General features: G+C 52.9%; 106 protein-coding genes, 4 tRNA genes, 1 rRNA gene, 1 riboswitch and 2 other annotated features (1 of these 114 running past the window's edge). Of the genes, 103 read left to right on the plus strand and 8 right to left on the minus strand.

The annotated features are described in order from the left end of the window. Positions 1–103, plus strand: a 5S ribosomal RNA gene (gene rrf / locus ACE419_RS05045); the annotation flags it as partial. 117 nt (positions 104–220) lie between these two features. Here rrf and ACE419_RS05050 read toward each other — a convergent pair. Both ACE419_RS05050 and lgt read right to left on the minus strand, forming a co-directional pair. Continuing rightward, complete coding sequence (locus ACE419_RS05050; protein WP_295631084.1) at positions 221–679, minus strand: S-adenosylmethionine decarboxylase family protein; 459 nt, start codon at positions 677–679, stop codon at positions 221–223. A gap of 75 nt (positions 680–754) precedes the next feature. Then, a complete protein-coding gene (lgt, locus tag ACE419_RS05055) occupies positions 755–1,555 on the minus strand; it encodes a prolipoprotein diacylglyceryl transferase (protein ID WP_435721255.1) in 801 nt (266 codons plus the stop codon). A gap of 399 nt (positions 1,556–1,954) precedes the next feature. Between lgt and ileS the strand changes: the two genes are divergently transcribed. The 4 genes from ileS to ACE419_RS05075 all read left to right on the plus strand — a co-directional run bounded on the left by ileS (position 1,955) and on the right by ACE419_RS05075 (position 8,385). Beyond that, positions 1,955–5,086, plus strand: a complete 3,132-nt coding sequence (gene ileS, locus ACE419_RS05060; RefSeq protein WP_435721256.1) for an isoleucine--tRNA ligase — start codon at positions 1,955–1,957, stop codon at positions 5,084–5,086. Between the two features lie 183 nt (positions 5,087–5,269). Continuing rightward, positions 5,270–5,647, plus strand: coding sequence for a metal-sensing transcriptional repressor (locus ACE419_RS05065; protein WP_439784245.1), 378 nt, complete (start codon positions 5,270–5,272; stop codon positions 5,645–5,647). 160 nt (positions 5,648–5,807) lie between these two features. Further along, positions 5,808–6,332 carry an acyl-CoA thioesterase gene (locus ACE419_RS05070; RefSeq protein ID WP_432647334.1) on the plus strand — a complete coding sequence of 175 codons (525 nt, stop codon included), beginning with the start codon at positions 5,808–5,810 and terminating at the stop codon, positions 6,330–6,332. A 79-nt stretch (positions 6,333–6,411) separates the two neighbouring features. Then, positions 6,412–6,678 (plus strand) — a binding site (T-box leader). A 39-nt stretch (positions 6,679–6,717) separates the two neighbouring features. After that, a complete protein-coding gene (locus ACE419_RS05075; protein ID WP_435721417.1) occupies positions 6,718–8,385 on the plus strand; it encodes a 2-isopropylmalate synthase in 1,668 nt (555 codons plus the stop codon). Positions 8,386–8,510: 125 nt separating this feature from the next. Here the strand turns inward: ACE419_RS05075 and ACE419_RS05080 are convergent, their stop codons facing one another. Beyond that, on the minus strand, positions 8,511–10,193 hold the full coding sequence (locus ACE419_RS05080; RefSeq protein ID WP_432647333.1) for a glycoside hydrolase family 13 protein: 1,683 nt from the start codon (positions 10,191–10,193) through the stop codon (positions 8,511–8,513). A 239-nt stretch (positions 10,194–10,432) separates the two neighbouring features. Here ACE419_RS05080 and ACE419_RS05085 point away from each other — a divergent pair, with 239 nt between their 5' ends. From ACE419_RS05085 to ACE419_RS05140, 12 genes are all read left to right on the plus strand, one after another. After that, positions 10,433–11,392 carry an alpha/beta hydrolase gene (locus ACE419_RS05085; protein ID WP_432647332.1) on the plus strand — a complete coding sequence of 320 codons (960 nt, stop codon included), beginning with the start codon at positions 10,433–10,435 and terminating at the stop codon, positions 11,390–11,392. Then, on the plus strand, positions 11,389–11,832 hold the full coding sequence (dtd, locus tag ACE419_RS05090) for a D-aminoacyl-tRNA deacylase (protein WP_432647331.1): 444 nt from the start codon (positions 11,389–11,391) through the stop codon (positions 11,830–11,832). Before ACE419_RS05085 ends, dtd begins: the two co-directional genes overlap by 4 nt. A 36-nt stretch (positions 11,833–11,868) precedes the next feature. After that, positions 11,869–13,101, plus strand: a complete 1,233-nt coding sequence (locus tag ACE419_RS05095) for an aminopeptidase (RefSeq protein ID WP_432647330.1) — start codon at positions 11,869–11,871, stop codon at positions 13,099–13,101. Positions 13,102–13,155: 54 nt separating this feature from the next. Continuing rightward, complete coding sequence (locus tag ACE419_RS05100) at positions 13,156–13,803, plus strand: hypothetical protein (protein WP_435721257.1); 648 nt, start codon at positions 13,156–13,158, stop codon at positions 13,801–13,803. Beyond that, complete coding sequence (locus ACE419_RS05105) at positions 13,800–14,720, plus strand: YitT family protein (RefSeq protein ID WP_435721258.1); 921 nt, start codon at positions 13,800–13,802, stop codon at positions 14,718–14,720. Before ACE419_RS05100 ends, ACE419_RS05105 begins: the two co-directional genes overlap by 4 nt. Before the next feature lie 50 nt (positions 14,721–14,770). Then, positions 14,771–15,508, plus strand: coding sequence for an MBL fold metallo-hydrolase (locus ACE419_RS05110; RefSeq protein WP_435721259.1), 738 nt, complete (start codon positions 14,771–14,773; stop codon positions 15,506–15,508). Positions 15,509–15,527: 19 nt separating this feature from the next. After that, positions 15,528–16,115 (plus strand): peptidylprolyl isomerase, encoded by a 588-nt coding sequence (locus tag ACE419_RS05115; RefSeq protein ID WP_435721260.1) that lies wholly within the window; start codon positions 15,528–15,530, stop codon positions 16,113–16,115. After that, complete coding sequence (locus ACE419_RS05120; RefSeq protein WP_435721261.1) at positions 16,115–16,384, plus strand: GIY-YIG nuclease family protein; 270 nt, start codon at positions 16,115–16,117, stop codon at positions 16,382–16,384. Before ACE419_RS05115 ends, ACE419_RS05120 begins: the two co-directional genes overlap by 1 nt. Before the next feature lie 32 nt (positions 16,385–16,416). Then, on the plus strand, positions 16,417–16,887 hold the full coding sequence (gene greA, locus ACE419_RS05125) for a transcription elongation factor GreA (RefSeq protein WP_432648552.1): 471 nt from the start codon (positions 16,417–16,419) through the stop codon (positions 16,885–16,887). Positions 16,888–16,915: 28 nt separating this feature from the next. Further along, positions 16,916–18,436, plus strand: a complete 1,521-nt coding sequence (gene lysS / locus ACE419_RS05130; protein WP_435721262.1) for a lysine--tRNA ligase — start codon at positions 16,916–16,918, stop codon at positions 18,434–18,436. 168 nt (positions 18,437–18,604) lie between these two features. Next, positions 18,605–19,741 carry an amidohydrolase gene (locus ACE419_RS05135; RefSeq protein WP_432646738.1) on the plus strand — a complete coding sequence of 379 codons (1,137 nt, stop codon included), beginning with the start codon at positions 18,605–18,607 and terminating at the stop codon, positions 19,739–19,741. Between the two features lie 46 nt (positions 19,742–19,787). Beyond that, positions 19,788–20,618, plus strand: coding sequence for an amidohydrolase family protein (locus ACE419_RS05140; protein ID WP_432646737.1), 831 nt, complete (start codon positions 19,788–19,790; stop codon positions 20,616–20,618). A gap of 74 nt (positions 20,619–20,692) precedes the next feature. Here the strand turns inward: ACE419_RS05140 and ACE419_RS05145 are convergent, their stop codons facing one another. Then, entirely contained in the window at positions 20,693–21,976 is a 1,284-nt protein-coding gene (locus tag ACE419_RS05145; protein WP_432646736.1) for an MFS transporter, read from the minus strand. 482 nt (positions 21,977–22,458) lie between these two features. Here ACE419_RS05145 and ACE419_RS05150 point away from each other — a divergent pair, with 482 nt between their 5' ends. From ACE419_RS05150 to rpsI, 38 genes are all read left to right on the plus strand, one after another. Next, on the plus strand, positions 22,459–23,394 hold the full coding sequence (locus tag ACE419_RS05150) for a LysR family transcriptional regulator (protein ID WP_432646735.1): 936 nt from the start codon (positions 22,459–22,461) through the stop codon (positions 23,392–23,394). 73 nt (positions 23,395–23,467) lie between these two features. Continuing rightward, positions 23,468–24,730 (plus strand): peptidase T, encoded by a 1,263-nt coding sequence (pepT, locus tag ACE419_RS05155; protein WP_503128869.1) that lies wholly within the window; start codon positions 23,468–23,470, stop codon positions 24,728–24,730. A gap of 98 nt (positions 24,731–24,828) precedes the next feature. Beyond that, positions 24,829–25,296 (plus strand): peptide deformylase, encoded by a 468-nt coding sequence (gene def / locus ACE419_RS05160; RefSeq protein ID WP_432646733.1) that lies wholly within the window; start codon positions 24,829–24,831, stop codon positions 25,294–25,296. After that, positions 25,293–26,231 carry a methionyl-tRNA formyltransferase gene (fmt, locus tag ACE419_RS05165; RefSeq protein WP_432646732.1) on the plus strand — a complete coding sequence of 313 codons (939 nt, stop codon included), beginning with the start codon at positions 25,293–25,295 and terminating at the stop codon, positions 26,229–26,231. Before def ends, fmt begins: the two co-directional genes overlap by 4 nt. Positions 26,232–26,234: 3 nt before the next feature. Continuing rightward, positions 26,235–27,074: a DUF116 domain-containing protein gene (locus tag ACE419_RS05170; RefSeq protein WP_432646731.1), complete on the plus strand. Its 840-nt coding sequence runs from the start codon at positions 26,235–26,237 to the stop codon at positions 27,072–27,074. An 11-nt stretch (positions 27,075–27,085) separates the two neighbouring features. Further along, positions 27,086–28,426: a 16S rRNA (cytosine(967)-C(5))-methyltransferase RsmB gene (gene rsmB / locus ACE419_RS05175; protein WP_435721263.1), complete on the plus strand. Its 1,341-nt coding sequence runs from the start codon at positions 27,086–27,088 to the stop codon at positions 28,424–28,426. Between the two features lie 5 nt (positions 28,427–28,431). Then, positions 28,432–29,493: a dual-specificity RNA methyltransferase RlmN gene (gene rlmN, locus ACE419_RS05180; protein ID WP_435721264.1), complete on the plus strand. Its 1,062-nt coding sequence runs from the start codon at positions 28,432–28,434 to the stop codon at positions 29,491–29,493. Positions 29,494–29,547: 54 nt separating this feature from the next. Then, complete coding sequence (locus tag ACE419_RS05185) at positions 29,548–30,315, plus strand: FhaA domain-containing protein (protein WP_432646728.1); 768 nt, start codon at positions 29,548–29,550, stop codon at positions 30,313–30,315. Beyond that, positions 30,316–30,768: an FHA domain-containing protein gene (locus ACE419_RS05190; protein WP_435721265.1), complete on the plus strand. Its 453-nt coding sequence runs from the start codon at positions 30,316–30,318 to the stop codon at positions 30,766–30,768. A 5-nt stretch (positions 30,769–30,773) separates the two neighbouring features. Beyond that, on the plus strand, positions 30,774–31,478 hold the full coding sequence (locus tag ACE419_RS05195) for a Stp1/IreP family PP2C-type Ser/Thr phosphatase (protein WP_432646726.1): 705 nt from the start codon (positions 30,774–30,776) through the stop codon (positions 31,476–31,478). Next, on the plus strand, positions 31,475–32,743 hold the full coding sequence (locus tag ACE419_RS05200) for an FtsW/RodA/SpoVE family cell cycle protein (protein ID WP_432646725.1): 1,269 nt from the start codon (positions 31,475–31,477) through the stop codon (positions 32,741–32,743). Before ACE419_RS05195 ends, ACE419_RS05200 begins: the two co-directional genes overlap by 4 nt. After that, positions 32,736–34,130, plus strand: coding sequence for a peptidoglycan D,D-transpeptidase FtsI family protein (locus tag ACE419_RS05205; RefSeq protein ID WP_435721266.1), 1,395 nt, complete (start codon positions 32,736–32,738; stop codon positions 34,128–34,130). Before ACE419_RS05200 ends, ACE419_RS05205 begins: the two co-directional genes overlap by 8 nt. A gap of 38 nt (positions 34,131–34,168) precedes the next feature. Then, a complete protein-coding gene (gene pknB / locus ACE419_RS05210) occupies positions 34,169–35,947 on the plus strand; it encodes a Stk1 family PASTA domain-containing Ser/Thr kinase (protein ID WP_432646723.1) in 1,779 nt (592 codons plus the stop codon). 51 nt (positions 35,948–35,998) lie between these two features. Continuing rightward, entirely contained in the window at positions 35,999–36,895 is an 897-nt protein-coding gene (gene rsgA / locus ACE419_RS05215; protein WP_432646722.1) for a ribosome small subunit-dependent GTPase A, read from the plus strand. Continuing rightward, a complete protein-coding gene (gene rpe, locus ACE419_RS05220) occupies positions 36,892–37,536 on the plus strand; it encodes a ribulose-phosphate 3-epimerase (protein ID WP_432646721.1) in 645 nt (214 codons plus the stop codon). Before rsgA ends, rpe begins: the two co-directional genes overlap by 4 nt. 86 nt (positions 37,537–37,622) lie before the next feature. After that, positions 37,623–38,306, plus strand: coding sequence for a 7-cyano-7-deazaguanine synthase QueC (gene queC, locus ACE419_RS05225; RefSeq protein WP_432646720.1), 684 nt, complete (start codon positions 37,623–37,625; stop codon positions 38,304–38,306). After that, complete coding sequence (gene folE2, locus ACE419_RS05230) at positions 38,306–39,091, plus strand: GTP cyclohydrolase FolE2 (RefSeq protein WP_432646719.1); 786 nt, start codon at positions 38,306–38,308, stop codon at positions 39,089–39,091. The genes queC and folE2 overlap by 1 nt, the downstream gene beginning before the upstream one ends. A 38-nt stretch (positions 39,092–39,129) precedes the next feature. After that, on the plus strand, positions 39,130–40,116 hold the full coding sequence (locus ACE419_RS05235; protein WP_432646718.1) for a lysylphosphatidylglycerol synthase transmembrane domain-containing protein: 987 nt from the start codon (positions 39,130–39,132) through the stop codon (positions 40,114–40,116). Positions 40,117–40,128: 12 nt separating this feature from the next. Next, complete coding sequence (cbiD, locus tag ACE419_RS05240; RefSeq protein WP_432646717.1) at positions 40,129–41,235, plus strand: cobalt-precorrin-5B (C(1))-methyltransferase CbiD; 1,107 nt, start codon at positions 40,129–40,131, stop codon at positions 41,233–41,235. 19 nt (positions 41,236–41,254) lie between these two features. Then, the gene (gene cbiE, locus ACE419_RS05245) at positions 41,255–41,914 is read left to right on the plus strand and encodes a precorrin-6y C5,15-methyltransferase (decarboxylating) subunit CbiE (RefSeq protein ID WP_432646716.1); all 660 of its coding nucleotides are present in this window, start codon (positions 41,255–41,257) and stop codon (positions 41,912–41,914) included. Positions 41,915–41,928: 14 nt separating this feature from the next. Next, positions 41,929–42,507: a precorrin-6Y C5,15-methyltransferase (decarboxylating) subunit CbiT gene (cbiT, locus tag ACE419_RS05250; RefSeq protein WP_432646715.1), complete on the plus strand. Its 579-nt coding sequence runs from the start codon at positions 41,929–41,931 to the stop codon at positions 42,505–42,507. A 4-nt stretch (positions 42,508–42,511) separates the two neighbouring features. Then, entirely contained in the window at positions 42,512–43,267 is a 756-nt protein-coding gene (gene cobM, locus ACE419_RS05255; RefSeq protein ID WP_432646714.1) for a precorrin-4 C(11)-methyltransferase, read from the plus strand. Beyond that, entirely contained in the window at positions 43,264–44,334 is a 1,071-nt protein-coding gene (locus tag ACE419_RS05260; RefSeq protein ID WP_432646713.1) for a cobalt-precorrin 5A hydrolase, read from the plus strand. The genes cobM and ACE419_RS05260 overlap by 4 nt, the downstream gene beginning before the upstream one ends. Beyond that, entirely contained in the window at positions 44,307–45,071 is a 765-nt protein-coding gene (gene cobJ, locus ACE419_RS05265; protein WP_435721267.1) for a precorrin-3B C(17)-methyltransferase, read from the plus strand. The genes ACE419_RS05260 and cobJ overlap by 28 nt, the downstream gene beginning before the upstream one ends. Further along, complete coding sequence (gene cobK / locus ACE419_RS05270) at positions 45,068–45,832, plus strand: precorrin-6A reductase (protein ID WP_432646711.1); 765 nt, start codon at positions 45,068–45,070, stop codon at positions 45,830–45,832. Before cobJ ends, cobK begins: the two co-directional genes overlap by 4 nt. After that, a complete protein-coding gene (locus ACE419_RS05275) occupies positions 45,832–46,467 on the plus strand; it encodes a precorrin-8X methylmutase (RefSeq protein ID WP_432646710.1) in 636 nt (211 codons plus the stop codon). Before cobK ends, ACE419_RS05275 begins: the two co-directional genes overlap by 1 nt. Before the next feature lie 160 nt (positions 46,468–46,627). Next, on the plus strand, positions 46,628–47,248 hold the full coding sequence (locus tag ACE419_RS05280; protein ID WP_432646709.1) for an IS607 family transposase: 621 nt from the start codon (positions 46,628–46,630) through the stop codon (positions 47,246–47,248). Next, complete coding sequence (locus ACE419_RS05285; RefSeq protein WP_432646740.1) at positions 47,235–48,527, plus strand: RNA-guided endonuclease InsQ/TnpB family protein; 1,293 nt, start codon at positions 47,235–47,237, stop codon at positions 48,525–48,527. The genes ACE419_RS05280 and ACE419_RS05285 overlap by 14 nt, the downstream gene beginning before the upstream one ends. Positions 48,528–48,745: 218 nt before the next feature. Then, positions 48,746–50,107 carry a cobyrinic acid a,c-diamide synthase CobB gene (locus ACE419_RS05290; RefSeq protein WP_435721268.1) on the plus strand — a complete coding sequence of 454 codons (1,362 nt, stop codon included), beginning with the start codon at positions 48,746–48,748 and terminating at the stop codon, positions 50,105–50,107. Continuing rightward, positions 50,095–50,640: a bifunctional adenosylcobinamide kinase/adenosylcobinamide-phosphate guanylyltransferase gene (cobU, locus tag ACE419_RS05295; RefSeq protein WP_435721269.1), complete on the plus strand. Its 546-nt coding sequence runs from the start codon at positions 50,095–50,097 to the stop codon at positions 50,638–50,640. Before ACE419_RS05290 ends, cobU begins: the two co-directional genes overlap by 13 nt. Positions 50,641–50,707: 67 nt before the next feature. Further along, a complete protein-coding gene (locus ACE419_RS05300; RefSeq protein WP_435721419.1) occupies positions 50,708–52,243 on the plus strand; it encodes a cobyric acid synthase in 1,536 nt (511 codons plus the stop codon). Further along, positions 52,240–53,190 (plus strand): adenosylcobinamide-phosphate synthase CbiB, encoded by a 951-nt coding sequence (gene cbiB / locus ACE419_RS05305; protein ID WP_435721270.1) that lies wholly within the window; start codon positions 52,240–52,242, stop codon positions 53,188–53,190. Before ACE419_RS05300 ends, cbiB begins: the two co-directional genes overlap by 4 nt. Before the next feature lie 15 nt (positions 53,191–53,205). Then, a complete protein-coding gene (gene cobS / locus ACE419_RS05310) occupies positions 53,206–53,982 on the plus strand; it encodes an adenosylcobinamide-GDP ribazoletransferase (RefSeq protein WP_432648009.1) in 777 nt (258 codons plus the stop codon). Between the two features lie 5 nt (positions 53,983–53,987). Further along, positions 53,988–54,899, plus strand: a complete 912-nt coding sequence (locus ACE419_RS05315) for a GHMP family kinase ATP-binding protein (protein WP_435721271.1) — start codon at positions 53,988–53,990, stop codon at positions 54,897–54,899. Then, the gene (gene cobD, locus ACE419_RS05320; protein ID WP_432648011.1) at positions 54,859–55,956 is read left to right on the plus strand and encodes a threonine-phosphate decarboxylase CobD; all 1,098 of its coding nucleotides are present in this window, start codon (positions 54,859–54,861) and stop codon (positions 55,954–55,956) included. The genes ACE419_RS05315 and cobD overlap by 41 nt, the downstream gene beginning before the upstream one ends. A gap of 25 nt (positions 55,957–55,981) precedes the next feature. After that, the gene (locus ACE419_RS05325; RefSeq protein WP_432648012.1) at positions 55,982–56,593 is read left to right on the plus strand and encodes a histidine phosphatase family protein; all 612 of its coding nucleotides are present in this window, start codon (positions 55,982–55,984) and stop codon (positions 56,591–56,593) included. A gap of 188 nt (positions 56,594–56,781) precedes the next feature. Next, positions 56,782–57,222, plus strand: a complete 441-nt coding sequence (rplM, locus tag ACE419_RS05330; protein ID WP_432648013.1) for a 50S ribosomal protein L13 — start codon at positions 56,782–56,784, stop codon at positions 57,220–57,222. A gap of 24 nt (positions 57,223–57,246) precedes the next feature. Then, entirely contained in the window at positions 57,247–57,639 is a 393-nt protein-coding gene (gene rpsI, locus ACE419_RS05335) for a 30S ribosomal protein S9 (protein ID WP_005838873.1), read from the plus strand. A 115-nt stretch (positions 57,640–57,754) separates the two neighbouring features. On the opposite strand, the gene ACE419_RS05340 is transcribed toward rpsI, so the two are convergent. Beyond that, positions 57,755–57,961 carry a hypothetical protein gene (locus ACE419_RS05340; RefSeq protein WP_036377341.1) on the minus strand — a complete coding sequence of 69 codons (207 nt, stop codon included), beginning with the start codon at positions 57,959–57,961 and terminating at the stop codon, positions 57,755–57,757. Between the two features lie 219 nt (positions 57,962–58,180). Here ACE419_RS05340 and ACE419_RS05345 point away from each other — a divergent pair, with 219 nt between their 5' ends. From ACE419_RS05345 to clpB, 13 genes are all read left to right on the plus strand, one after another. Further along, a complete protein-coding gene (locus ACE419_RS05345; protein ID WP_435721272.1) occupies positions 58,181–58,915 on the plus strand; it encodes a Tat pathway signal sequence domain protein in 735 nt (244 codons plus the stop codon). Between the two features lie 82 nt (positions 58,916–58,997). Then, positions 58,998–59,265 (plus strand) — a binding site (T-box leader). A gap of 72 nt (positions 59,266–59,337) precedes the next feature. Then, positions 59,338–59,970, plus strand: coding sequence for a phosphoribosylanthranilate isomerase (locus ACE419_RS05350; protein ID WP_432647040.1), 633 nt, complete (start codon positions 59,338–59,340; stop codon positions 59,968–59,970). Positions 59,971–59,972: 2 nt separating this feature from the next. After that, positions 59,973–60,779, plus strand: coding sequence for an indole-3-glycerol phosphate synthase TrpC (gene trpC / locus ACE419_RS05355; RefSeq protein WP_432647041.1), 807 nt, complete (start codon positions 59,973–59,975; stop codon positions 60,777–60,779). Positions 60,780–60,815: 36 nt separating this feature from the next. Then, entirely contained in the window at positions 60,816–62,003 is a 1,188-nt protein-coding gene (trpB, locus tag ACE419_RS05360) for a tryptophan synthase subunit beta (protein WP_435721273.1), read from the plus strand. Further along, complete coding sequence (trpA, locus tag ACE419_RS05365; protein WP_435721274.1) at positions 62,003–62,806, plus strand: tryptophan synthase subunit alpha; 804 nt, start codon at positions 62,003–62,005, stop codon at positions 62,804–62,806. Before trpB ends, trpA begins: the two co-directional genes overlap by 1 nt. Positions 62,807–62,841: 35 nt before the next feature. Then, the gene (trpE, locus tag ACE419_RS05370) at positions 62,842–64,341 is read left to right on the plus strand and encodes an anthranilate synthase component I (RefSeq protein WP_435721275.1); all 1,500 of its coding nucleotides are present in this window, start codon (positions 62,842–62,844) and stop codon (positions 64,339–64,341) included. Next, a complete protein-coding gene (locus tag ACE419_RS05375; RefSeq protein ID WP_432647044.1) occupies positions 64,322–64,891 on the plus strand; it encodes an anthranilate synthase component II in 570 nt (189 codons plus the stop codon). The genes trpE and ACE419_RS05375 overlap by 20 nt, the downstream gene beginning before the upstream one ends. A gap of 154 nt (positions 64,892–65,045) precedes the next feature. Then, a complete protein-coding gene (locus tag ACE419_RS05380) occupies positions 65,046–66,164 on the plus strand; it encodes a hypothetical protein (protein ID WP_435721276.1) in 1,119 nt (372 codons plus the stop codon). A 12-nt stretch (positions 66,165–66,176) separates the two neighbouring features. Next, positions 66,177–66,273, plus strand: a riboswitch (TPP riboswitch). A gap of 75 nt (positions 66,274–66,348) precedes the next feature. Beyond that, complete coding sequence (gene thiM / locus ACE419_RS05385; RefSeq protein ID WP_435721277.1) at positions 66,349–67,215, plus strand: hydroxyethylthiazole kinase; 867 nt, start codon at positions 66,349–66,351, stop codon at positions 67,213–67,215. Between the two features lie 37 nt (positions 67,216–67,252). Then, positions 67,253–67,576, plus strand: coding sequence for an MTH1187 family thiamine-binding protein (locus ACE419_RS05390; RefSeq protein ID WP_432647047.1), 324 nt, complete (start codon positions 67,253–67,255; stop codon positions 67,574–67,576). After that, positions 67,573–68,277, plus strand: coding sequence for a thiamine phosphate synthase (locus ACE419_RS05395; protein WP_435721278.1), 705 nt, complete (start codon positions 67,573–67,575; stop codon positions 68,275–68,277). Before ACE419_RS05390 ends, ACE419_RS05395 begins: the two co-directional genes overlap by 4 nt. Before the next feature lie 93 nt (positions 68,278–68,370). After that, entirely contained in the window at positions 68,371–68,937 is a 567-nt protein-coding gene (locus ACE419_RS05400) for a UbiX family flavin prenyltransferase (protein ID WP_432647049.1), read from the plus strand. A 182-nt stretch (positions 68,938–69,119) separates the two neighbouring features. Then, on the plus strand, positions 69,120–71,720 hold the full coding sequence (gene clpB, locus ACE419_RS05405) for an ATP-dependent chaperone ClpB (protein WP_432647050.1): 2,601 nt from the start codon (positions 69,120–69,122) through the stop codon (positions 71,718–71,720). Between the two features lie 120 nt (positions 71,721–71,840). On the opposite strand, the gene ACE419_RS05410 is transcribed toward clpB, so the two are convergent. Next, a complete protein-coding gene (locus ACE419_RS05410; protein WP_435721279.1) occupies positions 71,841–72,686 on the minus strand; it encodes a polysaccharide deacetylase family protein in 846 nt (281 codons plus the stop codon). A 235-nt stretch (positions 72,687–72,921) separates the two neighbouring features. Between ACE419_RS05410 and map the strand changes: the two genes are divergently transcribed. The 17 genes from map (at position 72,922) to ACE419_RS05495 (ending at position 89,816) form a co-directional block, all read left to right on the plus strand. Beyond that, entirely contained in the window at positions 72,922–73,794 is an 873-nt protein-coding gene (gene map, locus ACE419_RS05415; protein ID WP_295635516.1) for a type I methionyl aminopeptidase, read from the plus strand. A gap of 35 nt (positions 73,795–73,829) precedes the next feature. Beyond that, a complete protein-coding gene (locus ACE419_RS05420; protein WP_432647052.1) occupies positions 73,830–75,155 on the plus strand; it encodes a DEAD/DEAH box helicase in 1,326 nt (441 codons plus the stop codon). A 234-nt stretch (positions 75,156–75,389) separates the two neighbouring features. Then, positions 75,390–76,697, plus strand: a complete 1,308-nt coding sequence (gene pfp / locus ACE419_RS05425; protein ID WP_435721280.1) for a diphosphate--fructose-6-phosphate 1-phosphotransferase — start codon at positions 75,390–75,392, stop codon at positions 76,695–76,697. A 219-nt stretch (positions 76,698–76,916) separates the two neighbouring features. Then, a tRNA-Met gene (locus tag ACE419_RS05430) sits at positions 76,917–76,992 on the plus strand. Positions 76,993–77,038: 46 nt separating this feature from the next. After that, positions 77,039–77,114: transfer RNA gene (locus tag ACE419_RS05435), tRNA-Met, on the plus strand. An 11-nt stretch (positions 77,115–77,125) separates the two neighbouring features. Continuing rightward, positions 77,126–77,201, plus strand: a tRNA-Thr gene (locus tag ACE419_RS05440). Between the two features lie 9 nt (positions 77,202–77,210). Continuing rightward, positions 77,211–77,287, plus strand: a tRNA-Met gene (locus ACE419_RS05445). 182 nt (positions 77,288–77,469) lie between these two features. Then, positions 77,470–77,619 carry a 50S ribosomal protein L33 gene (rpmG, locus tag ACE419_RS05450; protein ID WP_075431109.1) on the plus strand — a complete coding sequence of 50 codons (150 nt, stop codon included), beginning with the start codon at positions 77,470–77,472 and terminating at the stop codon, positions 77,617–77,619. A 32-nt stretch (positions 77,620–77,651) separates the two neighbouring features. Further along, entirely contained in the window at positions 77,652–77,831 is a 180-nt protein-coding gene (gene secE, locus ACE419_RS05455) for a preprotein translocase subunit SecE (RefSeq protein WP_432646933.1), read from the plus strand. A gap of 16 nt (positions 77,832–77,847) precedes the next feature. Then, positions 77,848–78,402 carry a transcription termination/antitermination protein NusG gene (gene nusG / locus ACE419_RS05460; RefSeq protein WP_432646932.1) on the plus strand — a complete coding sequence of 185 codons (555 nt, stop codon included), beginning with the start codon at positions 77,848–77,850 and terminating at the stop codon, positions 78,400–78,402. A gap of 41 nt (positions 78,403–78,443) precedes the next feature. Beyond that, complete coding sequence (gene rplK, locus ACE419_RS05465) at positions 78,444–78,869, plus strand: 50S ribosomal protein L11 (RefSeq protein ID WP_005839123.1); 426 nt, start codon at positions 78,444–78,446, stop codon at positions 78,867–78,869. A 71-nt stretch (positions 78,870–78,940) separates the two neighbouring features. Continuing rightward, positions 78,941–79,621 (plus strand): 50S ribosomal protein L1, encoded by a 681-nt coding sequence (gene rplA, locus ACE419_RS05470; protein WP_295716132.1) that lies wholly within the window; start codon positions 78,941–78,943, stop codon positions 79,619–79,621. Positions 79,622–79,822: 201 nt separating this feature from the next. Continuing rightward, positions 79,823–80,362, plus strand: a complete 540-nt coding sequence (gene rplJ / locus ACE419_RS05475) for a 50S ribosomal protein L10 (protein WP_295634379.1) — start codon at positions 79,823–79,825, stop codon at positions 80,360–80,362. A gap of 93 nt (positions 80,363–80,455) precedes the next feature. Beyond that, positions 80,456–80,824: a 50S ribosomal protein L7/L12 gene (rplL, locus tag ACE419_RS05480; RefSeq protein ID WP_432646931.1), complete on the plus strand. Its 369-nt coding sequence runs from the start codon at positions 80,456–80,458 to the stop codon at positions 80,822–80,824. Positions 80,825–81,093: 269 nt separating this feature from the next. Beyond that, the gene (rpoB, locus tag ACE419_RS05485) at positions 81,094–84,816 is read left to right on the plus strand and encodes a DNA-directed RNA polymerase subunit beta (protein ID WP_435721281.1); all 3,723 of its coding nucleotides are present in this window, start codon (positions 81,094–81,096) and stop codon (positions 84,814–84,816) included. An 18-nt stretch (positions 84,817–84,834) separates the two neighbouring features. After that, positions 84,835–88,854, plus strand: a complete 4,020-nt coding sequence (gene rpoC / locus ACE419_RS05490; RefSeq protein WP_435721282.1) for a DNA-directed RNA polymerase subunit beta' — start codon at positions 84,835–84,837, stop codon at positions 88,852–88,854. Positions 88,855–88,970: 116 nt separating this feature from the next. Next, positions 88,971–89,816 carry a P-loop NTPase gene (locus tag ACE419_RS05495; RefSeq protein ID WP_435721283.1) on the plus strand — a complete coding sequence of 282 codons (846 nt, stop codon included), beginning with the start codon at positions 88,971–88,973 and terminating at the stop codon, positions 89,814–89,816. On the opposite strand, the gene ACE419_RS05500 is transcribed toward ACE419_RS05495, so the two are convergent. Continuing rightward, entirely contained in the window at positions 89,777–90,649 is an 873-nt protein-coding gene (locus ACE419_RS05500) for a helix-turn-helix domain-containing protein (protein ID WP_435721284.1), read from the minus strand. The genes ACE419_RS05495 and ACE419_RS05500 overlap by 40 nt on opposite strands. Positions 90,650–90,782: 133 nt before the next feature. Between ACE419_RS05500 and ACE419_RS05505 the strand changes: the two genes are divergently transcribed. The 9 genes from ACE419_RS05505 to ACE419_RS05545 all read left to right on the plus strand — a co-directional run bounded on the left by ACE419_RS05505 (position 90,783) and on the right by ACE419_RS05545 (position 104,816). Beyond that, entirely contained in the window at positions 90,783–91,115 is a 333-nt protein-coding gene (locus ACE419_RS05505; RefSeq protein WP_435721285.1) for a diaminopimelate epimerase, read from the plus strand. A gap of 176 nt (positions 91,116–91,291) precedes the next feature. Then, positions 91,292–93,250 carry a molecular chaperone HtpG gene (gene htpG, locus ACE419_RS05510; RefSeq protein ID WP_295716142.1) on the plus strand — a complete coding sequence of 653 codons (1,959 nt, stop codon included), beginning with the start codon at positions 91,292–91,294 and terminating at the stop codon, positions 93,248–93,250. Positions 93,251–93,565: 315 nt separating this feature from the next. Beyond that, positions 93,566–94,171: a cytidylate kinase-like family protein gene (locus ACE419_RS05515; protein WP_435721286.1), complete on the plus strand. Its 606-nt coding sequence runs from the start codon at positions 93,566–93,568 to the stop codon at positions 94,169–94,171. A 39-nt stretch (positions 94,172–94,210) separates the two neighbouring features. Beyond that, positions 94,211–95,623 carry a glycoside-pentoside-hexuronide (GPH):cation symporter gene (locus tag ACE419_RS05520; RefSeq protein WP_435721287.1) on the plus strand — a complete coding sequence of 471 codons (1,413 nt, stop codon included), beginning with the start codon at positions 94,211–94,213 and terminating at the stop codon, positions 95,621–95,623. Positions 95,624–95,815: 192 nt separating this feature from the next. Continuing rightward, the gene (gene lacZ / locus ACE419_RS05525) at positions 95,816–98,968 is read left to right on the plus strand and encodes a beta-galactosidase, LacZ type (RefSeq protein ID WP_435721288.1); all 3,153 of its coding nucleotides are present in this window, start codon (positions 95,816–95,818) and stop codon (positions 98,966–98,968) included. A 20-nt stretch (positions 98,969–98,988) separates the two neighbouring features. Then, entirely contained in the window at positions 98,989–101,238 is a 2,250-nt protein-coding gene (locus ACE419_RS05530) for an alpha-galactosidase (RefSeq protein WP_435721289.1), read from the plus strand. A gap of 158 nt (positions 101,239–101,396) precedes the next feature. Next, positions 101,397–102,272, plus strand: a complete 876-nt coding sequence (gene galU / locus ACE419_RS05535; protein WP_432648151.1) for a UTP--glucose-1-phosphate uridylyltransferase GalU — start codon at positions 101,397–101,399, stop codon at positions 102,270–102,272. 10 nt (positions 102,273–102,282) lie between these two features. Further along, positions 102,283–103,521: a DUF445 family protein gene (locus ACE419_RS05540; protein ID WP_435721290.1), complete on the plus strand. Its 1,239-nt coding sequence runs from the start codon at positions 102,283–102,285 to the stop codon at positions 103,519–103,521. Further along, positions 103,518–104,816, plus strand: coding sequence for a DUF445 domain-containing protein (locus ACE419_RS05545; protein ID WP_432648153.1), 1,299 nt, complete (start codon positions 103,518–103,520; stop codon positions 104,814–104,816). The genes ACE419_RS05540 and ACE419_RS05545 overlap by 4 nt, the downstream gene beginning before the upstream one ends. Positions 104,817–104,890: 74 nt before the next feature. Here the strand turns inward: ACE419_RS05545 and mutY are convergent, their stop codons facing one another. Continuing rightward, positions 104,891–106,006 (minus strand): A/G-specific adenine glycosylase, encoded by a 1,116-nt coding sequence (gene mutY / locus ACE419_RS05550; protein ID WP_435721291.1) that lies wholly within the window; start codon positions 106,004–106,006, stop codon positions 104,891–104,893. Between the two features lie 427 nt (positions 106,007–106,433). Between mutY and ilvN the strand changes: the two genes are divergently transcribed. From ilvN to ACE419_RS05595, 9 genes are all read left to right on the plus strand, one after another. Beyond that, positions 106,434–106,964: an acetolactate synthase small subunit gene (gene ilvN, locus ACE419_RS05555; RefSeq protein WP_295634085.1), complete on the plus strand. Its 531-nt coding sequence runs from the start codon at positions 106,434–106,436 to the stop codon at positions 106,962–106,964. Then, positions 106,945–107,961: a ketol-acid reductoisomerase gene (gene ilvC / locus ACE419_RS05560; RefSeq protein WP_295634082.1), complete on the plus strand. Its 1,017-nt coding sequence runs from the start codon at positions 106,945–106,947 to the stop codon at positions 107,959–107,961. Before ilvN ends, ilvC begins: the two co-directional genes overlap by 20 nt. A gap of 122 nt (positions 107,962–108,083) precedes the next feature. Then, a complete protein-coding gene (gene leuC / locus ACE419_RS05565) occupies positions 108,084–109,346 on the plus strand; it encodes a 3-isopropylmalate dehydratase large subunit (protein WP_432648467.1) in 1,263 nt (420 codons plus the stop codon). 1 nt (position 109,347) lies between these two features. Continuing rightward, entirely contained in the window at positions 109,348–109,839 is a 492-nt protein-coding gene (locus ACE419_RS05570) for a 3-isopropylmalate dehydratase small subunit (protein ID WP_295634077.1), read from the plus strand. Between the two features lie 123 nt (positions 109,840–109,962). Further along, a complete protein-coding gene (gene leuB / locus ACE419_RS05575) occupies positions 109,963–111,030 on the plus strand; it encodes a 3-isopropylmalate dehydrogenase (protein WP_302489215.1) in 1,068 nt (355 codons plus the stop codon). A gap of 48 nt (positions 111,031–111,078) precedes the next feature. Continuing rightward, positions 111,079–112,743 carry a biosynthetic-type acetolactate synthase large subunit gene (gene ilvB, locus ACE419_RS05580; protein WP_295634070.1) on the plus strand — a complete coding sequence of 555 codons (1,665 nt, stop codon included), beginning with the start codon at positions 111,079–111,081 and terminating at the stop codon, positions 112,741–112,743. Positions 112,744–112,882: 139 nt separating this feature from the next. Beyond that, positions 112,883–113,146, plus strand: a complete 264-nt coding sequence (locus tag ACE419_RS05585) for a type II toxin-antitoxin system RelB/DinJ family antitoxin (RefSeq protein WP_435721292.1) — start codon at positions 112,883–112,885, stop codon at positions 113,144–113,146. Further along, positions 113,143–113,424: a type II toxin-antitoxin system YafQ family toxin gene (locus ACE419_RS05590; protein ID WP_435721293.1), complete on the plus strand. Its 282-nt coding sequence runs from the start codon at positions 113,143–113,145 to the stop codon at positions 113,422–113,424. The genes ACE419_RS05585 and ACE419_RS05590 overlap by 4 nt, the downstream gene beginning before the upstream one ends. A gap of 490 nt (positions 113,425–113,914) precedes the next feature. After that, positions 113,915–115,343 carry the 5' portion of a hypothetical protein gene (locus tag ACE419_RS05595; protein ID WP_435721294.1) on the plus strand. The gene runs 680 nt beyond the window's last position, so only the first 1,429 of its 2,109 coding nucleotides appear in the window; the start codon lies at positions 113,915–113,917; the stop codon falls past the right edge of the window.

Raw genomic sequence — 115,343 nt, forward strand, 5'->3', positions numbered from 1 at the left:
CTGAATGGTTCCACCTGTTCCCATACCGAACACAGTAGTTAAGCATTCAGAGGCCGAAAGTACTTGTCTGGAGACGGGCTGGGAGGATAGGAAATTGCCGGTTAAGCAGAGGCTCCGCTGTGGCGGGGCCTTTTTTGTGCCTATTATTTCAGGACTACTAGAAAAGCCCCTTTCACTCTTCATAGTGAAAGGGGCTTTTGCATATGCCGGTGATGTGATATCAATGACGGTTGCGGCGTGCCAGCACGCGCAGAACCTTAGCGCCGGTATTGTGAATCTTGCGCAACGGCGCCACACGCGTCTTGACTTTGGGACGGATGTCCTTCGCTGAACCAAAGTCACCGCGCTTCAGGAGCGTCGTCTTCGTCTTGTCCGGCTTGAAGAAATCGCGCATATCCTTGGCGATGCGTTCTGGCTCGGCATTTTCCTGACAGAGGAAAATGTCGATGGCGACGTATTTGAGCTCTGTGTAGATATGCAGTACCATATGTCCCTCGCGGAACAGCGTCATGATGGCATAATGCGTATCGGTCAGGTGCTCTGAACACTCCGAGATTTTATGCAGGGCAAAATGCTCGGGAATTTCTTTGGTGTATTCTTTGATTTGGTCAATGTCTTTGAGTTTGCTGTTCTTGCAATTGAAGAGATCGACCGTCAGATGACGTGCTAAAATTTTCATGAAATCGATTGCTCCCTCATATTTTTATGATTCCAGACTTCATTATAGAGGATATGAACCTGCTTCGTCAAATTTTTACCGTGGATTCTTTCTGATTTTTTTCGGTTTCTTTCCATATATAGAAAGACCGATAAAGAAGAACGCGGCAATCGTAAAGGCAGCGACGCTCGTCGTCTGCGCGCTCGTGAAGAGGCCGAAGACTTTCTCGGTATAATCTCCGCGCAGGAACTCGAGACCGAAGCGTACAAGGCTGTAGAGCATGACGTAAAGAGCAAAGCACTGGCCTTTGGCATGATTGGTCGTGCGGAACAGCAGCAGCAGGGCGAAGACGACGACATCGAGCTGGCCCTCCCAGACTTCAGCAGGCCAGAGCGGCTGGTCGCCGTAGGTGAGATGGGCAAGGGTAGTCGACGGATAAATGATGCCGAAGGACGAACCCGTAGGGGCACCAAACGCATCGCCATTCAACAGATTGGCACAGCGGCCAAGGGCCTGGCCAAGAATGATGGCCGGGGCAAGTACATCCATGAGATGCACTGTGTCGATATGGTGGCGCTGGCAGTACCAGACGCCTGTGAGCACGCCGAGAAAGACGCCGCCTTGGATGGCCATGCCGCCCTGCCAGACGTTGAAGAGCTCCGTCAGGTGATGGCCGTAGTAATCCCAGTCAAAGAAAAAGACATCCCAGAGTCGCGCTCCCAAAAGACCGGCCACACCGCAGTAAATGCCGAGGTCGACGATGTACTTCTCATAGCCGCGGCCATCAGCCTTGGCAAGGAAATAGCCAACTCCTGTGGCGAGAATAATGGAAAGCGAAAGTACGAGACCGTAGGCCCGTATGGGGAAGTCCCCAATGTAAAAAAGATACTGATGCATGAGTAACCTTCCTTTATTTCGTATATTCTTTTTTCATTTTGAAACAATTTCCATTATAATCCAAATGCCAGATATTGAGAAGAGAGGTTCAGGGAAATAGTATTTGAAATATGTCTATCCCTGTGGTACAATAAATCCTGTTAACATGTAAATGCATTGATGGAGAGAGTAGTCTGCAGAGAAGGCGGAAGCGAACCGGGGCTGGTGTGAGCCGGGCGTCAGTACAGGCAGATGAAGATCACTCTGGAGCAGCGGACTGAAACAGAAGTAGGTCTTGCCGGCATCCCCCCGTTACGGGACAGCGCATGGTGGTGCGTGGAAATAGGTGGTTATCCTGTAGGTAAATTGGCCTGCATCCTATTTGGGTGCAGGCTTTTTATATGTGAGGAGGCATTCTGTTTGTATAAGAAAGTAGATACGAACCTGAACTTCGTGGAACGCGAGAAGGAAGTCCGCAAGTTCTGGAAAGAGCACAATATCGCGCAGAAGGCAATCGACCAGCGCGAAGGCTGTGATACGTTCACGTTTTACGATGGTCCGCCGACGGCTAACGGCAAGCCGCATATCGGTCACGTTTTGACGCGTGTCATCAAGGATATGCTGCCGCGCTTTGCTTCGATGAAGGGCAAGAAAGTCCTCAGAAAAGCTGGTTGGGATACGCATGGTCTGCCTGTCGAGCTCGAAGTCGAGAAACAGATTGGCATCAACGGCAAGGACCAAATTGAAGCCTATGGCATCGAGCCGTTCATCAAGAAATGCCGCGAGTCCGTTTGGAAGTATAAGGGCATGTGGGAAGAGTTCTCCGATGTCGTTGGCTTCTGGGCCGACATGGAGCATCCGTACATCACGTACGAGAACGATTTCATCGAATCCGAATGGTGGGCACTCAAGGAAATCTGGAAGAAGGGCCTGCTCTATGAAGGCTATAAAGTCGTCCCGTACTGCCCGCGCTGCGGCACGCCGCTTTCTTCGCACGAAGTAGCACAGGGCTATAAGGACGTTACGGAGCGTTCGGCTATGGTTGAGTTCCAGGCCAAAGATGACGACGCCTGCTTCCTCGCCTGGACGACGACGCCTTGGACGCTGCCGTCGAACCTCGCACTCTGCGTCAATCCGGAGGTCGATTATGTCAAGGTCCAGGTCGGCGATAAGAAGTACATTCTCGCCGAAGCTCTGGTCGACAAAGTCTTTGAAGGTGTCGAAGGCGAACGCAAGGTCCTTGCAAAGTACAAGGGCAAAGACCTTGAGTTCCGTGAGTATGAGCCGCTTTATCCGTATGCTGTTGAAAAAGTCAAGAATCAGAAGGGCAAGAAGGCCTTCATCGTAACGTGCGATGATTATGTCACGACGGAAGACGGCACGGGCATTGTTCATATGGCCCCGGCTTACGGCGAAGACGATAACCGCGTCTGCCAGAAATATGGCGTGGCCTTTGTCAACCTCGTCAACAGCAAGGGCGAGCTCACGGCTGATACGGATTGGCCTGGCATGTTTGTCAAGAAGGCAGACCCGCTGATTCTCGCAGACCTCGAGAAAAAAGGCAAACTTTTCAAGGCACCGGAATTCACGCACAGCTACCCGCACTGCTGGCGCTGCGATACACCGCTGCTTTACTATTCGTTCCCGACCTGGTTCATCAAGATGACGGCTGTCAAGGATGAGCTCGTGGCCAACAATAAGACGGTAAACTGGATTCCAAAATCCATTGGCGAAGGCCGTTTTGGCAACTGGCTCGAGCATGTACAGGACTGGGGCCTCTCGCGCAACCGCTACTGGGGCACGCCGCTGCCGGTCTGGCAGTGTGAATGCGGCCATCAGCATGTCATCGGCTCGATTGAAGAACTCAAGTCGATGAGCTCGAACTGCCCGGATGACATCGAGCTGCACCGTCCGTACATCGATAAAGTCACGATTAAATGCCCGGAATGCGGCAAAGAGATGCACCGCGTCAAGGAAGTCATCGACTGCTGGTTCGATTCGGGCTCGATGCCGTTTGCCCAGTGGCATTATCCGTTCGAGAATCAGGATATCTTCAAGAAGCGTTTCCCGGCAGACTTCATTTCGGAAGCGGTTGACCAGACGCGTGGCTGGTTCTATTCGCTGATTGCCATCTCGACGCTGCTGTTCCATAAAGCGCCGTACCGCAATGTCATCGTCCTCGGCCATGTCCAGGATAAGGAAGGCCGCAAGATGTCGAAGTCGAAGGGCAATGCCGTCGACCCGATGGAAGCACTGCAGAAGCACGGTGCCGATGCCATCCGCTGGTATTTCTACGAGAACAGCGCACCGTGGCTGCCAAATCGCTTCCACGATGATGCCGTGCAGGAAGGTCAGCGCAAGTTCATGGGCACGCTCTGGAATACGTATGCCTTCTTCGTGCTTTATGCGAATATCGACAACTTCGATGCGACGAAGTATACGCTCGATTACGATAAACTGCCGGTCATGGATAAATGGTGCCTCTCGCGCCTCAATACGATGGTCAAGAATGTCGACTATGACCTTTCGAATTACCGCGTCACGGAAGCGGCCAAGGCCCTTGAGCAGTTCGTCGATGAACTCTCGAACTGGTATGTCCGCCGCAGCCGCAGCCGTTTCTGGGCCAAGGGCATGGAGCAGGATAAGATCAATGCCTACATGACGCTTTATACGGCCCTCGTCACGACGGCCAAGGCCGCTGCGCCGATGATCCCGTTCATGACGGAATCCATTTACCGCAATCTCGTCTGCAGCATCGACAAGAACGCTCCGGAATCCGTCCATCTCTGCGACTTCCCGAAAGTCAATGAGGCCCATATCGATGCAGAGCTTGAGAAGAACATGGGCGAGGTCCTCGAAATCGTCGTGCTTGGCCGTGCTGCGCGCAATGAGGCCAATATCAAGAACCGTCAGCCGATTGGCAGGATGTATGTCAAGGCACCAGTCGTCCTGCCTGACTTCTACAAGGAAATCGTCGAGGAAGAACTCAATGTCAAGGAAGTTGTCTTCAAGGATGATATGGAAGCTTATCTGACGTACAGCTTCAAGCCGCAGTTCCGTGTTCTCGGACCGAAAGTCGGCAAGAAGATGGGCGCAATCCAGAAAGCTCTGAAGGCAGTCAATGGCCATAAAGCGAAGGAAGAGCTCGATACGACGGGCAAACTCGTCGTCGCTCTGCCGGACGGCGATGTGACGCTCCTGCCTGAGGATGTCGAAGTCACGATGGCACAGACGGATGGCTACAACTGCCAGCGTTACAATGGTGTGACGATTGCCCTCGAGACGACGCTTTCGGAAGAACTTCTCGAAGAAGGCTTTGTGCGTGAAATCATCAGCAAGGTGCAGACCATGCGCAAGGAAAATGGCTATGAAGTCACGGACCATATTACAGTCGGTCTTAAAGGCAATGAGAAACTCGAAGGACTTGTCAAGAAGAATGAACAGTTCCTCAAGGACATCACGCTGGCTGATAACGTTACGTACGATGAGACGTCCGGACATGAAAAAGAGTGGAATATCAACGGTGAGACGGTAACGCTTTCCGTCGAGTAAATTTCAGCTCTTCTGTCTGAACTTGATTCAACGAAGAATCCCTTTCCTGCTTGGAGAAGGGATTCTTTTTTTAGAGGAGACGGAAAAGAAGGAAAAAAGCTTTCTGAGCGCGAACAATATGAACAATATAAAGGTATATGCAAACAGCCAAATAAAAAGTGGGGGCAGGTGATAACGATTTATATGGAAAATATGGAAGAAAAGAAACAGGAAGCGCAGGCAGCTCAGGTAAAACAGAAATCACATACACATGTATTGCCAGATGGTACAATAGTAACGCATGCACATGGTCATGCGCACAGCCATACCCAGACGAAGGCAGTGCTTAACCGCATGGCGCGGCTCATCGGTCATCTCGAATCGATTAAGCATATGATTGAAGAGGGCAGGGACTGCAGTGAAGTCCTTGTACAGCTTTCTGCTGTTGACAGTGCAATAAAAGGGGTCAGCCGCATTATACTCAAAGACCATCTTGAACACTGTATTGTCGATGCGGTGCGTGATAATGACCAGCGGGCATTAGAGCAGCTCAATGAGGCCATTGACCGCTTCATTAAGTAAAAAGATAAAATATAAAAACAGCGGCTGCTTTGTGATTCAGTCACGGTTTTTATTTTGCAAATCATATATGCTAGGAATGTATAATGATTTGATATAGTATGTATAATTTTATAACACAGAGAGCAAAAGGCTCGGCTGTGATAGAGCAGGAGGTTTTCCCATGGCACAGAATACGAAGCTTGTTATCAGTCAGGTCATGATGCCGAGCCAGACGAATCCGAATGGCAACGTTCATGGCGGTGAGATCATGAAGATGATGGACTCGACGGCATATGCCGTGACACGCCGTTATGCGCGTTCGAATGTCGTCACTGCACGCGTGGATGAATTGGAATTCCATTCCCCAATCCTCATTGGCGATTTGGTAACCTGCACGGCAGAAATCGTCTTCGTCGGTCACAGTTCGATGGAAGTTGCCGTCACCGTTGACGTTGAGGATCTTGATGTTGAAAGCAAGCCGCAGCGTGCGCTCACGGCCTATTTCACAATGGTCGCACTGGACCGCAACTCGCGCCCGAAAGCTGTGCCGCCGCTCATCATCGATACGGAAGAAGCAAAGAAGGCCTTTGAAGATGGCCGCCGCCGCTATGAGGCTCATAAGGCACGCAAACGCCAGCAGCGCGAAGAAGAAAAAAAGCGCGCACAGGCCAATAAAACCCTGCGTGAGCCGGAAGATAATAAATAAGGCATAAAAAAACTTTACACTTTTACATAAAAACACTTGCAAAATATATTTCTCTGTGCTATTCTAGTATCCAACACAGGGAAATGCGTTGCAGAGGAATAGTAAGGATTCTGGGACTCATAGAGAGCTGTCGGCTGGTGTAAGACAGCAGCAAAGGAATCTGGAACTCGCCTTGAAGCAGCCCGCTGAACGTGTATGGATATACAAATGTATTTTAGCCGTGCACCATTAGGCAGGGACGGAGCCTGACCGTTAAAGCAGGAGGATTTGCTAGAATCCGTAGAGGTACTCCGCAAGGAGTATGAATTTGAGTGGTAACACGCAGGTACAGCCCTTCGTCTCATGAGACGAAGGGCTTTTCTATTTGGGGAGGTTTTGTCAAATGATGAATTATCAGAAGTACAGCAAAGGTTATTTTATGCCGCCGGAGATTGACTTGGAATGGGCAAAGAAGGATGCCCCGGACCATGCGCCGATTTGGTGCAGTGTGGATCTGCGCGATGGCAACCAGTCGCTGGTCATTCCGATGAGTCTCGATGAGAAGCTGGAATTCTACAAGATGCTCCTCAAAGTCGGTTTTAAAGAAATTGAAGTCGGTTTCCCGGCTGCTTCGGAGACGGAATATGAGTTCCTGCGCCGCCTGGTCGAGGATGACCTGATTCCGGATGATGTGACGATTCAGGTACTCACACAGGCTCGTGAACACATCATCCGCAAGACGTTTGATGCTTTGAAGGGCGTCAAGAACGCTATCGTCCATGTCTACAATTCGACATCGGTTGCGCAGCGCCAGCAGGTTTTCCGCAAGGACAAGGAACAGATCAAGCAGATGGCCATCGATGGAGCCAAGCTTTTGCAGGAACTCACGGAAGAAGCTGGAGCAAACTACCGCTTTGAATATTCGCCGGAATCCTTTACGGGTACAGAACCTGAGTATGCTTTGGAAGTCTGCAACGCGGTTCTTGATGTCTGGAAGCCAACGGCTGACCGCAAAGCCATCATCAACCTGCCGGCCACGGTCGAGATGAGCATGCCTCATGTCTTTGCCATGCAGGTTGCCTACATGAACAAACATCTCAAATACCGCGACAATGTCGTTCTTTCCCTGCATCCTCATAATGACCGCGGCTGCGGTGTTGCCGATACGGAGATGGGCATCCTCGCCGGTGCAGACCGCGTGGAAGGCACGCTGTTCGGCAATGGTGAACGCACGGGCAATGTTGATATCATCACGGTCGCTATGAATATGTTTGCCCTCGGCGTCGATCCGGAACTTGATTTCTCGAATATGCCGGAGCTCGTTGAGATGTACGAACGCGTTACGCGCATGCATGTTTCGCCGCGTCAGCCGTATGCCGGTGAACTCGTATTTGCTGCTTTCTCCGGTTCTCATCAGGATGCCATTGCCAAGGGCATGCACTGGAAGGACGAAAAGAATCCAGACAAATGGACGCTGCCGTACCTCTACATCGACCCGAAGGATGTCGGCCGTCAGTATGATGGCGATGTCATCCGCATCAACAGCCAGTCCGGCAAGGGCGGTGTCGGCTTCATCATGGAGCAGAAATACGGCATCGATATGCCAAAGAAAATGCGTGAGGACTTTGGCTACTGCGTCAAGGGCGTTTCGGACCACAAGCATAAGGAACTCATGCCGGATGAGATTTATCAGATCTTCCAGGATGAGTACGTCAATGTCGATTCTCCGTACAAGCTCAATGACTTCCTGCTTCAGAAGGAACCGGACGGCACGCGCAAGGGCACGGTCGATATCTTCGTCAACGGTGAGCCCAAGACTTTCCTCGCACGCGGCAACGGCCGTCTCGATGCCGTCTCGAATGCCCTGCAGGCCAACCTTGATATCAGCTACAAGGACCTGACGTACAGCGAGCATGCGTTGGAAATCGGTCAGAACAGCCGTGCCATGGCTTATATCGGCATCACGAATGACGATGGCCACATCACCTGGGGTGCCGGCATGGATACGGATATCATTACGGCGTCCATTCAGGCTCTGATTAGTGCGATCAACCGCATGAAGGCTGGCAAATAAAACAGCATATCCTGAAAATAGAATCTTATGCAGGAAAAATCCCGTCTGGCAAAAGCCGGACGGGATTTCTTAATTCATGGTAAAGTTACAGGATGAGCATTGATGAGTATACAGGAAGCAGGAAATTAATCCTGTAATAAAAGAACGCGTGCCTCATATGGCTGCAGGCAGCCTTCTTTGTGCTCTGCATAATTGGCAATTAGCTCTGTGCCGTTCTTGCCTGCGAACAAAGTGCAGGGTACTTCGTTTGCGGTCCAATTGCAGGCAATGAGAAGCGTCTGCCCATCAAGATGGCGGGCAAAAGCGTAAATCTGTTGGTCATCTTCGAGAAGAGGCTCAAATGTGCCATAGACGATGATAGGATACGTGTGACGCAGTTTGATGAGCTTTTGATAATAGTAGAAGACGGAATCTGGATCCTTGAGTGCAGCTTCAGCATTGATTTCCGTGTAATTGGGATTAACGGCCAGCCATGGTGTTCCTTTGGTAAAACCGGCATTTTTGCCTGCCGTCCACTGCATGGGCGTACGGGCATTGTCGCGTGCCATGTTGTCGAAGCACTTCAGCATCGTCTCGGCCGATACTTTTTTCTGTTCCTCGACATATTGATGCCAGGCATTGATTTCTTCAAGGTCGCGGCAGTCGGCGAGAGAATGGAATTTCATATTCGTCATGCCGAGTTCTTCGCCCTGATAGATGTAGGGCGTGCCTTTCTGCATGTGCAGGCAGGTCGCGAGCATTTTCGCGGAGAGCACGCGCCATTTTGGGCTGTCATTGCCGAACATCGAAACGCAGCGCGGCTGGTCGTGATTGTCGAGGTAAAGGGAATTCCAGGCTTTGCCTTCAAGTTCCTGCTGCCATTTGTTGAGGATGGCGCGGAATTTCGGCAGCTGCGGCTTGCCGGTCGTCCATTTGTCAATGAGGCTGCCCTTGCCGTTTTCAGCACCGACATGCTCGAACTGGAAGACCATGCCGAGCTCTTTGCCATCGGCACGCGCGTATTTCTTGGCTTCTTCAATCGTGACGCCGGCTGCTTCGCCGACCGTCAGCAGATCATAATGGGATAGTACGCGGCGGTTCATTTCCTGCAGGAATTCGTGCACGCGCGGCCCGTTGCAGACATGAGGTGAAAGGTCGCCGTAGCCATCCGGCTTGACGGGGCCGTTGGGGAAGGACTGGTCCTTGGAAATCATCGAGATGACATCCATGCGGAAGCCATCGATGCCCTTTTGGCACCACCAGTTCATCATATCGAAGACGGCGTCGCGGACTTTCGGATTCTCCCAATTGAGGTCAGGCTGTTTTTTTGAAAAGCAATGCAAATAATACTGGTCTGTTGTTTTGTCATACTGCCAGGCCGGCCCGCTGAAATACGATTCCCAGTTGTTCGGTGCGTGACCATTCTTGCCGTCTTTCCAGATGTAGAAATCGCGGTAGGGATTTGTGCGGGATTTGCGGCTTTCGATGAACCAGGCGTGTTCGTCTGAGGTATGATTGACGACAAGGTCCATGACGAGCTTGATGCCGGATTTGTGCGCGGTCTGCAGCAGTACGTCAAAATCCGCCATCGTGCCGAAGTCGTCCATGATGGCACGGTAGTCGGAAATATCGTAGCCATTGTCGTCATTCGGGGATTTGTAGATTGGGGACAGCCAGATGACATCGACGCCGAGTTTTTTGAGATAAGGAATGCGCTGCGTAATGCCCGGCAGATCGCCGATGCCGTCGCCATTCGAATCCTGGAAGCTGCGGGGATAAATCTGATAAATAACGGCCTCTTTCCACCAGGCCTTTTGTTCTTCTGCCATAAGGAAACCTCCTATGTTTTATTGATTCAATTTGATAGTATATGGATTCGTTCCGCAGAAAGGGAAATCCTCTCCGCAAAGGGTACAAAGTACGAATCTAAATACAGATTGCCAGCTGTTCCTGACAGGAAGCAGATAAAATTGGTCCGGGCAATTGCATAAAAATTTAACGGACTTCAGACTTTTTTCCCAATAGAATATGATATAATGGAATCACATTTCGGCAGAAAGGTGGTTCTATGAAAAAGATCATTGTATCCTGCCTCTTGACGGCCGTCTTGGTGACGGCAGCGCTCGTCATCGGGGCAGGATATTTTATTGGCAATTACTGTGTGCATTTTGGCTTGGAGCGCGGCACGGCGGAAAATCCGCAGGAGCCGCCGAAGGCCTATGCCCTTTTGATGCCGCCGGAAGCGCGTCATTTTGACAAGCCCGATTATCCCTCGGAAAACTGGAATATCGAGTCGGACGATGGTATTTATCTTGCGGCTTCGTATTTCAAGCCGGAGCGCAGGACGGATAAATGGGTCATCATCGCGCATGGCTATGGCTGCACGCAGCAGAATTCGTATTATCTCGCGGAAAATTATCTGGCGATGGGTTACAATGTCCTGACACCGGATTTGCGGGCGGCGGGGCTCAGCGGTGGGCAGTATCTGACGCTTGGCTATAAGGAGAGCGATGATATCGTGCTCTGGGCTCAAAAGGTGGCGGCAGCTTATCCAGATGCCAAAATCCTGCTGCACGGTGTCTCGATGGGCGCGGCTACGGTCATGATGGCGGCGGACAAGGACGATTTGCCCGACAATGTCGTCGCCGTGGTCGAGGACTGCGGCTATACGAGTGCCTATGACCTCATCGCAATGCAGCTCGAGACTTCTTTTGGCCTGCCGTCCTTCCCGGCGATGAACCTTTTGAATTGGCGCTGTGAGAAGAAAGCGGGCTTTGACCTGAAAGATGCTTCGCCAATCGAGGCTGTCAAAAAATCCCGCGTGCCGCTCTTATTCATCCATGGCACGAAGGATACACTCGTGCCGCCGAATATGGCCGAACAGCTCTATGCGGCGGCGAATGCGCCGAAGAAAGACATTCTCATGATTCCGGGGGCTGTGCATGCCGCAGCGAGTCAGGCCGACCAGCAGAAGTATTTTCTGACCATCCGGAAATTTGTACAGCCTTATATGGAGGGAACGGAATGAAAGCAGTTGTAACCAGAGTGACGGAGGCTTCTGTCGAGATTGAGGGAAAGATTCACGGACAGATTCAGCAGGGATTTCTCGTGCTTTTAGGCGTTGGCCCGGAGGATACGGAAGAAAGCTGCGACCGTCTGGCTGAAAAAATCGCACATGTGCGTGTCTTTTCAGATGATGCCGGCAAGATGAATCTCAGCATTGACCAAGTCGGCGGCAGTTTTCTCGTCATCTCGCAGTTCACGCTCTATGCGGACCTCAAGAAGAGGCGGCCGGGCTTTTCCCATGCGGCGAAGCCGGAGCTCGCTGAGCCCCTCTATGAACGCTTTATGCAGAAGCTGCGGGAAAAAGGTTTTTCGGTCGAGCATGGGGAGTTTGGGGCCGATATGAAGGTGGCATCGGTAAACGATGGCCCGGTCACGCTGCTCTTTGATACGGATACGCTATAATATCGCTATAATATATAGAAGGAAGGGAGCATTTTTATGAAGCAGGATTTACTGAAATCATATGCAGAGCTTGTCGTACGCATTGGCGTCAATCTGCAGAAAGACCAGATTCTCGTCATCAATGCGCCGATTGAATGCGCGGAATTTGCGCGTGCCATTGCCAAGGAGGCTTTTGCCGCGGAAGCTCATGATGTCGTCGTGAGCTGGAGTGACGAACAGCTCGCGCATATCCGCTATGCAAATGGCAAAAAACAGCTCTTCACGGAATTTCCGGAATGGCGCCGCGCATTTTATGAGGACTATGCCGCGCAGGGGGCGGCCTTTGTCTCGATTGCCGCGCGTGATCCCGAGATTTTTGGCGATATCGATCCTGAGAAGCTCAAACTCGCCAATCAGGCCGCCGGAGCGGCACTCATGGAATACCGCGAACGTCTCATGAACAACCGCAATACGTGGTGTGTCGTCTCTGTGCCGACGAAGGGCTGGGCAAAAAAAGTATTTCCGGAGCTTTCGGAAGAGGAAGCTGTGGCCCGCTTGTGGAAGGAAATCTTTCAGACCGTGCGCGTAGGTGAGGGGCTGGACACCGTCAAGGCATGGCAGGAGCACATTGAATTCCTGCATAAGGCGGCCGCTTTCCTGAATCAGAATGACTTTGCAAAACTCCATTATACTAACAGCCTCGGCACGGACCTTACGGTCGAGCTTCCCGAGGGACATATCTGGGCCGGCGGCGCGGAAAAGTCGGAGCTCGGCACGGTCTTTGCCGCGAACCTGCCGACAGAAGAAGTCTATACGCTGCCGAAACGCGACGGCGTGAATGGCATTGTCTATGCGACGAAGCCGCTCAATTTCAACGGCAATCTCATCGAGAATTTTTATCTGCGGTTTGAAAAGGGAAAAGTCGTGGACTTTGATGCGAAAAAAGGCAAAGAAATCCTCAAGGGACTGCTTGAGACGGACGAAGGCTCCCGCTACCTTGGCGAGGTTGCCCTCGTGCCGTTTGACTCTCCCATTTCCAAGAGCGGCGTGCTGTTCTACAATACGTTGTTTGATGAAAATGCCGCCTGCCACCTCGCGCTCGGCAAGGCTTATCCGACCTGTCTCAAGGGCGGTGAAAAAATGGACAGCGTGACTCTTCTGCAGCATGGCGTCAATGATTCGCTCATGCATGAGGATTTCATGGTCGGCAGCCGCGACCTTGAGATTGTCGGCACGCGCCGCGATGGCACAGAAGTACAGGTATTCCGTCATGGCAATTTTGCCTTTTGAATGAGTTGCTTCCTCATGGAAAATCGTGGGAAATAAATAATGGAGGATTTCAAGATGCAGTGCAAAGCATTTCGTTCCATCCTGCTGGCCTGTCTGGCGCTGGCCCTTGTTTTTTGTCTGCCGGCGGTCAGCTATGCAAAAACTTCGTCTGGTCTTCAGGATGCGGATTTTTCGTGCCGCGGCGTAGCCCTTGGCGATACGGAAGAGACGCTCTTCAAGGTCTGGGGGGAGCCGCTTTTTGACAAGACGGAAACGCGTCAGGGCGTGAGCGTCAAGGTCTATGTCTATAAAGACGATTACACCGCTGCAGTCGATAAGAGCGGCCATGTCGTCGACTTCATCATCAAGAATGACCGCTATGAGGCACGCAATGGCATTCGTCTCGGGGCAACGTCCTATTGGATTCAGAAGACTTATGGCAAAGCCGAGCGTCAGCGCATTGACGGCGGGGCCTATTATGTCTACACGCGCAAAGACCATCCGCATGACCATCTGCTCTTAGGCATCGATTCGCAGGACGGCTATCTGACATCATGGCGCATTACCTCACTGCCGATTTCGGACGCCGAAGCTGCGCAGCGTGCTTTGGAAGAAGATGTGGAAGAAGGGGAACTTGACCCTCGTTTTGCGGAAAAGGAGATTGACACATCGGCTCTTCCTAAAACGGGAAAAGCAGTCCTGAAGGAGGCTAAGGGCGCATGATTCATCTGCATATGATGCATCATAAGATGCTTCGTTATGTCGGTATCACGATAGGCTGCTTTATTGCCAGCTGCTCCATCAATCTGTTTCTCGTGCCGTCGCACCTCCTGACAGGCGGTGCCACGGGCATTGCCATCATCGTCTACTATCTGGCGAAATTCCCAATTGGTCTGCAGACCTTCCTCTACAATATCCCGCTGCTTATTGCGGCGTGGAAGACCATGGGACGCGGCTATACCATTGACGTCATCATCGGCACGGGCATATTCTCGCTCTGTCTGGACCTCACGCGTTTCCTCAATGCCTATGCTCCGGTCAACGATATCATGCTTGCAGCTATTTTTGGCGGCGTATTCAACGGCATCGGCTACGGCATCGTCTTTCGCATGAACGGCAGTACGGGCGGCTTCGACATCGTCGGGGCCATTGCCAAGAAATACTACTCGCTCAATATGGGAGGCGTCATTTTCTGCTTCAACTGCATGATCATGTGTGTCGCGGCCTTTTTGTTCGGCGTGGCACCGGCGATGTTTACGCTCATCTGCATGTACATGAATGCCATGGTCACGGATAAGGTTATCGCAGGTTTCAACAGCCGCAAGGCCGTGCTGATCATTTCCGATCAGGCACAGCAGATTGCCGACGGCATTATGGAAGTCGGGCGCGGCGTGACGTTTTTGCACGGGCAGGGCGCCTTTACGCGCAAGGAGCGCAATGTCGTCTTCGTCGTTGTCAAGCTCACGCAGGTCAGCAAAATCAAGCTCATCGCCCATGCCGTCGACCCGCATGCCTTCATGATCATCATGTCGGCCAGTGAGGTCATGGGCCGCGGCTTCAGCGAACCGGGCATTGCCTTTAAGCGCTTCATCCACAAACCGGAACATCCCGAGCATCTGCAATGGCATGACGACCGCTGAAACTGTCTGTATATAATAGAAGAAAATCATTCGGGAGGGACTATATGCATATGGATATCGAGATTACGTATCTTTTAAACAGCGGCTTTCTCGTGCGTGCAGGCAGCACGCTGCTGGTCTTTGACGATTTTGAAGACCCGACGCATGAGGTGAAAAAAGCCATCGAAGCCGGCAATTTTTCGCATCTGTATTTCTTTGCCTCGCATTCTCATTTTGATCACTTCAATCCGCGCATTCAGCAGTATGAGGCAGCGGTCAGCCGCTATATCCTGAGCGACGATATTCGCTGCCGGAACAGCTGCCGTGAGTTTGACCCTGCAAAGCTTACATTCCTTAAAACGTATGACCGTTGGCAGGATGATGTGCTGGCCGTGGAATCCTTTGATTCAACGGATCTTGGCACGTCGTTTCTCGTGACGCTGAAGGAAGAGGGTACGAAGATTTTCCATGCCGGCGACTTCAACTGGTGGGACTGGACGGGCGATACAGCGGAAAATCGCAAACTCGCGGAAAATGCCTTCCGCAAACAGATGAAGAAACTCACAGGGCTGGAAGCGGATTTGGCTTTTTTCCCTGTGGACGGGCGCCTTGGACCAAGCATGGATAAGGGAGCAAAGGTCTTCTGCCGCGAAACGGATGTCAAGGCCCTCGTTACGATGCATTCGGTCGGCTACCCTGTGTGGCAGCCGACGGCCGACTTTTTTGCCGCAGGCAGGGAGATTCCCGTCTGGTCGCCGCGTGTATCCGGCGAAAAGAATTGCCTGCACGAAGGCAGACTATTGAAATGACAGGAGGATTTAAGGTACAATGAAGAAGGTATTTCTCGTGCTGCTCGCCATGTTTTTATTGACGGGCAGCTGTCTTGCCGCATCTGGCAGTGAAAAAACAAAACCAGTTCATGGAGGAGATAAAAAAATGGTAAATCGCGTAGCAGTATTTGAGACGAATCTCGGCAATTTCACGATTGAGCTCTTTGAAGATGAGACGCCAATCACGACCGCGAACTTCATCGACCTTGCCGAAAAGGGCTTTTATGACGGTGTCATCTTCCACCGCGTCATCGATGGCTTCATGATTCAGGGCGGCGACCCTGAGGGCACGGGCATGGGCGGCCCTGGCTATACGATTGAGGATGAATTCGTCGATGACCTGCGTTTTGACGGTGAGGGCATCCTCGCCATGGCCAATACGGGCATGCCGCACACGGGCGGCAGCCAGTTCTTCATCACGCTCGACAAGACGCCGTGGCTCAACGACCATCACACGATTTTCGGCAAAGTCCGCGAGGGCATGGACGTCGTCCGCCGTATCGGCCGCAGCGAGACGGATATGGCCGACCGCCCGCTCGAGGATGTCGTCATCAAGACCATCAAAATCGAGTATCCGGAAAAGTAATGGCTGAGGCGTATACGTACATCCTCGTCTGCGGGGATGGCAGCCTGTATACCGGCTGGACAAATGATTTAGAGAAACGGGTCAAGGCACATAATGAGGGGCGCGGCGCCAAATACACGCGCTCGCATCGTCCTGTGCGTCTCGCGTACTTTGAGTCATTTGCCACCAAAGAAGAAGCGCTCGTGCGTGAAGCCGCTATCAAGAAGCTGACACGTGCGCAGAAGCTCGCTCTGATTGACAGAGACAATAAAAAAATTTATAATAAATAAGTTAAACTGAAAGCATAAAGGGGCGTTTTATCATGGCAGACAAACAGGTCATGCTGACCGAAGAAGGCTATAATAAACTCGTAGAAAAACTCAATTACCTCAAGAGCGTCAAGCGTATCGAGATTGCACAGCGCCTGAAGGCAGCCATTGCCCTCGGCGACCTTTCGGAGAACTCCGAGTACGATGATGCCAAGAATGAGCAGGCTTTCCTCGAAGGCGAGATTCAGGACCTCACGGCCAAAATCCGCAATTCGCATATCATCAAGGCCGGTGCCGGCGATGTCGTCCAGATGGGCAGCAAAGTCACGGTTAAGGACATCGAATTCGGCGATGAGGATACGTTCATGCTCGTCGGTTCGACTGAGGCAGACCCGGATGAAGGCAAAATCTCGAATGAATCCCCGCTCGGTCAGGCCCTGCTCGGCCAGAAGAGCGGCAGTGTCATCGATGTACATGCACCGGCCGGCATCATCAAGTACGAGATCCTTGACATCAAGGGCTGATGGATGCTGAGCGTTTTAGATTGGAGTAATGGAAAGTATGTCAGATAAGAAGCAGAAGGGGCAGCAGGCTCCTGCGGAAGACCTCAATGAAATGATGAAGGTCCGCCGCGAAAAGATGGAAGAATTTCGTGCCATGGGCGTGCCGCCTTTTGGTCATCGTTATGATGTCACGGATTATGCGGAGCCCATCAAGGAAAAATACGCAAACCTCGAGGGTGAAGAAGAAGGCGGCGAGGTCCAGATTGCCGGCCGTCTCATGGCCATCCGCGGGCACGGCAAAGCATCGTTCTGCACGCTCAATGACCGCACGGGCAGTATTCAGGTCTATTTCAAGATCGATGTGCTCGGTGAGGATAAATACAAGAACCAGTTCAAGAAACTCGATATCGGCGATATCGTCGGCATCCGCGGCGTTGTCTTCAAGACGCATCGCGGCGAAGTCACGGTCCGCGTCGAAGATTTTGACCTGCTGAGCAAATCCCTGCGCCCGCTGCCGGAGAAATTCCATGGTCTGCAGGATGTCGATATCCGCTACCGTCAGCGCTATCTCGACCTCATCATGAATCCGGAGGTCCGCGATACGTTCCGCAAGCGCACGAAGATCATCCAGTCCATCCGCAAATACCTCGATGACCGCGATTATCTCGAAGTCGAGACGCCAGTGCTTTCGACGATTGCCGGCGGCGCTGCTGCACGTCCGTTTGTCACGCATCACAATGCACTCGACATTGACCTGTATCTGCGCATCGCCACGGAACTCAACCTCAAGCGCCTCGTCATCGGCGGCCTTGACCGCGTTTACGAGCTCGGACGCGTTTTCCGCAATGAAGGCATGGATGTGCGCCACAATCCGGAATTCACGACGATTGAGTTCTATCAGGCTTATGCCGACTACACGGATATGATGGATATTACGGAAGGCATTGTCGTCAATGCAGCCAAATCCGTGCTCGGCACGCCGGTCATCAACTATCAGGGCGTGGAGATTGACCTTTCGAAAGTCAAGCGCATCAGCATGAACGATGCCGTCAAAGAAGCGACGGGCAAGGACTTCCTTTCCTGCCAGACGGTTGAAGAGGCCCGCAAGATGGCCGATGAGATCGGCGTTCCGTACGAGCCGCGCCATGGCATCGGCGGCATCCTCAATCAGGCTTTTGAAGAAAAAGTCGAGGAGACGCTCATGCAGCCGACATTCATCACGGGCCATCCGACGGAGATTTCGCCGCTTGCAAAGCGCAATCCTGAAGACCCGCGTATCACGGACCGCTTTGAGTTCTTCATTTATGGCCGTGAGCTCGCCAACGGTTTTACGGAGCTCAATGACCCGATTGATCAGGAAGGCCGCTTCCTCGACCAGCTCAAGCAGCGCGAAGCCGGCGATGATGAAGCACATGTCATGGACCGCGACTACATCACGGCCATGGAATACGGCCTGCCGCCAACGGGCGGTGTCGGCATCGGCATTGACCGCCTCGTCATGCTGCTGACGGACGCACCGTCCATCCGCGACGTTCTGCTGTTCCCGACGATGAAGCCGCTGGCTGAATAAACGTATAAAATAGAAGAAAAAGCTTCTGGCCATACTATGCCGGAAGCTTTTTCCTATATGAGAAAAGTCGTTGACAGGAAAAGATCTCTATATTACAATGTCTTTAAAACATATTAATAAACTATGCTAAATATTGCAATTGGATATACAGATAAGAGAGGGATAAACATGAACGAACAGGACATCTTTCATAAAATAACCGAAGAGTTTTATTGGTTTCACCGTCATCCGGAACTTTCTTATGAAGAAGTGGAAACGACAAAACGGCTGCGGTCTGATTTGCAGGAAGCTGGCATCAAGGTGCTTGATTTGCCTTTGAAGACAGGGCTTGTGGCCGAAGTCGGCACGGGCAAAGCTCCTTTTATTGCGCTGCGCTGCGATATCGACGGCCTGCCGATTCACGAAGAATCCGGCCTTGCTTACGCTTCGGAACATGAGGGCCGCATGCACGCCTGCGGCCATGATTTTCACATCAGCACCGTTCTGGGGGCGGCTTATCTCCTGAAAGCACGGGAAAAAGAGCTGGCAGGCACGGTCTATCTTTTATTTCAGCCGGCCGAAGAAGCGCCGGGCGGGGCAAAGAAAGTTATGGAAACGGGCGTCCTGAAGGACGTGCAGGCTATTTTTGGCCTGCATACTTCGCCGATTTATGATGTCGGCACACTTGGCATTCGCGAAGGGGCAGTGACTGCTTCTGTTGACAAATTCACGGTCACATTCCATGGCAAGGGCACGCATGCAGCGCATCCGGAACGCGGCGTCGATCCCATCGTCATGGCGGCCAGTTTTGTCACGGCGGCGCAGAGCATTGTCTCGCGCAACATCGATCCGGCACATCCGGCACTCGTCTCCATCACTCATATCGAAAGCGGCAATACGTGGAATGTCATCCCGGAGTCCTCGTGGCTCGAAGGCACGGTGCGCTGCCTGACTGCCGCTGACCGCAAGCTCATTAAAGAGCGCATCTACGGACTTGCCGAAGGGCAGGCTGCTTCGTTTGGCGGCCATGCCGAACTTACGTGGTATGCGGGCCCGCCGGCTACGAATAATACGCCTTCGTGGACGGAATTTGCCAAAGAAGAGGCGGAGAAAGAAGGACTTAAGGTAGAGCCGGCTCCTGTCAATCTGGCCGGTGAGGATTTTGCCTATTATCAGGAAGAAATTCCCGGTGCCTTCGTTCTCGTCGGTACGGGCAAGTCACCTGCCAACCACAATCCAAAATTCCATGTAGACCCAGCGGCACTTGCACCTGCTGCCAAATACATGACGAGACTGGCGCAGGAGGCGTTTACGCGTCTTTCATGACGATAGGATCAATAATATGAGTCAATAATATGAGGTGAACATAACGATGAAAATCATTGATGCACATCTGCACTTTGCCTCAGATGCTTATTTTGAGGAAATCGCGAGGGCTGCAGGCCATGAAAACAGTGCAGAGCATCTCTTGGAACAGTATAAAATGCGTGGACTGGTGCACGGCGTTGTCATGGGCAATCTGCCCGTGGAGGAGACAAAGCCGGAATATCCGCCTTTCCTGTCATACTGCATCGGCCTTGACAGTCAGGTCTTCGACATGGCCAAGCTGCCGCAGAAGCTTCATTATATAGAAGAACATCTCAAGCGGCCAAACTGTGTTGGCATCAAGCTGTATCCAGGCTATGCTTCGTTCTATCTCTACGATGACCGCCTGGCTCCTGTCTACGAACTGGCCGTGCGCTATCATAAGCCTGTGGCCGTACATACGGGGCTGACCGCTACGGATCACGCGCTTTTAAAATACAGCCATCCATTGGTTATGGATGAAGCCGCGACGAAATTCCGTGAGGTTCAGTTTGTCATGTGCCACTTTGGCGAACCGTGGTTCACGGATGCAGCGGCTGTCATCGAAAAGAACCCTAACGTCACGGCTGACCTTTCCGGCCTGCTCGAAGGCAAGATCCCGGATTTTGAGGTGTTCCTTCAGAAAAAGCATTTCTATATTGAACGGCTCAAGGGCTGGCTGGAGTATCTCGACTGCTATGACCGCTTTATGTTCGGCACGGACTGGCCGCTCGCGAATCTCGGTGATTACATCGATTTTACGAAGGAGATCATTCCGGAAGAACATTGGCAGCAGGTATTTTATGAAAATGCCAAACGTATTTATCATCTTGCCGATGATGATATGCTGGTCAAATAATTTAGAGGCAATAAAAAGGCGTCCCAGAAAAATTTCTGGGACGCTGTTTTATAGTAGAGTGCAGGGTTATTGATTTAGTGGGCAGCAGCCAGGCGTTTTTCGTAGAAGCGCTGACGGCGTTCTGCAACAATCGTCTTGGCTTCGCTGTCGCGGTCCATCTGATGGCGCGTGAAGCGATGATGACGGCCGAGCAGATAGTAGTAGAGGAAGATACCGCTGATGGAGATGGCGCCGGCTGCGAGATAAACGAAGGAGAAGCCGAAAGCCGGTACAAAGCTGCCAAGCGTGTATGGGCCAACGCCGATGCCGAAGTCAAGCAGTACAAAGTACGTGCTCGTAGCCACGCCAACCTGATGCATCGGGGCGCAGTGTACGGCGAGGGCATGGCAGGAAGCCGTGATTGTGCCGTAACCGAAGCCGAGGAACAGGGCGCCGACGAGCATGGCGATATCGCCCGTAGCCGTGGCGATGATGCCCATGGCTGCGGCCATGCACAGGAGTGCCGGATAAATGACGACGTTGCCGCCGAAGTGGTCCAAGAGATAGCCCGTCAGAGGACGGCTGATGAAGGACGTAGCAGCAAAGCAGAGGAAGAAGCCCGTAGCACCGATGCCCGTGACGCCGATGCTGGCGGTATAGGCGCCGAGGAAACTCAGGACCGTGGAGTAGCAGACGCCGCCCATCAGGGCAATAAAGGAGATGGCCAGAGCCTTGAGGGAGAAGAAACGGTCAAAGGAAACTTTGTGCAGGTCGGCTTTTTCTTCCGGCAGGATTGTGCGTTCCGGAGCCTTGATGCCAAATGACAGCGCAAAGATGACAAAAGTGGCAACAGAGCAGATTTCAATGGCCAGATTGAATTCATGGGATGCTGTGAGGTTCATGGCGATGAACGGGCCAACAGCCGAAGCCATCGTGACACCAAGTGTGAAGTAGCCGATGCCCGTGCCCATGCGTTTAAGCGGTACGAGAGCAGCGACGACCGTGCTGGCAGCCGTTGACGTCGTGCCGAAGGCAAGGCCGTGCAGGAAGCGGACGAGCATGAAAATCTCGAGCGTCGGTGCGAGCTCATAGCAGAGCACGAGCAGGAAGAACATCAGCGTACCGGCGAGGAACATCTTGCGGCGCCCAACAAAATCAATGAAGCGGCCGGCCGGGATGCGGGCAAACAGCGCACCGACGATGAAAAGGCCAGAAGCAAGGCCTGCCATGCTGATGGAAGCGTTCCAAGTATAGATGGCATAGGCCGTAGACCAGAGCATCAGGAGAAAATGAACGCAGTAAACAAGGAAGTTGACGCCGATGTCAAAAATATAATCGCGGGTCCAAAGGCGCTGTGGGGCAGCAGTGGTATCTGCCATAGAAGAAGACTCCTTTCCAAATACAACACGCTTTTTATGATGACGGGGATGATGAATCGCCGTGCAGTGGGCGACAGTCAGCATACGATGTGCATCGCTTGTCGACATGCCCGTCTCTGCACAAAACTCTTCAACATAATCCGAAGGGATTCTGGATTTCATATACATGTTTCACCTGCTTATCTAATATATCATCAAAAAATCTTATGGATGAAATCTGAAACTTAGTATAGTCATCTTTTTTATGTGCGTCTAATGTATTATTTTCACAAATAAAGTGCATTTTGTACATATTAAGAGCGCAAATAGTCAATTATTGCAGAAAATGCATGGATTATGTTTTGTATACATGAATACAATGCAAAATAATCATGAAAAGTTAGCAGGAAAACGTTGTCAGTTTATTATACTGTGCATATAATAGACTATAACCAAAAGTAATTATGCATATCGTGCAGGATATATAAGAAGTGAGGTATAGAATGGAATTAACGCAGCTCAAATATTTTCAGGCCATGGCGCGCTGCCATCATTTTACGCAGGCGGCAGAGGAAATGGCCATTTCCCAGTCGGCTCTGAGCCGTTCGATACAGAAACTTGAGCAGGAACTCGGCATCACCTTATTCGAACGCCATGGACGTACATCAGAACTCACGGAAGCCGGGCAGAAATTTCTGTTCCATGTGGACCGCGTCATCCGTGAACTGGCATTAGCCGAACAGGAAATCCAGATCGATAATGGCGGTGAAGGTGTCGTGCATCTGTCTTTCCTTCATTCTTTGGGGGATACATTCCTGCCGCTTATCCTGCGCCAGTTTCATGCGCGCTATCCTCATATCGATGTAAAATTGAATCAGCAGAATTCTTCCATGCTGTCTGAGCAGCTGGCGAATGGAGAGACGGACATCTGTCTCTGCTCGACGATGAATGAGCCGGATACGGCCTGGATGTATCTCTGGTCCGAGGAAATGTTCCTCGTCGTGCCGGAAGATCATCCTTTGGCACAAAAATCGCGTGTCAGTCTGCGCGAAGTGGAAGACGAGCCTTTCGTGGCCTTGAAGCCCGAGTATACACTGCGTCAGCAGGTCAATCAGTTCCTGGATCTCGCGGAGAGCCATCCGCAGATTGTCTTTGAAGGCGATGAAGTTCATACGCTCGTATCGTTCGTAGCAGCACACCTTGGTGTCAGTGTTCTGCCGCATGTTCCCTGCACAGAGCATCTCGGCGTAGTTTTCGTGCCCATTTCGTTCCCGCTCTGCAAAAGAGCCGTTGGCATTGCCTGGAACACATCGCGCCCGCTTTCTCCGGCCGCGATGACCTTTCAGCAGTTCACGATTCACCATTTTGTGCACGATGGTGCGGTGCCGATGAATCAGGTGCAGAAAAAAGCAGCAGCTCTTGGGAAAAAACAGAGCTGAAGACAATGCCTTGTTCCGCTTCCTGTTTATTGGTATAATAATAAGATGATTAATAGAGTACGAGGTGACCGTAATGACAATGGAAATTGATTTGGAAACGCTGATCAGGCGCTTTCGCGATTACATTTCATTCAATACGCAGTCTGATGAAGAAAATGAACAGGAGTGCCCGTCAACACCAGGTCAGATGGTGCTGGCCAAACATCTGGCAGCAGAGCTTGCGGAGCTCGGGCTTGAGGATGTGACGCTTGATGAGCATGGTTATATCATGGCCACGCTGCCGGCCAATGGCATTTCCCCGCAGGAAGCTCCTGTTGTCGGCTTTATTTCCCATATGGATACAAGCCCTGATGCAGCGGGCGGTCCTATCCATGAACAAATTATCCACGCCTATGCGGGCGGCGATATTGTGCTGAATCCGGAAAAGGATATTGTATTCTCGGTGGCGGATTATCCGGATATTGAGAAATACAAGGGCCAGGATATCATGATGACGGATGGCACGACTCTTCTTGGCGCAGACGATAAGGCCGGCATCACGGCCATTGTCAGTGCGGCAGAGTATCTTTTAAAGCATCCGGAAATCCAGCATGGCAAAATCCGTCTGGGCTTTACGCCGGATGAAGAGACGGGGCGCAGTGCGGACCGCTTCGATGTGAAGAAATTTGCTGCCGACTTTGCTTATACCGTAGATGGCGGCGAACTTGGCGGCCTTGAATATGAAAACTTCAATGCAGCCAATCCGACAATCGTGTTTCATGGGCGCAGTTCACACACCGGCGATGCTAAGGGCAAGATGAAAAATGCCGTGACCATGGCTGCCGAATGGCAGCAGATGCTGCCGGCCGGCGAAAAACCGGAATATACAGAGGGGCATGAGGGGTTCTTCCATGTCCATACCATCAAGGGCGGCGTGGAAGAAGTCACGATGGGCATGCTTGTGCGCGATCATGATAAGGCAAAATTTGCCAAGCGCAAGGCACTGCTTGATGATATGGCTGCTTTCTTCAATAAAAAATACGGAGAAGGCTCCGTGGAAGTACAGCATCACGATGTCTACTATAATATGTTAGAGAAAATCGAGGAGGGCAATCTCTATATTGTCGACCTTGCGCGCGATGCTATGGAAGAAGCAGGCGTAGAGCCCCATGTTGAGCCGATTCGAGGCGGCACGGATGGTGCACGCCTTTCCTTCATGGGACTGCCGTGTCCGAATCTTTTCACGGGCGGTGCTAATTTCCATGGCCGCTTTGAGTACTTGCCCCTGCAGTCTTTGCAGAAAGCGGTGGAAACTGTCCTTCATATCATGGTCAAAGCGGGCAGTCTGAAAAAATAAGTGTAATGAGATGAATGCGACGCGTCAGGCAAACTGGCGCGTCACTACTATTTCGATAAATTTTGTTGGAATCTTATCAGGATAAGGAGATTTTCTATATGGCAATACTGGAAATAAAAAAGGCTGGTGCGCCTGTCCTCAAAGAGGTCTGTGCACCTGTTGAACATATTGATAAAGAACTGCGCAAACTGCTCGACGACATGGCTGTTACGATGTACGAGGCCGATGGCGTCGGCCTTGCGGCACCGCAGGTCGGACGTCCAATCCGTGTGGTTGTCATTGACTGCCAGGATGATCATGGCCTGTTGGAGCTCATCAATCCGGTCATCACGTTCCGTGAGGGCAAGGCAACCGACACCGAGGGCTGCCTCTCGGTGCCGGGTATTTACGGTGAAGTGGAACGTGCGGCCAAGGTCAAGGTGGAATTCCTCAATCGCCGCGGCAAGAAGCAGCATCTGACAGCGACGGGCCTTTTGGCACGCTGCATCCAGCATGAACTCGACCATCTTGAAGGCCAGCTGTTCATCGATATTGCTGAGAGTCTGCACAGGGGGAATCAGAGTTGAAGAAATTTCGAGTCATTTTCATGGGAACGCCGGAATTCGCTGTGCCATGCCTGGCTGCTCTCTACGAACATTGTGAAGTCATTGGCGTTGTAACGCAGCCGGATAAGCCGAGAGGGCGAGGGCAGAAACTGGTCCCGTCCCCTGTAAAAGCCTGGGCAGCAGCACACGATCTGCCTGTCTGGCAGCCAAAGAAAATCAAGGATGAAGAATTTACGTCTTTCTTAGAAGCACAAAAGCCAGAGCTCATGGTCGTTGTGGCCTTTGGCCAGATTCTCTCGCAGCGCATTCTCGATATCCCGACATATGGCTGCATCAACGTGCACGGGTCTCTTTTGCCGCGCTACCGCGGTGCTGCGCCGATGCAGTGGTGTGTCATCAACGGGGAGAAAAAGACGGGCATCACGACGATGTTCATGGATGCCGGACTCGACACGGGCGATATGCTGCTCAAAGAAGAATTTCCGATTGGAGAGGATACGACGCTTGAGGATGTGCATGACGGCCTGATGAAGCTGGGGGCAAAAGTACTCATGGATACGCTGGAGAAGCTTTCGGACGGAACGCTGCAGCGCATTCCCCAGACGGGAGAATCAAATTATGCGCCCATGCTCGACAAGGAGACGGGACATATTCATTGGCAGGATTCTGCGCAGCACATTCATAATCTCGTGCGCGGTCTTGATTCCTGGCCGGGGGCCTATACGTTCCTCGCTGGGAAAAAGTATAAAATCTGGCGTACGAAGCAAACGGATGAAAAGACAGAAGCGGCTCCGGGGACTATCCTGACAGCCGATAAGAAGAAGGGACTGTTTGCAGCGACTGGAGATGGCGTATTGGAGATTACCGAACTGCAGGCTCCGGGAAAGAAGCGCATGAAAGCATGTGATTATTTGAATGGTCATGCGATAGCCCTGCCAGCAGTCTTTGAGGAATAAAAAATGGCGAATTCTAAGAAGAATTACACCATGCCGGGCAGACCAAAAAAAAGGCTGTTCATTGGCATGTTATCCCTGACGGCCCTTATCATGGCGGGCATCTTTTACCTGATTTGGTATATCGGCGTCCCAGGGCTGGCTTCCATCCAGCCTCTGCTGCCATGGATTGTAGGTCTTGTCTTCGCCGTGATAATCCTCGGTGCATTTTTGGGGATTGTCAATATGGCATTAGCCGTAGCGGGGCTGCCGTATCTGCCTTTTTTGCAGAGGCAGACATATGAGCTCATCAACCTGCTGTTCCCTGTTACGGTGCGCCTTGGCAAGCTGTTTGGCATACGCCGGCGCAGGCTCGAAGGCTCGTTTATTGCTGTGAGCAATCTGCTTTTCAATCGCATGGGCATCCGCGTGCCGGCTGACCGCCTGCTCGTTGTGACGCCGCACTGCCTGCAGCTTGCGTCGTGTCCGCACAAGATTACGCGCGACCCTGAGAACTGTAAGCGCTGCGGCGGCTGCGATATCGGAGCCCTTGTGACGCTTTCCCATGAGATGGGCTTTCATTTCTTTGTGGCGACAGGCGGCACTTTAGCGCGTCAGATTGTCTATAAAACAAAGCCCAAGGCAGTACTCGCCATTGCCTGTGAACGGGACCTTATGAGCGGAATTCAGGATGTTTATCCTCTGCCGGCGGTCGGCGTCCTGAATATCAGGCCCAACGGTCCGTGCTACAACACACATGTGGACATCGATGAAGTACGGGCTCAACTTGAAAAAATTATTATCCCGGTACCAAAGAAGGACAGCGGGAATGAACAAAGTGATGAGAAAACAGATGCAGAGAAATAAGGGAGGGGCTTATGGATAAAGCGCGCGAGACAGCAGTCCGCATCTTATATGAAGTACATGAAAATGGTGCCTATGCCAATGTGGCCCTTGCCAAGGCGCTGCGTCAGGAAAATCTTAGTGAGCAGGACCGCCGCTTTGTCACGGAGCTGGTTTATGGTGCCGTGAAGGCGGGGGATACTTTGGACTGGATTTTGCGCCGTTATGTCAATCGGCCTGTCCGCAAGATACAGCCGCTTGTGCGGGAAATTTTACATTTGGGGCTGTATCAGCTCTTTTATCTCGATAAGGTGCCGGCTTCGGCTGCCTGCAATACCGCAGTAGACCTCGCCAAAGGCATGGGCATGAAGGGGCTGTCCGGTTTTGTCAATGCTGTCCTGCGCACAGCCGTGCGTGAGCCGCAGAAGGCGGCATTTCCAAGCGGCAAGGGACATGCGACAGAGGGGCTGGCTCTGCGCAGTCAGCATCCGGAGTGGCTTGTGCGCCATTGGGTGAAGACGTTTGGCTTTGAAGCCGCAGAAAAGCTCTGTGATTTTGATAATGAACAGCCCGTCTTATCTGTGCGCACGAACACTCTGAAAACGGACAGAGAATCCCTGCTCCGTGAACTCAAGGCATGCGGGGCAGAGGCGGAGGCTTCTCTTTGGGCACCGGAAGGTATCCTTGTTCACAGTCATGGCTCACTGGATACCTTGAAGCCCTTGCAGGAAGGGCGCTGTCAGGTGCAGGATGAGAGTTCGATGCTCGTGGCACATGTCGTCGGGCCGCAGCCTGGCGAATTTGTCATTGACTGCTGTGCAGCACCGGGGGGCAAGACGACGCATCTGGCTGCGCTCATGCAGGATAAGGGCCGAATTCTCGCCGGTGATATTTATGACCACAAACTCCTGCGCATTGAGGAAAATGCCAATCGGCTGGGCATTCACATCATTGAGACCGAGAAAATCGATGCGAGAGAAATTGGTGAGGCGTATGAGGGCATGGCTGACCGCGTTCTTGTCGATGCACCGTGTTCCGGCCTTGGCGTCCTGCGGCGCAAGCCGGATGCCCGTTGGCGCAGGACACAGGAGGAGATTGAGAAACTGCCTTTTTTGCAGCTGGCCATTTTAGAGAGTGCGGCAGCTGCCGTAAAGAAGGGCGGCGTGCTCGTTTACAGTACCTGCACGATTGAACTTGCCGAGAATCAGGGCGTAGTCAGCCGCTTTTTAGAGCAGCATCCGGAATTCCAGCTTGAGACGACGGGAAATTTCCTGCCGCTGCCGACAAAGCATCGGGAAGCAAAGATGGTTCAGCTGCTGCCCAATATAGACGGCACAGATGGCTTTTTCATCTGCCGCATGCAAAGGAAAGGATAAACGCATTGGAACCGTTACAGGATAAACAGGATATTTTTGGTCTGACGCTGGAAAAACTGCAGGAGACCCTGCGTCCCTTTGCTGCACCGGCTTACCGCGCCAAGCAGATTGCAGAATGGCTGTATAAGCGCGGTGCCGTATCGTTTGCTGATATGACAAATCTGCCGAAGAAGCTGCGCTTGGAACTGACGGACGCTCTCTGCATAGGACGCCCAAAGACCAAAGACCGGCTTGATTCAGCTGATGGCCATACCACAAAATTTTTATTGGAATTTGCCGATGGCACGGCTGTGGAGACGGTGCTCATGCGCCAGCCCTATGGCAACAGCATCTGCGTCTCGACGCAGGCCGGCTGCAATATGGGCTGTGCTTTTTGTGCATCGACTCTTCACGGCATGGCGCGCAATCTGACAGCAGGTGAAATTCTGGCCCAGGCTATAACAATCAACGATATGCTGCGGACGGAAGAACATGGTGAGAAAGTCGATACCGTTGTCATCATGGGGTCAGGGGAACCTTTGATGAATTACGATAACGTGCTGGGTTTCATTCGCTTGCTCCATGAAGATTATGTGCTGGGGCTCAGCTACCGCAATATCACGCTTTCAACCTCGGGTATTGTGCCGCAGATGCATAAACTGGCAGAAGAGGGAATCCCCATTTCCTTATCCGTTTCCCTGCACGCGCCGAATCAGGAGCTTCGCAGTGAACTCATGCCGATTAACCGCAAATATCCTTTAAAAGACGTTATCGAGGCTGCCCGCCATTATGCAGAAGTGACAAAACGGCGGGTAACATATGAATATATTTTGATTGACCAGGTCAATGACGGTGAGGAGCAGGCAAGAGAGCTCGTGGCGCTTCTGCATGGGCAGCTGGCCAGTGTGAATCTCATCCCCATCAATCCGGTGGCGGAGCGTCATCTGTTGCGCCCTTCCGCTGCACGCATTGAATGGTTTGCAAAATATCTGACGGCACACCATCTGAATGTTACGGTACGCCGTGAGATGGGGACAGATATTCAGGCTGCCTGTGGCCAGCTGCGCAATAAACACCTGGCAGATTGACCATTTTCCTATAAATTCACAGTCATTTCTGTTATAATGTACGAATAGTGGCTAGTGAACTCGATTAAGGAAACGGAGGCGGATGCCATGGGCCTTGGCACCTGGGAATCCTATCTGGCCAATCACATTGAGGGATTCTTCAATAAGAAATTCAGCAGCAATCTGGAAGTCGTTGAACTCATGAATGGTGTGGAGCGTGAAGTAACGCGCCAATCTTCAGGGAAGAAACGGCATGATGTCGATACCGTTTTTGTTTTTTCATTGAATCCGGAGGATTATCACCGGCTTTGTGCACGGCGTATCATTGAAGATTTGCGCACGACGGCTGCCCGTCAGATCATTTTGCAGGACTGCGCTGCAGAAGGTGTTATTCTTGTGCGCATGGAGCAAAATGCCAAACTGAGCCGCGGTGTTTATAAGCTGCAGTGCAGGTCATCTGAGGATGTGGAAAATTTGTCAGCCAATACGCTGGTCCTGCAAAAAAGACCTTCTCTTGACAGGCAGACTCCTTTAAATCTGCCAGCCTTTCATCCCATGGCTTCTCTGACGGTCGTGGAAGGGCCGGACCTCGATGCTTATCTTGAAATCGGAGAAAAGCAGGTCTACATCGGGCGGCGTGACAAGAATGAATTTATTTTGACCGATACAAATGCTTCGCGCCTTCATGCGTGGATTTCTTACGAACACCACCGTCATGAACTTTATGATGCGCAGAGCACAAATGGTACATTTGTCAATGGGCGGCGCATAGATTCGTGCCGTCTCCGGCATGGTGATAAAATCCGGATCGGTATGACGGTCCTGCAGTACGAGGTGATATAAGTGGCGGTGACAGCCGTTTTTCTCAAGGGCATCCGCGTTTTGCTCGAATATGGCATGCTTTTATGGCTGCTCTGGTTTACAGTAACGCTCAGCAGGCGTCTTTTCGGTGCGGTCCGCAAGCAGGATAAAGCGATCCGCAAACCGGAGACTAAGCCGGCAGAAGCGGTTATATCCGTTTTGGAAGCGCCGGAAAAAGAGCTTATGGGCAAACGTTTTGCCTTTGGCGAACAGCTCATGCTGGGCCGCGGGAGCGATAATCATATTGTGATTCCCGAAGGCTATGTGTCCCATCATCATGCGCAGATTTATCGTCATGGCAATCAATACGTCATCGAAGATCTCGGCAGCATCAACCACACTTATGTAAATGGTCAAATCCTGGAGGGCAGGGCGTACCTGCGTCCTGGTGACAAGATCCGCATTGGCCTTGTCACCCTTCGGTTCGAGAGGTGAGAATTTTGAGTAAGGTTTATGAAGCGACGGATGTCGGCTGTGTGAGACCGACGAATGAAGACAGTGCAGCTGTCTTTGCTCCGGAGGTCTATGTTGTAGCAGATGGCATGGGCGGCCATGCTGCTGGTGAAGTCGCCAGTCACATCCTTGTCAAATCGGTACAGTCCGATTTGGCTGGCAGGAATGACATTGGCGAAGAAGAGCTGCGCTCGGCCATCCGTCATGCCAATCATGAGATCCTCGCGGCTGTGGCGGAAAATCCCAATTGCCAGGGCATGGGCACGACAGCTACGCTGCTGCATATCGGCGCTGGACAGGCTTTCTGGGCACATGTCGGGGACAGCCGGCTTTACTTGCTGCGTGAGGCACGCCTTGCACAGATTACGCGTGATCATTCTTATGTGGAGGACCTCGTCGAGCACGGTGAGATTACAGAGGCAGAAGCGCGCAATCATCCGCAGAAGAATATGCTGACGCGGGCCGTGGGCGTTGAGGAAAATCTTGAAGTCGACAGCGGCTGTTTCCAAGTGGCAGAGGGAGACATCCTGCTTTTGGCAACAGATGGTCTTATGAACATGGTTTCAGAGGACAAAATGATTTCTATTCTGGAACAGGAGCAGGAAAACCCGGCCAGGGCCCTTGTCGATGCAGCTCTGGAGTCGGGAGGACGCGATAATGTTACGGCTGTAGTGGTGGTGTATGCATCATGAAGAACTGGAGCCTGCTGCTGGCACCTTTTGGCATCCTGCTTTCCGGGTTGGGTGTCCTGTACATTAAGACGCACCCGCAGATGGGGACAGTCAATCCCGCCATGCTGCTGGGGATTTCCTATCTGCCCTGGCTGGCAGCGGTAATGGTGCTCGCTGTCATCATGCAGGGGATTTTGATTCATCGCCACATGGATACGTATTTATTTCCTCTGATCATGCTGCTGGCGAGCGTGGGCATCGTGGAGATTGCAAGACTCAAGCCGGCTCTGCTTGTACCGCAGCTGCGCTGGCTGCTCATCGCGATGGTCCTGATGTTTCTGGTAATACGTTTCTGGAATCGTGTGGGCAGGCTGGTCGATTATCCTTATATTACGGGAATTCTCTGTGTCGTGGTGCTGTTTCTGCCGATTCTTTTTGGCACAGAAATCGGCGGCAGCCGGAATTGGCTCGTACTCGGGCCTTTTTCCGTGCAGCCGTCGGAGTTTGGCAAAATTCTCATTGTCCTGTTTTTGGCAGCGTATCTTTCTGACCATCGCAAGGTGCTGGCTCTGCCGAAGCGCCGCCTGCTGTTCCTGCAGCTCCCGCCTTTGCGCTTCATTGCGCCGCTCATCTGTATTTGGAGCATCGCGGTGCTGATGTTTGTCGTGGAGAAGGATTTGGGTTCGGCACTGTTGTTTTTTGGCATTGCTGTGCTCATGACTTATATGGCTACTGGCAGCCGCTCTTATGTATTTTTAGCGCTGCTGTTCATGGGAGCAGCAGCTGTCATCTGTTACTTTTGTTTTGCTCATGTGCGCGTGCGTTTTGATATCTGGCTTGACCCTTGGCAGGATCCGAATGGCATGGCCTATCAGGTCGTGCAGTCCCTGTTTGCCTTTGGGACAGGCGGCATCTGGGGCACAGGTTTCGGGTACGGCCATCCCGGCTTTATCCCAGAGGTTCATACGGATTTCATCTTTGCAGCCATTGCGGAGGAGATGGGGCTCATCGCTTCGCTTATGCTCATGGCCTGCTACGTCATGGCCTTTTGGCGCGGCATTTGTATCTCTTTGGCCTGTGCGCAGGAAAAGGAGATGCTGCTGGCTGCCGGCTGCAGTTCACTGCTCCTCATGCAGGCCTTTATCATCATTGCCGGTGTGACCAAATTTCTGCCGCTGACGGGCATTACCCTGCCGTTTATCAGTTACGGCGGCAGTTCGATGGTGTCGGGCTTTATCCTGCTCGGCATGCTTCTGTCCCTTTCAAAGGAGAAGAGAAATGTCTGACTGGAAAATGAAACGACAGGTGCTCCGCGCGGCCTCTTTCCTGATGGTCCTGTTTGGACTTCTTGCCGTCTATGTCATCTATCTTTCCACATGGGAGGCAGATGACCTGGCGAAGAATCCGCTGAATATGAGAATGGCTGCGGCACGTGCTGATATCGTGAGAGGCTCCATTCTGGCCGCTGACGGGCAGGTTCTTGCTGAGACGAAAAAAGATGGTACGCGCGTGTATCCGTTTGGCGCGGAGATGGCAGCTGTCACAGGCTATAATGGGGAAAACATCGGCAGTGCCGGCATTGAGGGACATGCGAATCAGGCGCTGCTGGGCCTGACCGCGGATATGAGCCGGTTGGGCCCGCTGACCCAGCTGCTGCAGTCAGACCGGGGCAATGATGTCAAGCTGACAATTGAGCCGAAGGCACAGGAAGCGGCTGTAAAGGGCCTCGGAAAACGCCGCGGAGCAGTCGTCGTGCTCGATGCGCGGACCGGAGCCGTACTGGCGATGGCCAGCACACCTTCCTATGATCCTAATAATATAGAAGCCAATTGGAAATCTCTGTCGAGCCAGGAAGACAGCCCCCTGATCAACCGTACGGTACAGGGACTTTACCCACCGGGCTCGACCATTAAGCCCATGATTGCAGATGCGGCTTTAACGGATGGCGTGACCAATCAAAAAGAAATTTTCAATTGCGATGGTGTACTCGACGTCGGTGGCGGTCATACGATTCGGGAAAGTCATGGGGAAGTTCATGGCCGCGTAGACCTCAGGCAGGCTGTTACAGAATCCTGCAACATTACGTTTGGCACCTTGGGCATGCGTATGGGGGACGATAAGCTGCAAAAGGCGTTCAGCCGTTTTGGCTTCGACCGGGAAATCGGCGATGAGATTCTCATGACGAAATCACATTTCCCTGATTTTGGCAAATTGTCCGCAGGAGACCAGGCTCAGACGGCTATTGGCCAGAGCTCACTTCTGGTCACACCCATGCACATGGCGCTTTTGGCAGATGCTTTTGCCAATGGCGGCAAAGTCATGAAGCCCTACTTAGTACAGCAGGTCATCACACCTGGTGGAACGGTGGTGCACGAAGCGCAGCCAGCAAAATGGCTGACTGCGACGACGCCGGAGATGGCGGCAGTCATTGACAGCCTCATGGAAGATGTCGTGACAAAGGGCACTGGTACCGCTGCCAAGGTCAATGGTATCCGGGTGACGGGCAAGACCGGCACGGCAGAGAATGCTGCGGGCAAAGACCACGCGTGGTTCATTGGCTCGGCAGAGCTCTCAAAACGCAAGATTGTCTTTGCCATCATTGTGGAAAATGGCGGCGGCGGCGGTACAGAAGCTGCTCCGATTGCGAAAAATATCATTGAGAGTTTGATGTGATTGATTGGAATGGATAGTAGATAGTAGGGGGAACAGATATGATGCATCGTATCTTAGATCAGCGCTATGAATTGGAAGAGCTGATTGGCGGGGGCGGCATGGCCGATGTCTACAAGGCAAAGGACCGTCTGCTCAATCGGCCGGTGGCCGTCAAAATCCTGCATGAGCAGTTCAAGCAGGATAAAGAATTTATCGATAAGTTCCAGCGTGAAGCGCAGGCCGCAGCACGTCTTTCACATCCAAACATCGTCAATATTTATGATGTCGGTGTAGCAGATGGCGACCATTATATCGTCATGGAATATGTTCCAGGACGTACGCTTAAGGACCGCATTCGCCAGGAAGGCCATCTTTCCGTCAGCGAAGCTTTGCGCGTGGCACGTGAAATTGCAGAGGCTCTTGCGCATGCACATGCCAATAACCTCGTGCACTGCGATATCAAGCCGCACAACATCCTCATGATGGCAGACGGCCATGCCAAAGTTGCTGATTTTGGCATCGCAAGAGCCGTTACAGAGTCCACTATGACTTATAGCGGCAATGTCGTTGGCTCTGTTCATTATTTTTCGCCTGAGCAGGCAAAGGGCACTTTGATTACACCGAAGTCCGATGTTTATTCCCTGGGCGTTGTCCTTTATGAGATGCTCACGGGCAAACTGCCTTTTACGGGCGATAATCCTGTGAGCATCGCTGTCAAGCATCTGCAGGAAGAGCCTGTGCCGGTGCGCCAGCTCGATCCGTCGATTCCGCCTGTGGTAGAGGCGATTGTCTCAAAAGCCATGAGCAAGGACCCGGAGATGCGTCCGACGAGTGCCGAACTTGTGGAGGATATCCGTCAGGCAGAACGCATGCTGATGACGGGCAGCGCGGCTCCTGCCAATACCATGGGACCGCAGGACCCGGATGCGACGCAGGTCCTGCCGCGCGTTCAGCCGCATCAGCCCATTCCGCCGCGCCATCCTGTGCAGGAGAATGATTATGAAGATGGGGAACCAAAGAAGGAAAAATCCATCTTCAAGTCGAAAAAGTTTATAATAGGACTGCTGGTCGTTCTTTTTGCCGGCTTTTTTGTCGGGGCTTTCATGAGCTATGGCAAATTCTGGAGTACAGCAGAGGTCACGGTACCGGATGTCACGGGCAAGCAGATGACGCTGGCGCGTCAGATTCTCGAAGATAAGAAGCTGCGTGTCAACGTGGCTGAAACGTACAATGCTGATGTGCCGGCCGGACAAGTCGTTTCACAAAATCCGACGGCGGGCTCTAAAGTCAAGGAACAGCGCCTGGTTACAATCTATGTCAGCAAGGGCGGCGAAGAAATCGAGATGCCGGACCTTACGGGCATGTCAAAGGGAGATGCTGAGGCTCAGCTCAAAAAGATGGGCTTGAAACTGGGATCTGTCTATGAAAAATACTCCAATGAGGAAGCCGGCACAGTCATTCAGCAGGATCCAAAGGCTGGCACGAAAATCAGCCGCGGCCAGACCGTAGATATTACGGTAAGCAAGGGCAAGCAGAGTCATAAAGTCAGCGTGCCGGATGTGACGGGAAGTTCCCTGCAGGCCGCAAAAGCCACCCTGCAGAGCCGCGGACTTAAGGTCGGCAGTGTCTCGAAGCAGGAAAGCCGTCAGTCTGCCGGTACGGTCATCAGCCAGTCGCCGGCCAGCGGTGAAGTAGAAGAAGGAACCACCGTCAACCTGGTCATCGCAGAGCCGGCTAAGCAGCAGGTGCAGAAGCCGGATGCCAAGGAACCGGATAAGAATGCCGGCACGGCAGCAAAAACTCCATCGAAACAGACGGATACCAGTAAAGAGCGGTAAAGATTTGTATCACGCTGAGCTATGAGCGTGGTGGTAAAAACAGGAGGGGAAATGGTAGAAGGCCGCCTTATCAAGGCATACAACAGTTTTTTCTATGTCATGACAGCAAATGGGCTCATCAGCTGCAAGCTGCGGGGCAAATTCAAAAAATCGCGCCGCAGTACGGGCGTCGTGCCCGGAGACCGTGTAGCGATAGAGATACTGCCGGAGGGAACGGGGGTTATTGAAGAGATTCTGCCGCGTGAAAATCTTCTGCGGCGTCCCGCTGTTGCCAACCTTACTCAGGTGGTGCTGACTTTTGCCGCTGCACAGCCGGACCTTCATCCGCTGCTGCTGAACCGCTTTCTCGTGCTGGCCGAGTGGTCCGGCATTCCCCAAATCCTGATTTGTATCAACAAGATGGATTTGCAGGAGGGCCCATGGGAAACGTTCCTGTCGTCCTACGAGAAAATCGGTTATCCGGTTCTCCGTGTTTCGGCACGGACCGGTGAGGGGATTGCAGCGCTGCGGGAGCATTTGCGCGGCGAGATTTCTGTTTTTGCCGGTCCTTCAGGCGTCGGCAAGTCCTCCCTGCTCAATCAGGTGGATCCGTCTTTATCGCTTACGACGGGACATGTCAGCGAAAAAATTAAGCGCGGCCGCCATACAACGCGTGTGGCGGAGCTGCTTCCATATGCAGATGGCTATATCGTGGATACGCCGGGGTTCAGTGCAATGGAAATGACCGAGCTCGATGTAACGGAGCTGCCCTCGTACTTCCCCGAGTTCCGGCCGTATGCCGGTCAGTGCCGCTTTTTACCCTGCAGCCACAGCCATGAACCGGACTGCGCCGTCAAGCAGGCCGTAGAAGAAGGAAAAATAGATCGGGAACGCTACGATGCGTACCTGCAGATTCTCGAAGAAATCAAAGAAGCGCAAATGCTTGCCAGAAAGAAGGAATATAAATGATTAAGATTGCACCGTCCATCCTGTCCGCAGATTTTGCCCATTTGGCCGATGAGCTTAAGCGTGTTACGGACGCAGGCGCGGATTATATCCATATCGATGTCATGGATGGCACTTTTGTGCCGAATATCACCTTGGGCTCTCCTGTTGTCAAGAGTCTGCGCAAGACATCGGATGCCGTCTTTGATGTGCATCTCATGGTCGAGCATCCGGAAACGCAGATTGAGACCTTTGCTGAGGCTGGTGCGGATATCATCACCTTTCATGTGGAAGCGGCTAAACACAGCCACCGCATCGTACAGCAGATTAAGGCTGCCGGCTGTAAGGCAGGCATTGCCGTGAATCCGGGCACGAGCCTGGCTATGATTGAGGAACTCCTGCAGGACCTCGACATGGTTCTCATCATGACGGTCAATCCGGGCTATGGCGGACAGAAGTTCATCGCATCGCAGCTCGATAAGATTCATATGCTGCGCCATACGATTCAGGATATGGGCTTTGAATGCGATATTGAAGTCGATGGCGGCATTAACAAGGAGACGAGCAAACTCGTCCGTCAGGCCGGTGCCAATGTCCTCGTAGCAGGGTCCGCTGTTTACGGCGCATCGGATATCGCAGCTGCCATTCAGGCAATCCGCGGCTGAATGAGACCGCGGCCCGTCATGTGAGATTTATCAGGAAAATGAAATGCCGGAGACGATGGTCTCCGGTTTTTGAGGAGTAAGAAATCATGGAAAAAGCAGTCGTATTACTTTCAGGCGGTCTTGACAGCTGCACGTGCATGGCCGTGGCTAAGAGCAAAGGTTATGAAGTTTACCCAATCAGCTTCAACTATCATCAGCGCCACAGCATTGAACTCGAAGGAGCAAAAAAAATTGCTCAGTTTTATGGTGTCAAGAAGCATCTGATTATCGAGACGAATATGGAAGCCATCGGCGGTTCGGCACTGACGGATGAGAAGATTGAGGTGCCGGAAGGCGATGTCAACCGCACAACCGTGCCGCCGACATACGTGCCGGCGCGCAATTTGATTTTCCTTTCGTATGCCATGGGCTATGCGGAAGTCCTCGGTGCCACGCACGTTTATATCGGCGTCAACTCGGTCGATTATTCGGGCTATCCGGACTGCCGCCCGGAATTCATCCAGAAATTCCAGGCTCTTGCCGACTACGCGACGACGGCAACGGCTGTAAAAGGCCAGAAAATCACGATTGAGACGCCGCTGCAGGACCTTTCGAAGAAAGATATCGTGCTTTTAGGCACGAAACTCGGCGCACCATTCCAGTTTACGCACAGCTGCTATAAGGGCGGCGAGAAGGCCTGCGGCGTCTGCGACAGCTGCAAGCTGCGCCTGCGCGGTTTTGCTGAGGCCGGTGTTGAAGACCCGATTGCCTATGAGACGAGGGAACTTTGATGCAGGACGTACAGAATCAGACGGATGCGCGCGGCATTGCCATTCAGCGCGTCGGCATCAAGGATGCACATCTGCCGTTTCTCATCAAGACCAAGGATGGCGGCTTCCAACAGGTGCTGGCCCGCATCCTGTTCACGGTGGCTCTGCCCATGGAGTACAAGGGCACGCATATGAGCCGCTTTTTGGAAATTCTCATGCCATGGAGCCAGAAACCTCTGGCAGAGCCTGAGATGGAGGCCATGCTGGATGAGGCTTTGACGCGTCTTGATGCGCAGTCGGCAGAGGTAGAGCTTTCTTTTAAATACTTTATTGAGAAAAAAGCGCCGGCCAGCGGCCGCCGTTCGGTGCTGGATCTCGACTGCTGCTTCAAGGGCACAAAGAAGCGCGGTCAGAACATGGTTTTCGAACTCGGCGTTGATGTGCCGTTCACTTCGCTCTGTCCCTGCAGCAAAGAGATTTCTGCTTATGGTGCGCATAATCAGCGCTCTGTCTGCCGCACGAAAGTACGCTTTCATGAGGGCACGGAATGCATTTTCATCGAGGACCTGGCTGCCCTGATTGAACAGCAGGGATCTTCGCCTATCTATCCGCTGCTCAAACGCGAAGATGAAAAATATGTAACAGAAGCAGCCTATGATAATCCGAAATTCGTAGAGGATATTCTGCGCGATACGGTGCTTGCCCTGCGCGGCCTTCCTGGCATTGCCTGGTTCTCGATTGAATGCGAGAACTATGAGTCCATTCATAATCACAATGCGTTTGCAGCTCATGAGGAAACCGTCTGACAGACGCAAAAAACGAAGACAGGTGGAATGGAGTTTTCATGAATAAGTTTTACAAGCGATTTATCATATTGATTACCCTGGTCCTGGTGATTTCAGGAACCGTTATTTATACAACGGTGGATATCAATACGCTTAAAAATCTGACACAGTTCAAGACATGGTCAGTCGCTTTGGCTCTTTTTGCCGTGTCACTTGGTTTATTTTTTGACGGCAGCCGTCTCATGCATCTGGTCAAGATATCGGATGAAAAAATAACGCTTTATCAGGCCGTACAGGTCATATTTGGCAACTATTTCTTAGCACTCCTGACACCGGGAGCGACGGGCGGCGCTGTAGCGCAGCTCATGTTCCTTCGTCATGCCGGCGTGCCGACGGGCAAGGCGGCTGTGCTCGTCATTGTGCGTACTCTTCTTTCAATTTTGTTTCTCGTCCTCTGCATGCCGTTCATTTTTATGCATGACTCGGGCATCGTGCCGGGCATCTCGAATGATACGCTGATGGGCATTACGATTGCGGCTTTTGTGGGCATTATCGTCATCGTCGTGGGAGCAAGACGGGGTTATCTCGATTATCTCGTCATCCGCATTGCGAAGCATACGAAAAAAGAGCGCCGCTGCAAGATCATCGCTTTTTACCGCGATACGAAAAGCGCCATTGCCCTGCTGGCAGCCTCGCCGAAGTCCATGCTGCTCGTCTTTGTGGAGTCCGGCCTGAATCTGCTCTGCATTTATGCCATCGTGCCATGCCTTCTTTTGGGGCTGGGCGTCACGCATGCAGACTGGTACAGTGTCATGGGGCGCATGATTTTCCTCAACATGCTGCTCTACTTCACGCCGACACCGGGCGGTTCGGGCGTGGCGGAAGGCGGTTTTGTCCTGCTGTTCAGTGATACAGTTCCTGCCGGTACGGTCGGCATTGTCGCGGTCTGCTGGCGTCTCATTGCGGAGTACATTCCGTTCCTCATCGGCCTTTACTATACCTTGACGGTCTTTGGACGCGATTTCCTCAACCGTCAGCTGCGCTGAGGAGGTATAGGGATGCGAAATGGCTATACGACAGGTGCCTGTGCGGCGGCCGGCCTCAAGGCAGCGCTGCTTTTTGAGGCGGGGCGGCCTTGGCAGGAAGTCAAGATTACGGCCCTTGACGGCACGCTGCTGACGATTCCCGTAAAGGCGGTCAGCCGTCAGAATGGTGGTATTTGTGCAGAAGTCGTAAAATTTTCGGGAGATGACCCCGATATCACAAATGGCGTTTCTGTTTTCACGACCGTAAAGCATCAGGATGGAGTAGGAGAGATGGTGTTTCGTGCCGGCAGGGGCATTGGCGTGGTTACGAAGCCGGGGCTTTCCGTGCCCGTCGGCGAGCCATCCATCAATCCGGGGCCGCGCGAGCTTATGCGCAGGACTGCGAAGGAGCTCCTTGGCATAAGCGATGGCCTTGTCGTGACCATTTCCATTCCGGATGGTGTGGAGCTCGCGGAGAAAACACTGAATCCCGTGCTTGGTGTAAAAGGCGGAATTTCCGTTATCGGTACGACGGGGGTATTGCGGCCTATGTCGGAAGAAGGCTTTAAGAACTCTCTCGTGCCGCAGATGGATGTGGCCAAGGCTGCAGGTTTTCAGGAACTCATTTTTGTGCCGGGTAAAATTGGTGAGAACCTCGCGAAAAAATGGGGCCTGCCGTCAGGAGCTGTGGTGCAGACAAGCAATTTCATCGGCTTTATGCTGGAAAAAGCGGCAGAGCGGGAAATCCCCGCTGTTCTGCTTTTTGGGCATATCGGCAAACTGGTCAAGGTGGCAGCCGGTATTTTCTACACACATAACCGAATTGCCGACGCGCGGCTGGAGACAATTGCTGCTTATGCGGCGGCCGAAGGGCTTTCGCAGGAGGGAGTCAGAGAGATTCTGCAGAGCAATACCACGGAAGATGCGCTGACTGTACTGCAGAAGGCTCACCTTGAACAATCTGTATGCCGATGTTTAGCGGAGCGCGCCGGCCTGCGCGCGGAGCGCTATCTTTTCGGCAGGATGAAAGTCGGCGTGGTCATGGTGACCCTGCAGGGCAGGCTGCTCGGTCTCAATGAGACAGCCCGCAGGATTGGGCAGCATTACCACTGGCATTTGCCGCAGGATGCGCGGAATTGAGGAGAACAGGAGCAGACAAATGCATGAGATCATTGTGGCGGGCATAGGACCCGGGAATCCTGCGTATCTGCTGCCGGCTGCGGCTGAGGCCATTGCTGGTGCCAAGGTATTGGTGGGGGGCAGGCGTGCCTTGGCGCAGTATGCCCAAAATCCGGCTGCAGGCCAGAAAACTATGGCCGTCACGCGCGATATCGAGGCAGTCATGGGTTTTATCCGCGGGGAATGGCAGCGAAGCGATGTGGTCGTGATGGTTTCGGGAGACCCGGGATATTATTCCCTGCTCGATGCCCTGCGTCGTCATTTTCCTGCAGGATGCCTGCGCGTCATTCCGGGATTATCTGCCATGCAGCTTGCTTTTGCGCGGCTGGCTCTGCCCTGGCATGAGGCGCGTCTCCTGTCTTTTCATGGGCGCGTACCGAAAGAACAGGATTTAACGTATGAGCCGGGCTGTCTGGCCGGTATGCTGACAGACCGGAAATACACATCGAAGACGATACCGGCTGTGCTCATGGCGCATGGCTGGCCAAAAAAGACGCGCCTTTTCATCTGTGCGCGCCTTTCTTATGCGGATGAATCCATTGTGGAAACGACCCTTGGCGGGGCTGCGGCCCTGCCGGAAGTCGCAAACGGCATCCTCATTGTGATGGACGAAAAAGCAGAAAACGCTGAGCAGGGCTGACGAGGAGGAATATCATGCAGCTGGGCATTGAAGATGAAGCATTTATCCGCGGCAAAGTGCCGATGACCAAACAGGAAATCCGCATCCTGACGCTGGCAAAAGCCCGCATCGAGCCCCATGATATCATCTATGATATCGGGGCTGGGACAGGCTCTCTTTCGATTGAAGCGGCACGTCTGGCGCCGGAGGGCCATGTTTATGCACTGGAACGCAAAAAAGAGGCGGCCGTCCTGATTGAGGCCAATCGCCGTCATTTTGCTGTGCATAATCTCAGCATCATGGAGACAGAAGCACCGGAGGGCATGGAGGCCCTGCCGGATGCGGATGTCATCCTGATTGGCGGCAGCGGCGGCAAATTGGGCGCGGTGCTTGACTCCGTGTCTGTCAAACTGCGGCCGGGGGGACGTTTGGTGTTTAACTGCATTACGGTGCAGACTCTGTCAGAGTCCCTTGCGTACCTTCATGAGCACGAAGACCTTTACCGCTATGAAGCTGTTTCCGTGCAGGTAAACCGCCTGCGCCGCGTCGGTCCCTATGACATGGCACAGGCTCAGAATCTTATCTATATCATTACGTGCACAAAGGAGGCGTAGCTGCATGGTTCATATCGTTGGCGCAGGTCCCGGAGACCCGGAACTCATCACGGTCAAGGGGCAGCGTTATCTGCAAGAGGCCGATGTCGTCATCTACGCGGGCTCGCTGGTCAATCCTGTACTGCTCGATTATTGTAAAAAGGATGCTGCTGTCTATAATTCTGCGCATATGACGCTGGCTGAAGTCATTGAGGTCATCGTGGAAGCAGAAAAGGCCGGCAAAATGACCGTGCGCCTGCATACGGGCGACCCCGCCATCTATGGGGCCATTCAGGAACAGATGGATGCCTTTAAGAAACGCGGAATTGCCTACGATGTCGTGCCGGGCGTCAGCTCGTTTCTCGCCACGGCCGCAGCCCTGAAGCAGGAATACACGCTGCCGGGCATTTCGCAGACGGTCATCGTCACGCGTCAGGAGGGACGCACACCGGTGCCGGAACGCGAAAAACTGCACAGCCTCGCGGAGCATCAGGCTACGATGTGCATTTTTCTTTCGATTGCAATGCTCGATAAGGTCGTGGCAGAACTCCTGACCGGCGGTTATGCAAAGGATACGCCCATCGCCATCGTGCAGAAAGCTTCGTGGCCAGAGCAGAAAATCGTGCGCGGCACGCTCGCAGATATCTGTGCAAAAGTTGCAAAGGATCCGATTGACCGCACGGCGATGATTGTCGTCGGACAGTGCCTTGATGCTGTTTATGAGCCATCGCGTCTCTACGCACCGGAATTTTCGCATATGTTCCGAAAGGCCAGCAAATGAGAACGGCTGTATTTGCTTTGACGGCTCAGGGGACGCTGGCGGCCAGACGCGTCTGTCTGGCACTCGGCACAGAGGCAGACCTCTTTGTCAGCAAACGTCACCCGCTGGCCGGAGCTTCTTGTTTTGAAAAATTACAAACGGCTGTGGCCGAGAATTTTTCGCGTTATGAGGCGCTGGTTTTCATTATGGCAGCGGGCATTGTCGTGCGCACGCTGGCTCCGTACCTTAAGAGCAAGCTGGAAGACCCTGCCGTGCTCGTGCTCGATGAACGGACGGAATACGTCATCAGCCTGTTATCGGGGCATGTGGGCGGTGCCAATGACCTTGCGCGGCGGCTGGCTATGGCCCTTGATGCTGAAGCGGTCATCACGACGGCGACCGATGTGGAGGGAATTCCGGCACCGGACGCTCTTGCCGGCAGGCTGGGGCTTTTTCCCGAACCGCATGAGGAAATCCGTATCATCAACAGTGCCCTGCTCGAAGGAAGAATTCCTTCCTATTATATAGACCCTGCCTGCCCGCTGACTGCTTTTTATGAGCAGGAACTCAGAAGGCAGGGAATCCTCCCTGAGGATATTTCTTTGGCGGAGCAGCGGGAAGAGAATCTGCAGGTCATCATCAGCGGCGAGGAAAAGTGGCGAAGACGCACGGGCCGGCTTTTTCTGCGGCCGCTGCGGCTGATTGCCGGGCTCGGCTGCCGCAAAAATACCACGGCAGCAGAAATCCAAAAGGCACTGACAGAGGCTGTGCAGAGAATCGGTCTGCCTCTGCAGGCTGTGACGGCAATCGCTTCGACTGTTTTCAAGGAACGGGAGCAGGGCCTTCAGGAAACGGCTGCCAAGCTCGGCCTGCCGCTCCTTTTTTATGATAATGATGCGTTGAATACCATCATTTACCGCTATGGCTTACAGAAGTCTGCGTTTGTCCAAAAGACGATTGGCGTGGGCAATGTCTGTGAAGCGGCGGCTCTGGCCGCTGCAGGAAGCGGGCGTTTGGCGCTCGGCAAAACAAGATTTGAGAAAGTGACGGTGGCACTCGTATGGCAGAAAAAGCAAAAATCACGGTAGTCGGAATCGGTCCGGGCAGTCTCTTCGACATGACGCCGCGTGCGCGGGAAGCCATTGAGCATGCGGAAGTCGTCGCGGGGTACACGACGTATATACGCCTGATTGAGCCGCTTCTTGCAGGAAAAGAAGTCATCGGCACGGGCATGATGCAGGAAATCGACCGCTGCCGCATGGCCGTTGAGCATGCGGCTGCCGGCAAAGAAACAGTTGTCGTCTCAAGTGGCGATGCTGGCGTCTACGGCATGGCAGGGCTGGTCCTGGAGCTCATTTTGCAGCGGGAAAAAGCAGAACGTCCCATCTTTGGCGGTACGGTTGCCGGCGTTTCGGCGGTCAATGCGGCAGCGTCGGTCCTTGGAGCGCCGCTCATGCACGATTTTGCCGTTATCAGCCTGTCGGACCTCCTGACGCCATGGGACCTCATCAAGAGGCGCGCGGAAATGGCTGCCGCCGGCGATTTTGTCGTGGCACTCTACAATCCCAAAAGCAAAAAACGCGTACATCACATCGAGGAGATTCGCGAGATCATGCTCAAATACCGCAGTCCTGAGACGCCGGTCGGCATCGTGACGGCAGCAAGCCGTGTTGAAGAGCATAAGGTCATCTCGACGCTCGCGGATTTCACAAAAGAGGAAATCAATATGTTCTCGCTCGTCATCATCGGCAATTCGCAGACGTATGTCAAAGAAGGCTGGATGCTGACGCCGCGCGGTTACGGCAGAAAGGAAGCGGGGTTATGATTTTTGTCGCAGCCGGCACGCAGGACGGCAGGGAGCTCGTAAAAATCCTTTTAGATAAAGGATATGAAGTGACGGCTTCTGTCGTCAGTCATTACGGGGAGCAGCTCTTAGCCGCTTCAGCCGGCAAAAAACTTGTCATCAATGAAAAACCGCTCGATGAAGAAGCCCTTGAGACGTACCTCAGGGGACACGATATCCGCTGCTTTGTCGATGCGAGTCACCCCTATGCCGTGCAGGTCTCAAAAAATGCCATGGCTGCCTGCCATAGCTGCCATATCCCCTACCTCCGCTATGAACGCTCGCTTACGGAACTTACGTATGAAAAAATTCAAGTGGTGCATTCCTATGAAGAGGCCGCTTTGGCAGCGGCAGCCTGCGGGAAACATATATTTTTGACGACAGGCAGCCGCAATCTGCAGAAATTCACGGAAGCAAAAGTCCTGCAGGATGCCGTTCTGACGGCCCGTGTCCTGCCGACAGCTGAGGTCATCGGGCTTTGTGAAAAACTAGGCCTGCAGCCCAAGCAGATTGTCGCGCTGCAGGGACCTTTTTCAACAGCTCTCAATCGGGAGTTATTCTTGAAGTACAAGGCGGATGCCATTGTGACGAAGAACAGCGGCTCCATTGGCGGGACTGATACAAAGATTCTGGCAGCAGAGGAACTCGGCCTGCCCGTCATTGTCATCGACAGGCCGGTGCTTGCTTATGAACATCTCGTACACCGCTATGAGGATGTACTTTCATTTTTGGAGGGTTTGTGATGGATTTTATCAAACAGCCGATGGCAATCGAAAACCGCAGCATGGAGATCATCGCGCCGTATCTTGAGGGCCTGAATCTTTCGCCGGAAGAAACGAAGGTCTATGCGCGCATCATCCATGCTGCCGGCGATGTGGAATATGCGCCCATTATCCGCGTGGCGCATGATGCCGTGAAAAAGGGCATGGAGGCCCTTCAAAATGGCTGCGATATCTATACAGACGTCGAGATGGTCCGCACGGGCATCAATAAAAGAAAGCTCACATCCTTTGGCGGCACGGTGCACTGCCGCATTGCCAACCCTGAAATTGCGGCTGAGGCGAAAAAGCAGGGGGTTACGCGTTCGCTCATGGCCATGCGGAGTTTTGGCGAGGCCCTTACGGGCAGCATTGTGGCCATTGGCAATGCACCGACGGCCCTCTTCGAGGTTCTGCGTCTCATAAAAGAAGAAGGCGTGCGTCCTGCCTGCATTGTCGGCATCCCTGTCGGCTTCGTCGGGGCAGCGGATGCGAAAAAGGCATTGGCTGAAAACGGCATTGTCCCGTACATCACGGTCGAGGGCACGAAAGGTGGCAGCCCGATTGCAGCTGCAGCAGTCAATGCGATGATGTATCTCATTGATAACGACCGCGGCTGACCGTTTTGATAACATTTTTGAAAGTTCTTGTGTAAGATTTGCCAAATGCATTTGAGATGATTCAGGAGGAATTAAATGATTAATGAAAAAATAGAATAAAATAGATATTAATGCTATAATATTCATAGCAGGATAAGCTGAGAGATAGAAGGTGAATATTATGGCAGTGTACAAACCAAAGGAAATGGCGGAAAAATTAGGTGTAACCGTCCGAACCCTTCAGGAGTGGGACCGCAGGCAAAAACTTCCTGCTTATCGAACCCCGACAGGCAGACGTTATTATACGGAAGAGCAGTACCTCGATTACATTGGCGAATCGACTGCAAGTCATCGGAAAACAGTGGCTTATGTCCGTGTTTCTACACGCAGCCAAAAAGATGATCTGAAGAATCAAATCCATTTTATCCAAGCCTATGCCAATGGCAAAGGTGTTATTCTGGATGAGATTATTGAGGATTTCGGCAGCGGGCTGAACTATAAACGCAAGAAATGGCTGGATTTACTGGAAGCTGTGGAGCGCAATGAAGTCGGTACGATTTACATAACGTATAAGGACCGCTTCATCCGGTTTGGCTACGAATATTTTGAGCATTTTTGCCAAAATCACCAGACGCAGCTCATTGCTCTGAATGACAAAGAGAGTTCACCGACACAGGAGCTCGTGGATGATCTCGCTTCGATTATCCGTGACTTTTCCGGCCGTTTGTTCGGACTCAGGAAATATGCGTCGCAGATCAAAGCAGACCCGTCTTTGAAGGGTGAGCAAGATGAAAGCCATTAAGACGCAGATTGTCGAGCTCAGGCTCACGAGCGAAATGCGTGCGTATTTTGACAGTCTCTGCGACTATCACCGGTATATCTGGAATCAGGCACTTGCCATTTGGCAGATGATGTATGACATTCGCAGCATCATGCTTCCCTCTGAGCTAAAGCAGAAGCTTCGGCAAAGCCATCAGGATAAAAGCATTGCCTTGACATCCGAAGAAAAGGAATTGCTTCGTGCCTATCCAGCACCATGCTGGCAGTCGGTCAAGAAAGAGCTGCTGGAAGATAAGGCCGATTGGGAAACGTACCGTTCAGCCCGTATTGTCGCCCTGACCTGTATGGATCTTGGCAAAGCATGGCAGAATTTCTTCGACAAGGCTCAGTCCGACTGGGGAAAACCGGCATTCAAGTCGAAAAAGGCGCCCCGTCAGGGATTCAAGAGTGACCGCATCAAGATTGTCGATGGCAAAATCCGTTTTGACAAGCCAAGGATGCTTCATCATTATTTGAAGGAACATCATCTCGGCTGGTGGCAGGATGTCACTGCTTCTGAAACGCTCAAGATGACGGAAGTGCAGACCTGTTCGTTCTTTAAGGAAAAGGGCAAGTACTACGCCGCCTTGACTTATCAGGAAGAGACAGAGCCGCTGCCCAAAACGGGAAAAGTCAACGCTGTCGATGTCAATGTCGCGCATTTTGACAGCCTGGAAGGCAGGGCAATCATTCTGCCCGACCGTCTGAACCGGCAATATGAGAAGATTGCCCATTATAGCCGTGTACTGGCGAAAAAGAGAGTCGTGAATGGCATGGTGAAGGGAACGCAAAGCAAGCGCTACGAGAAAGCGAGAACCAAGCTTCAGCACGCGTATGCCAAGGCCCGTAATATCCAGCATGATATTCTGTCAAAATACACGACACACCTCGTCAAAGCCTATGACGAAATTGCCATTGAAAACTTAAATGTCAAGGGCATGAAAATGGGTATCGCCTCAAAAGGCGTCCATCGGTCTCTGTTCGGCGAATTCAAACGGCAGATGCAGTACAAAGCAGCATGGTATGACAGAAAACTGGTTCTTGCAGACCAGTCATATCCCTCGACGCAGCGCTGTGCGGCCTGCGGTCATGTAAAGACTGGCGAGGAAAGGATTACGCTGCATGGCAATCAGAAACACGGCACGCGTCATGATCAGTACATTTGCTACGAATGTGGCTACCAAAATAATCGCGATGCCAACGCCGTGTTGAATCTGCTGAATCTGCTTCGTCCTTCTTTGGTACAAACGTATATTCATTAACACAGAAATACAGACATTGGCGTGGGTTAACGCCAATTAAATATCGTCAGAGTCAGTCCCTGCGATTCCCTCTTTAATTGAGATATCGGAATACTGATGTTGACGGCGATGAGTAAATCTGTAGAAGTTTGAGAAAGGAGAGGTATGTAACTCTCCTGCTAATATGGTTAAAATCAATATTAACTATATTCTTCTATGTTTTACATACCAGGTTTGTCATGCGCTATACGATTCCACGTCTGGTGATTGCGGCAACGCAGTCCGGTTCCGGTAAAACGACGATTGTAACGGGGCTTTTGTCAGCTCTGCGCGAGCAGGGGCTTGTCGTGCAGTCCTTTAAGGTCGGTCCTGATTACATTGACCCCGGCTATCACACGATGGCCAGCGGCCGTCCTGCCCATAATCTTGACAGCTGGCTCGTGCCGCGCGAAAATCTTTCGGGGCTTTTTGCTGCCGAATCGGAAGGCGCGGATATCGCCGTGATTGAAGGTGTCATGGGACTCTACGATGGCGGACGCGAGGGAATCAGTTCGACGGCGGAGATTGCCAAAATCCTGCAGGCTCCTGTCGTGCTCGTACTCGATGTCAAGTCGATGGGGGCTTCGGCGGTGGCGATTGCGAAGGGCTTCCGCGATTATGACCCTGAGGTCAATCTTGCCGGCGTCATTTTAAACCGCCTTGGCTCCGAGACGCATGAGGCGATGATCCGTCAGGCCATGAAGGAAATCGATATGCCGGTGCTCGGCGCCCTGCGGCGCGATGATTCCCTGCATATGCCCGAACGCCATTTAGGACTTTTGCCGGCTGCCGAAAATGAGCGTGAACAGCAGACGATTGATTCGATGGGAGCGGCTGTAGCGAAGTCCCTTGATATCGAAGCCATCCTGCACATTGCCTGCCTGACCGATGACATTGAAGTGCCGGAGCCTCTGGCAGCAGAACATGTGCAGAAAAAATGCCGTATCGGCATTGCGAAGGACGAGGCCTTTTCCTTTTACTATCCGGCCAGTCTCAAGGTCTTGGAGATGATGGGGGCAGAACTTGTGCCGTTCAGTCCGCTGTCCGATACGTCCCTGCCGGAGGTGGACGGACTGCTCATCGGCGGCGGCTTCCCTGAGATGTTTGCCGAAAAACTGCAGGCAAACGAAACGATGCGTGCGGCCATCAAGGAAGCTGCCGCAAAGGGCATGCCCATCTACGCCGAATGCGGCGGCTATATGTACCTTTTGGAGTCCCTGAAAGATTTTGAGGGCAGGGAATTTGCGATGTGCGGTGTCCTTCAGGGAACGGCCGATATGACGGAAAAACTGCAGATGGTCGGTTATGTCGAAGCCGAGATGCTGCAGGACACGGTCCTCGGCGCGAAGGGCACGACACTGCACGGCCATGAATTCCATTTTTCGGTAGACGATGTGCAGGAGCTGCGCCCGTTTGCTTTTCGCAGGACGCGCAATGGTCAGGTCTATGAGGCCGGCGGCATGAAGGGCAATGTACTTGGCAGCTACCTTCATCTTCACTTTGCAGGCTGTCCTGAGGCAGCGCGTCATTTCGTGGAGGCCGCGTCGTCATGGGCAAAATGATCCTCGTGACGGGCGGCGCGCGCAGCGGCAAATCCGCTTTTGCGGAAAAAATCACGCTGCAGGCGGGAATGCATCCTGCTTATATCGCGACGGCGGAAATCTGGGATGAAGAGATGAAGCACCGCGTGGCCCTGCACCAAAAACGCCGTTCTGCTGTCTGGCAGACCTATGAGGCACCGCAAAATGCAAAGCTGGCGATTGCCGAAGCGGGAAAAGCGCACGATGTGATTCTCTTTGACTGCGTGACGATGTATTTGAGCAATCTGCTCTGCCGCCAACAGGAACCTCTTGTAGAGGCAGAACTGGAGAACATGACGCGTGCGGAAATGACCCGTTTGCTTCAGGCGGTCAAAATGCTTCCGGAACAGGTTACGGTGGTTTTTGTGACCAACGAAGTCGGCGCAGGCATTGTGCCGGAAAATAAGCTGGCACGTTTTTATCGGGATTTGGCGGGACTGGCCAATCAGCAGCTCGCCGCCGCGGCCGATGCGGTTTATGCCGTGCTTTGCGGCATCCCGCTGCGCATAAAATAAAAGTTTGTTTCTATTATATAAGGTTAAGGCTTCAAGGTATTAAGGAGGGACTTCTTTGGAATCCATCATGCTCATGGGCACGAGTTCCCATGTCGGCAAGAGCATCCTGACAACGGCGCTCTGCCGCATCTTCCATCGTCAAGGCAGGCGTGTCGTACCGTTTAAGGCACAGAATATGGCGCTCAATTCGTATGTTACGAAAGAAGGCCTTGAGATGGGCAGGGCACAGGTCGCACAGGCAGAGGCCGCAGGTCTCGAGCCCATGGTGGATATGAATCCGGTCCTTTTGAAACCGACGGGCAATTCGCAGTCGCAGGTCATCCTCGAGGGCAGGCCCATTGGCAATATGAGTGCAAGAGAATATCATAAAGGCTATTCCTTAAAGGCTTTTGATGCGGTGAAAGCCGCTCTTAACCGTTTGCAGCGTGAATTTGGCACGCTGGTCGTCGAGGGGGCCGGCAGTCCGGCTGAAGTCAATTTGAAGTCACATGATATCGTCAATATGCGCGTGGCAAAATACCTGCAGGCTCCCGTACTGCTCATCGCGGATATCGACCGCGGCGGAGCCCTTGCCTCGTTGGTCGGCACGCTGGAACTTTTGGACGAGGATGAAAGGGCCCTCGTCAAGGGACTGGTCATCAATAAATTCCGCGGCGATGTCTCGCTTTTTACGCCGGCCATCGACTTTCTGGAAAAGAAGACGGGCAAGCCTGTCTTAGGCGTCGTGCCGTATATCGAAGAGATGGGCATTGACGATGAGGATTCTGTCTCTCTTGAGGAAAAGCACGAGCAGGAAAAGCCGGCGGCAGAAATTTACATCGCTGTCCTGCAGCTGCCAAAGCTCTCGAATTTCACGGATTTTGATGCGCTGGCAGCCGAGCCGGATGTTGAGGTTCATTATGTCAGAACGGCAGAAGAGCTTGGCTCGCCGGACCTCATCATCCTGCCGGGGTCGAAGAATACGACAGAAGATCTCCTTTATCTAAAGCAGCATGGTCTTGCTGCAGCTGTCAAAGAACGTACGGCGCAGGGAACGCCGCTTATCGGCATCTGCGGCGGCTATCAGATGCTCGGCGAAGAAATCGCTGACCCGCATCATACGGAGTCGGAGCATGATGCCGTAAAGGGACTTGGCTATCTGCCGATGAAGACGACATTTGCCGAGAAGAAACATACGCGTCAGATTCAGGCAGAATGCCCCGGACTTGAATTTTTGGGCTGTACCCTGCTGGGGCGGAACATGGCAGGCTATGAAATCCACATGGGTGAGACGGAATTTCTCGCGCCTGTACGCCATCCGTTCTACATCACGCGGGAGGGAGGGCAAAAAGTCAGCCGCTGGGATGGGGCACTGAGTGACGACGGTCTTGTCTTTGGCACGTACATCCACGGCCTCTTTGACAATGATGCTTTCAGGCGCCAGCTCATCAACACGCTGCGCCTGCACAAGGGCCTGCGTCCCCTCAGGATACAGCGAAACCGCCGGCAGGAGAAGGAACGGGCCTATGAGCATCTGGCCGATGTTGTCGAAGCATCTCTCGATATGGAAAAACTCAGGGCAATCATGGCGGAGATGAGCAGGCAGAGGGAGGGAGACGCTTGAATATTGCAATTCTGGCTTTTGTCATCGATACCATCATCGGCGATCCGCACTCGAAGTATCATCCGGTCGTCCTGATTGGGCGGCTGATTTCCTTTTTGGAACGCATCTACTATAATAAGGAAGATAGCGATAATAAAAAATTCTTTTGTGGGGCCATCCTCGTGCTGCTCGTGCTCTTCGTTACCTATGACGTGGCAGCGGGTATCATCCAGCTCGCCTATTTTATTCCTTGGGATTGGGGTGTCGAATTCGTTGAGGCCTTGCTGCTGGCTTTTACGATTTCGCCAAAGAGCCTCGCAAAAGCCGGCCGCGGCATTTATGCGCTGCTCATTACAGGAGAAATCGATAAGGCTCGCAAAGCGGTCGGCTGGATTGTCGGCCGCGATACTGATAAACTGGACGAGGCGGAAATTGCCCGTGCGACGGTCGAGACGATTGCAGAAAACACGGTTGACGGCATTATCGCACCGCTTTTTTTCTTTGTGCTTGGCGGTGTGCCGCTCGCGTTTCTTTATCGGGCAGCCAATACGATGGATTCGATGCTTGGCTATAAGAACGAAAAATACTTGTATTTTGGCAGGGCCGCGGCGAAGCTCGATGATGTGCTCAATTACATCCCTGCGCGCATTACGGGCCTGCTTTTTGTGATTGCAGCTTCGCTGTTGGGATTTGATGCGAAAAATGCGCTGCAGATGATGCGCCGCGATGCCGATAAGCATCCGAGCCCCAACGGCGGTTATGCCGAAGCGACGATGGCGGGGGCCCTGCACATCCGCCTCGGCGGCATCAATTCGTATTTCGGGAAGAAGACGTTCCGCGCTTATATGGGCGAGGCCATCGAGGCCACGGCGCCCAAGCATATCATGGAAGCCATCCGCATGATGTATACGGCGACCGTGCTGTTCCTGATTTTTGCTTATGCGCTGCTGACCTGTATGGGATATTAAAGAGGAGAAGAGATTTTGCGTAGTTTTTTGACTGCCCTGCAGTTTTTGACCAGAATTCATCTCGTCAATCAGAAAGACCTGACCACAGAGGATTTTGGCCGCAGTACGAAGTTTTTTCCTTTGGTTGGTGTGGTACTGGGAGCAATCTATCTTTTGGCGGCCTTGCTGCTGTTTGCCTTGTTCGGTCTTTCCGGTTATTTTCCCAAGGCTGTTTTAGTGCTGCTGCCCATCTTATTGACGGGAGGGCTGCACTGCGATGGCTTTATGGATACCATAGATGGGCTGTTTTCAGGCCGCAGCCGTGAACGCATGCTGACAATCATGAAGGACAGCCGCACGGGCTCATTTGGCGTTGTGGCGTTCGGCGTTATCCTGCTCATGGATTGGGCACTCCTGCTCGATTTGCCCGTGCCGGTGCTGCTCATCGCCGTCTTTGTCATGCCTATTATCGGCCGCATGGCCATGCTCTTTGCCGTGGCATATTTTCCTTATGCACGGCCTGAGGGCATGGGCAGGGCCTTTGCTGAAATGGCTGACAGGAAGGCCGTTGTTATCGGTTTCGCAGCTACGCTGCTGTTTACGGCTCCATGGGGCCTTGCGGCTTTGGCAGCCATGCTGGGCGGCCTTCTCTGGGCGTTTTTTTTCGGGCGTTATGCATGTAAAAAGCTTGGCGGTCTCACGGGCGATGTCTACGGCGCCGTCGAAATGACAACGGAGACAGCCGTACTCGTGATTTTTTATCTCTTTGCGTTTCTGCCATTTGACCGCAGTGCCTGTTTCTTATGGATGTGAGGAAAATGGATTTTTGCGTGAGGGTGCCGGGCTCCTGCGGGGAACTCTTGCAGGGCTGGCAGTATGGTGAGCCTTTTTTGGTGACCTGCCCCATTGCACGTTATACGACCGTTTCTGTATCTTCTGCCTTTCAGGAGAGAAGAGGACTGGGCTTCAAGGCAGAAAGGGCTCTGCAGTTGACGCTGTCCGCGCTGGGCCGCCGCCATTTCCCGTATGGGCTGCAGCTTCAGTCAGAGCTTCCTCAGGGCAAGGGCATGGCATCATCGAGTGCGGATATTGCCGCTGTGGCAGCAGCGGTCTCATTTGCCTTGCGAAGGTCCCTGACCGTACGGCAAATTTTGTCTTTGGCTGTGCAGATTGAGCCGACCGATGCTGTCTTTTTGAGGGATATCGTCCGTCTCAATCAGGTAACTGGCCGGATTTTGGCAGTTTATCGGGATTTGCCCTATCTGCGGCTGAGCATTTTTGATACGGGCGGCACCGTAGATACGGAGGCCTGCTACCACACAGCAGCACTGCAGAAACGGAACAGGGACTGGAGACCGTATCTTTTAAAAATGCGGCAGGGGGAACGGGAGATGGCTGCAGCAGCCGCGCAGAGCGCTGTCTGGCAGGATGAAGTCCTGCCGAAGCCCTGTCTGCGTTCCTTTTTGAAAAAGGCTCGTTCTTTGGGAGCTCTTGGCCTTACAGCCGCGCACAGCGGTACGGTGCTCGGTGTGCTGTGGCCAAGTTATATGGAGAAAAGCGCAATCGCAGCGGCGGCTGCGGCTCTGCAGAGGTCATTTCCTGAGCTCACGCATCTCGGGCTCACGGCAATGCGTCCCGGCGGTATTGAAATATTTATAGAAGCGAATGAGGAGAAGAAGGAGGATAAGGATGGACGCAGGTCATTTCGTGCATGGCGGCAATATTTATGAATCATCGGCAGATGGGCAGCCATGGCTCGATTTTTCTGCGAATATCAATCCCTTGGGCATGTCGCCCAGAGGGCGTGAGGCGATGCTCCGGCATCTTGACGATGTCATCCATTATCCGGACCCTGAGATGCGGGAACTGCGCGCAGCATTATCTTCCCGCTACCGGCTGCCGGCTGAGAATTTTCTCTGCGGCAACGGCGCAGCAGAGCTTTTTTATCTGTATTTTTTCACGATGCGGCCGAAACGCATCCTGCTGCCTGTGCCTTCGTTCAGCGAATACGAGCGGGCGGCAAGGGCTGCGGGTGCAGAGGTTCTTTATTTCTATCTTGAGGAAAACGAGCAGTTTCAGCCCAACCTGAAAAAAATTCTGCAGGAAGCAAGACGCCAAAAGGCAGACTGTGTGATTCTCGGCAATCCCAACAATCCGACGGGAAATCTCCTGCTCAAGAAAGACATGCTGTCTTTGGCAAGGGGACTGGCTAAATTCGACTGTCAGCTGCTCATCGATGAATCCTTCCTCGACTTCTGCAGGGAGGAATCGCTCTACACCCTGCGCCGGGAAGCTGCGAAACATAAAAATATCCTGCTCGTGCGTTCTCTGACGAAATTCTTCGCCATTCCGGGACTGCGCCTTGGCTTTGCCTTGGGAAATGAGGAGCTGCTTTTAAAAATGGAGCAGGCTAAGGATGTCTGGAATGTCAATCTTCTTGCACAGGCTGCCGGTGCCGCTTCCCTGCATGACAGGAAGTATCAAAAAACGACAAAGGAGTTCATCGCGGAGGAAAAGAATTATCTGGCCGGCAGTCTCTGGGCGTCCGGTCAGGTCAAAGTCTATAGGCCGAGTGTCAATTTCCTGTTCGTCCGCCTCAAATGGGCAAGGTATACCGATGAGCTCATTGACTTTTTGCGGCAAAATCATATCCTGATACGCGACTGCCGTCATTATCCGGGTCTCGAGAAGGGCTTCTTGCGGCTTGCTGTGCGTACGCGTGAGGAAAATGACCGGCTTTTCTCTGTCTGGCAGTCATTTTTTGCTGCCAAAGAAAATACCATATAAGAAGACTTAGGGGGTCTTAATGAATATGACAAAATTGATTTTGATCCGTCATGGCCAGACGGAATGGAATGTGCTCGGCCGCTATCAGGGGCAGACGGATGTTGCCCTTTCGCCGCTCGGCATTGAGCAGGCGGAAAAACTTGCCGCGCATTTTCCTGTCGATAAAGTTGAAGCCGTCTACGCAAGCGACCTCAAAAGGGCGATGAAGACGGCGGGATGTGTAGCAGAGCGCTTTGGCCTTGCCGTGCATCCCTGCAAAGAACTGCGTGAGCTCAATTTTGGCGATTGGGAAGGCCTGACCTACGATGAGATTGTTGCCAAATGGCCGGATGCCCTGCAGAATTTCTTCCAGCATCCGGATATTTTAAAAATTCCGCATGGCGAGAGTTTTCCGGAGCTTCGCGCGCGGGCTGTCGCCTGTATCGATAAAATCGTGGCCGCACATCCCGATGAAACAGTAGCTGTTGTCGCACACGGCGCCATCCTGCGCACCATCCTGACGGCAGCCCTGCACATGGACCTCAAGTATGTCTGGACCATCCGCCAATTCAACACTGCTGTTAATATCGTCACCTATACAGAAAGCGGCACAACTGTCGAACTCATCAATGGCACGGGGCATCTTCAGGAGCACTGAGGTATGCACAGGGACTTGTGGATTATTTTTCTTTTTCCTCGAAAAATCCCTTGACTTTCGCGCCGCTTTTCTTTAGAATAATTCTATGTGATGTCATGGACGAGCGTTTCCATTAGCCCCGGAAGCCTGTTTCAATACATCATGAACTTGGAAAATTGATACTGAAAAAACTCTAGGGGGGAAATCGCATGAAGACAACGTTTATGGCAAATGCATCCAATATCGAACGCAAATGGTACGTTGTAGACGCTGAAGGCCAGACTGTCGGCCGCCTCGCAGCTGAAGTCGCAAAAGTTCTTCGCGGTAAAAATAAACCGACCTTTACTCCGCACGTTGATACGGGTGATTACGTCATCGTCATCAATGCAGCAAAAGTAAAATTCACGGGTAAGAAACTTACGGATAAGACGTATTTCCGTCATTCCGGTTACCAGGGCGGCACGACGTTCACGGCCGCTGGCCATATGCTGGAGCGCTTCCCGGAGCGCGTTCTCGAGCATGCAATCAAAGGCATGCTGCCGAAGAACCGTCTCGGCGCTCAGATGTACCGCAAGCTCAGCGTTTACGCTGGCCCGGAGCATCCGCATGCAGCTCAGAAGCCGGAAAAGCTTGAGCTGAACATCCGCTAATCTGGAAAGGGAGGAACATAACACATGGCAGAAGTCATCTACTACGGCACTGGCCGCAGAAAATCGTCCGTTGCCCGTGTTCGTCTGGTTCCAGGCGAGGGCAAAGTCACGATCAATGGTCGCGACATGGAAGAGTATTTTGGTCTTAAGACGCTCGAACTCATCGTTCGTCAGCCGCTGAACCTCACGGAAACGGTTGATAAGTACGATGTTATCGCTAACGTTGCCGGCGGCGGCGTTACGGGTCAGGCTGGCGCAATCCGCCACGGCATCACCCGTGCACTCATGGAAATGAATGCTGAGCTCCGTCCGGCTCTGAAAAAAGCTGGCTTTGTTACGCGTGACCCGCGTGAGAAAGAGCGCCGTAAATACGGTCTCAAGAAAGCCCGCAAGGCTTCCCAGTTCTCGAAGCGTTAATCGTATATACGAGAATACTATCCGCAGATTTTATCTGCGGATTTTTCTTTTGCCTTCTTTGGTTTTGAGCACAAAAAATCCGGCAGGATGAATTTCCTGCCGGATTTTTTATACCTTATTTTTTGAGTGCTGCCTTGAGCGTTTCCGTCATGGCTTTCTGCACGATGCGAAGGACATCCTCTACAACTGCGTTGTACATGTCACCGCCATCGACGACACCACGGCCATTTTCCGTGAGGAAGAACTTCTTCGGGGGCTCATTCTCCTTATAAGCTTCGTTGAGCTTGTCCTGAACGAGTTTTTCGATTTCCTGTTCCGTCATCATAGTCACCTCTCTCCCATAATAACCTGCATTTATTATTATACGACATTCTGTACCTTTTTTCCTTGTTTTTTTGAAATAAACTTCAGGAATATTTTCCGGGGCAAAATTCAATCGATTTCTAATTCCTTGCTAAAGCCAACTTAAATTGCAGCCGTTAGACTATAGCCATAAGATGAACAAGAAGATAATGAGCTGAATAGAAAGGCGATGGATTATATGAAGATCACACAGCGTAAGATGATTGCCGGCATTGTGGCCGGCCTCGTGTTGACGGCGGGCGGCTTTGGCGTGCTTTCGGCACAGTCACAGTCCCAGGATGGTGCACAGCACCGCATGTTTGCCAAGGGGGAGCGTCCTGACGGACAGATGCCGCAGATGGATGCTTCGGAGGCAGCTAAGCATATCGCTGAGACGTTCGGCGTTGACGAGAGTCAGGTCAAGAACGCCATCGAGAACAAGAAGGATTTCCGCGATATCGGTCAGGCCGCTATGATTGCCAAGGTCAGCGGCAAATCCTTTGACGAAGTCATGGCCCTCAAGACGGATGACAAGAACTGGCGTGACATTGGTGAGTCTCTTGGTGTGACACGCGAAAAAGTCAAAGAAGTCCGTCAGTCAATGACGGCACAGCATCTGAGCCAGGATGGCGATATCGATGAGAGCAAAGCCCTGAGTCTGCTTAAGAAAGGCTATGAGCCGCGTGACATCGACTGCGCAGCAGCCTTGGCCAAGGCTTCGGGCAAAGATATCCAGTCGGTGCTCGACCGTAAGAAAATCAACAACCGCTGGGGCGATGTGGCGAAGGAACTCGGCGTCGATGCCAATGTTCTGCAGAAGAAATTCCATGGCCACGGCCCGGAGGGACATGGCCCGCAGGGCGGTCCTGAAGGCGGCATGATGGGCGGCCCGATGATGGATGCGCCGGAAGATGGCAGCAGCGCGGCCAATTGATAAATAAAAAATTGCTGCAGGGACTTGACATCCTGCCGGAAGGCGAGTAATATAATAGCCATCAACAAGTTAACAAAGTTACACTAAATCATCGAACAGGAAATAGTAGCCAAGCCACTATCTCTACAGCGAGCCGCCGGTTGGTGCAAGGTGCGGCGTGATATGCTTTGTGAATGGTCCTGCGAGAGCCCACCGAAATCGAAGAGAAAAAGAGTAGGCTGGGACGGCTGCCTCCGTTACAAGGCTACGGTATCGGCTCAATGTGGAGTCCCGTACCGGAAATGAGGAATGGCTTATTCTGTATTGGCCGTTTGAAACGGGTGGCACCGCGAAGAATTTTCGCCCCGCTGAGTATTATGCTCAGCGGGGTTTTTTGATTGTCATTTTATAGGTATGGACAAAAGACTGTGAGGGATGGAAAGATGCTCAAAGCAAAATTATGTGGGATGAAGACATTGGCGGCAGCTGAGGCAGCGGAACAGGCTGGCGCAGATTTTATCGGCTTCATCTTCTGGCGTCACAGTCACCGCTTCATCGAGCCCCGCGAGGCAGCGAACATCAGTCAGGCCCTGCAGAAGGTCAAAAAAGTCGGCGTCTTCGTCGATGCGGACCCTGCGGTGGTCAATGCGATTGCTGCGCGGTGTCAGCTCGATTTTGTCCAGCTGCATGGCCATGAGGATGCCGGTTATGCCAGAGAGATTCGGCGGCCGGTCATCAAAGCCTACCGCTACGGCGATGGTTTTTCCGCTGACGCTGCGAACGCCTTCCCTGCAGACATGATTCTCGTCGATGCTTACCGGCCGGGGGAGGCCGGCGGCACGGGAACCTCGTTCAACTGGCAGAAGGCACAGCAGGAAATCGCGGCGGTTAAAAAGCCGGTACTGATTGCCGGAGGCATCAGTGAGGCCAATGTCGGCGAGGTAGAGCAGACTTTTCATCCGTTTGCCGTCGATGTCTCGGGCAGCCTCGAGGTCCACAAAGAAAAGTCGGCCGCGCGCATCGCCTCATTCATGGCGAAGGTGCATGAAATCAATGAACACAGCAGGAGGAATTGAAATTGCGGGATATTTTAGCAGAGATTGTCGAAAAGAAAAAAGATATCGTGGCCGAAGCCAAAAAAGAGCTGCCGCTCGACGAAGTCAAGCGCCGGCTCGTCTGCGGGAATTTCGAGATGTCAGCACGGTTCCGCCGTCAGCCGTGGAACCTCATCGCGGAATGCAAGCTTCAAAGTCCTGCCAAGGGCCGGCTTTGCCGCAATCATTCCGTCGTCGAGCTCGCCCATATCTACGAGGACAACGGCGCGAGCATGCTGTCCGTGCATACGGACCCGCATTTCCTCGGCTGCAATGAGGATTTCCGCAAGGTGCGCAGCGAGGTCAAGCTGCCGCTTCTGCGCAAGGATTTCGTCATCGATGAGTATCAGATTTATGAGGCAAGACTCTTAGGCGCCAACGCCGTGCTGCTGATTGCGAGAATCCTGACGCCGGAGACACTCAAAAAATTCCTCTACACGGCCTGGTCGTTAGGCATGGATGCCCTCATTGAGGTGCATGACCGCCGCGACATGGAAGCGGCCCTCGCGACGCCGGCGGAGTTCATCGGCATCAACAACCGCAATCTCGTCTCGTTCACGACCTCGATTGAACAGACATTAGAGCTTTTGCCTTATGCCGATAAGAACCGCACCCTCATCAGTGAAAGCGGCATCTTCACGGCAGAGGATGCGAGGAAGCTTCACGAAGCCGGCTGCGACGGCATCCTCGTCGGCGAGGGGCTCGTAAGGGCTGAGGATGTTGGCCTCCAGACGCGTCTCCTGATTGAGTCTGGCATGCCTCAGCAGGAACATGCAGGAGAGATTGCCTGAATTAAGCAAGTTTTTAGATAGAAAGGAAGAAATCACATGAACACGAAGGGCAGATTTGGTAAATTTGGCGGACAGTACGTACCGGAAATCGTCATGCCGGCACTCAATGAATTGGAAGAAGCCTATAAGAAATATAAAGATGACCCGGATTTCCAGAATGAATTCAAGACGTACCTGCGCGAATATGCAGGCCGTCCGACCAATCTTTATTATGCCGATAAACTCACAAAATACTACGGCCGCGCGAAGATTTACCTCAAGCGCGAGGACCTGCTGCACACGGGCGCGCATAAAATCAACAATGCTCTTGGTCAGGCGCTGCTTGCTAAGCGCATGGGCAAGAAACGCATCGTCGCCGAGACGGGCGCCGGCCAGCATGGCGTCGCTTCGGCCACGGTTGCCGCACTCTTCGGCATGGAATGCCATGTGTTCATGGGGGCTCTCGATGTCGAGCGCCAGAAACTCAACGTGTTCCGCATGAAGCTCCTCGGTGCCAAGGTCATTCCGGTTTCCTCGGGTACAGGCACTTTGAAGGACGCGACGAGTGAGGCCATCCGCTACTGGGCGACGAATATCACGGACACGCATTACATCATCGGTTCGGCCGTCGGCCCGCATCCGTATCCGACGATTGTCCGCGACTTCCAGAAGGTCATCGGGGAAGAAATCCGCGAACAGGCCATCGCGAAAATCGGCAAACTGCCGGATTACCTCTTAGCCTGCGTCGGCGGCGGCAGCAACGCCATCGGCACGTTCTACGATTTCCGCAATGACCCGTCCGTGAAGAAATTCGGCGTTGAGGCAGGCGGCCGCGGCGAAGCGCCGACGGACAATGCCAAGACTTTGTCGGGCGCCGGCGAGCCGGGCATCCTGCACGGCGCGTTCAGCTATCTGCTGCAGGACCCCGACGGTCAGGTCGTCGAAGCGTATTCCATTTCGGCCGGCCTCGATTATCCGGGCGTCGGACCGGAACATTCCTATTATAAAGATAAGGGCATCGTCAAATATGTTTCGGTCACGGATCAGGAGGCCCTCGATGCGTTCCAGCGCCTTTCGAAGGTCGAGGGCATCATTCCGGCCATGGAAAGCTCGCATGCCTTGGCATATCTTGAGAAGCTCATGCCGCAGACGCATCCGGATGAAGCAGTGGTCGTCACGCTTTCGGGCCGCGGCGATAAGGATGTACAGATGGTAGCAAAGGTACTTGGGGAGGATATTGAGTGATGAGCACGCGTTTAGATAAAAAAATGGCTGAACTCAAAGCAGCCGGCAAAAAAGGTATCTTCATTTATATTACGGCCGGTGCGCCGGACGTCGAGACGACGTTAAAGGCCGTCCGCGAGGCCGAAAAGGCCGGTGCCGATGTCATCGAACTTGGCCTGCCGTTCTCGGACCCGATGGCCGACGGCCCCGTCATCCAGACAGCTTCGGTCGTGGCCCTCAAAAACGGCATGACGCTCAAAAAAGAGCTCGAGATCGTGCGTGAAATCCGTAAATTCTCCGATATTCCGCTGATTGGCATGGGCTATATCAACAATATGTATCATTACGGCTTTGAGCGTTTTGTCACGGACTTCAAAGAAGCGGGCATGGACGGCGTCATTGTGCCGGATGTGCCGCATGAAGAATCCGGCGACATGCGCAAAATCTGCGCGGCGCACGATTTCCATCTGGCTGAATTCATCACGCCGGGCACGACGGAAGCACGCATGGCCGAGACGTGCAAGGGCGCGACGGGCTTTATTTACTGTGTTTCCAACAACGGCGTCACGGGCGTCAAGAAAATCGATTACAGCACGATTGGCAGGGTCTGCGAAAAAGCGTGCAAATTCACGGATACGCCGCTGGCTGTTGGTTTTGGCATTGGTTCGCCGGAAGCTGCAGTGGATGCGGCAGCTCACAGCGATGCGGTCATTGTCGGCAGTGCCGTGGTAAAACGCCTGCTCGATGGCAAATTCGACGATGCTATGCAGCTGATTCACGCCATGCGCACGGCTCTTGATGAAAAATATGGCAAGCATGCCTGATGCGGCTGAAAAATAACAGGAAGAAGGAGAGTATCATGGAAATCAAGCCGTCGCGGGAAGACTTCCGCAAGCTGGCCGCGGAGACGAATCTCATCGCTGTGGCAAAAGAAATCAATATGGACCTCGATACGCCGGTTTCCGTCTATTATAAATTAGTCGGGGAAAAGAAGGGCTTTATTCTGGAATCGGTCGATACGACACATCAGCAGTTTGGCCGTTTTTCCTTCATTGGTGCTGAGCCCTTTGCCCGTCTGCAGGTCTTCAAAGATAAGCTGATGATCAATGAGAACGGTCTGATGAAATGCATCATGGGCGAGCCGGTCAAGTCCATCAAGCAGTACATGCAGGGATTCAAGCCCGCTGTCGAGGATGCCTCGCTGCCACTTGCAAACGGCGGCATGGTTGGCTACCTCAATTATGATATCGTCGCAACATTTGACCGTGTGCGCGGCATGGAGCTTGGGGATGAAGAGCTTTTAGGGCAGTTCATGATCTGCCGTGTGCTCGTCGTTTACGATGCCCTGCACAACAATGCGCGCCTCATCTGTCTGGCCGATACGAAGGGGCGCGATGCTGATGAAGCCTATGATGCGGTCTGTGAAAAGATAGAAGAAGTTGAGGCAAAGCTCGCAGCGCCGCTCGTGCCGCAGGCAGCGCCGAAAACGAAGCCGAGAGAGAAAATTGATTTTCTCAAGAAATTTGGCAGGGCACCGCAGGATTTTCTTGATGCCATTCATAAAGCCAAGGATTACATCTTTGCCGGTGATATTTTTCAGGTTGTACCCTCACGCCAGTTCCGTGAAAAAATCACGAAGCCGTGCTTCCACTTCTACCGCCGGCTGCGTCAGGTCAATCCGTCACCGTACATGTTTTATTTCAATTTCGGCCCTGTTAAGCTCGTCGGTGCATCGCCGGAGATGCTCGTCAAGGTCGCAGGCGACAGCGTCTACACGTACCCGATTGCCGGCACGCGGCGCCGCGGCAAAGATGCGGCCGAAGATGCAGCCCTCAAAAAAGACCTGCAGGGCGATACGAAGGAATGTGCGGAGCATTCGATGCTCGTCGACCTCGCGCGCAATGATATCGGCCGCATCAGCGAGCCGGGCAGCGTGCGCGTGACGAAGCTTCGCGAAGTCGAGTATTTCAGCCATGTCATGCACATGGTTTCCGAGGTCGTCGGCAAGCTCAAGAAGGGTTATACGCCGATGGATGTTCTCCGTGCGACATTCCCAGCCGGCACCGTCAGCGGCGCGCCCAAACTGCGTGCGATGGAAATCATCCATGAACTCGAGCCCGTCAAGCGCAATTCGTATTCGGGCACAGTAGGTTATATGGATTTCTGCGGCAATATGGATATGTGCATTACGCTGCGCACGATGCGCATTGAGAACGATGATACTGCTGTCATCCAGTCCGGTGCCGGCATTGTCGCCGATTCCGTGCCGGAGAAAGAATATCAGGAAATCCTGCAGAAGTCGAAAGCCCTGTTTGAAGTTGTGGAGGAGGTCGAAAACGATGTTGTTGCTTTTAGATAATTACGATTCCTTCACCTATAATGTCTACCAGCTGCTCGCAGAGCTCGGTGCTGAAGTCGAGGTCATCCGCAACGATAAGACGACCGTCGCAGAGATTGCAGCCAAAAACTACGAGGGCATCGTGATTTCACCGGGCCCCGGCGTGCCGAAGGATGCGGGCATCAGCGAAGATGTCATCCGTGAGCTTGGCGGCAAAGTGCCGATTCTCGGCATCTGTCTTGGGCATCAGGCCATCGGCGAGGTATTCGGCGGCAAGGTCGTGCGGGCCGGCGAGATCATTCACGGCAAAGTTTCGCCCATTCGCCATAACGGCAAAGGCCTTTACGAGGGACTGCCGCAGGGCATCGAAGTCGGCCGCTATCATTCGCTGATCATTGACCGCGCGAGCCTGCCGGACTGTCTCGAAGTCACGAGTGAACTGGAAAATGGCACCATCATGGGCGTGCGCCATAAGGAAAAGGATATCGAGGGCATCCAGTTCCATCCAGAATCCATTCTGACGCCAACGGGCAAAATCATGATGCAGAATTTCCTGAACCATTTAGCCTGAGACATTCTTCCCGTTCATAAAAATAAAGAAATAAAGGAAATCCTTCTTTCGGGAAGGATTTTTCTATTTTTTTAGAGAATATCATACAGTATCAAAATCAAAGCAGTGCCGCAGATGGTTCTGCGGGCTGCAGGGAATAGAGGAGTGAGATATCATGCAATTCGCAATGGGGAAGAAAAAAGCAATTATGACCGCTCTGTGCAGTATGGCATTTCTTATTGCGCCTTACGGCATGACGCCGGCAGGGGCTGCGCCGGCTGTGACAGCTGGGAAAACCCAAATCACAGCGGCAGCACCCGAAAACGCTGTATCGGCTTCGGATGTGAAAGAGGCAGGTAAGCCGGATACGGCAGCATCTGCAGCAGATGAGGCGGCAGAAGTAAAGACGTCTGAAGGAAAAGAGGCACAGGAAGAAAAAGAAACAAAGACAGAAGAGAAAGATAAGGCCGGCAGCAAGCCAGCTGCTGTTTTGCCGGCGGCGAAAGCTTCTCTTGACGATGCTTTTGACCATCTGTCGGAAGTGAAGAACGGGACTTATGATATGGACCTTGCCACATCGGCTCCGGCGGGCAGTGCCAACATGGCCAGCCATATTACCTTTGTGTCCGAGCCGTATACGCGCGCCAAGGGCAGCATGAATATCACCTTTATCCTGCCGGGGGCGCCGGCTTTTGAGCGTGAGATTTCCTATTATATCCGCGAGACGGAGAAAGCCACTGCTTTTTATTGCAAGCTCGGGCATGGCGAATGGGAAAAATCCATTACGCCGCGCAAGGCAAATGATAAGAAGGTCAACGATTTCTGGTCTGCAGCCTTTACGAATGGCTTTATGGACCTCGCTAAGGATGTGCAGTTTGGCGTCAAAGACGGCAGCTGCCAGACTTATCTGGTGACGGTCGACGGCAAGGCCTTTGGCAAACTGCTGCAGGAGCAGCTGCTGCCCATGAGCAAGGATGAGAATATGAAGAAGACGACGGAGGAAATCTGCCGCAGTCTGCCGGACTTCACTTATACGGTCACGATTGATACCGAAAAGAACCTGCTGACCGATGTTCATGCCAATCTGACCGAGCCCATCCGCAAGGCTGCTTCTATCATCGTCAAACGGCGCGATATGCCGCGTTCGGAACGCGATAAGATGCTGAAGGAAATCCGTGAGAGCACGGTTGACCTGCATCTGCAGGGCAGGGACTTCAATGCCCTGGAGGATGTGCAAGTTCCAGCCGAGATTCTGGCCAATGCCAAGGCAACTGAACTGCCGCTGGCGGGCTGATGCGAAAAATAAAATACTTTGCGGGGGAACCTTGTGTTGAGAAGGCAAAAGCCTGACCCTTAGAACCTGTTGTGTTAATACCAGCGTAGGGAGCAAATTGAGATGCTTAAGAAGGCCCGCCAACAGGCGGGCTTTTTGTCATGATGATGAAAAATATAAAGATTGTTTTCAGGAGGCGTTTGGATTGAAGCAGAGAGAAGAAATAGACGAAAAGAAAATGAAAGAGACAATGGAATCGATTCGGGGAAAAATCAGGGAGACCGTACAGCGTACCAAGGAAGACTGTCCGCTCGTGCCGTCTGTCACGAACACGGTGACCATCAATCTCGTAGCCAATGCCCAGCTCGCGGCCGGAGGTTCGGCCGCCATGGTCTATCTGCCGGATGAAGGGGAGGGCATGGCAGCAGCTGGCTCTGCGTTTTACATCAATATGGGCACGTTGATGCCATTTTATGCCGAAACACTGCCGCGCACGGCAAGAGCTCTGCGCGCGCATAAGAAGCCGTGGGTTCTCGACCCTGTGGGCATTGGCATCGGCAGCCTCAGAGAGGGCCTTTTGCAGTGTTTCCGCGCCCTGCCGCCTGCCATTGTGCGCGGCAATGCCTCGGAAATCATCGCTCTCGCAAATCTTTGGGGCCTCGGAGAGAACCTGCAGAAAGCCGGCGTGCGCGGCGTCGATGCGACGGACAGCGTCAAATCGGCGCGGCCGGCGGCGGAAGCACTGGCATCGTTCATTCATGGGGCAGTGGCGGTTTCCGGTGAGCAGGACCTTGTGACGGACGGGCAGACGACTGTCATGAGTGAAGGCGGCTCGGAGTTCTTCACGAAAATCACGGGAGCGGGCTGCTCCTTAGGCGGTGTTGCCGCTGTTTATGCAGCCGAAGCATCGCCGTTCATCGCGGCGCTGACAGCTGTGCAGGCATATAATCTCGCAGGCCGCAGGGCAGAAGAGCAGGCAGCCGGCCCAGGCACTTTTGAAAAATACTTCCTCGATGCGCTTTATCAGGCGAAACCCGAGGAGATTGCGGGAAATCCGTTTCATATGGTTTGAGACGGGAAGACTATTATAATAGGAAAGAAGGATCTTCATGAATACATTGATTGCCGTGGCCATTGCGCCCTGCGGCACAGGCGAAGAAATGTCTGCTTATGTCGGCGAAGTCGTGCGCGTCATCCGCGAGTCGGGACTTTCGAACCGCACGAATTCGATGTTTACGGAAATCGAGGGCGAATGGGACGAGGTCATGGACGTCGTCAAACGCGCGACGATGGTCCTCGCGGATAAGGGCATCCGCACGGAAGTCGTGCTCAAGGCCGATATCCGGCCGGGCTATACCGACATGATGCATGGCAAGCTCGAGCGTCTGGAAAAGAAAATTAAAGAAGAAAATAAAGAGGATGAAGCAAAATGAATATGCGTGAAAAACTCGATATCTCGGCCTATTTTGTCGTGGGGCCTGAGAATACACTGGGACGTCCTGTCAAGGATGTCATACGGGCGGCGGTGGAAAATGGCTTTACCTGCCTGCAGATCCGTTCAAAAGTAGCTTCGGCCCGGGAGCTTATCGCTCTTTGCGGCGAAGCTGCCGCGGTCTTGAAGGACTTGGGCAGGGAGAAGGAAGTGGTCCTCCTCGTCGATGACCGCCTTGACGTCGTGCTCGCCGCACGCGACGCAGGCATCAAGGTTGACGGCATTCACGTCGGCCAGAGTGACATCCCTGTTTCAGTCTGCCGCAAACTGCTTGGCCCGGACTCTGTTGTCGGACTTTCAGCGCGCACGCATGAACTTCTCGATTATGTCCGTCATGCCGATACGAAAGACATTGACTATTTTGGCGCAGGCCCCTTGCATGAGACGCCGACAAAGAAAGACTGCGGCCGCGACCTTGACGGCCATATCATCACGCGCAGCTTCGAAGAACTCACAAAACTGCATGAAATCAGCCCTGTGCCGGTCGTCGTCGGCGGCGGTGTCAAAGCCAAAGACCTGCCGGAGCTCAAGAAAACCGGTGTGGATGGCTTTTTCGTCGTCAGCGCCGTGACAGGTGCAAAGGACCCCGCAGCCGCGGCAAAAGAGCTTGTCTCCGTCTGGCAGAAGTCGCCTCGGGCCTGAGACGTTTTTGCCCCTTCTTTCTTCCGTGTATCTATGGTAAAATAGAGGCAGATACAGGAAGATACGAAGCGATAGAAGAAGGGAGGCGCGTTTATGCGTCTGATTGTCGGCATAACAGGGGCGAGCGGCGTCATCATGGGGTATGCGCTTTTAAAGGCGCTGCATGAGCTGCCCGAAGTGGAGACACATCTTGTCATCACGAAGGGGGCGGCCGTGACTTTTCCTTATGAAACGGACGTCAGTCTCGAGGAAATCAGGGCACTTGCCGATGTTGTGCACGACAACGCGAATCTGGCAGCGTCAATCTCGAGCGGCTCTTATGAGACGGACGGCATGATCATCATTCCCTGCAGCATGAAGACGGTGGCCGGTATTGTCAGTGGTTACACGGACGATCTTTTGCTGAGGGCGGCGGATGTCTGCCTCAAGGAAGGCCGGAAAGTCGTCATCGTGCCGCGCGAGATGCCAATGAGCCGCATCCATCTGCGCAATATCAAGGAAGCAGCCGATTACGGCTGCGTCGTTGTGCCGCCCGTCTTGACTTTTTACAATGGTGCGGACACCGTTGAGAAGCAGATTCAGCATATCATCGGCAAGATTCTGCTACAATTCCATATCCGTTATCGTGATTTTGTCCCCTGGCAGGGGGATGAGGCCTGAGTCTTAGGAGATTCGGGCCTTTTTCTTGTTTGAGGAGGCGGCCAGAAAAAATTTTTTAAAATAAAGTCAAAAAGTCAGAAAAAGTATTTGACTTTTTGACTTTAATGGTTATAATAGGAAATAGAAACGGAAAAGTTTCAGAATACACAACGAAATTAAGAGCGATTATGGAGGATAAGATTATGGGACAAGAAAAATATACAGCGAAGACGCTGGCGGCCCTGCAATCCGCTCAGCAGATCGCAGCAATGAAATACCATCAGGAAATCACGTCGGCCCATGTGCTTTTAGCCTTGGCCAAGGAACCTGAGGGGCTGCTCGCCACGATTTTTGAAGAATGCCAGACGGATATGCCGATGCTCAAGGCAAGACTTGAACAGGAACTCGCGAAAATCCCGAGCGTCAAAGGCACGGACCGTCTCGGCATGGGGATGGATATGGTCCGCGTACTCGGCCGTGCCGAGGAATACGCCAAATCCATGAAAGATGATTATGTTTCGACAGAGCATCTGCTTTTGGCCCTTGTCACGGATGGCAGCTCTGAAGTGCAGGACATCTGCCGTCAGTTCCATCTGACGAAGTCGGCCATTCAGGCATCCATTCGCAAGAACCGCAAGCAGAATGTCACAACGGATAATCCGGAAGAAGGTTATAAATCCCTTGAGAAATTTGGCCGCGATTTGACGGCAGCTGCACGTGCCGGCAAACTCGACCCGGTCATTGGCCGTGATGAGGAAATCCGCCGTACGATTGAGATTCTTTCCCGCCGTACGAAGAACAATCCGGTGCTCATCGGCGAACCTGGTGTCGGCAAGACGGCCATTGTCGAAGGCCTTGCCCGCCGCATCGTGGCTGGCGATGTGCCGGAATCCCTGAAAAATAAGACGTTGTTCTCTCTTGACATGGGTTCCCTGATTGCCGGCGCGAAATACCGCGGCGAATTCGAGGAACGCTTGAAGAGCGTCCTCAACGAGATTGCGAAATCCGATGGCCAGATTCTGCTGTTCATCGATGAACTGCATACGGTCGTCGGTGCCGGTGCTACGGAAGGTGCCATGGATGCCGGCAACCTCCTGAAACCGATGCTGGCCCGCGGCGAGCTGCGCTGCATTGGTGCCACGACGCTCAATGAGTACCGCAAATACATCGAGAAGGATACAGCCCTTGAACGCCGCTTCCAGCCGGTCATGGTCGGTGAGCCGAGTGTCGAGGATACGATTTCCATCCTGCGCGGCCTGAAGGAGCGCTATGAAGTTCATCATGGCGTGCGCATCCGCGATGCCGCACTCGTGGCAGCTGCTACCCTTTCGGACCGCTACATTTCCGACCGCTTCCTGCCGGATAAGGCCATCGACCTCGTCGATGAGGCCGCCGCAAAGCTGCGCACCGAGATTGAATCGATGCCGCAGCCGCTCGATGAAATCCGCCGCAAAATCATGCAGCTCGAGATTGAAGAGCAGGCACTGAAGAAGGAAACGGATGAAGCTTCGCAGGAGAAGCTCAAGAAGATCACGAAGGAAAAAGAGAAACTCCAGAAAGAGGAGAATGAGCTCAAGACACAGTGGGAGACGGAAAAGAACGCCATCCTGCGCGTCCGTGCCATCAAGAAAGAGATTGACGGCGTGAACAGCGAGATGGAAGCGGCCGAACGCGCGTATGACCTCAACCGCATGTCCGAACTCAAATACGGCAAACTGCCGGAGCTGCAGAAGAAACTCAAGGAAGAGGAAGCCATCATCGCGGCGAAATCCAAGGACAGCCGCCTCTTGAAAGAGGAAGTCGGCGAAGAGGATATCGCACAGGTCGTCAGCCGCTGGACGGGCATTCCGGTCACCAAGATGCTGACGGGCGAACGCGAGAAACTGTTGCACCTTGAAGATGTGCTGCATGCGCGTGTCGTCGGACAGGACGAAGCCGTCAAGGCTGTCAGCGAAGCTATCCTGCGTGCCCGTGCCGGCATCAAGGACCCGAACCGTCCGATTGGTTCGTTCATCTTCCTCGGCCCGACGGGCGTCGGCAAGACCGAGCTCGCCAAGACCCTCGCAGAAGCTCTCTTTGATGATGAACGCAGCATGATCCGCATTGATATGTCGGAGTACATGGAGAAACACAGCGTCTCGCGTCTCATCGGTGCGCCTCCGGGCTATGTCGGCTACGATGAAGGCGGTCAGCTCACGGAAGCCGTACGCCGCCGTCCGTACAGCGTCATCCTGCTCGATGAAATCGAGAAGGCCCACCGCGACGTCTTCAACGTCCTCCTGCAGATTCTCGACGATGGCCGCCTGACCGATGGCAAGGGCCGTGTGGTCAACTTCAAGAACACGGTCATCATCATGACGTCGAACCTCGGCTCGCATGAAATCCTTAACAAGAGCTACGAAGAGGCCAAAGGCGCAGTCAAGGAAATCCTCAAGGATTACTTCCGTCCGGAATTCCTGAACCGTGTTGATGACATCATCGTCTTCAAGGCTCTGAAGAAGGAACAGGTCAAGAATATTGCGGCCATCATGCTCAAGAGCCTCAGCGACCGCCTTGAGAAACAGATCAAGATTTCGCTGAAATGGACGGATGAAGCCCTTACGGCACTTGCTGACAAGGGCTTTGACCCGAACTTCGGCGCAAGACCGCTGCGCCGCTTGCTTACGCACACGGTTGAGACCTCGCTTTCGAAGGAAATTATCCGCGGCGATGTACGCGAAGGCGATGTTGTCGAAATCGGCTATAACGGCAGCGAGTTTACCTTCACGACCATGCCGAGGGTTAAAAAAGACGACGAAGAATAATTTTCCCCAATCATAATTTAGACATTGCTTTTACTGCCTGACCCCCTCAGACAGAAAAATCCCCGGGAACCGCAAGGCTCTCGGGGATTTTGTTTTGTGGCGGATATATGCCGTATGGAATTATGGTGCCGGTACAAATTTTGCGAGGATCGTATGGCCGTTCTTGACGAGGCTGCGGCTCAAGGCATCGAGCGGCGCAAAGATTGGCGCGTATTCGAGGCGCAGCTGGAAACGGCGGAACTGGTGGGAATTGCAGCCAAAAATTGGCACGCGGTCGAGCATGTAGGGATTCTCGGATGCGGAGGCAAGGCCGTAATGGACGGTGAACGCTGCGCGGTAGCCGGCTTCCTTCGTCATGCGCAAAAGCTCCTCGTCATAGGAGCCGCACGGATAGGCGATGAAATTGATGGGCTTATTCAGGCGCCATTCGAGCGCTTTCTTGGAATCCGCGAGCTGGTGCATGACCTGGTCATCAGGGAGTTTGTCGAGTTCCGGATGCGACAGCGTGTGGCTCTCGAAATCAATGATGCCGCTCTGCTGCATCTCGTCAACCTGCGCCCAGGTCATGTAGTTCGGATACGTGCCGATGAAATCGGAAATCAGGAAAATCGTACCTTTGAGACCGTATTTCTCAAGGATCGGATAAGCATTCTTGTAATTATCGACATAGCCGTCATCGAAGGTCAGGATGACAGGTTTGGAAGGCAGCGGCGTGCCGTTTTCAAAAGCATCCATCATTTCTTCGGGCGTGATCGTATGATAGCCGTTGTCGACGAGGTATTTCATCTGCTGGTCGAATTCGTCTGTGTGAACAGTCAGGGAATTTTCGTCGCGGTCGTTGATTTGGTGATAGTTGAGTACAGGGACGGTGCCTGCTGCCGCGTGCATGCGGTACGCACAGACGCCAAATACTACTAAGATGAGGAGGAACAGGAGAAGCAGGATTCGTTTGATCCAGGTAATCATCAGGACACATCCTTTTCTTGCACAATAGTGGTTCGGGCTAAGCAGGCTGAAAGGAGCCTGTTTTTACATATACAGCTAAGTATATAACAAGCAGAAAACGAGGTCAAGGAAGGAGATTGAGAAAGAAAGGGTTTTACAAATCCTCAAATCGTCTTATAATGATATAGGTGTGTTATGCTTAGGAAATGGCGGCGATAAGCCGTTCATTCTATAGAATAAAGGAGTATACAGTCGTATGACGAGAAATGATTTGTGCTGGTGTGGCAGCGGCAAGAAGTACAAGAAGTGCCACGAAGATTTTGATGAACGCATCTCGGAGATGAAATTTGACATTTTCCGCGGTCAGGTGCGTCCGCCAAAAAATATCATCAATAATGAAAAGGATATCGCAGGGGTGCGTGCGGCCGGTGTCATCAATGACGGCGCCCTCGACCTCATGACCGAAATGGTCCGTCCCGGCATTGATACGGCAACGCTCGACCAGGCAGCTGCAGATTACATCCGTGAGCGCGGCGGCATTCCGGCCTGCCTCAATTATGAAGGCTTCCCGAAGAATGTCTGCATCTCGATTAACGAGGTCGTCTGCCACGGCATTCCGTCGAAGAAGACCATCCTCAAAGAAGGGGATATCGTCAACATCGATATCACGACGATTCTCAACGGCTATTACGCCGATGCTTCGCGCATGTATATCGTCGGCAAGACGACGCCGGAGGCCGAAAAACTCGTGCGCGTCGCCCGTGAATGCATGGAACTCGGCATCGAGGCCATCCGTCCGTGGCATTTCCTTGGCGATATCGGCGCAGCCTGTGAAGCACATGCACATGAAAACGGCTATTCCGTCGTCACGGACCTCGGCGGCCACGGCGTCGGCAAGGATTTCCACCTTGAGCCGTTTGTGCCGCACGTCGGTGAGAAAGATACGGGCATGCTGCTCGTACCGGGCATGATTCTGACGGTTGAGCCGATGATCAATGAAGGTACGTACAAGGTCGTCGTCGACCGCGGGGACGGCTGGACGGTCCGCACGAAGGACGGCAAGCTCTCAGCTCAGTGGGAGAAGACGGTCCTCATTACGGAGACGGGTACGGAAGTACTCTCTTCCTGATGCAGATGATGATAAAGACAGGAAAAGGATAAATTATGACAACATTTCAGGACCTCGGTATCCGCGATGCCCTTTGTGCTGCCCTGCGCAGTCATGGCATCAAGGAGGCTACGCCGGTACAGGAAAAAGCCATTCCGGCTGTGCGCGCAGGACATGACTGCATCGTTCAGGCGCAGACCGGCACGGGCAAGACACTGGCCTTTCTGCTGCCCATTATGGAGAAAATCAAGCAGCAGGCAGAAGTCACGCAGGCTTTTGTCGTCACGCCGACGCGCGAGCTGGCCATTCAGATCGCAAAAGTCGCACAGACACTCGGTTCTGCTGTCGATGTTTCCTCGCTCGTCATTTTTGGCGGACAGGATATCGAGCGCCAGAAACAGAAGCTTCGCCGCCATCCACAGCTCATCATCGGCACGCCGGGCAGACTCCTCGACCATCTGCGCCGCCAGACCATCGACCTTTCGCAGGTCAACAAGGTTGTACTCGATGAAGCCGATGAGATGATGCGCCTTGGTTTCATTGAAGATGTGGAAACACTTCTTCAGGCGACAGCTGCCGACCGTCAGCTCATGCTGTTTTCGGCCACGATGCCGGCACGCATCAAGGCACTTGCCACGCGCTATATGCAGAAGCCGCAGAATATTGAAGTCAAATCAGAGCATGTGACGCTCGATGCCATTGAGCAGGTCATCATCGATACGACGGAAGAGACGAAGATTGACAAACTCTGCGAGATTATCAATCAGGAGCAGCCGTATCTGGCGATGGTTTTCTGCCATACGAAACAGCGTGCCCACATGGTCACGATGGCTCTTGCGGCACGCGGATATCTCGTCGACGAGCTCCACGGCGACCTTTCCCAGGTCCAGCGCACGCTGGTCCTCAAGCGTTTTCGCAAGGCGGAACTGCAGATCCTCTGCGCGACGGATATCGCAGCGCGCGGCCTCGACATCGAGGGCGTGACGCATGTATTCAACTACGATATCCCGCACGATGCGGAAAGTTACATTCACCGCATTGGCCGCACGGGCCGCGCAGGTGAAAAGGGCAAAGCCATCACCTTTGTCAACGCGCGTCAGTACGATCTTTTACGCCGCATCGAGGGCGGCATCAAGGACCGCATCCGCAAGCAGCGCTCGGAACGCGGACGCCGCCACAAGGAGAAGCAGGAGAAAATTTTAAAGGAAATCCGCGAGAAGCGTGAGGAGAAAAAGGCCAAGCGCAAACCGCTCTCCAAATATGCCAACCGCAAGGGGGCATCGCATAAAGGACGCAACGACCGCAGCCGCCGCCAGAAAACGCATGGCACAAAGACGAATTTTGGTCATCGCGGCAGAAACGGCTTTTCCGGCAGGAAATAAGCGGAATCTATTTTATAGAAGGAAGCTCCCCGTCTTTTGCAAAGGACGGGGAACTTTTTTATTTTTTTGCAAATAATTGTCAAAAATTTGTAAAAACAATAGAATTCAAGCAGGAATTTGCCGGAAAAGGACGAATAGATGTACTGTAATCAAATTTGAAATCCATATTGGCATCGTGAAATCATCATGACTTGCTTGGATTATCGTACTCTATTGTACTAAGGAGGAATTTCCATGATCGGCATTAAGAAAGTTATCGCAATCGTCTGTGGCGGCGGTCCGGCTCCTGGCATCAACAGTGTCATTTCCGGCATCACGAATGAAGCGACGCGCCATGGCTGGGATGTGCTCGGCATTTATGATGGATTTTCGAGACTCGCGCGCGGCGAGAAAAATTACGTCCGCCTTGAGCCGAAAGACATCAGCCATATCCATATGGCGGGCGGCTGCATCCTGAAGATGAGCCGTTTCAACCCGACAAAGAAGGAATCGGACCTGCGCACGGTCGTGGAAACCCTGACGGAGCTCGGCGTCACGCACCTTGTAACCATTGGCGGTGATGATACGGCCTACAGCTCGGCAGCTGTTTCCGAAGAAGCGCGCAAGATGGGCCGTACGATCAACGTCGTGCATGTGCCGAAGACCATCGACAACGACCTGCCGCTGCCTGAGGGCATTCCAACTTTCGGCTTTGAGACGGCCCGTGCCTTTGCAACGACAGAGATTGAGAATCTCATGGAAGATGCGCGCACGACGAACAACCGCTGGTACTTCACGATTGCCATGGGCCGTACGGCAGGCCACTTAGCCCTTGGCATGGGCCGCAGTGCCGGTGCTGCCATCACAATCATCCCAGAAGAATTCCCGCAGGAGAAAATTCCTCTGCAGCAGCTCGTCGATATCCTCACGGGTTCCATCGTCAAACGCTACCTGACGGGCAAGAATTACGGCGTGGCCGTCATCGCCGAAGGTGTCATCGAGAAAATCATTCCAGAAGACTTCAAAAAGCTTGGCGAGGTCGTCACGGATGAACACGGCCATATCCGCTACAGTGAGCTCGACTTTGGCGAAATCCTCAAACAGGCCGTTCTTGCCGAGACCAAGAAAATCGGCATTAAGCTCTCCATCATCGATAAGGAAATCGGCTACGAACTGCGCTGTACGGCGCCGATTCCGTACGATATCGACTACGCGCGTTCGCTCGGCTATGCAGCTGTCCGCTTCCTCATGAGCGGCGACAGCGGAGCCCTCATCTCCATCCAGAACAACGAAGCCGTGCCGATGCGCTTTGAGGACATCAAGGACCCTGCCACGGGCAAGACGCGTGTGCGCAAGGTCAACATCAAGTCCGTACAGTACCGCATCGCCCGCGGTTCGATGATGCGCATGGAAAAAGAGGACCTCGAAGATCCGGGCCTTGCCAATGCCTTCCGCATGACGCCGGAAGAGTTCAAGGCACGCTATGCCTATCTCTTCGATGAACATGCCAAAGCACCGGAAGAGCCAAAGGCCGATGCAGCCAAAGGCGATAAGAAAGCCTGATACAGGAGTTAGGACACTCTCGTGCAGAGAATATAAAAAATAAATAAGAAGAAAAGCCGGACGTAAAATTTTTGCGCCCGGCTTTTTTATGCCCGGCAGCCGTTTTGGCCATAAATTCTGCGAAACAGGAAAAAAATAAAAAATTCCTGTTGACATCTCTCTAATAAGGCTCTATAATAATATCTTGTCAGCCGGAAGTAATACGGCGATGCAAAACATCGCGGGATGGAGCAGTCGGTAGCTCGTCGGGCTCATAACCCGAAGGTCACAGGTTCAAGTCCTGTTCCCGCAACCAATTTGATAATCCGCATATTTATATAGAAGACAGTTCGTCTGTTTATCGCGGGGTGGAGCAGTCGGTAGCTCGTCGGGCTCATAACCCGAAGGTCACAGGTTCAAGTCCTGTCCCCGCAACCAAATGTGAGGTCGCTGATATAGCTCAGTCGGTAGAGCGTATCCTTGGTAAGGATAAGGTCACCAGTTCAATCCTGGTTATCAGCTCCATTCATACAGGGCGGCATAGCTCAGTTGGCTAGAGCATGCGGTTCATACCCGCAGTGTCCGGAGTTCAAATCTCTGTGCCGCCACCAAATCATCAAATAACCCCTGATGCAGGGGTTTTATTTATGTCATAGGGCAGAGCGGCAGGACGTGAAAAAAGATTTTTCTTTTGTCAAGGATTTTTTATTGACAGCGCCCGCTGATTGTGCTAAATTGTATTAGTGACATTATGAAAAAGTCAACTTTCGCAACGTAAGGGGTGTAATAAAGGATGCGCAACAATATCACGTTGGAGTGCACGGAGTGCCACAGCCGCAACTACCGCACGAACAAGAATAAGAAGAACAACCCGGATCGTCTGGAGTTCAATAAGTACTGCAAGTTCTGCAAGAAGCACACGCTGCATAAGGAAACGAAGTAAGGACACGTTGTCAGTACGAACGGGGATGTGAAGTGATTGTGAAGAAGTTCCTGGGCGAAGTAGTCGCAGAGATGAAAAAAGTATCCTGGTCCACTAAGAAGGAGCTCGTCAATTATACCATTGTCGTCGGCATCGCAGTCGCAGTGGTCTGCGCCTTGATCTGGATTTGCGATACGATCTTCGCGAGATTGTTCCACATCATTTTAAGGTAAGCTGGGTGAGATAAGCATGGCAGATAAAGACGAGATGGACCTCAAGAAGGATAATCCTGGCAGAGCCTGGTATGTAATCCATACGTATTCGGGCTATGAGAACAAGGTAAAGGCTAATCTTGAACGCCTGATCCACACGGCCAACATGGGCGACATGATCTTCAATGTGGTTGTACCGGTTGAGGATGAGGTCGAGATCAAAGACGGCAAGAAGAAAGTCGTTCCGAGAAAGGTCTTCCCTGGATATGTGCTCGTCGACATGATTGTCGATGAACATTCCTGGTACGTTGTGCGCAACACCACCGGTGTTACCGGTTTCGTCGGCTCTGAGAAGCATCCGATACCGCTTACCGATGCTGAGGCAAAACGTATTCTGAAATCCATGGGCGAAGAAGAACAGCATAAACCCGAGCTCGATGTCGCAGTCGGGGATGTCGTTCGCATCAATTCCGGTGTCTTCGAAAACTACACGGGCACGGTTTCCGAAATCGATGAGGAAAAAGCGCGCCTGAAGGTCATCGTCGAAGAGACGCCGATTGATCTTGGTTTCGATCAGGTCGAAAAGCTTTGAGCGGAACCACCAAGTATCATTTTTAGGAGGTGAAAATAACAATGGCTAAGAAAGTTTCTAAAATCGTAAAGCTTCAGGTTATGGCTGGCAAAGCTAATCCGGCTCCTCCGGTAGGTCCTGCACTGGGCCAGGCTGGTGTCAACATCATGGGCTTTTGTAAGGAATTCAACGAGAGAACCAAAGCACAGGCTGGTCTGACGATTCCAGTTGTCATCACGGTTTTTGAGGATAGATCCTTCACGTTCATCACGAAGACTCCGCCGGCTGCTGTCCTTCTGAAGAAGGCTGCTGGTCTTGAGAAAGCTTCGGGTGAGCCGAACAAGAACAAAGTCGCAAAGCTGCCGCGTGCCAAGGCACAGGAAATCGCTGAGAGCAAGATGAAAGATCTGAACGCTGGCGATATCGAGGCTGCTACCCGCATGATCGAGGGTACGGCTCGCAGCATGGGTATCGAGATCGTCGACTAATCCCGACTGTCTCAATCCTTCCTCCCGTGGGAGGCAATACCGTTACAACCACAAAAAGGAGAAACAACAAAATGGCTAAAGCTGGTAAGAAATATCAGGAAGCTGCCAAACTCGTAGAGGCTGGCAAGCTTTACACGGCCGCTGAAGCAATGGAACTCGTCAAGAAGACGGCTACGAAGAAGTTCGATGAGACGATCGAACTGCACGTCCGTCTCGGCGTTGATCCGAAGTATGCTGATCAGCAGGTCCGCGGCGCTATGGTCCTGCCGCATGGCACGGGCAAATCCAAGCGCGTCCTCGTCTTTGCAAAAGGCGAGAAAGTCAAGGAGGCAGAAGCTGCAGGTGCAGACTTCGTTGGCTCCGATGAAATCGTCCAGAAGATCCAGGGTGGCTGGCTCGACTTCGATGTCGCTGTCGCTACGCCGGATATGATGGGTACGGTTGGTCGTCTCGGTAAGATCCTCGGCCCTCGTGGCCTCATGCCGAACCCGAAACTCGGTACGGTAACGATGGATCTCACGAAGGCAATCAGCGAGATTAAAGCAGGTAAAGTCGAATACCGCACCGATAAAGCCGGCAATGTTCATTGCCCGATCGGCAAGGCATCGTTCGACGCTGAGAAGCTTCAGCAGAACTTCCAGGCCCTGATTGATACACTGATCCGCGTAAAACCGGCTGCTGCAAAGGGACAGTACATCCGCTCCGTTACGGTAAGCGCAACGATGGGCCCTGGCATCCCAGTCCAGTTCTAATTTAAGGGTCAGACGAGACTCCGGTCTCCAATCGCATATCGAAGGCTGTAGACAGCAGGTTTGATATTTCATCATCTAACGACGAATTATGTCGCCTGCCGAGGCCGGAGTCACCTAACTTTGAAAATTGTGACCTCCGGCGGACAGCCGGAGGTTTTTTGAATCTGTTTTAAAATCTAAAATGACAGGAGGTGTAATAGAATGGGTGTTACTTCCGCAAAACAGGCTGTCGTAGCTCAGCTCAAGGAGCAGCTCGAGTCCGCTAAGGGCGTCGTTCTTACGAGCTACAAAGGCCTTACGGTTGCACAGGATACGGAACTCCGCCGTGAGCTCCGCGAAGCCGGTGTTTCCTATCACGTTGTAAAGAACACGATGCTCCGCATCGCCGCCAAAGAGGCTGGTATCGAGGGCATCGAAGAGCACCTCGAAGGCACGACGGCTTTCGCATTCTCCAAGGAGGATGCCGTTGCTCCGGCAAAAGTTATCTGCGGCTTCATCAAGAAGAACAAGCTTGAGGATGCTGAGGTACTGACGGTTAAAGTCGGTATGGTTGAAGGCAAAGTCATCGGCGTTGACGAAGTCAAGGCTCTGGCAGCTCTGCCGTCCCGCGAGGAACTCATTGCCAAACTGCTTGGCAGCATGAACGCGCCGATCTCGAATACGGTCAACGTTCTGCAGGGCGTTATCCGCAATGCGGTTTATGTGCTTGACGCAATCCGCGCGCAGAAAGAGTCCGCTTAATTCCATTCAGCAGCAAAAAGCTGCCTGAGGTTTTAAGAAATAAAATAAGAAGAATTCAAATCGAAAATAACAAAACATTGGAGGAAAAATCAAATGACTAAAGAAGAAATCATGGAAGCCATTGAAAACATGACTGTCCTCGAGCTGTCCGAGCTCGTAAAGGCTATGGAAGACAAGTTCGGCGTAAGCGCTGCTGCTCCGGTTGCAGTTGCTGCTGCTGGCGCTGGCGCTGGTGCTGCTGCTGAAGAGAAGACGGAATTCACGGTCGTTCTCTCCGCTATCGGCGACAAGAAGATCAACGTTATCAAGGCTGTCCGTGAAGCTACGGGCCTCGGCCTGAAAGAAGCTAAGGCTCTCGTTGATGGCGCTCCGGCTCCGGTCAAAGAGAACATTGCCAAGGCTGACGCTGAAGCTCTCAAGGCTAAGCTCGAAGAGGCTGGCGCTACGGTTGAGCTGAAGTAATTTCAGTTTTGCTGATACAGGAACCGTCCTTAGGGACGGTTCTTTTTTTGATACTTTACTTGACAGGTGTGAAAACCTATGGTATAGTGTTAAACTACAGGAAATTGAATAGGGATAACTATGTGTCAGCGGAAAGGAACGGAAGCAAGGTGCAAAAATATAAGCAAACCTTGTTTTTTTCTTGTTTTATGATTCCGCGTCTATTTGTGTTGTTTCCCTATCTTTCAAAAAACATTCTAGTAAAATCAGGCTAAGGGGTGAAGGATTTAATGTTTAATCCTGTGCCGGTGGGCAAACGAACCAGGTATAGCTATGCCAGAATCAAAGAGGTCATGGAAATGCCGCATCTGCTGGACATCCAGCGGAACAGTTACAAGTGGTTCCTCGATAAAGGACTGCAGGAAATCTTCCGTGATATCTCACCAATTCAGGATTTCTCCGGAAATCTTGTCTTGTCCTTCGAGAGCTTCTCGCTCGGCGAGCCAAAATATGACCTCGACGAGTGCAAAGAGCGCGATGTGACGCTGGCAGCACCTCTTCGGGTAAATGTCCGCCTTATCAATCGCGAGACAGGTGAAATCAAGGAGCAGGAAGTATTCATGGGCGATTTTCCGCTCATGACGGATACGGGTACGTTCATCATCAATGGTGCAGAACGTGTCATTGTCAGCCAGCTCGTTCGTTCTCCAGGTGCCTATTACGGCGAGGAGATCGACCCGACGGGCAAGCATCTCTACAATGCAACGGTCATTCCAAACCGCGGTGCCTGGATCGAGCTCGAGACGGATGCCAATGACGTCATTTCCGTCCGCATCGACCGCACGCGCAAGATGCCGGTGACGTATTTCATCCGTGCACTCGGTTTTGATACTGATGAGAAAATCCTTGAACTCTTTGGTGACGACCCGCGCATGCTCAATACGATTGAGCGCGATGGCGAAGAAGTCAAGTCGCAGGGCAAGGCCGTTATCGAGATTTACAAGCGCCTGCGTCCGGGCGAGCCGGCCAATGAGGACAATGCTACGCAGCTCCTCAATTCGCTGTTCTTTGACCCGAAACGCTACGACCTCGCTACGGTCGGCCGCTATAAACTCACGAAGAAACTCGGCTGGAAGCGCCGCATCCTCGGCAAGGTTCTCGCTGAGCCAATTGTCGACCACAAAACGGGCGAGATTGTCATTCCGCAGGGCGAAACCGTTACGGAAGACATGCTCGATGCCGTGGACGTTGAGCGCGAGAAGCAGCTCTTTGGCGAAGGCAAGCTCATTACGCTGTACCTCTTAAAGAAAGACGGCACGAAAGTCCGCCTGCTCTGCTCGCCAACGCTTGATATCCATGACCGCACGATCACGAAAAACGATATCATGGCGTCCATCAGCTATCTTTTGAACCTCATGGATGGCTTCGGTTCGACGGATGATATCGACCACCTCGGCAACCGCCGTGTACGCGCCGTCGGCGAACTCCTGCAGAATCAGTTCCGCATCGGCCTTTCGCGCATGGAGCGCGTGGTCCGCGAGCGCATGACGATTCAGGATGTCGATGTCATTACGCCGCAGGCACTCATCAACATTCGTCCGGTCGTCGCAGCGGTTAAGGAATTCTTCGGTTCCTCCCAGCTCTCGCAGTTCATGGACCAGCACAACCCGCTGTCTGAACTTACGCATAAACGCCGTCTGTCGGCCCTTGGCCCTGGCGGTCTTTCCCGTGAGCGCGCAGGCTTCGAAGTCCGCGATGTTCACAACTCCCATTACGGCCGCATGTGCCCGGTTGAGTCCCCAGAAGGCCCGAACATCGGTCTTATCGGTTCGCTCGCCACGTACGCGCGCGTCAACCAGTTCGGTTTTATGGAAACGCCGTACCGCCGCGTCGATAAAGAAAATCACCGCGTGACGGATGAAGTCCGTTATCTGACGGCTGATGAAGAGGATGAGCTCGTCATCGCCCAGGCCAATGAGCCGCTCGATGACAACGAATGGTTTGTCAATGAGCGCGTCACGGCACGTTATAATGAAGAAACGGGTCTGCATGCACGCGAAACGGTTGACTACATGGACGTCAGCCCGCGTCAGGTCTTCTCGATTGCCACGACGATGATCCCATTCCTCGAAAACGATGATGCGAACCGTGCTCTGATGGGTGCAAACATGCAGCGTCAGGCTGTTCCTTTGCTGCGCACGCAGGCTCCGCTCGTCGGTACGGGCATGGAGTACAAGGCAGCCTGCGACTCCGGCGTCATGGTTCTCGCCAAGCATGCCGGTGTTGTCGAGGAAGTCACGGCAGATTACATCAATGTCCGCACGAAAGATGGCGAACTTGACCACTATAAACTGCAGAAATTCCTGCGTTCCAACCAGGGCACCTGCATCAATCAGGTCCCGATTGTCTATAAAGGCGACGAAGTAGAGGAGAAGCAGCCGATTGCTGACGGTCCTGCTACAGACCACGGCGAGCTCGCTCTCGGCTACAATATCATCGTTGCCTACATGCCTTGGGAAGGCTACAACTACGAGGATGCTGTCCTCCTGTCCGAGAACCTTGTCAAGCGTGATATCTACACGTCCATCCATATCGAGGAATACGAATGCGATGCCCGTGATACGAAGCTCGGACCTGAGGAAATCACGCGCGACATTCCGAATGTTGCCGAAGATGCCCTGAAGGACCTCGATGAAGAAGGCATCATCTCGATTGGTGCCGATGTACGTCCTGGCGATATCCTCGTCGGCAAGGTCACGCCGAAAGGCGAGACGGAGCTGACGGCCGAGGAGCGCCTGCTGCGCGCTATCTTTGGCGAGAAGGCCCGCGAAGTCCGCGACACGTCGCTGCGCGTGCCGCATGGCGAGCAGGGCAAGATTGTCGACGTCAAGATCTTCAGCCGCGAGAACAACGATGAGCTGCCGCCGGGCGTCAACCGCCTCGTGCGCGTCTACATCGCTCAGAAGCGTAAGATTTCCGTCGGTGATAAGATGGCAGGCCGTCACGGCAACAAGGGTGTCGTTTCGCGCATTATGCGCCAGGAAGACATGCCGTTCCTGCCGGATGGCACGCCGGTCGATATTGTTCTGAATCCTCTGGGTGTCCCGTCCCGTATGAATATCGGACAGATCCTCGAGGCGCACCTCGGCCGTGCCGTCCTTGAAATCGGCAAACAGATTAAGGAGCACAATCCGACGATTGAGCAGCGCCTGCGTGACCTCGGCTACGATGTCGACCGCCTCGGCATGCCGAAACCGGATGTTGCAGGTCTCCATATCGCTACGCCGGTCTTCGATGGCGCGAGCGACGAAGAAGTATTCGGCACGATCAAGGCTGCCGGCCTGCCGCTCGACGGCAAGACGGTTCTTTACGACGGCCGCACGGGTGAACCGTTCGAGAACCGCGTCATGGTCGGCTGCACGTACTTCCTTAAACTGCATCACCTCGTCGATGATAAAATTCATGCCCGTTCCACGGGCCCGTACTCCCTCGTCACGCAGCAGCCGCTCGGTGGTAAAGCACAGTTCGGCGGCCAGCGCTTCGGCGAAATGGAGGTTTGGGCTCTCGAGGCTTACGGTGCTGCCTACACGCTGCAGGAAATCCTCACGGTCAAGTCCGATGATGTCGTCGGCCGTGTCAAGGCATACGAAGCAATCGTCAAAGGTGAGAATATCCCTGAACCGGGTGTTCCGGAATCCTTCAAGGTCCTCATCAAAGAGCTCCAGTCCATTGGTCTTGATATCAAGGTCCTCAATGAGGATGCCAAGGAAATCACGATCCAGGATGACGATGACGATGATGAGAACATCAACGAAAAGGCAAAGAATCTCGACCTCGATGTAGCAGGTGTTGACCCGTCGAAGGGCGAGGATGCCGCTGCCAAGGCCGATGCCGCTGACCATTACGACGAAGGTGCACCGTCCGACGACGAGAAGCCGGATGACATCATTGCCGATATCGGCAGCCTCGGTTCGATCGTGGATCCGTCCGAAGATGGAAATGATGAGAAATAAGAAGGGAGTGTCATCTCTTTGCTGGATGTAAATAATTTTGATTCGATGCGCATCGGGCTTGCTTCCCCGGAGAAAATCCGGGAGTGGTCCTACGGCGAAGTCAAGAAGCCGGAGACCATCAACTACCGCACGCTCAAGCCAGAGCGTGACGGCCTGTTCTGCGAGCGCATTTTCGGACCGACGCGTGACTGGGAATGTCATTGCGGCAAGTACAAGCGCATCCGTTATAAGGGCATCATCTGCGACCGCTGCGGCGTCGAGGTGACGAGGGCGAAAGTCCGCCGTGAGCGCATGGGCCATATCGAGCTCGCAGCGCCGGTCTCCCATATCTGGTATTTCAAAGGCATTCCGAGCCGCATGGGCCTGATCCTCGATATCTCGCCGCGTGCCCTCGAGAAGGTTCTCTATTTTGCTTATTACATTGTCCTTGACCCGGGCGAGACGGATCTCACGAAGAAGAGCCTGCTCTCCGAGAAGGACTATCATGACGCACTCGAGAAATACGGCAACACGTTCCGCGTTGGCATGGGTGCTGAGGCCATTAAAGAGCTCCTCGAAGAGCTCGACCTCGACCGCATGAGCGAAGTTCTGCGCAAGGAAGTCCGCACGGCTTCCGGCCAGAAAAAGGTCCGTGCCATCCGCCGTCTCGAAGTCGTCGAGGCTTTCCGCAAATCCGGCAACAAGCCGTCGTGGATGATTCTCGATGTCGTGCCGGTCATCCCGCCAGACCTGCGCCCAATGGTACAGCTCGACGGCGGCCGTTTTGCGACGTCCGACCTCAACGACCTCTATCGCCGCGTCATCAACCGCAACAACCGCCTCAAGCGCCTTTTGGACCTCGGTGCGCCGGACATCATCGTGCGCAACGAGAAACGCATGCTGCAGGAAGCTGTCGATGCCCTGATTGATAACGGCCGCCGCGGCCGTCCGGTCACGGGCCCGGGCAACCGTCCGCTGAAATCCCTTTCCGACATGCTGAAGGGCAAACAGGGCCGTTTCCGTCAGAACCTGCTCGGCAAGCGCGTTGACTATTCCGGCCGTTCCGTTATCGTTGTCGGTCCGGAACTCAAGCTGCATCAGTGCGGCCTGCCGAAAGTCATGGCTCTCGAGCTCTTCAAGCCGTTTGTCATGAAGAAGCTCGTTGCTTCGGGTGCTGCCCACAATATCAAGAGCGCGAAGCGCATGGTAGAACGCGCACGCCCAGAAGTCTGGGATGTCCTCGAAGACGTCATCAAGGAGCATCCGGTTCTCTTGAACCGTGCCCCGACGCTGCACCGCCTCGGCATTCAGGCTTTCGAGCCGGTCCTCACTGAGGGCCATGCCCTGAAGCTTCATCCGCTGGCCTGCACGGCTTACAACGCCGACTTCGATGGTGACCAGATGGCTATCCATCTGCCGCTGTCGGCTGAGGCACAGGCTGAGGCCCGCATCCTCATGCTCGCAGCCAACCACATCCTCGCACCGAAAGACGGCAAACCAATCATCGTACCGACACAGGATATGGTGCTCGGTTCCTACTACCTGACGATTCTCAGGCCGGGTGCTAAGGGCGAGGGCATGGTCGTCACGGGCATTGCTGAGGCACTGCTCGCTTATCAGCAGCATGACCTCGAACTGCAGGCATCCCTGCAGTGCCGCATGAAGACGCCGGACGGCGAAACTTCGCTCGTCAAGACGAGCCTCGGCCGCATGATCTTCAACGAGATCCTGCCGCCGGAACTCCGTTACTTCCATAAGGAGGACGATGGCTCGTGGGGCCTCGGCATCCTCATGAAGAAAAAGCAGCTCGGTGCACTCGTTGCCAACTGCTACAACCACTTTGGCGCTACGAAGACGGCAGAAGTCATCGATAACGTCAAGAACCTCGGTTACCATTACGCCTGCATCGCCGGCATGTCCATCGCTATTTCCGATGTCATCGTGCCGCCGCAGAAGGAAACCATCATCAACGATACGCAGAAAGTCGTCAATAAGGTCGAGCGTCAGTATGACCGCGGTCTTATCACGGAAGACGAGCGTTATCATAAGGTCGTTGCTCTGTGGTCGAAAGCCACGGACGATGTCGCTGATGCCATGATGGACAACATGGACGCCTTCAACCCAATCTTCATGATGGCTGACTCCGGTGCCCGCGGTAATAAACAGCAGATGCGTCAGCTCGCCGGCATGCGCGGCCTTATGGCTGACCCGTCCGGTAAGATCATCGACCTGCCAATCACGGCCAACTTCCGTGAAGGCCTCTCGGTATCCGATTACTTCATTTCTTCGCATGGCGCCCGCAAAGGTCTTGCTGATACGGCACTGCGTACGGCTGACTCGGGTTACCTCACACGCCGTCTCGTCGACGTCGCTCAGGATGTCATTGTCCGCGAAGAGGACTGCGATGTCTCGACGCTGAACCTCGTTCAGGACCGCGCACGTCTCGTTCCTTCGACGTTCGATGCTCTTGAGCTCCTCAACGACAGCCTCATGGGCCGTCTGCTCGGCGCTGATGTCATGGATCCGGAGACGAAGGAAGTTCTGTTCCCGAAAGACACGATTCTCGATGAGGAGAAACTCACGACAATCGGTGAGAAGAACGTTCATGAAATCATGGTACGCGGCTCTTCGCTGGCTTCGGAGGCATCGCTTTCCAACGCGATGATTACGGAAGTCATCACTCTCGGCGAGCCGGACGACAAAGAGCGTGAAAAGACGCGCCAGGCTATCTTCCAGGAGATGAACGGCAAGGAAATCACGCATGATGTTGTCAATCCGGATGGCACGGTTGTCCTCGAAGCTGGCACGAAGCTTACGCAGGATGACATCCAGAAGGCCCTTGACAGCGATGCCAAGGAAATCCACATCCGCAACAACAACGTCCGCGGCATTGAAGTCGAAGCCATCAAGGAAGGCGACGGCATCATCGAATCGCTCGCAGAGCGTATCGTCGGCCGTTTCCTCGCTGAAGACATCGATGATCCGGAGACGGGCGAGCGCATTGCTTCCATCAACGATATGGTGGATGAAGACCTCGCAAAACGCATCGAGAAGGTACGCGACCGCGTATCCATCCGCAGCGTCCTGACCTGCAAATCGCAGTTCGGTGTCTGCGTCAAGTGCTATGGCCGTGACCTTGCCAACCAGGCTGAGGTTGAAATCGGCGAGGCTGTCGGTACGATTGCCGCACAGTCCATCGGCGAGCCGGGCACGCAGCTCACCATGCGTACGTTCCACTCCGGCGGTGTTGCCGGTGACGATATCACCCAGGGTCTTCCGCGTGTCGAGGAACTTTTCGAAGCGCGCAAACCGAAGCATCATGCCATCATCGCTGAGATCGAAGGCGATGCTGAAGTCGAAGATACGGGCAAGGGCATGCGCAAAGTCACAATCCGTCCGTCGGAAGGCCAGGCTCGTGAATACGCCATCCCGTACGGTGCACGTATGCACGTCAAGCAGGGCATGCACCTCATGCCGGGCGACCGCCTGACCGAGGGCTCTGTCAACCCGCATGATATCCTGCGCGTCTGCGGTCTGCAGGCTACGCAGCGTTACCTCGTGTACGAAGTACAGAAGGTATACAAATCCCAGGGTGTTGAAATCAACGATAAACATATCGAAGTCATGGTTCGCCAGATGCTTCACAAGGTGAAGATCGAGGAATCCGGCAGCACGGATTTCCTGCCGGGCGAGTACATCGACATCAACGCTTTCGAAGGTGCCAATACCAAGGCAATCGAGGAAGGCGGCGAGCCGGCTGTGGCTAAGCCAATCCTGCTCGGTATCACGAAGGCTTCCCTCGCTACGGATTCCTTCCTGTCGGCTGCATCGTTCCAGGAAACGACTCGTGTCCTGACGGATGCTGCCATCAAGGGCAAGGTAGATCCGCTCATCGGCCTCAAAGAGAATGTCATCATCGGCAAACTCATTCCGGCTGGTACGGGCATGAGCCGTTACCGCAACCTCAAGGTCATCGATAACGACCCGAAACCGGCGGAGGAAGCTCCGGCTGCTGAAGACAGCACGGAAGAGACTCCGGCAGATACGGCAAATGCCTGAGCTGCATCTCTGATAAATGCATAAAAAGAAAACCTTCCCCGCCTGCGGGGAGGGTTTTTGCATTATAGGCAAAACTATGCAAAACCATAGCTTCATATAGTTTGGAGGATATAAATATGGCAGAAACTTGTAATCACGACTGTGGTTCCTGCGGCACGACCTGCGGGCAGGACACGCGCAAGAAGGATTTCCACGAAGCGCCGAATGAACTCAGCACCATCCGTCACGTCATCGCCGTCGTCAGCGGCAAAGGCGGTGTGGGTAAATCCCTCGTCACTGGCCTCATGGCCGTGGCTATGAGCCGCAAGGGCAAGCATACGGGCATCCTCGATGCCGATATCACGGGCCCGTCCATCCCGAAGATGTTCGGCACGAAGGGCGAGGTGCGCGGCAGTCAGGCCGGTGCTTATCCGGTGCGCACGGCCGGCGGCATCGACGTTGTCAGCATGAATCTGCTGCTCGAGAATTCGACGGACCCTGTCGTCTGGCGCGGTCCAATCATCAGCGGCGTCGTCAAGCAGTTCTGGCACGATTTCATCTGGGAAGACATCGACTACATGTTTGTCGACATGCCGCCGGGAACGGGCGATGTGCCTTTGACGGTCATGCAGTCCATCAAGCTCGATGGCATCATCATCGTCACAAGCCCGCAGGAACTCGTTTCCATGATTGTAGAGAAGGCTGTCAAGATGGCTGAGGGCATGAAAGTGCCTATTCTCGGTCTCGTCGAGAACATGAGCTACTTTGAATGCCCGGACTGCGGCAAGCGCCACGAGATTTTCGGCAAGAGCCATATCGAGGAAATCGCGAAATCCTACGGTCTCGATGTGCTCGCCCGCATCCCGATTGAGCCGCAGCTTGCAGCCGAATGCGATGCCGGTCAGATTGAGTCGGTCAAGGATACGCATATGCAGGATGCTGTTCAGAAGCTGCTCGACCGTGAATCTGCCGCGGATAAATGATGTGCGCGCCATTCCTTTGGTGAACAGTGGAAAAGACCATGGAAGGCCCGCGAAAATGTCGAGTAATCCTGAAAACCTGCTTCACGGCTGATGTCAGTGACGGTCTTTTTCGTACGCAGCAGGTCGCGGGCATAGAGCAGGCGCTTGCTGCGTATGTAGGCGTGCAGGCTGTAGCCTGTATCGGCTTTGAACTTCTTCATGAGATAATAGCGGCTGAGGAAAACCTTGCCCGCGAGTGTCTCGATGGAGAGGTCTTCTGACAGGTGTTCATTGATGTACGTGAGGACCTGCTGGATTTTCTCATCATAAGAAACACTGCCGAGCGTCTCAAGCTCATGGTCTTCGATGCTGCGGTTCAGCAGAATCAAAAATTCAATAAAGAGAATCTCTGTGTACAGCCCATTGGCGAAACCTTCGCCATGGGCTGTTTTTTCGAGCTTGTCCATGTGAAACAGCAGGTCATGGCTGCGGTTCGGCAGCTGATGCATGACGCTGCCTTCTGCTTTGGCCGTGCGAAAGCATTGGGCGAGGTCTGCCTGCTTACACCAGCGCTGCAAAAATTCCGGCGCGACGTAAATGACGATGCGCTCGTAAGGGGCTTTGTCATCAAGGAAGACGGGCCGGTGAATCTCGCCGGCCGAAACGAAGATGATGTCGTTTGGCTGCAGATGGTAGAGTTTGCCTTCAATGATGTAATCGACATGGCCGCCGAGGAACAGGATGACCTTGTGGAAATCGTGGTAATGGAACGGTATGGGGCGCAGCTGCCTGTCGCGCAGATGAAAGACGCGGAAATTGCTGATGAGGTAGCCTTTTTTCGGATAATTCTTCATGATTTTCCCTCCTTGCTCTATCATAGAACACTTTTTGCAATATATAAAGCATATTTTGTGATTTTATTGCAAATATATGCCTGCTATAATAGAGTCATCGTCAGAGAGAAAGAGAAAAGAAAGGGTGACCGGCATGATGATCGTTCGGATCTATAAGGCAGAGAATAAAGAATATATGGTAATGGATGGTACGACGGGCTTCATGCCGGGTGCAGGAGCTATCCGCCTGCTCACGCACCGCCGCTATGGTGTTGGTGCCGACCGCGTGCTCGTCTTCACGGGCAGCGAGGAAATCCCGTCCTTCAAGGCTTTTACGCCGGAAGGCGAGGAAGAAGAGATGCAGGCAGCCGACTATGCTGTGCTGGCAAAGGTCAAAGAGGATTTTGAAGTCCATTTAACCAATCACTTTGTCGGCAGAATGCGCCTTGCGGATGCACAGGAGCAAAGAGCTGCTGCCGCCTGCTGAAACGTATGACGATACAGAGAGAGAAAACCTGCCAGTGGGCAGGTTCTTTTTTTATATATTCTTTGACTTTTTGTTGTTTATGGTGTATATTATTATCTGTACGTTAGCACTCGAAGATGATGAGTGCTAACATCAGAACGATAACAATACATTTCATATAAGAAAGGCAGATTCACATGGCAAAAGAGAAACATGAATTCCAAGCGGAGACGAAGCAGCTCCTCGACCTCATGATCCATTCGATTTATACGAACCATGAGATTTTCCTGCGCGAGCTCATCTCCAACGCTTCGGATGCAATCGACAAGGCTCATTTTGAGAGCCTGACGAACCGCGCTATCCTCGAAGGGGACGAGTCCTTTGAGATTTTCCTGACGCCGGACAAGGAGAACCACACGCTGACGATTGCCGATAACGGCATTGGCATGACGCGCGATGAACTCATCGAGAACATCGGCACCATCGCTAAATCCGGCACGAAGGCCTTCCTCGAACAGCTCAAGAAGGCCAAAGAGGAGAACAAAGACCTCACGGACAAGGAAATGATCGGTCAGTTCGGTGTCGGCTTCTATTCGGCGTTCATGGTCGCGGAGAAAGTCACGATTGTGACGCGCAAGGCCGGCGAGAAACAGGCCTGGAAGTGGGAGTCGAATGCTGATGGCTCTTACACGATTGAAGAGGCTGAGCGCGATAAACGCGGTACGGCCATCACGCTGACGCTCAAGAAGGAGTTCTATGGCAAGGATGCTGAGCAGGACTTCACGGACAATTATGAGCTTGAACGCCTCGTCAAGAAGTACAGCGACTACGTCCGCTACCCAATCAAGATGGACTTTGAGTTTGAGGAAACGCCGAAGGACAAGGACGGCAAGGAAATCGAGGGTGCTGACAAGATCAAGAAAGTCGAGACGCGCACGCTCAACTCCATGCAGCCGCTCTGGACGAAGAACAAGTCGGACATCAAGAAGGAAGAGTACAACGAGTTCTTCAAGCATCAGTTCCATGAGTGGGAGGACCCGATGGAAGTCTTCCATACGAAGGCCGAAGGTACGGTCGAGTACACGGCGCTCTTGGCCATCCCGGCCCATGCCCCGTACAACCTCTATCAGACGGACTACGAGCCGGGCCTGCAGCTCTATAGCCGCCATGTCTTCATCATGGATAAGTGCAAGGATTTGCTGCCGGACTATCTGCGCTTCATGAAGGGCCTTGTCGATTCGCCGGACCTCTCGCTCAACATCTCGCGTGAACTTCTGCAGCAGAGCCGTGAACTTAAGCTGATTGGCCGCGCCCTTGAGAAGAACATCCTGAAGACACTCGCGCGCAAGCTCAAGAATGACCGCGAATGGTACGAGAAGTTCTGGAATGAGTACGGCAAATCCCTGAAAATCGGTGTCTATAACAGCATCTACAGCGGTTCGTCGGATACGGTGGACAAGCTCAAGGACCTGCTGCTTTTCATGAGCTCGAAGGAAGACAAGCTCGTCACGCTCAAGGAATATGTCGAGCGCATGCCGGAGAGCCAGAAGAAGATTTACTATGCAACGGCCAAGGATAAAGAGACCATCGAGCACCTGCCGCAGATGGAGACGCTGCGCGATAAGGGCATTGAGGTCCTGTATCTCCTCGACCCTGTGGATGAGTTCGCCATCGAGACGATTCATCAGTATGAGGAGAAGCCGTTCCATTCCATCAGCCGCGGCGACCTTGGCCTCGACGATGCCGAGAGTCAGGAAGTCAAGAAGGAAACGGAGGAAATCCAGAAGGACAACAGTGACCTCATGAAGGATATCAAGGCAGCCCTGGGCGATAAAGTCGAGGATGTCAAGGTTTCCTCGCGACTCAAATCGAGTGCTGTCTGCCTCGTGGCCGACGAAGCCGGCCCGTCGCTCTCGATGGAGCAGACCTTCTCGCAGATGAAGAATCCGCTGTTCAAGGCAAAACGCATCCTCGAGATCAACCCGCATCACGAGCTCTTCAGCCGCCTCAAGGAACTGCATGAAGCCGGCAAGGACAGTCAGGAGTTCAAGGATTACTGCGACCTTCTTTACACGCAGGCCCTGCTGATTGAGGGCATCCTGCCGGAAAATCCGGTCGACTTTGCCAATAAAGTCGCCAAACTCATGGCGAAATAAGAAAGTTTGCTAAATGAACAGAGGTATAGAGAATACGTTTACTCTATACCTCTGTTTTTTGTATTTCCTATGAGATTTGTCACTACAATTTCGAAAACATAAAAAAAAGAAAAAATCCTAAAAATGGTCTTGCTTTTTATTATTCAATAGCGTATAATACAGAATGTAAGCAAAAGAAAACGTTTGCTACTACCTAAGTAAATGACAACAAGGCATAACCGAGAACTTATCATTACCATTTTCTTCCAACTGCCGTCGTTGTCTTTTAAGGCAGATAAAACGAAAACGTTTACACTTTGAAAGGGGAAATCGAAAATGAAAGAGAATCTCGTCATCACGATCAGCCGTCAGTATGGTGCGGGTGGCCGTGAGCTCGCGGGCATTCTGGCCAAGAAGCTGAATGTCAAGCTCTACGACCGTCAGCTCGTCCATCTGGCCGCAGCCAAGCTCGGCATCCACGACCTCAGTGAGGATGAACTCCTCGAGATGGAGAACACGGTAAAGCCGCTGTCCCTGAGCTTCATCCCGTTCCATTCGTTCGGTACGCACATGGGTGAATCGAGTCAGGGCATGTTCATGAGCGAGTCGGCTGTCATCCGCAAAATCGCAGAAGATGGTTCGTGCATCTTCCTCGGCCGCTGCGCAGACTATGCTCTCCGCAACAATGACAACCACTTCGATATCTTCGTCTGCGCTGACGACGAATACCGCGAGCAGCGCGGCAAGACGGTTTACGAAGGCAAGAGCCTCAAAGAGCTCAATCAGGAGAACGCAAAGCGTGCCCGTTACTACAACTACTACACGGGCCAGACTTGGGGTGACGGCGCGAACTACGACCTCGTCGTCAACACGAGCAAGGGCGCTTCGCTCGATGCAATCGCCGATGGCATCATCGCCTACATCAACACCGTCAAGGCTTGATAACGAATAGGGGATAAATTTTTTGGGGAGGCATTCATAATGAATAGCAAATTACTGCAGCGCATCTGCTACGCGTGCGGCACGTTTGGTCATGACGTCTTCTACGCCATGATCGGTACTTATTTCATGATCTTCGTCACGAGTAACCTGTTCCATTCGGACAGCCCGAGTCATGATGCTTACATGATCGGTATCGTTACGACGATCATCCTCGTACTCCGTATCTTGGAACTCTTCGTCGATCCGTTCATCGGCAACCTCATCGATAAGACGAAAACCCGTTGGGGCCGTTTTAAACCGTGGGTTATCGTCGGTGCCTTCGTTGCAGCCATCACGCTCGCCCTCCTGTTCACGGACTTCGGCGGCCTGACGGTTACGAACCCGACGCTGTACCTCATCCTGTTCGCCATCGTTTACTTCATCATGGATATCTTCTACAGCGCTAAGGATGTCGCTATCTGGTCCATGATCCCGGCTCTTTCCTTTGATTCCCATGAACGTGATATCACGGCTACGATTGCCCGTATCGGTTCCGTTTTCGGTGCCAACCTCGTCACGGTCATCGTTATGCCGATTGTCCTTTACTTCTCGCTGAATCAGAACGGCGGTGCCGGTGACCCGACAGGCTGGTTCGCATTTGCCTGCATCGGCGGCGGTATCGCAACGCTCGGTGCTATCATCCTCGGTCTTGGCACGCATGAGCAGGAAAGTGCTCTTCGTGAAAACAAGACGGAAACTTCCGCAAAAGACGTATTCAAAGTCCTGACTCAGAACGACCAGCTCATGTGGACGGCTATTGCTTACCTCGTTTATGGTATCGGCATCAACGTCGTCAATAACTTCAACCTCTATTACTTCATCTACGTCATCGGCGATGCTACGAAATTCTCCATCCTCGGTGTCATCAACACGGTCATCGGCCTGATCGCCGTTGCCCTGTTCCCGGCTCTCACGTCGAAATTCAGCCGCCGCAAACTCTTCTTCGCTTCTGTCGGCATCATGCTCGTAGCGCTCATTATTTACGCTATGTCCGGCACGAACGTCACGATGGCTCTGATTGGTGCAGGCCTCTTCGCTCTGCCGCAGCCGCTTGTCTTCCTCGTTGTCCTCATGACGATCACCGACTCCGTCGAGTATGGCCAGCTCAAGATTGGTCACCGCGATGAAGCTGTCTGCCTCTGCGTACGTCCTCTCGTTGATAAATTCGCAGGTGCTGTTTCGAGCGGCATCATCGGCCTCGTTGCCGTTTGGGTTGGCATGACGGGCGGTGCTTCCGCTGCCGACATCACGCCGGATGCCCTGTTCCACTTCCAGCTCGTCATGTTCGCCGGCCCGATCATCCTCTTGATCCTCTCGACGTTCATCTATCGTGCAAAAGTTACGCTGACTGAAGCAGAACATGCACGCATCGTCCGCGAGCTTGAAGAGAAATGGGAACAGCTCAGCAAGTAATCATACAAAATCTACAAAATCCCATATACGGCCAAATATGAGTCCATCATTCATTTGACCAGTAAGAGGCCGTTGTACCTGAAATGATACAGCGGCCTTTTTTTATGCCCTTTACGAGGAAAAACCTCAAGAAGAGTCGAATACAATATAATATAGAATAGAAGCAGTATAAGGATATAGGGAGGAATTTTGATGTTCACCGTCGATCGTTTAGCAGATCCATCGTTCTTTGCCGAGAACCGCCTGCCGGCTCACAGCGACCATATCGCCTATGCCGATGCTCTCGAGCTCGCCAACGGCGTTTCGTCGCTGCGCCGCAGCCTCAATGGACTCTGGTATTTCCATTATGCGCGCAATCTTGCGGCCCGTCCGCAGGGCTTCGAGCAGCCGGATTATGATGTGAGCGGTTGGGAGACCATCCGCGTGCCGGCGCATTGGCAGATGGAGGGACACGGCGTGCCGCAGTACACGAATCAGGTTTATCCGTGGGACGGCCATGAAGTCGTTCATCCGGGCGAGGTACCCAAGCGCGATAATCCAGTCGGTTCGTATGTCAAGGATTTCATTCTGCCGGATGGCTGGGAAAATGCATTCCTTTCCCTGCAGGGCGTGGAGACGGCTGTGGCTGTTTACCTCAATGGCAAATACGTTGGCTACAGCGAGGATTCGTTTACGCCGTCTGATTTTGACCTCACGCCATACCTCAAAGAGGGTACGAACCGTCTTGCTCTCCAGGTTTTCCGCTTCAGCTCGGGCAGCTGGCTCGAAGATCAGGATTTCTGGCGATTCTCGGGCATTTTCCGCGAAGTGCTGCTCTATACGAAGCCGGCCATCCACATCGAGGATCTGCGCGTCACGGCTGAGCCAATCCGCGACTACAAAGATGGCAGACTGCACCTCGATATGAAGTGGAACAATCCTGCCGCTCACAAAGTCCGCATTGAGCTTTTCGATGCGACGTTCCATGAGGACTGCTACCTTTCGGAACTGCAGGAAGTAGAAGGCCTGACCTCTTCCTTTGAAGCGGAAATCAATGATATCGAGCTCTGGAGTGCAGAACATCCGAATCTCTACCGCGCGATTATCACGGTGGAGGATGAAGAGGGGCATCTGCAGGAGGTCATTCAGCAGAACATTGGCTTCCGCAAATTCTGCATGGAAGACGGCCTGATGAAGCTCAATGGCAAGCGCATTGTCTTCAAGGGCACGAACCGCCACGAATTCGACTGCTACCGTGGCCGCGCCATTGACCCTGCCGAGATCGAGAAGGATATCATTGTCATGAAGCAGCACAATATCAACGCGCTGCGCTGCTCGCATTATCCGAATTCGAGCTTTATCTATGACCTCTGCGACCGCTATGGCCTCTATGTCATCGATGAGACGAACCTCGAAACCCATGGTACGTGGATGCGCAATGGCAAACGCGATATTATCGATGAGACGCTGCCGAATGACCACGAGGAATGGCAGGATATCATCCTTGACCGCGCAAAATCCATGTTTGAGCGCGACAAGAATCACACGGCCATCCTCATCTGGTCCTGCGGCAATGAATCCTGCGGCGGCAAGGACCTCTATGTGATGAGCGAATACTTCCGTCAGGCCGATCCGACGCGTCTCGTTCACTACGAAAATATTTTCTGGGACCGCCGCTACAATGGCACGAGCGACATGGAAAGCCAGATGTATCCGCCTGTTGCCGATATCAAGAAATTCCTCTCGGAGCACCGCGATAAGCCGTTTATCTGCTGCGAATACACGCACGCCATGGGCAACAGCATTGGCGGCATGCACAAATACACGGACCTCACGGACGAAGAGCCCCTGTATCAGGGCGGTTTTATCTGGGATTTCGTCGACCAGGCTATTTGGCATAAAGACCGCTACGGCAAGGATGCCTATGCGTACGGCGGCGACTTTGGCGACCGTCCGAATGACGGCAATTTCAGCGGCGACGGCATCGTCTTTGCCGACCGCAGCCTGACGACGAAGATGCAGGAAGTCAAGTTCAACTATCAGAATTTCACGCTGGACGTCGAACCTGAGAAAGTGACCATCCACAATAAGAGCCTCTTCACGAATGCCTCGGAGTATGAGCTCTATCTGACGGTCGAACTCGATGGCGAGAAAGTCTGGGAGGATCACCGCTATACGCCGGATATCGAGCCGGGCAAAGAGGGCGAAATCGAGCTCGACATTCTGCCGCTGACGGGTGCCGGCGAGGAGACGGTCACGGCATCGCTGCGCCTGAAAGAGGATACGCTTTGGGCAAAGCAGGGCTTTGAAGTGGCCTTTGGACAGGGAACGTGGCAGATTGACGAAGTTGAAGTGCCAGGGACGCAGGAAGTCGTTGAGGCAGCGGAACTTCGCAATGATACGCATGCCTTCCATTATAAGCCGAATATGCCGCTTGAGACGCGTCCGGAAAAACCGCTGCACATCGTCCATGGCGATATCAACCTCGGCGTGCGCGGTGTGGGCTTTGAACTCATGTTCTCGAGTGCCTTTGGCAATCTGACTTCCTATAAATACAACGGCGTCGAGCTCCTTGAAGAAGCCCCGAAGCCCTCGTTCTGGCGTGCACCAGTCGATAACGACTACGGCAGCCGCCGCGACTTCGCCGTTGCCCAGTGGAAACTTGCGAGCCTTTACCGCCGCTGCATCAAGAAGGAAATGCAGGATGAAGATGGCAATTGGCAGGAATTTGACTGGTTCGGACAGCTCGGGCAGAGGGAATACGATGCTTCCTTTGTCAAACTTCGCTTCACGTATGAACTGGCAACGCAGCCTGCTTCTCTCTGCAGCATGACGTATACGGTCACGCGCGATGGCTCCGTCAAAGTCGAGCTCGACTACGACAAGGTGGAAAGCCTGCCGGAAATTCCGGATTTTGCAATGCTCTTTACGCTCTCTGCTGATTACGATCAGGTCCGTTTCTACGGCTTTGGTCCGCTTGACAATTATGCCGACCGTCAGCGCGGTGCAAAACTCGGCATCTACGAGACAACGACGAAAGACGAAATCGAGCCGTATCTGCTGCCTCAGGAGACGGGCAATCACTGCGGTGTGCGCTGGATCGAGGCCGTCGACAAGCGCGGCCGCGGCCTGCGCCTTTCGATGGACGAAGCCCCATTTGAGGCCTCGGCTCTGCCGTATTCGGCACATGAGCTCGAAAATGCCCGCCATGCCTATGACCTGCCGGAAATCCATCATACGTATCTGCGCGCTTCGCTTGCTCAGTGCGGCGTCGGCGGTGACAATACGTGGGGTGCACCGGTGCTGCCGGAGTACACGGTCAAGAATGAGACGAAGCATTTCTCCTTCTATATTAAAGCTATCTAATATAATAGAAAGGAACATACATGATTCAGTTTGATGAAAAGACAGGCGTTTTTCACCTGAGCAATGGCAGCATCAGCTATGTGCTGCAGGTCGTGCGCGGACGCTATCTGATGCATCGCTATTTTGGCAGAAAACTGCGCGCCTTCCGCGACAGCCGGCCGTTTCAGGAAATTGACCGCGGATTTTCGCCGCAGCCGGCCGCTTATGAAAATGAGCGCACGTTCTCGCTGGACGTTCTGCCGCAGGAATATCCCGCTTACGGGCATACGGATTTTCGCATTCCGGCTTACGAGGTGCGCCTTGCCAACGGCACGACAACAACCGAATTGTTTTATCAGGGCTATGAAACAGCGAAAGGCAAACCGGCTCTGCAGGGACTGCCGGCTTCCTATGCGGCAGAAGACGAAGCGGAAACGCTGACAATTCATTTGGAAGATACAAAAGGCAGGCTCGCTGTCGATCTGCTCTACACGATTTTTGCCGATGCCGATGTCATTGCACGCAGCGCCGTTATCAAAAACAGCGGCAAAGAAGCGCTTGAACTGCTGAACGCAGCGAGCTTCGCACTGGATTTGCCGGATCACGACTACGACCGGCTGAATCTCTGGGGCGGCCATGCCGCCGAGCGCCAGATGGAGCGCGTCCCCCTCATGCACGGCATCGAGGAGACGGCAAGCCGCCGCGGTGCAAGCTCGCATCAGGCCTCGCCGTTTCTCGCGCTGCTGCGCAAAAATGCCGGTGAAGCAAGCGGCGAAGTCCTTGGCTTCAGCCTCATCTGGAGCGGTGAATTCTCGCTGAAGACCGAAGTCGAGCAGTTCGGCTCGACGCGTGTCGTCGGCGGCATCAACCCGTTTGAATTCCGCTGGCACTTAGAGCCTGAGGAATCTTTCCAGACACCGGAGGCACTGCTTGTCTACAGCGACAAGGGCCTGAACGGCATGAGCCAGTCGTTCCACGAGGTCGTGCGCCATCACATCGTGCGCGGCAAATTCCGCGATGCTGTGCGCCCAATCCTTGTCAATAACTGGGAAGCGACGTACTTCGACTTTGATGATGCGAAGATGGACAATCTCGCAGAATGCGCGAAAGACCTCGGCCTCGAGCTCATGGTGCTCGATGACGGCTGGTTCGGCAAACGCGAAGATGACAATACATCCCTTGGCGACTGGGCTGTCAACACGGAGAAGCTCAAAGGAGGGCTCACGGGCGTTGCCGAGAGTGCCCATAAGCGCGGTTTGAAATTCGGCCTGTGGTTTGAGCCCGAGATGGTTTCCGTGGATTCCGACCTCTACCGCGCGCATCCCGACTGGGCCCTGAAGGCTCCGGACTATCCGTATACGTTCGGCCGCCATCAGCTCGTGCTCGACCTCTCGCGCGCAGATGTCCGCGATTATATTGTAGATTCCGTCTGCAGGATTCTCGACTCTTCGCCGATTGACTACGTCAAGTGGGATTTCAACCGCCATCTGACGGACGCCTTCTCGGCGAAACTGCCGCCGGAGCGTCAGGGCGAGGTGCGCACGCGCTTTGTCCTCGGTCTTTACGATGTACTCGAGCGCATTACACAGACGCATCCCGATGTTCTTTTTGAGAGCTGTTCGGGCGGCGGCGGACGCTTCGATGCCGGCATGCTCTACTACATGCCGCAGACGTGGACGAGCGATGATACGGATGCCATCTGCCGCCTCACGATTCAGAGCGGCACGAGCCTCGTCTTCCCGCCAATCACGATGGGCGCTCATGTTTCCGTCACGCCGAACCATCAGGTCGGCCGCGTGACGCCGATGCAGACGCGCGCCTTTGCCGCCATGATGGGCTGCTATGGCTACGAAATGGACATCACGCGCATGAGCGAGGAAGAGAAAGCCGAAGTCCGCAGCCATGTCGAGCTGTACAAAAAGATTCGCCCGACGATGCAGCTCGGCCGTTTCTACCGTCTGCTGACGCCATTTACGGGCAAGGGCAATGAGACGGCATGGGAATTTGTCAGCCAAGACGGCAGTGAAATCGTACTCGTCTATTTCAAGACGCTGGCGACCCCTGCTGCTGAGCTCCATACGTTGAAGCTGCAGGCCCTCGCGCCGGATGCTCTTTATGAAGTCAGCAAGTATCTGCCGGCAAAAGGCCTGTCGCATGACGGCGCCGGCAGCAAGGCCCTGAGCCTTGAGGGCAAATCCTTCTACGGTGACGAGCTCATGTACAGCGGCATCGAAGTGCCGAAAATCGACACGGATTTTGCCGCTTATATGTGGATTTTCCATAAAAAATAAAAATTAACCATATGTTAACGAAAAGGAATGCCAAAACACAGCGATGTGGGGGCATTCCTTTTTTTTAGTAGCAGGAGAACGGTTTCTTCGTGTATAATAATATAGTATGACTCTGGCAGAGGGGAACTGCCAAATTCAAGATGTTAGGGGAATATATCATGCAAAAAATCAGAAAAGCGGTCATTCCGGCAGCGGGCTACGGCACGCGCTTTTTGCCTGCGACGAAGGCTACACCAAAGGAAATGCTGCCGATCGTCGACAAACCGACCATTCAGTACATCGTCGAGGAGGCCCTGCAGAGCGGCATTGAGGAAATCCTCATCGTCAGCGGCCATGGCAAGCGCGCCATCGAGGACCACTTTGATTCGGCGCCGACGCTTGAGGCCGAGCTCAAGAAAAAGGGTAAACTCGACCTTTTGAAGATGGTGCAGGATACCGCAAATATCCGCATTCACTACATTCGCCAGCGCTACATGCGCGGCCTCGGCGATGCCATTCTCTGCGCGAAGGCTTTTATGGGGGATGAGCCCTTCGCTGTACTTTTAGGTGATGATGTCGTCTACAATCCCGAGAAACCGGCCTTAAAGCAGCTCATCGATGTGTATAACGCGACGGGCGGCTCGGTCCTCGGCTGCCAAATCGTACCGGATGAAAAAGTATCGTCCTATGGCATTGTTGCCGGCGAGAAGACGGACAATCCGCGTCTCATGCGCGTGCGCGACATGATTGAAAAACCTTCATTGGAAGAAGCGCCGAGCCGCATGGCTGTACTCGGCCGCTACATCATTCGTCCGGAAATCTTCGGCATTCTTGAGCATACGGCCCCTGGCAAGGGCGGCGAGATCCAGCTCACGGATGCTCTCAAAGAACTGGCACGCCAGCAGGCCGTCTATGCCTACGACTTTGAAGGCAAGCGCTACGACCTCGGCGATAAACTCGGCTTCCTCAAGGCGACTGTGGAATTTGCCCTGCGCCGCAAAGACCTTGGCGGCCCGTTCAAGAAATATCTCAAGGATCTCGTCGCCGGAATCTGAGGTGTGAAGTTTGCAGAAGAAATATAAGGCAAATCTGGCACTGGGCATCAGCGCAGCGGGCTTTCTCGGCACGTTTGCGGCCAGCGGTTCAGGTTTTGCCATGGGACTTTTTCATCATGGCTTCCTCGCCGCCACGATTGGCGGCCTCGCGGACTGGTTTGCTGTCACGGCATTTTTCCGTAAGCCCTTGGGCATTTCCTACCGCACGGATGTCCTGCGCCGCAACCGCGGCCGCATCATGGATGCCATCGTGACGTTTGCGAGTGAGGACCTGCTGAGCACGAAAAATATCATGCGCGTCATCCGCGAGCAGGATACGGCGGGGCTGCTCGTCGATTATCTGGAGCATCGCGGCGGCCGCGAAGGTGTCGTCTCCGTGGTGGATGCTGTCGTTTTAAAAATCGTCAATGACCTTGACAGCGCGAGCGTCGCCAAGGAACTCGCTCCTGCCGTGCGCGAGGGACTCAAGGGGCTGGCCCTTGAGAACATCCTTTTGGAACTCGTGCGCCTGTTGGGCGAAGAGCGCCATACAAGGCGCATCCTGCACAGTGTCCTGAGCATCGGGGAGCAGGTGCTTTCTTCGCCTGCCATGCAGCAGGTTCTTCTTGATAATATCAAGACCCTGCGCAAAGAATACGAGGGAGAGTCTGCAGGCAGGGCCTTTGTGCTCTCAGCACTTGGCCTTGATGATAAAGAAATCCTGCGCATCTTCAATGAAAAAGCCCAAAAAGGCCTTGCTGACCTTTTGAGCGAGCAGACAGAGAGCTATGCCCATCTCAAAGCTGGCTTTGAGAGCATGATTTTGTCCTTCAGCCGTGATGAATCCCTGCGCCATGTACTGGCAGAATGGAAGGAAAGATGGCTCGAGCAGGTTGATATCGAAGGCCTGATTGCCAAATGGCTCGAGACAAACCTCAAGGGGGAAAATCCCTTCTGGCTGCCGCATCTGCACGACTTTGTTGAAAAACGCATCGATACATTTGTTGCGTCGAAGCCGTGGCAGCGCCGTTTCGATACCTTCATGAAAGATTTTCTTGAGAGCGAACTCGAGAAGCACCATGAGCTCATTCCGGGACTCATTCGCGAGCGTCTGGCAGAATTCAGCGATGATGCCCTTGTGGCCTTTGTCGAAGAAAAAGTCCAGGACGACCTGCAGATGATTCGCATCAATGGTTCGATTGTCGGTTCGCTCGTCGGCATGGGACTGTATATTCTCGTCTGGGCAGCAGAAAGGGTGTGGGGCGTATGACGAAAACATGGAATAAGGCAGACCGCGTGCTCTTCCTTGCTTTTATCGTATTCCTCATCGCCCTGTTCCTGCATCTGCAGATGAGGCAGTCCGTGGTCGTTTCGGGCTTTCTGTTCTGCGCGGAGGCCGCTCTCGTCGGCGGCATCGCGGACTGGTTCGCCGTCACGGCCCTTTTCCGGAAGCCTCTGGGGTTCCCGTATCACACGGCCATCCTGCCGCGCCGCCGTCAGTCCTTCATCAAGGCCTCGGTGACGATGGTCCAGAAGGAATTTTTCTCGCGGCGCAAGGTCTTCCGCCATCTTGAGCGCCTGCACCTCATGCCGATGCTCATGCAGTGGCTCGGGGAAAAGGATACGAGGGAGACGGTCTCGCGCCAGCTCTATCACTATGCACGCGGTTTCCTGCTGCGCAGGGACAGCGAGAAAAAGGCCATGGAGATTGCGCAGGAACTCCGCCATCATCTGCAGACGATGGAGCCTGAAGATATTTTTGCCAGTGTCGGCAGCTGGCTGCAGAGAAGCGGCCGCGATAAGGACTTTCTTGCCAAGCTCGCAGCGTACCTCGGCACGCGGGCGGCCGCGCCTGAGACGGCCAAGGCCATTGAGGGGATGCTCGAGGCCTACGAAAAGGAAAAGGCCAAGAGCACACTGGCACTGTTTCTCACGGGACTGGCCGAGGCCATGGACCTCGTGAACCTTGAGGATGCGGCAAAAGCCATGCAGAAGCAGCTCGTCGCCATGCTCAGGGAACTCGGCACGCGCGACTCCGAGCTGCAGCAGGATATGCTCGCGCTCTTTTATGAAAAGGCCGCCGTCCTCAATGCAGAGCCGGAATTTCATCAGCTCGTACACGAACTGCGTGACAGCCTCGTCGCGGAGCTGCCGATTGAAGAAGCCGTCGCCAGGGCTGCTGCTCATATGCGCGCGCATTTTGATGCCGATGCCGCGCGTCAGGTCGATGCCGTTGAAGAGCATCTGCCCGTACTGCGCAGCCGCCTTGCGGACATCATTGAGGAAGAATACGACCGCGGCCTGCATCTCCTGCAGACCGACGACGAGCTTCGCCATACGGTCGGCCACTTTCTCTATGACCTCATCGCGCGTTCGGCCCTGCACGCCCAGACGCTTGTTGGCGTCGTCGTCGAAAATGTCCTTTCGCGCCTGACCGACGAACAGCTCAATCACCTCGTTTACGACAAGGTTGAGCCGGATTTGCTCTGGATCCGCATGAACGGCTCCATTGTCGGTGCCGGCATTGGCTTTGTGCTCTTCTGCATTTTGCAGCTCGCACATTGAGTGTAGTATAATCAAAAAAAGAATGGCTTGACGCTTTTGAGCGCCGGGCCATTCTTTTTTGCTGTTTAGGCAATTTATTTTTCTTTTTCGAGGAAGTTAAGGAAGTATTGAAAGGCTGAGGGAATGCTGTACGTATCAGCCAGCTCTGCGGGACTGGCCCAGACGAATTCAGTTTTTGCCTCGGCAATTTGAGAAGCCGCTTCTGCAAGCGTGATTTTGTAGCCGTGCATCTGCCATTCGACATGAGAGAAGATGTGTTTGGCTGCAGGCAGCTTCTGTACCGCAGCAATATCGTCTTTTGTCAGGCCTTGCTCGGCAAGGGCTTCATAGAGCTGTGCCTTTGTCAGATGCCCCGCGAGATTCGGCAGCTCCCAGAGACCGGCGAGCAGGCCTTTTTCCGGGCGTTTGTGAAGTGCGAGATTTTTTCCCTGATAGATGAGCAGCACCGTGAGCTTTTCGACGCGGCGCTTTTTCTTTGCACTCTTAACAGGGAATTTTTGTTCCTGTCCGAGGTCGTGGGCAAGGCAGAGGCGTGCAAGGGGGCAGGCGGCGCAGTGCGGCGCGCCGTTTGGCAGGCAGACGATCGCGCCGAGGTCCATAAAGGCCTGATTCAGGGCACCGGCTTCCGAGCCTGCCGGGTAAATGGGAGTCAGGGCGTCTTCGACGGCGCGTTTCACCGCGGGCAGGGCGATATCTTCGCCGCAGGCAAGCACGCGCATGACGACGCGCAGAATGTTGCCGTCGACAGCGGGCAGGGGCAGTCCAAAGGCAATTGAGCCAATGGCACTGGCCGTATAGCGGCCGATGCCGGGGAGTTTTAAGAGCTGTTCAAAGTCGGCAGGCAGATTTCCTTCATAGGAATTTACGAGCTCACAGGCGGCCTTTTTGAGATTGCGCGCGCGGCTGTAATAGCCAAGGCCCTGCCAGAGCTTCATTAAAGCATCTTCGTTGCACGCAGCCAGGTCTGCAATCGTCGGCAGCTTTGCCAAAAAGCGGTGATAATAGGGGATGACGGCACTAGCCCTTGTCTGCTGCAGCATGATTTCCGACAGCCAGACATGATACGGCGTCACATCCTCGCGCCACGGCAGCGCGCGCTCCGTTTCCTGTGCGTGATACCAGCGGAGCAGGGGCTCCGTGATTTCGTTCAGTATGGCCGTATTTGGCAGCGTGCAGTCCGTTTTCTTCATATAAATAAATGATCCTTTCCATTGATTTTTTCGATAACTGCCGCTGTTTGGGAACATATCCCGTCTGCGGCAATTTGGCAGTATCTTCATTATAGCATAGGTTGTATATGGATACAGTATATCGCAGTGGACAAAAAAACTTCTGTGCTGCATTCCTGCTGCAAAGACCCCGACAGACTCCCTTGGGAATGGACATGAATTTTACTTGAACAATAAAAAACCGATTCGATAATGCATTTTGTCTATTGTAAACGGAAGGTTGCGGTTATTCTTTATAAAAAAATCCAAAAAAAGTTACAAAAACGTGTTGACAAAATGTGCACGTAGAGTAATAATGTATACATGTTTACAGCGTTACATGTTGAATGTGCAAGGGAGCCATGATATAATAATTGTGGTATAAGCACTTCTGGGAGGAGATGAAACCATGGAACACGTTTTATCGGTCTTTGTCGAAAACCAGACTGGTGTTCTTGTCCGCGTTGTAAGCATGTTTTCCAGACGCGAGTTCAACATCGACAGTTTGTCGGTGGGCGTTACGGAAACACCGGATTTTTCGCGCATCACGATTGTTGTGCACGGTGATGAAAATCTCATCGAGCAGATGATTAAGCAGCTCGAGAAGATGCCGGTGGTCCGCGCTGTACAGCGGCTGGATGCCAAAAACGCTGTGTGCCGCGGGATGACACTAATAAAGGTCAAGGCGGATGACAACAACCGCCTCGATATCCTGAAGATGGCAGAGCTTTTCAGGGCTCATGTCGTTGACGTCGAATCGACGACACTCGTCTTCGAGATTACGGGCAGCGATGACAAGGTCACGGCTTTCCTCAGACTCGTAAAGCCTTACGGGATTGCCGAAGTCATACGCACCGGCCTGATAGCATTGGAACGCGGTGAGCATACCATCTATGAACATTGTGAGGAGAGAGAGTATTATGGCAAAAACTTACTATGAGCAGGATGCAAACTGGGATGTACTGAATGGCAAAACGATCGCCATCATCGGTTATGGCAGCCAGGGCCATGCCCATGCACTGAACCTGAAGGACAGCGGTGCAAACGTCATCGTTGGTCTGTATGAAGGCTCCAAATCCAAGAAAGTTGCTGAGGAACACGGCCTGAAGGTTTACACGGTCGCTGAGGCTGTTAAACAGGCTGATATCACGATGTTCCTGATTCCGGATGAGAAGCAGGCTGATGTCTACAAGAAAGAAATTGCCCCGAACCTCAAACCGGGCAGTGCTCTCGCCTTTGCACATGGCTTCAACATCCATTACCAGCAGATCGTTCCGCCGGCTGATGTCGATGTCTTCATGGTTGCTCCGAAAGGCCCGGGCCATCTCGTTCGCCGCACGTTCACGGAAGGTTCCGGCGTTCCGGCAGTATTTGCTATCTATCAGGATGCTACGGGCAAATGCCGCGACATCACGCTGGCATACACGAAGGGCCTCGGCGCTCTGCGTTCCGGCGCTCTTGAGACGACGTTCCGTGATGAGACGGAAGAAGATCTGTTCGGCGAGCAGGCTGTCCTCTGCGGCGGCGTTTGCCAACTGATGCAGACGGGCTTCGAAGTCCTCGTTGAGGCAGGTTATCCGCCAGAGATGGCATACTTCGAGTGCTTCCATGAGATGAAGCTCATCATTGACCTCTGCTACGAAGGCGGCTTCACGAAGATGCGTCAGTCCTGCTCCGATACGGCTGAGTATGGCGATTACATGGTTGGCCCGCGCATCATCACGGAAGACACGAAGAAAGAAATGAAGAAAGTCCTCAAAGAGATCCAGGACGGCACGTTTGCCCGCAACTGGCTGCTTGAGAACAAGGCTGCTGGCCGCGTAAACTTCCTCATGGAGCGCCGTCTCCATGCAGAGCATCCGATCGAGAAGGTCGGCAAGGAACTGCGCGCTATGATGCCGTGGCTCAAAGACGGTGCAGATCTCTCCAAAGACTGATTTTATACCGTTCAATTGAACAGGAAATAAACGCTTCCCCGGCGAATTATACGTCGGGGAAGTTTTTTCCAATAACTGAGTATGCTGAAGAAGCATACATATAAATATTAGGAGGGCATACTATGGGTATGACTATGAGCGAGAAAATCCTCGCGAAACACGCCGGCCTCGATTCCGTGAAAGCCGGACAGCTCGTGACCTGCAATCTCGATATGGTACTCGCCAACGATATCACGGCGCCGCCGTCCATCAAGAAATTTGAGGAAATCGGCCGCCCCGTCTTTGACCGCACGAAAATTGCACTCGTACCGGACCATTTCCAGCCGGCCAAGGACATCAAGTCGGCAGAACTGGCCAAGGCCGTACGCGACTTTGCACATAAATACGACATTGTCAATTACTTCGAGCAGGGCCGCGTTGGCATCGAGCACGTCATTCTGCCGGAGAAGGGCATTGTCGCTCCGGGCATGCTGACGATTGGCGCGGACTCCCATACGTGCACGTATGGTGCAGTCAACGGATTTGCCACGGGCGTAGGCTCGACGGACCTCGGTGCTGCCATGGCCACGGGCAAGGCCTGGTTCAAAGTACCGGAGGCCATCAAGGTCTATCTGACGGGCGAGAAGCCAGCCGATATCAACGGCAAAGATGTCATCCTGACGCTCATCGGCATGATCGGCGTCGACGGTGCTCTCTATAAATCCCTCGAATTTGCCGGCTCGGGCGTCAAGGCCCTGACGATGACGGACCGTCTGACCATCTCGAACATGGCCATTGAAGCGGGCGGCAAGGCTGGTATTTTCCCGTTCGACGAAATCACGAAGGCTTATGTCGACGGCCGCGTCAAGAAGCCGTATGAGCCGGTCGCTGCCGACGATGACGCCGAGTACTGCCGCACGGTCGAAATCAACCTCTCCGAGCTCAAGCCGGTCGTCGCTTTCCCGCATCTGCCGGGCAACACGAAGCGCGTCGAAGATATCAAAGAGCCGATTGCCATCGACCAGGTCATCATCGGTTCGTGCACGAACGGCCGTCTTGAAGACATGGAGATTGCAGCCAATATCCTCGATGGCCATAAAGTCGCTGACCGCGTGCGCTGCATCGTCATCCCGGGCAGCCCTGCCATTTACAAAGAATCGATGAAACGCGGCTATATCGATGTATTCATCGATGCCGGCTGTGCTGTCTCGACGCCGACCTGCGGCCCGTGCCTCGGCGGCTACATGGGCATCCTCGCCGCTGGTGAAAAATGCGTTTCGACGACGAACCGCAACTTCCGCGGCCGCATGGGCCATGTCGACAGTGAAGTTTACCTCGCCGGCCCGCATGTCGCTGCCGCGAGTGCAATCCTTGGACGCATCGCTACACCGGAGGAGGTAAAGTAACATGAAACACGAAGGTAAAGTATGGCGCTACGGCGATAACATCGACACGGATGTCATTATTCCGGCACGCTACCTCAATACATTTGACCCGAAAGAACTTGCTACGCACTGCATGGTCGATATCGACGAGAGTTTTGCCAAAAACGTCAAAGAAGGCGACATCATGGTCGGCGGCCGCAACTTCGGCTGCGGCTCCTCGCGCGAACATGCACCGGTGGCCATCAAAGCTTCGGGCATCCCTGTAGTCATTGCCGCGAGCTTCGCGCGCATTTTCTACCGCAACGGCATCAACATCGGCCTGCCGCTGCTCGAAATCGGCGATGAAGTCGAGAAAATCAAGGCCGGCGACAAACTGCGCGTGGATACGGCAACGGGTGTCATCGAAGATTTGACGACGGGCGATGTGTTCCACGCACATCCGCTGCCGGGCTTCGTTCAGGATATCGCCAAAGCCGGCGGCCTGATTAACTACATCAAGAGCCAGCAGGCTTAAAGACTGCGCCGGGAATGCTCTGTTTCCTTCTATATATAATAGAAGGAAAGGGCATTCCTTTCGCGTATCGTATTGGCAGAAAGATAACGGCAAACAAAAAGGCAAAAAAAAGAAGGTAGCAATATGGCATATAAAATTACAGTCATCCCGGGCGATGGCATCGGTAAAGAAATCACGGATTCAGCAGTAGAGGTCCTCAAGAAAGCCGATGAAAAGTTCGGCCTTGGCCTTTCCTATACGTACAAAGACGCCGGCGGCACGGCCTATGACAAATTCGGCACGCCGCTGCCGGAAGACACGATTGAAGCCTGCAAAGCTTCGGACGGCGTCCTGTTCGGTGCGGTCGGCGGCGACAAATGGGACAATGTCGACCCAGCCCTGCGCCCAGAAAAGGCCATTCTCGGCCTGCGCAAGAACCTCGGCCTTTACGCCAACCTGCGTCCAGTAAAAGTCGCGGATGCCCTCGTCGAGTATTCCCCGCTCAAGCCGGAACTCGTCAAAGGCGTTGACCTCGTCATCGTGCGTGAGCTCATCGGCGGCATCTACTTCGGTGATAAATGCGAATCCGAGCAGCACAACGGTGCTGAGCGTGCCTGGGACCTCGAGAACTACTCCGTTCCAGAAGTCGAGCGCATTTCGAAGCTCGCTTTCGAGACGGCCCGTCTGCGCCGCGGCAAAGTGACGTCCGTCGACAAGGCCAACGTCCTTGCTACGTCGCGTCTCTGGCGCCGTACGGTCGCAAAAGTCGCCGAAAACTACAAAGACGTCGAGCTCAACAACCTCTACGTCGACAACTGCTCCATGCAGCTCGCCATTCATCCGACGCAGTTCGATGTCATCGTGACGGGCAATCTGTTTGGCGATATCCTTTCCGACGAAGCTGCCGTCATCGGCGGTTCCATCGGCATGATGCCGTCGGCTTCCATCGGCACGAGCACGAGCCTTTATGAGCCGATTCACGGCAGTGCCCCGGACATCGCGGGCAAAGGCATCGCCAACCCGATGGGCACGATTCTTTCCGCTGCGATGCTGCTGCGTTACTCCCTGCATGAGGAAGAAGCAGCCAAGGCCATCGAAGCAGCTGTCGATAAGGCGCTTGCCGACGGCTACCGCACGCCGGACCTTTGGAAGGAAGGTTTCAAGAAGGCCAATACCGAAGAAATCACGAAAGTCATCTGCGAACGCCTTTGACTTTTGTCTGCCGCATCATGATTTTTGCAGTGACAGAGGGGGAATTCGATGAAAGGAGCAAAGGCCGTGGCGCTCTGCCTCAAAGAACAGGGCGTGGATACGGTTTTCGGTTATCCGGGCGGCATGATCCTGCCGCTTTACGATGCTTTTTATGAGAACCCCGATATTCGGGAAATTCTCGTGACCCATGAACAAAATGCCGCACATGCCGCTGACGGCTATGCACGCGTTTCGGGCAAAGTCGGTGTCTGCATCGCGACATCAGGACCGGGCGCGACCAATCTCGTCACGGGTCTCGCCACGGCTTTCATGGATTCGATTCCGGTCGTGGCCATCACGGGGCAGGTCGATACGTCCATGATGGGTCGGGATTCTTTTCAGGAAACAGATATCCTCGACGTGACCATGCCGATCACAAAACACAATTTCAAGGTCAAGGACCCGAAGAAACTCGTGCCGACCGTGCGCAAGGCCTTTGCGCTTGCGCGCCACGGCAGACCCGGCCCTGTGCTCATCGATGTGCCGCGCGATATTTTCCTCGCGGATGTCGACTACGAGCCGGAGCCTCTGCCAGAAGAAAAGCACGGCCAGCCCGACGCCGACTTTCTGATTTGTGCAGCGGAAGCAGCCGACGAAATCGTCAAGGCGAAAAAACCAGTCGTCATTGTCGGCGGCGGTGTTATCTCGGCCGGCGCGACGAAAGAAGTCATCGCCTTCATCGAGAAATATCATCTGCCGGTCGTCCATACGCTCATGGGCCTTGGCGCCATCCCGCGCTCCCATCCGCAGTCCCTGGGCTTTGCCGGCATGCACGGCGAGAAAGCCGCAAATCACGCGATTGGTGCGGCTGACCTCGTCATCGCCATCGGCAGCCGTTTCGCCGACCGCCAGACGGGCAATCTCGACAAGTACACGCAGAACACGAAGTTCATCCACATCGACATCGACCCTGCCGAAATCGATAAGAACGTCGCCAACTGCCTTGGCCTTGCCGGCAATATGAAAGTCATTTTGTCCCTCCTGATGAAGCACGATGCAAGCTCGGGCCTGACGGACTGGTGGACGCAGATTGACAAATGGCGTGAGGCCTATGCCTATGATTATCACCAGAACCGACTGACCGTGCCTTGGGCGATGCATCAGGTCAGGCTGCAGACGCAGGGCAAAAAATACGCCTATGCGACTGACGTCGGCCAGCACCAGATGTGGGCGGCCCTGCATCTCGCCATTGAGGAGCCGCGCACGTGGCTGACCTCGGGCGGCCTCGGCACGATGGGCTTCGGCCTGCCCGCGGCCATGGGCGCGCAGCTCTACTACGGCAAAGACCGCCGCCTCATCCACGTGGCCGGCGACGGCGGCATCAAGATGACGGGCAACGAGTTCTACACGATTGCAAGGCTCAAGCTGCCCATCATCTCGCTCATTGTCAACAACCGGAGCCTCGGCATGATTCGCCAGCTCCAGAAAGTCATGTACAAAGAGCGTTACATCGCCTGCGAGCTCGACTACCCGATGGATTATGTCAAGTACGCCGAGAGCTTCGGCATCAAAGCCGAGTCCGTCTCGACACAGGATGAATTTGCCGAGGCCTTCAAGAACGCCCTCGACGACAAAGACCATCCGCGCGTCATCATCCTCAACGTCTGGCGCAGCTTCGTCGAACCCATGACCAAGGGCGGGGCCCGCATTGATGAGTTTGTTGAGTTTAAGTAAAATGGCATAAAGAAAAGGATTGTGCATTGTGGCTGCTGCCATACTGCACAATCCCTTTTTTATAGAGAGATACTTACTATAGTATTACATTGTAATGATAAAATCATCGTGATATAATATAAATAAAGGAGATGATTTTATGGCCACAGCACTGTTACAGGTCCGTATAGACGAAGCAACAAAAAAGCGTGTAGATAAGAAATTAAAACGCATGGGGATGACTGCCAGTGGTGCAGTGAACCTTCTTTTTCATCAGATTGATATTCAAGACCGTATTCCGTTTGAGATTGTCGGAGATAAAAGAGAATCGCTGAAAGACAGCATCGAGAATATAGAAGCTGGCGTTGGACTAAGCAAAAAATATAAAGATACACAGGAACTTTATAAGGATTTAGGGATATGAAACTGACTATCCGATTTTACCGCCAATTTAAACGCGATATAAAGCTAGCCAAGAAACGTCATCTGGATATGGAGCTCTTGAAAACGGTTATCGATACTTTGAGCGAAGGAAAGAAGCTGGATGAAAGCTACAGGGATCATCCACTGCGTGGCAAGTATGTAGGATACCGAGAATGTCATATTCTTCCCGACTGGCTACTAATATACAAAGTAGTAGAAAAAGAACTTATTTTGGTTCTTGCCAGAACAGGAACACATCAGGATCTTTTTGATGAGTAGTATAACTGCCGCCTTCGGGCGGCTTTTTTGTATGGAAATAAAAAAGCCATCAAGTCGGCTTTTTCTTAGACAAGTTAATGATCGCATCGATGATGGCTTTTGATTTTTCGTCCAGATGGGGGTTGTTGATGAGCTGTGCAGGCGTTTGTTGGTGATGTGTTCCGCGAGTTTGATGGTATTTATTTGCTTGGTCATTGAATTTGTGCAATTGCTTTTACACAAAGAATTTTACACTTTCATTAATAATATAGAGAAATTAGCAGGATTTCCGGACGCAGCATAGAATTTTTAAATAGGTTATTAGTTTTGGGGGACCTAGATAAGAGAAAAGAAAGAGACATTACCAGCGCAGTGGAGATTATTGTTTAGCTCAATGAGGATGATATATTTAAAACATTTGTTCTTAAGAGAGCATGAAGAAAATGTTTTCATGACATTGGATATATATGCAATATCGAACGCCGTCTGATAGGGAAGGGAGAATCGTGTTGTGAATAGAATACCCTGGGATATGCAAGAAGCAGCTGTCCTATTAGACGGTCTGATAAAAGTCAGGGAAGGCAAAATAAAGCGTGCCGATGCTATTACAGATATTTCTAAGCAACTCCGAAATCGGGCAAAGAAGAAGTATGGTACTATTGACGATAAATTTCGGAATGAAAATGGTATAACTTTACAAATGGCACGCCTTGAATATGGGTTTACAAATGGACAATCAGGAATGGGACCTACATCTAAATGGCAAAATGCTATTATCAAGGTCTTTAAAGATGATAATAAAGCTTATAAAAAACTATTGGATGGAGTAAGTAATATAACTAACATGGAAAAAAATCAAAATATGAATTTTTTTGATTGGCTTGACAAATATAAAAATGTTGATGAAAAAATAAAAAGAAAAAATATCTGGATAGATATTAATGCTATTTTGAAACGGAATAGTAAGTTATCTACTAACATTTGGTCTGTTGATGATATTTTTTTTATTGATAAACTTATAAATCAGATAGAAAATAAAAAAATTATTCATTCTGAAACATTACAGGTACAAGCGCTTCAATGTTTGCAATTAATCCGAGAATACCATACTGAAGAAAATGAAATACAGGATACATTTTCAAAAGAAAAATTCCAACATAATATGAATGATAATGAAGATGTTAACATAGATGTTATTGACAAATTTAAGGAAGTATTAGGTGAATATTTTATCAAAGGCTTCAGAGTCCATTCGCTAATTGACATAAAAAAATTCCGAAAATATTACCAGGGAAAATTCAAAGTAGCAATCAATGATTCTAATGAGCAGATAGAAAAGGATATAGACAAGTGCGGATTTGAATATAGAGGAAAAATATATATACCAGATAAAGTCTTAAGTGAAGAGTTACGAAAACAACTCTTTACTTATATAGAAAATAGTTTTAAAAATGGTGCAAAAATAATTTACTTTAAGGCTTTATTTGAACAATTTTATGAGAAATTTCTTGACTCATATATCAATGATGCTGATATGTTAAGGGAATATATTACCTTTTATAACGATAGTAAATATATAATAGAAAATAACTACTTTTATAAAAGTGATTCCCAGATGGGAAATACTTCTATGGATCTTATCGAAGTAGAAGAAATACGTTCTTGTTTGAAGAATCATGTTCTACCAATGAAAATTAAAGAGATCCATAAAGAGCTTCCACATATTACGGAAAAACAAATCAGAAATATTTTAGGACGATATCATGAATTTGCTAGAAATAAAAAATGTGAATATTTCCATGCAGATTGTTTTGATGTCTCAGAGGAAGATTTGGAAAATATCACTGTACTGATATATTCTGAAATAAAAAAACATGAATTTATTACTGGAAATGAGTTATATGATATGATCAGCAATAAATATCCATATATTTATGAAC

It is taken from the genome of Mitsuokella apri (assembly GCF_047974105.1).
Taxonomy (GTDB): domain Bacteria; phylum Bacillota; class Negativicutes; order Selenomonadales; family Selenomonadaceae; genus Mitsuokella.

What these genes read in the sequence shown, in the direction of transcription:
- lysS (WP_435721262.1), top strand. Translation starts at nt 16,916, where the DNA reads ATGGAAAGTATGTCAGATAAGAAGCAGAAGGGGCAGCAGGCTCCTGCG.
- dtd (WP_432647331.1), top strand. Translation starts at nt 11,389, where the DNA reads ATGAAAGCAGTTGTAACCAGAGTGACGGAGGCTTCTGTCGAGATTGAG.
- mutY (WP_435721291.1), bottom strand. Translation starts at nt 106,006, where the DNA reads ATGAAGAAAACGGACTGCACGCTGCCAAATACGGCCATACTGAACGAA.
- ACE419_RS05420 (WP_432647052.1), top strand. Translation starts at nt 73,830, where the DNA reads ATGACAACATTTCAGGACCTCGGTATCCGCGATGCCCTTTGTGCTGCC.
- ACE419_RS05515 (WP_435721286.1), top strand. Translation starts at nt 93,566, where the DNA reads ATGAAAGAGAATCTCGTCATCACGATCAGCCGTCAGTATGGTGCGGGT.
- nusG (WP_432646932.1), top strand. Translation starts at nt 77,848, where the DNA reads ATGGCAGATAAAGACGAGATGGACCTCAAGAAGGATAATCCTGGCAGA.
- ACE419_RS05080 (WP_432647333.1), bottom strand. Translation starts at nt 10,193, where the DNA reads ATGGCAGAAGAACAAAAGGCCTGGTGGAAAGAGGCCGTTATTTATCAG.
- rpoB (WP_435721281.1), top strand. Translation starts at nt 81,094, where the DNA reads ATGTTTAATCCTGTGCCGGTGGGCAAACGAACCAGGTATAGCTATGCC.
- ACE419_RS05280 (WP_432646709.1), top strand. Translation starts at nt 46,628, where the DNA reads ATGGCAGTGTACAAACCAAAGGAAATGGCGGAAAAATTAGGTGTAACC.
- ACE419_RS05400 (WP_432647049.1), top strand. Translation starts at nt 68,371, where the DNA reads ATGCGTCTGATTGTCGGCATAACAGGGGCGAGCGGCGTCATCATGGGG.
- ACE419_RS05545 (WP_432648153.1), top strand. Translation starts at nt 103,518, where the DNA reads ATGACGAAAACATGGAATAAGGCAGACCGCGTGCTCTTCCTTGCTTTT.
- ACE419_RS05095 (WP_432647330.1), top strand. Translation starts at nt 11,869, where the DNA reads ATGAAGCAGGATTTACTGAAATCATATGCAGAGCTTGTCGTACGCATT.
- cobU (WP_435721269.1), top strand. Translation starts at nt 50,095, where the DNA reads ATGGGCAAAATGATCCTCGTGACGGGCGGCGCGCGCAGCGGCAAATCC.
- ACE419_RS05260 (WP_432646713.1), top strand. Translation starts at nt 43,264, where the DNA reads ATGAGAACGGCTGTATTTGCTTTGACGGCTCAGGGGACGCTGGCGGCC.
- htpG (WP_295716142.1), top strand. Translation starts at nt 91,292, where the DNA reads ATGGCAAAAGAGAAACATGAATTCCAAGCGGAGACGAAGCAGCTCCTC.
- galU (WP_432648151.1), top strand. Translation starts at nt 101,397, where the DNA reads ATGCAAAAAATCAGAAAAGCGGTCATTCCGGCAGCGGGCTACGGCACG.
- ilvC (WP_295634082.1), top strand. Translation starts at nt 106,945, where the DNA reads ATGGCAAAAACTTACTATGAGCAGGATGCAAACTGGGATGTACTGAAT.
- lacZ (WP_435721288.1), top strand. Translation starts at nt 95,816, where the DNA reads ATGTTCACCGTCGATCGTTTAGCAGATCCATCGTTCTTTGCCGAGAAC.
- rplA (WP_295716132.1), top strand. Translation starts at nt 78,941, where the DNA reads ATGGCTAAAGCTGGTAAGAAATATCAGGAAGCTGCCAAACTCGTAGAG.
- ACE419_RS05170 (WP_432646731.1), top strand. Translation starts at nt 26,235, where the DNA reads ATGGCGAATTCTAAGAAGAATTACACCATGCCGGGCAGACCAAAAAAA.
- ACE419_RS05340 (WP_036377341.1), bottom strand. Translation starts at nt 57,961, where the DNA reads ATGACGGAACAGGAAATCGAAAAACTCGTTCAGGACAAGCTCAACGAA.
- ACE419_RS05070 (WP_432647334.1), top strand. Translation starts at nt 5,808, where the DNA reads ATGGCACAGAATACGAAGCTTGTTATCAGTCAGGTCATGATGCCGAGC.
- ACE419_RS05495 (WP_435721283.1), top strand. Translation starts at nt 88,971, where the DNA reads ATGGCAGAAACTTGTAATCACGACTGTGGTTCCTGCGGCACGACCTGC.
- queC (WP_432646720.1), top strand. Translation starts at nt 37,623, where the DNA reads ATGGAAAAAGCAGTCGTATTACTTTCAGGCGGTCTTGACAGCTGCACG.
- ACE419_RS05345 (WP_435721272.1), top strand. Translation starts at nt 58,181, where the DNA reads ATGAAGATCACACAGCGTAAGATGATTGCCGGCATTGTGGCCGGCCTC.
- leuB (WP_302489215.1), top strand. Translation starts at nt 109,963, where the DNA reads ATGGCATATAAAATTACAGTCATCCCGGGCGATGGCATCGGTAAAGAA.
- ilvN (WP_295634085.1), top strand. Translation starts at nt 106,434, where the DNA reads ATGGAACACGTTTTATCGGTCTTTGTCGAAAACCAGACTGGTGTTCTT.
- ACE419_RS05585 (WP_435721292.1), top strand. Translation starts at nt 112,883, where the DNA reads ATGGCCACAGCACTGTTACAGGTCCGTATAGACGAAGCAACAAAAAAG.
- ACE419_RS05395 (WP_435721278.1), top strand. Translation starts at nt 67,573, where the DNA reads ATGAATATGCGTGAAAAACTCGATATCTCGGCCTATTTTGTCGTGGGG.
- trpE (WP_435721275.1), top strand. Translation starts at nt 62,842, where the DNA reads ATGGAAATCAAGCCGTCGCGGGAAGACTTCCGCAAGCTGGCCGCGGAG.
- ACE419_RS05375 (WP_432647044.1), top strand. Translation starts at nt 64,322, where the DNA reads ATGTTGTTGCTTTTAGATAATTACGATTCCTTCACCTATAATGTCTAC.
- ACE419_RS05410 (WP_435721279.1), bottom strand. Translation starts at nt 72,686, where the DNA reads ATGATTACCTGGATCAAACGAATCCTGCTTCTCCTGTTCCTCCTCATC.
- leuC (WP_432648467.1), top strand. Translation starts at nt 108,084, where the DNA reads ATGGGTATGACTATGAGCGAGAAAATCCTCGCGAAACACGCCGGCCTC.
- ACE419_RS05115 (WP_435721260.1), top strand. Translation starts at nt 15,528, where the DNA reads ATGAAGAAGGTATTTCTCGTGCTGCTCGCCATGTTTTTATTGACGGGC.
- rplK (WP_005839123.1), top strand. Translation starts at nt 78,444, where the DNA reads ATGGCTAAGAAAGTTTCTAAAATCGTAAAGCTTCAGGTTATGGCTGGC.
- ACE419_RS05505 (WP_435721285.1), top strand. Translation starts at nt 90,783, where the DNA reads ATGATGATCGTTCGGATCTATAAGGCAGAGAATAAAGAATATATGGTA.
- pepT (WP_503128869.1), top strand. Translation starts at nt 23,468, where the DNA reads ATGACAATGGAAATTGATTTGGAAACGCTGATCAGGCGCTTTCGCGAT.
- ACE419_RS05520 (WP_435721287.1), top strand. Translation starts at nt 94,211, where the DNA reads ATGAATAGCAAATTACTGCAGCGCATCTGCTACGCGTGCGGCACGTTT.
- rplJ (WP_295634379.1), top strand. Translation starts at nt 79,823, where the DNA reads ATGGGTGTTACTTCCGCAAAACAGGCTGTCGTAGCTCAGCTCAAGGAG.
- ACE419_RS05135 (WP_432646738.1), top strand. Translation starts at nt 18,605, where the DNA reads ATGAACGAACAGGACATCTTTCATAAAATAACCGAAGAGTTTTATTGG.
- cobM (WP_432646714.1), top strand. Translation starts at nt 42,512, where the DNA reads ATGGTTCATATCGTTGGCGCAGGTCCCGGAGACCCGGAACTCATCACG.
- ACE419_RS05590 (WP_435721293.1), top strand. Translation starts at nt 113,143, where the DNA reads ATGAAACTGACTATCCGATTTTACCGCCAATTTAAACGCGATATAAAG.
- ACE419_RS05275 (WP_432646710.1), top strand. Translation starts at nt 45,832, where the DNA reads ATGGATTTTATCAAACAGCCGATGGCAATCGAAAACCGCAGCATGGAG.
- cobK (WP_432646711.1), top strand. Translation starts at nt 45,068, where the DNA reads ATGATTTTTGTCGCAGCCGGCACGCAGGACGGCAGGGAGCTCGTAAAA.
- ACE419_RS05390 (WP_432647047.1), top strand. Translation starts at nt 67,253, where the DNA reads ATGAATACATTGATTGCCGTGGCCATTGCGCCCTGCGGCACAGGCGAA.
- pfp (WP_435721280.1), top strand. Translation starts at nt 75,390, where the DNA reads ATGATCGGCATTAAGAAAGTTATCGCAATCGTCTGTGGCGGCGGTCCG.
- ACE419_RS05085 (WP_432647332.1), top strand. Translation starts at nt 10,433, where the DNA reads ATGAAAAAGATCATTGTATCCTGCCTCTTGACGGCCGTCTTGGTGACG.
- rpmG (WP_075431109.1), top strand. Translation starts at nt 77,470, where the DNA reads ATGCGCAACAATATCACGTTGGAGTGCACGGAGTGCCACAGCCGCAAC.
- cbiD (WP_432646717.1), top strand. Translation starts at nt 40,129, where the DNA reads ATGCGAAATGGCTATACGACAGGTGCCTGTGCGGCGGCCGGCCTCAAG.
- trpA (WP_435721274.1), top strand. Translation starts at nt 62,003, where the DNA reads ATGAGCACGCGTTTAGATAAAAAAATGGCTGAACTCAAAGCAGCCGGC.
- ACE419_RS05050 (WP_295631084.1), bottom strand. Translation starts at nt 679, where the DNA reads ATGAAAATTTTAGCACGTCATCTGACGGTCGATCTCTTCAATTGCAAG.
- ilvB (WP_295634070.1), top strand. Translation starts at nt 111,079, where the DNA reads ATGAAAGGAGCAAAGGCCGTGGCGCTCTGCCTCAAAGAACAGGGCGTG.
- ACE419_RS05145 (WP_432646736.1), bottom strand. Translation starts at nt 21,976, where the DNA reads ATGGCAGATACCACTGCTGCCCCACAGCGCCTTTGGACCCGCGATTAT.
- ACE419_RS05500 (WP_435721284.1), bottom strand. Translation starts at nt 90,649, where the DNA reads ATGAAGAATTATCCGAAAAAAGGCTACCTCATCAGCAATTTCCGCGTC.
- ACE419_RS05285 (WP_432646740.1), top strand. Translation starts at nt 47,235, where the DNA reads ATGAAAGCCATTAAGACGCAGATTGTCGAGCTCAGGCTCACGAGCGAA.
- rsgA (WP_432646722.1), top strand. Translation starts at nt 35,999, where the DNA reads ATGGTAGAAGGCCGCCTTATCAAGGCATACAACAGTTTTTTCTATGTC.
- greA (WP_432648552.1), top strand. Translation starts at nt 16,417, where the DNA reads ATGGCAGACAAACAGGTCATGCTGACCGAAGAAGGCTATAATAAACTC.
- ACE419_RS05200 (WP_432646725.1), top strand. Translation starts at nt 31,475, where the DNA reads ATGAAGAACTGGAGCCTGCTGCTGGCACCTTTTGGCATCCTGCTTTCC.
- ACE419_RS05235 (WP_432646718.1), top strand. Translation starts at nt 39,130, where the DNA reads ATGAATAAGTTTTACAAGCGATTTATCATATTGATTACCCTGGTCCTG.
- ACE419_RS05065 (WP_439784245.1), top strand. Translation starts at nt 5,270, where the DNA reads ATGGAAAATATGGAAGAAAAGAAACAGGAAGCGCAGGCAGCTCAGGTA.
- ACE419_RS05325 (WP_432648012.1), top strand. Translation starts at nt 55,982, where the DNA reads ATGACAAAATTGATTTTGATCCGTCATGGCCAGACGGAATGGAATGTG.
- rpe (WP_432646721.1), top strand. Translation starts at nt 36,892, where the DNA reads ATGATTAAGATTGCACCGTCCATCCTGTCCGCAGATTTTGCCCATTTG.
- ACE419_RS05205 (WP_435721266.1), top strand. Translation starts at nt 32,736, where the DNA reads ATGTCTGACTGGAAAATGAAACGACAGGTGCTCCGCGCGGCCTCTTTC.
- lgt (WP_435721255.1), bottom strand. Translation starts at nt 1,555, where the DNA reads ATGCATCAGTATCTTTTTTACATTGGGGACTTCCCCATACGGGCCTAC.
- folE2 (WP_432646719.1), top strand. Translation starts at nt 38,306, where the DNA reads ATGCAGGACGTACAGAATCAGACGGATGCGCGCGGCATTGCCATTCAG.
- cobD (WP_432648011.1), top strand. Translation starts at nt 54,859, where the DNA reads ATGGACGCAGGTCATTTCGTGCATGGCGGCAATATTTATGAATCATCG.
- rplM (WP_432648013.1), top strand. Translation starts at nt 56,782, where the DNA reads ATGAAGACAACGTTTATGGCAAATGCATCCAATATCGAACGCAAATGG.
- ACE419_RS05150 (WP_432646735.1), top strand. Translation starts at nt 22,459, where the DNA reads ATGGAATTAACGCAGCTCAAATATTTTCAGGCCATGGCGCGCTGCCAT.
- trpB (WP_435721273.1), top strand. Translation starts at nt 60,816, where the DNA reads ATGAACACGAAGGGCAGATTTGGTAAATTTGGCGGACAGTACGTACCG.
- ACE419_RS05120 (WP_435721261.1), top strand. Translation starts at nt 16,115, where the DNA reads ATGGCTGAGGCGTATACGTACATCCTCGTCTGCGGGGATGGCAGCCTG.
- cbiT (WP_432646715.1), top strand. Translation starts at nt 41,929, where the DNA reads ATGCAGCTGGGCATTGAAGATGAAGCATTTATCCGCGGCAAAGTGCCG.
- ACE419_RS05100 (WP_435721257.1), top strand. Translation starts at nt 13,156, where the DNA reads ATGCAGTGCAAAGCATTTCGTTCCATCCTGCTGGCCTGTCTGGCGCTG.
- clpB (WP_432647050.1), top strand. Translation starts at nt 69,120, where the DNA reads ATGGGACAAGAAAAATATACAGCGAAGACGCTGGCGGCCCTGCAATCC.
- ACE419_RS05075 (WP_435721417.1), top strand. Translation starts at nt 6,718, where the DNA reads ATGAATTATCAGAAGTACAGCAAAGGTTATTTTATGCCGCCGGAGATT.
- pknB (WP_432646723.1), top strand. Translation starts at nt 34,169, where the DNA reads ATGATGCATCGTATCTTAGATCAGCGCTATGAATTGGAAGAGCTGATT.
- rsmB (WP_435721263.1), top strand. Translation starts at nt 27,086, where the DNA reads ATGGATAAAGCGCGCGAGACAGCAGTCCGCATCTTATATGAAGTACAT.
- ACE419_RS05570 (WP_295634077.1), top strand. Translation starts at nt 109,348, where the DNA reads ATGAAACACGAAGGTAAAGTATGGCGCTACGGCGATAACATCGACACG.
- ACE419_RS05350 (WP_432647040.1), top strand. Translation starts at nt 59,338, where the DNA reads ATGCTCAAAGCAAAATTATGTGGGATGAAGACATTGGCGGCAGCTGAG.
- rplL (WP_432646931.1), top strand. Translation starts at nt 80,456, where the DNA reads ATGACTAAAGAAGAAATCATGGAAGCCATTGAAAACATGACTGTCCTC.
- rpsI (WP_005838873.1), top strand. Translation starts at nt 57,247, where the DNA reads ATGGCAGAAGTCATCTACTACGGCACTGGCCGCAGAAAATCGTCCGTT.
- ACE419_RS05380 (WP_435721276.1), top strand. Translation starts at nt 65,046, where the DNA reads ATGCAATTCGCAATGGGGAAGAAAAAAGCAATTATGACCGCTCTGTGC.
- ACE419_RS05530 (WP_435721289.1), top strand. Translation starts at nt 98,989, where the DNA reads ATGATTCAGTTTGATGAAAAGACAGGCGTTTTTCACCTGAGCAATGGC.
- ACE419_RS05300 (WP_435721419.1), top strand. Translation starts at nt 50,708, where the DNA reads ATGCTCATGGGCACGAGTTCCCATGTCGGCAAGAGCATCCTGACAACG.
- def (WP_432646733.1), top strand. Translation starts at nt 24,829, where the DNA reads ATGGCAATACTGGAAATAAAAAAGGCTGGTGCGCCTGTCCTCAAAGAG.
- ACE419_RS05105 (WP_435721258.1), top strand. Translation starts at nt 13,800, where the DNA reads ATGATTCATCTGCATATGATGCATCATAAGATGCTTCGTTATGTCGGT.
- cbiE (WP_432646716.1), top strand. Translation starts at nt 41,255, where the DNA reads ATGCATGAGATCATTGTGGCGGGCATAGGACCCGGGAATCCTGCGTAT.
- ACE419_RS05110 (WP_435721259.1), top strand. Translation starts at nt 14,771, where the DNA reads ATGGATATCGAGATTACGTATCTTTTAAACAGCGGCTTTCTCGTGCGT.
- ACE419_RS05290 (WP_435721268.1), top strand. Translation starts at nt 48,746, where the DNA reads ATGCGCTATACGATTCCACGTCTGGTGATTGCGGCAACGCAGTCCGGT.
- cobJ (WP_435721267.1), top strand. Translation starts at nt 44,307, where the DNA reads ATGGCAGAAAAAGCAAAAATCACGGTAGTCGGAATCGGTCCGGGCAGT.
- map (WP_295635516.1), top strand. Translation starts at nt 72,922, where the DNA reads ATGACGAGAAATGATTTGTGCTGGTGTGGCAGCGGCAAGAAGTACAAG.
- ACE419_RS05315 (WP_435721271.1), top strand. Translation starts at nt 53,988, where the DNA reads ATGGATTTTTGCGTGAGGGTGCCGGGCTCCTGCGGGGAACTCTTGCAG.
- ACE419_RS05140 (WP_432646737.1), top strand. Translation starts at nt 19,788, where the DNA reads ATGAAAATCATTGATGCACATCTGCACTTTGCCTCAGATGCTTATTTT.